The sequence below is a fragment of the Shewanella carassii genome (assembly GCF_002777975.1).
GTDB classification, from domain to species: Bacteria; Pseudomonadota; Gammaproteobacteria; order Enterobacterales; family Shewanellaceae; genus Shewanella; species Shewanella carassii.
Genome location: NZ_NGVS01000013.1, coordinates 1 through 115,343, shown reverse-complemented (window position 1 = coordinate 115,343; position 115,343 = coordinate 1). Strand labels below are relative to the sequence as shown.

108 protein-coding genes and 1 pseudogene (1 of these 109 running past the window's edge) are annotated in these 115,343 nt (G+C 53.9%); 36 read left to right on the top strand and 73 right to left on the bottom strand.

What is annotated here, in order from left to right; genetic code table 11:
• Both CBE72_RS08005 and CBE72_RS08000 read left to right on the top strand, forming a co-directional pair.
• On the top strand, positions 1-2,230 hold the 3' portion of the coding sequence (locus tag CBE72_RS08005; protein WP_100143085.1) for a tetrathionate reductase subunit A. The gene continues 881 nt to the left of window position 1, outside the view; the window shows 2,230 of its 3,111 coding nt (coding positions 882-3,111); its start codon lies off the left edge, out of view; it ends in the stop codon at positions 2,228-2,230.
• 181 nt (positions 2,231-2,411) lie between these two features.
• Positions 2,412-2,879: a chemotaxis protein CheX gene (locus CBE72_RS08000; RefSeq protein WP_062793554.1), complete on the top strand. Its 468-nt coding sequence runs from the start codon at positions 2,412-2,414 to the stop codon at positions 2,877-2,879.
• A 56-nt stretch (positions 2,880-2,935) separates the two neighbouring features.
• Here CBE72_RS08000 and alr read toward each other — a convergent pair whose 3' ends face one another.
• Both alr and dnaB read right to left on the bottom strand, forming a co-directional pair.
• Positions 2,936-4,012 (bottom strand): alanine racemase, encoded by a 1,077-nt coding sequence (alr, locus tag CBE72_RS07995; RefSeq protein ID WP_025009347.1) that lies wholly within the window; start codon positions 4,010-4,012, stop codon positions 2,936-2,938.
• Between the two features lie 68 nt (positions 4,013-4,080).
• Positions 4,081-5,487 (bottom strand): replicative DNA helicase, encoded by a 1,407-nt coding sequence (gene dnaB / locus CBE72_RS07990; protein WP_025009346.1) that lies wholly within the window; start codon positions 5,485-5,487, stop codon positions 4,081-4,083.
• 130 nt (positions 5,488-5,617) lie between these two features.
• Here dnaB and CBE72_RS07985 point away from each other — a divergent pair, with 130 nt between their 5' ends.
• Positions 5,618-7,819 (top strand): S46 family peptidase, encoded by a 2,202-nt coding sequence (locus tag CBE72_RS07985; RefSeq protein WP_100143084.1) that lies wholly within the window; start codon positions 5,618-5,620, stop codon positions 7,817-7,819.
• A gap of 297 nt (positions 7,820-8,116) precedes the next feature.
• On the opposite strand, the gene rplI is transcribed toward CBE72_RS07985, so the two are convergent.
• The 4 genes from rplI to rpsF are packed head-to-tail and all read right to left on the bottom strand — an operon-like array spanning position 8,117 to position 9,554.
• Positions 8,117-8,569, bottom strand: coding sequence for a 50S ribosomal protein L9 (rplI, locus tag CBE72_RS07980; protein ID WP_025009345.1), 453 nt, complete (start codon positions 8,567-8,569; stop codon positions 8,117-8,119).
• 30 nt (positions 8,570-8,599) lie between these two features.
• The gene (gene rpsR / locus CBE72_RS07975) at positions 8,600-8,827 is read right to left on the bottom strand and encodes a 30S ribosomal protein S18 (protein WP_025009344.1); all 228 of its coding nucleotides are present in this window, start codon (positions 8,825-8,827) and stop codon (positions 8,600-8,602) included.
• A gap of 11 nt (positions 8,828-8,838) precedes the next feature.
• Positions 8,839-9,144: a primosomal replication protein N gene (gene priB / locus CBE72_RS07970; RefSeq protein WP_028779665.1), complete on the bottom strand. Its 306-nt coding sequence runs from the start codon at positions 9,142-9,144 to the stop codon at positions 8,839-8,841.
• An 8-nt stretch (positions 9,145-9,152) separates the two neighbouring features.
• The gene (rpsF, locus tag CBE72_RS07965; protein WP_025009342.1) at positions 9,153-9,554 is read right to left on the bottom strand and encodes a 30S ribosomal protein S6; all 402 of its coding nucleotides are present in this window, start codon (positions 9,552-9,554) and stop codon (positions 9,153-9,155) included.
• 205 nt (positions 9,555-9,759) lie between these two features.
• Here rpsF and CBE72_RS07960 point away from each other — a divergent pair, with 205 nt between their 5' ends.
• Complete coding sequence (locus CBE72_RS07960; protein WP_100143083.1) at positions 9,760-10,503, top strand: DUF481 domain-containing protein; 744 nt, start codon at positions 9,760-9,762, stop codon at positions 10,501-10,503.
• A 26-nt stretch (positions 10,504-10,529) separates the two neighbouring features.
• On the opposite strand, the gene CBE72_RS07955 is transcribed toward CBE72_RS07960, so the two are convergent.
• The 9 genes from CBE72_RS07955 to zapE form a co-directional block, all read right to left on the bottom strand.
• The gene (locus CBE72_RS07955; protein ID WP_100143082.1) at positions 10,530-11,111 is read right to left on the bottom strand and encodes a hypothetical protein; all 582 of its coding nucleotides are present in this window, start codon (positions 11,109-11,111) and stop codon (positions 10,530-10,532) included.
• Between the two features lie 9 nt (positions 11,112-11,120).
• A complete protein-coding gene (rlmB, locus tag CBE72_RS07950; RefSeq protein WP_100143081.1) occupies positions 11,121-11,858 on the bottom strand; it encodes a 23S rRNA (guanosine(2251)-2'-O)-methyltransferase RlmB in 738 nt (245 codons plus the stop codon).
• Positions 11,859-14,273: a ribonuclease R gene (rnr, locus tag CBE72_RS07945; protein ID WP_100143080.1), complete on the bottom strand. Its 2,415-nt coding sequence runs from the start codon at positions 14,271-14,273 to the stop codon at positions 11,859-11,861.
• A gap of 46 nt (positions 14,274-14,319) precedes the next feature.
• The gene (locus CBE72_RS07940) at positions 14,320-14,940 is read right to left on the bottom strand and encodes a tetratricopeptide repeat protein (protein ID WP_025009338.1); all 621 of its coding nucleotides are present in this window, start codon (positions 14,938-14,940) and stop codon (positions 14,320-14,322) included.
• Positions 14,941-15,053: 113 nt separating this feature from the next.
• Positions 15,054-16,349 carry an adenylosuccinate synthase gene (locus CBE72_RS07935; RefSeq protein WP_100143079.1) on the bottom strand — a complete coding sequence of 432 codons (1,296 nt, stop codon included), beginning with the start codon at positions 16,347-16,349 and terminating at the stop codon, positions 15,054-15,056.
• Between the two features lie 65 nt (positions 16,350-16,414).
• Positions 16,415-16,603 carry a DUF2065 domain-containing protein gene (locus tag CBE72_RS07930; protein WP_100143078.1) on the bottom strand — a complete coding sequence of 63 codons (189 nt, stop codon included), beginning with the start codon at positions 16,601-16,603 and terminating at the stop codon, positions 16,415-16,417.
• Positions 16,604-16,719: 116 nt separating this feature from the next.
• Complete coding sequence (rpsI, locus tag CBE72_RS07925; protein ID WP_025009335.1) at positions 16,720-17,112, bottom strand: 30S ribosomal protein S9; 393 nt, start codon at positions 17,110-17,112, stop codon at positions 16,720-16,722.
• Positions 17,113-17,126: 14 nt separating this feature from the next.
• Entirely contained in the window at positions 17,127-17,555 is a 429-nt protein-coding gene (gene rplM, locus CBE72_RS07920) for a 50S ribosomal protein L13 (RefSeq protein ID WP_025009334.1), read from the bottom strand.
• A gap of 298 nt (positions 17,556-17,853) precedes the next feature.
• Positions 17,854-18,948 (bottom strand): cell division protein ZapE, encoded by a 1,095-nt coding sequence (zapE, locus tag CBE72_RS07915; protein ID WP_100143077.1) that lies wholly within the window; start codon positions 18,946-18,948, stop codon positions 17,854-17,856.
• 169 nt (positions 18,949-19,117) lie between these two features.
• Between zapE and CBE72_RS07910 the strand changes: the two genes are divergently transcribed.
• The 3 genes from CBE72_RS07910 to degS all read left to right on the top strand — a co-directional run bounded on the left by CBE72_RS07910 (position 19,118) and on the right by degS (position 22,216).
• On the top strand, positions 19,118-19,471 hold the full coding sequence (locus CBE72_RS07910; protein WP_100143076.1) for a ZapG family protein: 354 nt from the start codon (positions 19,118-19,120) through the stop codon (positions 19,469-19,471).
• A 142-nt stretch (positions 19,472-19,613) separates the two neighbouring features.
• Complete coding sequence (gene degQ, locus CBE72_RS07905) at positions 19,614-20,969, top strand: Do family serine endopeptidase DegQ (RefSeq protein ID WP_100143075.1); 1,356 nt, start codon at positions 19,614-19,616, stop codon at positions 20,967-20,969.
• A 164-nt stretch (positions 20,970-21,133) separates the two neighbouring features.
• Positions 21,134-22,216 carry an outer membrane-stress sensor serine endopeptidase DegS gene (gene degS / locus CBE72_RS07900; protein ID WP_100143074.1) on the top strand — a complete coding sequence of 361 codons (1,083 nt, stop codon included), beginning with the start codon at positions 21,134-21,136 and terminating at the stop codon, positions 22,214-22,216.
• 76 nt (positions 22,217-22,292) lie between these two features.
• Here the strand turns inward: degS and rraB are convergent, their stop codons facing one another.
• The 6 genes from rraB to CBE72_RS07870 all read right to left on the bottom strand — a co-directional run bounded on the left by rraB (position 22,293) and on the right by CBE72_RS07870 (position 26,849).
• A complete protein-coding gene (gene rraB, locus CBE72_RS07895) occupies positions 22,293-22,682 on the bottom strand; it encodes a ribonuclease E inhibitor RraB (protein ID WP_100143073.1) in 390 nt (129 codons plus the stop codon).
• A 31-nt stretch (positions 22,683-22,713) separates the two neighbouring features.
• The gene (locus CBE72_RS07890) at positions 22,714-23,457 is read right to left on the bottom strand and encodes a 1-acylglycerol-3-phosphate O-acyltransferase (RefSeq protein ID WP_100143072.1); all 744 of its coding nucleotides are present in this window, start codon (positions 23,455-23,457) and stop codon (positions 22,714-22,716) included.
• A gap of 149 nt (positions 23,458-23,606) precedes the next feature.
• Positions 23,607-24,368 (bottom strand): metal ABC transporter permease, encoded by a 762-nt coding sequence (locus tag CBE72_RS07885; RefSeq protein WP_100143071.1) that lies wholly within the window; start codon positions 24,366-24,368, stop codon positions 23,607-23,609.
• Between the two features lie 2 nt (positions 24,369-24,370).
• On the bottom strand, positions 24,371-25,279 hold the full coding sequence (locus tag CBE72_RS07880) for a metal ABC transporter solute-binding protein, Zn/Mn family (RefSeq protein WP_039034462.1): 909 nt from the start codon (positions 25,277-25,279) through the stop codon (positions 24,371-24,373).
• On the bottom strand, positions 25,263-26,468 hold the full coding sequence (locus CBE72_RS07875; protein WP_100143070.1) for a hypothetical protein: 1,206 nt from the start codon (positions 26,466-26,468) through the stop codon (positions 25,263-25,265). Before CBE72_RS07875 ends, CBE72_RS07880 begins: the two co-directional genes overlap by 17 nt.
• A gap of 81 nt (positions 26,469-26,549) precedes the next feature.
• Entirely contained in the window at positions 26,550-26,849 is a 300-nt protein-coding gene (locus CBE72_RS07870) for a DUF2946 domain-containing protein (RefSeq protein WP_100143069.1), read from the bottom strand.
• A gap of 226 nt (positions 26,850-27,075) precedes the next feature.
• On the opposite strand from CBE72_RS07870, the gene CBE72_RS20550 reads away from it, so the two are divergent.
• Entirely contained in the window at positions 27,076-27,201 is a 126-nt protein-coding gene (locus CBE72_RS20550) for a hypothetical protein (RefSeq protein WP_039034459.1), read from the top strand.
• 4 nt (positions 27,202-27,205) lie between these two features.
• Here the strand turns inward: CBE72_RS20550 and CBE72_RS20585 are convergent, their stop codons facing one another.
• Positions 27,206-27,415 carry a hypothetical protein gene (locus CBE72_RS20585; protein WP_307877442.1) on the bottom strand — a complete coding sequence of 70 codons (210 nt, stop codon included), beginning with the start codon at positions 27,413-27,415 and terminating at the stop codon, positions 27,206-27,208.
• 307 nt (positions 27,416-27,722) lie between these two features.
• Between CBE72_RS20585 and CBE72_RS07855 the strand changes: the two genes are divergently transcribed.
• The gene (locus tag CBE72_RS07855) at positions 27,723-29,342 is read left to right on the top strand and encodes a mechanosensitive ion channel family protein (protein WP_100143068.1); all 1,620 of its coding nucleotides are present in this window, start codon (positions 27,723-27,725) and stop codon (positions 29,340-29,342) included.
• A 60-nt stretch (positions 29,343-29,402) separates the two neighbouring features.
• Here the strand turns inward: CBE72_RS07855 and CBE72_RS07850 are convergent, their stop codons facing one another.
• Together CBE72_RS07850 and CBE72_RS07845 are read right to left on the bottom strand one after the other, a co-directional pair.
• Complete coding sequence (locus CBE72_RS07850) at positions 29,403-31,109, bottom strand: formate--tetrahydrofolate ligase (RefSeq protein ID WP_100143067.1); 1,707 nt, start codon at positions 31,107-31,109, stop codon at positions 29,403-29,405.
• A 233-nt stretch (positions 31,110-31,342) separates the two neighbouring features.
• A complete protein-coding gene (locus CBE72_RS07845; RefSeq protein WP_100143174.1) occupies positions 31,343-32,176 on the bottom strand; it encodes a MaoC/PaaZ C-terminal domain-containing protein in 834 nt (277 codons plus the stop codon).
• A gap of 199 nt (positions 32,177-32,375) precedes the next feature.
• Between CBE72_RS07845 and CBE72_RS07840 the strand changes: the two genes are divergently transcribed.
• Positions 32,376-33,170: a methyltransferase domain-containing protein gene (locus CBE72_RS07840; RefSeq protein ID WP_100143173.1), complete on the top strand. Its 795-nt coding sequence runs from the start codon at positions 32,376-32,378 to the stop codon at positions 33,168-33,170.
• Here CBE72_RS07840 and CBE72_RS07835 read toward each other — a convergent pair.
• Both CBE72_RS07835 and CBE72_RS07830 read right to left on the bottom strand, forming a co-directional pair.
• Complete coding sequence (locus CBE72_RS07835) at positions 33,131-33,766, bottom strand: chemotaxis protein CheD (RefSeq protein ID WP_100143066.1); 636 nt, start codon at positions 33,764-33,766, stop codon at positions 33,131-33,133. The genes CBE72_RS07840 and CBE72_RS07835 overlap by 40 nt on opposite strands.
• A 45-nt stretch (positions 33,767-33,811) precedes the next feature.
• Entirely contained in the window at positions 33,812-34,699 is an 888-nt protein-coding gene (locus tag CBE72_RS07830; RefSeq protein WP_100143065.1) for a TraB/GumN family protein, read from the bottom strand.
• 47 nt (positions 34,700-34,746) lie between these two features.
• On the opposite strand from CBE72_RS07830, the gene CBE72_RS07825 reads away from it, so the two are divergent.
• Both CBE72_RS07825 and CBE72_RS07820 read left to right on the top strand, forming a co-directional pair.
• The gene (locus CBE72_RS07825; RefSeq protein ID WP_100143064.1) at positions 34,747-35,058 is read left to right on the top strand and encodes a prephenate dehydrogenase; all 312 of its coding nucleotides are present in this window, start codon (positions 34,747-34,749) and stop codon (positions 35,056-35,058) included.
• Positions 35,059-35,175: 117 nt separating this feature from the next.
• Positions 35,176-36,909: a bifunctional diguanylate cyclase/phosphodiesterase gene (locus CBE72_RS07820; RefSeq protein ID WP_100143063.1), complete on the top strand. Its 1,734-nt coding sequence runs from the start codon at positions 35,176-35,178 to the stop codon at positions 36,907-36,909.
• Here CBE72_RS07820 and CBE72_RS07815 read toward each other — a convergent pair.
• Positions 36,906-37,430: a DUF3016 domain-containing protein gene (locus CBE72_RS07815; RefSeq protein ID WP_100143062.1), complete on the bottom strand. Its 525-nt coding sequence runs from the start codon at positions 37,428-37,430 to the stop codon at positions 36,906-36,908. The two genes, CBE72_RS07820 and CBE72_RS07815, sit on opposite strands and share 4 nt — an antisense overlap.
• Before the next feature lie 282 nt (positions 37,431-37,712).
• On the opposite strand from CBE72_RS07815, the gene CBE72_RS07810 reads away from it, so the two are divergent.
• Positions 37,713-38,018, top strand: a complete 306-nt coding sequence (locus CBE72_RS07810) for a hypothetical protein (RefSeq protein ID WP_025886856.1) — start codon at positions 37,713-37,715, stop codon at positions 38,016-38,018.
• A gap of 6 nt (positions 38,019-38,024) precedes the next feature.
• Here the strand turns inward: CBE72_RS07810 and CBE72_RS07805 are convergent, their stop codons facing one another.
• Positions 38,025-38,534, bottom strand: a complete 510-nt coding sequence (locus CBE72_RS07805) for a DUF4240 domain-containing protein (RefSeq protein WP_100143061.1) — start codon at positions 38,532-38,534, stop codon at positions 38,025-38,027.
• Between the two features lie 119 nt (positions 38,535-38,653).
• On the opposite strand from CBE72_RS07805, the gene CBE72_RS07800 reads away from it, so the two are divergent.
• The 3 genes and pseudogenes from CBE72_RS07800 to CBE72_RS07790 all read left to right on the top strand — a co-directional run bounded on the left by CBE72_RS07800 (position 38,654) and on the right by CBE72_RS07790 (position 40,453).
• Positions 38,654-39,049, top strand: a complete 396-nt coding sequence (locus tag CBE72_RS07800; protein WP_100143060.1) for a hypothetical protein — start codon at positions 38,654-38,656, stop codon at positions 39,047-39,049.
• A 166-nt stretch (positions 39,050-39,215) separates the two neighbouring features.
• Positions 39,216-39,494: pseudogene (locus tag CBE72_RS07795) on the top strand (HU family DNA-binding protein); the annotation flags it as partial.
• 266 nt (positions 39,495-39,760) lie between these two features.
• Positions 39,761-40,453: a TorF family putative porin gene (locus CBE72_RS07790; protein ID WP_100143058.1), complete on the top strand. Its 693-nt coding sequence runs from the start codon at positions 39,761-39,763 to the stop codon at positions 40,451-40,453.
• Positions 40,454-40,476: 23 nt separating this feature from the next.
• Here the strand turns inward: CBE72_RS07790 and rimK are convergent, their stop codons facing one another.
• From rimK to CBE72_RS07770, 4 genes are all read right to left on the bottom strand, one after another.
• On the bottom strand, positions 40,477-41,382 hold the full coding sequence (rimK, locus tag CBE72_RS07785; RefSeq protein ID WP_100143172.1) for a 30S ribosomal protein S6--L-glutamate ligase: 906 nt from the start codon (positions 41,380-41,382) through the stop codon (positions 40,477-40,479).
• A gap of 81 nt (positions 41,383-41,463) precedes the next feature.
• The gene (locus CBE72_RS07780) at positions 41,464-43,191 is read right to left on the bottom strand and encodes a putative bifunctional diguanylate cyclase/phosphodiesterase (protein ID WP_100143057.1); all 1,728 of its coding nucleotides are present in this window, start codon (positions 43,189-43,191) and stop codon (positions 41,464-41,466) included.
• Positions 43,192-43,203: 12 nt separating this feature from the next.
• On the bottom strand, positions 43,204-43,635 hold the full coding sequence (locus tag CBE72_RS07775) for a response regulator (RefSeq protein WP_100143056.1): 432 nt from the start codon (positions 43,633-43,635) through the stop codon (positions 43,204-43,206).
• A complete protein-coding gene (locus CBE72_RS07770; RefSeq protein WP_373289237.1) occupies positions 43,632-45,764 on the bottom strand; it encodes a CHASE domain-containing sensor histidine kinase in 2,133 nt (710 codons plus the stop codon). The genes CBE72_RS07775 and CBE72_RS07770 overlap by 4 nt, the downstream gene beginning before the upstream one ends.
• A gap of 304 nt (positions 45,765-46,068) precedes the next feature.
• Here CBE72_RS07770 and CBE72_RS07765 point away from each other — a divergent pair, with 304 nt between their 5' ends.
• Positions 46,069-46,251, top strand: coding sequence for a PA3496 family putative envelope integrity protein (locus tag CBE72_RS07765; protein ID WP_039034443.1), 183 nt, complete (start codon positions 46,069-46,071; stop codon positions 46,249-46,251).
• A gap of 35 nt (positions 46,252-46,286) precedes the next feature.
• On the opposite strand, the gene CBE72_RS07760 is transcribed toward CBE72_RS07765, so the two are convergent.
• Positions 46,287-47,252: a PDC sensor domain-containing protein gene (locus tag CBE72_RS07760; protein ID WP_100143054.1), complete on the bottom strand. Its 966-nt coding sequence runs from the start codon at positions 47,250-47,252 to the stop codon at positions 46,287-46,289.
• Positions 47,253-47,473: 221 nt separating this feature from the next.
• On the opposite strand from CBE72_RS07760, the gene CBE72_RS07755 reads away from it, so the two are divergent.
• Entirely contained in the window at positions 47,474-48,826 is a 1,353-nt protein-coding gene (locus tag CBE72_RS07755; RefSeq protein ID WP_100143053.1) for a flavohemoglobin expression-modulating QEGLA motif protein, read from the top strand.
• A gap of 50 nt (positions 48,827-48,876) precedes the next feature.
• Here CBE72_RS07755 and CBE72_RS07750 read toward each other — a convergent pair whose 3' ends face one another.
• On the bottom strand, positions 48,877-50,244 hold the full coding sequence (locus CBE72_RS07750; RefSeq protein ID WP_100143052.1) for an alanine/glycine:cation symporter family protein: 1,368 nt from the start codon (positions 50,242-50,244) through the stop codon (positions 48,877-48,879).
• Between the two features lie 118 nt (positions 50,245-50,362).
• Entirely contained in the window at positions 50,363-51,325 is a 963-nt protein-coding gene (locus CBE72_RS07745; RefSeq protein ID WP_100143051.1) for a LysR family transcriptional regulator, read from the bottom strand.
• Positions 51,326-51,417: 92 nt separating this feature from the next.
• Between CBE72_RS07745 and CBE72_RS07740 the strand changes: the two genes are divergently transcribed.
• Positions 51,418-52,359 carry a sodium-dependent bicarbonate transport family permease gene (locus CBE72_RS07740; protein ID WP_100143050.1) on the top strand — a complete coding sequence of 314 codons (942 nt, stop codon included), beginning with the start codon at positions 51,418-51,420 and terminating at the stop codon, positions 52,357-52,359.
• On the opposite strand, the gene CBE72_RS07735 is transcribed toward CBE72_RS07740, so the two are convergent.
• Positions 52,347-52,919 carry an SRPBCC family protein gene (locus CBE72_RS07735; protein ID WP_100143049.1) on the bottom strand — a complete coding sequence of 191 codons (573 nt, stop codon included), beginning with the start codon at positions 52,917-52,919 and terminating at the stop codon, positions 52,347-52,349. The two genes, CBE72_RS07740 and CBE72_RS07735, sit on opposite strands and share 13 nt — an antisense overlap.
• A 234-nt stretch (positions 52,920-53,153) precedes the next feature.
• Here CBE72_RS07735 and CBE72_RS07730 point away from each other — a divergent pair, with 234 nt between their 5' ends.
• Both CBE72_RS07730 and CBE72_RS07725 read left to right on the top strand, forming a co-directional pair.
• Entirely contained in the window at positions 53,154-53,555 is a 402-nt protein-coding gene (locus CBE72_RS07730; protein WP_100143048.1) for a hypothetical protein, read from the top strand.
• Positions 53,556-53,649: 94 nt separating this feature from the next.
• Positions 53,650-53,889, top strand: coding sequence for a galactosyldiacylglycerol synthase (locus CBE72_RS07725; RefSeq protein WP_100143047.1), 240 nt, complete (start codon positions 53,650-53,652; stop codon positions 53,887-53,889).
• Between the two features lie 117 nt (positions 53,890-54,006).
• Here CBE72_RS07725 and CBE72_RS07720 read toward each other — a convergent pair whose 3' ends face one another.
• The 5 genes from CBE72_RS07720 to CBE72_RS07700 all read right to left on the bottom strand — a co-directional run bounded on the left by CBE72_RS07720 (position 54,007) and on the right by CBE72_RS07700 (position 59,591).
• A complete protein-coding gene (locus tag CBE72_RS07720) occupies positions 54,007-55,461 on the bottom strand; it encodes an MBL fold metallo-hydrolase RNA specificity domain-containing protein (RefSeq protein ID WP_100143046.1) in 1,455 nt (484 codons plus the stop codon).
• A 426-nt stretch (positions 55,462-55,887) separates the two neighbouring features.
• On the bottom strand, positions 55,888-57,129 hold the full coding sequence (gene arsJ / locus CBE72_RS07715) for an organoarsenical effux MFS transporter ArsJ (RefSeq protein ID WP_071476857.1): 1,242 nt from the start codon (positions 57,127-57,129) through the stop codon (positions 55,888-55,890).
• Between the two features lie 11 nt (positions 57,130-57,140).
• Positions 57,141-58,154, bottom strand: a complete 1,014-nt coding sequence (locus CBE72_RS07710; protein WP_039034432.1) for an ArsJ-associated glyceraldehyde-3-phosphate dehydrogenase — start codon at positions 58,152-58,154, stop codon at positions 57,141-57,143.
• A 13-nt stretch (positions 58,155-58,167) separates the two neighbouring features.
• On the bottom strand, positions 58,168-59,190 hold the full coding sequence (gene arsB, locus CBE72_RS07705; RefSeq protein WP_100143045.1) for an ACR3 family arsenite efflux transporter: 1,023 nt from the start codon (positions 59,188-59,190) through the stop codon (positions 58,168-58,170).
• Between the two features lie 65 nt (positions 59,191-59,255).
• Positions 59,256-59,591, bottom strand: coding sequence for an ArsR/SmtB family transcription factor (locus CBE72_RS07700; protein WP_100143044.1), 336 nt, complete (start codon positions 59,589-59,591; stop codon positions 59,256-59,258).
• A gap of 778 nt (positions 59,592-60,369) precedes the next feature.
• On the opposite strand from CBE72_RS07700, the gene putP reads away from it, so the two are divergent.
• From putP to CBE72_RS07675, 4 genes are all read left to right on the top strand, one after another.
• On the top strand, positions 60,370-61,866 hold the full coding sequence (gene putP / locus CBE72_RS07690; protein WP_100143042.1) for a sodium/proline symporter PutP: 1,497 nt from the start codon (positions 60,370-60,372) through the stop codon (positions 61,864-61,866).
• Positions 61,867-61,971: 105 nt separating this feature from the next.
• The gene (gene proB, locus CBE72_RS07685; RefSeq protein WP_100143041.1) at positions 61,972-63,114 is read left to right on the top strand and encodes a glutamate 5-kinase; all 1,143 of its coding nucleotides are present in this window, start codon (positions 61,972-61,974) and stop codon (positions 63,112-63,114) included.
• Between the two features lie 46 nt (positions 63,115-63,160).
• Positions 63,161-64,408: a glutamate-5-semialdehyde dehydrogenase gene (locus CBE72_RS07680; protein ID WP_100143040.1), complete on the top strand. Its 1,248-nt coding sequence runs from the start codon at positions 63,161-63,163 to the stop codon at positions 64,406-64,408.
• Between the two features lie 1,333 nt (positions 64,409-65,741).
• Positions 65,742-66,845, top strand: a complete 1,104-nt coding sequence (locus CBE72_RS07675; protein WP_100143039.1) for a phosphoribosylaminoimidazolesuccinocarboxamide synthase — start codon at positions 65,742-65,744, stop codon at positions 66,843-66,845.
• Between the two features lie 94 nt (positions 66,846-66,939).
• On the opposite strand, the gene CBE72_RS07670 is transcribed toward CBE72_RS07675, so the two are convergent.
• Positions 66,940-67,233, bottom strand: coding sequence for a hypothetical protein (locus CBE72_RS07670; RefSeq protein ID WP_157929049.1), 294 nt, complete (start codon positions 67,231-67,233; stop codon positions 66,940-66,942).
• A gap of 410 nt (positions 67,234-67,643) precedes the next feature.
• On the opposite strand from CBE72_RS07670, the gene CBE72_RS07665 reads away from it, so the two are divergent.
• On the top strand, positions 67,644-68,102 hold the full coding sequence (locus tag CBE72_RS07665) for a universal stress protein (protein WP_100143037.1): 459 nt from the start codon (positions 67,644-67,646) through the stop codon (positions 68,100-68,102).
• Between the two features lie 16 nt (positions 68,103-68,118).
• Here the strand turns inward: CBE72_RS07665 and CBE72_RS07660 are convergent, their stop codons facing one another.
• From CBE72_RS07660 to CBE72_RS07620, 9 genes are all read right to left on the bottom strand, one after another.
• Positions 68,119-69,399 (bottom strand): winged helix-turn-helix domain-containing protein, encoded by a 1,281-nt coding sequence (locus tag CBE72_RS07660; RefSeq protein WP_100143036.1) that lies wholly within the window; start codon positions 69,397-69,399, stop codon positions 68,119-68,121.
• 174 nt (positions 69,400-69,573) lie between these two features.
• Complete coding sequence (locus tag CBE72_RS07655; protein ID WP_100143035.1) at positions 69,574-70,416, bottom strand: ABC transporter permease; 843 nt, start codon at positions 70,414-70,416, stop codon at positions 69,574-69,576.
• Entirely contained in the window at positions 70,416-71,330 is a 915-nt protein-coding gene (locus CBE72_RS07650; RefSeq protein WP_100143034.1) for an ATP-binding cassette domain-containing protein, read from the bottom strand. Before CBE72_RS07650 ends, CBE72_RS07655 begins: the two co-directional genes overlap by 1 nt.
• The gene (gene nosD / locus CBE72_RS07645) at positions 71,317-72,621 is read right to left on the bottom strand and encodes a nitrous oxide reductase family maturation protein NosD (RefSeq protein ID WP_100143033.1); all 1,305 of its coding nucleotides are present in this window, start codon (positions 72,619-72,621) and stop codon (positions 71,317-71,319) included. Before nosD ends, CBE72_RS07650 begins: the two co-directional genes overlap by 14 nt.
• 5 nt (positions 72,622-72,626) lie before the next feature.
• Positions 72,627-73,127, bottom strand: a complete 501-nt coding sequence (locus tag CBE72_RS07640) for a nitrous oxide reductase accessory protein NosL (RefSeq protein WP_100143032.1) — start codon at positions 73,125-73,127, stop codon at positions 72,627-72,629.
• 76 nt (positions 73,128-73,203) lie between these two features.
• The gene (locus CBE72_RS07635; protein WP_100143031.1) at positions 73,204-73,857 is read right to left on the bottom strand and encodes a nitrite reductase; all 654 of its coding nucleotides are present in this window, start codon (positions 73,855-73,857) and stop codon (positions 73,204-73,206) included.
• A gap of 11 nt (positions 73,858-73,868) precedes the next feature.
• The gene (locus tag CBE72_RS07630) at positions 73,869-74,612 is read right to left on the bottom strand and encodes an FKBP-type peptidyl-prolyl cis-trans isomerase (protein ID WP_100143030.1); all 744 of its coding nucleotides are present in this window, start codon (positions 74,610-74,612) and stop codon (positions 73,869-73,871) included.
• 47 nt (positions 74,613-74,659) lie between these two features.
• Entirely contained in the window at positions 74,660-75,109 is a 450-nt protein-coding gene (locus tag CBE72_RS07625; RefSeq protein ID WP_100143029.1) for a rhodanese-like domain-containing protein, read from the bottom strand.
• A gap of 54 nt (positions 75,110-75,163) precedes the next feature.
• Positions 75,164-77,200 carry a multiheme c-type cytochrome gene (locus CBE72_RS07620; RefSeq protein ID WP_100143028.1) on the bottom strand — a complete coding sequence of 679 codons (2,037 nt, stop codon included), beginning with the start codon at positions 77,198-77,200 and terminating at the stop codon, positions 75,164-75,166.
• A gap of 385 nt (positions 77,201-77,585) precedes the next feature.
• Between CBE72_RS07620 and CBE72_RS07615 the strand changes: the two genes are divergently transcribed.
• Genes CBE72_RS07615 through CBE72_RS07605 form a run of 3 tightly spaced genes read left to right on the top strand, consistent with a single transcriptional unit; the run spans position 77,586 to position 80,507 of the window.
• Positions 77,586-79,514, top strand: a complete 1,929-nt coding sequence (locus CBE72_RS07615) for a heme lyase CcmF/NrfE family subunit (protein WP_100143027.1) — start codon at positions 77,586-77,588, stop codon at positions 79,512-79,514.
• Complete coding sequence (locus CBE72_RS07610; RefSeq protein ID WP_100143026.1) at positions 79,507-79,905, top strand: cytochrome c-type biogenesis protein; 399 nt, start codon at positions 79,507-79,509, stop codon at positions 79,903-79,905. The genes CBE72_RS07615 and CBE72_RS07610 overlap by 8 nt, the downstream gene beginning before the upstream one ends.
• Positions 79,902-80,507, top strand: coding sequence for a TlpA family protein disulfide reductase (locus tag CBE72_RS07605; protein WP_229671847.1), 606 nt, complete (start codon positions 79,902-79,904; stop codon positions 80,505-80,507). Before CBE72_RS07610 ends, CBE72_RS07605 begins: the two co-directional genes overlap by 4 nt.
• Positions 80,508-80,771: 264 nt before the next feature.
• On the opposite strand, the gene CBE72_RS07600 is transcribed toward CBE72_RS07605, so the two are convergent.
• From CBE72_RS07600 to CBE72_RS07590, 3 genes are all read right to left on the bottom strand, one after another.
• Complete coding sequence (locus CBE72_RS07600) at positions 80,772-81,713, bottom strand: pseudouridine synthase (protein ID WP_100143024.1); 942 nt, start codon at positions 81,711-81,713, stop codon at positions 80,772-80,774.
• Positions 81,714-81,795: 82 nt separating this feature from the next.
• Positions 81,796-82,383 carry an LON peptidase substrate-binding domain-containing protein gene (locus CBE72_RS07595; RefSeq protein ID WP_100143023.1) on the bottom strand — a complete coding sequence of 196 codons (588 nt, stop codon included), beginning with the start codon at positions 82,381-82,383 and terminating at the stop codon, positions 81,796-81,798.
• A gap of 168 nt (positions 82,384-82,551) precedes the next feature.
• Positions 82,552-83,607, bottom strand: a complete 1,056-nt coding sequence (locus CBE72_RS07590; protein WP_100143171.1) for an alpha/beta hydrolase — start codon at positions 83,605-83,607, stop codon at positions 82,552-82,554.
• Positions 83,608-84,104: 497 nt separating this feature from the next.
• Between CBE72_RS07590 and CBE72_RS07585 the strand changes: the two genes are divergently transcribed.
• Positions 84,105-86,498: a TonB-dependent receptor plug domain-containing protein gene (locus CBE72_RS07585; protein ID WP_100143022.1), complete on the top strand. Its 2,394-nt coding sequence runs from the start codon at positions 84,105-84,107 to the stop codon at positions 86,496-86,498.
• 215 nt (positions 86,499-86,713) lie between these two features.
• Entirely contained in the window at positions 86,714-87,178 is a 465-nt protein-coding gene (locus tag CBE72_RS07580) for a NanQ anomerase/TabA/YiaL family protein (protein ID WP_100143021.1), read from the top strand.
• 53 nt (positions 87,179-87,231) lie between these two features.
• On the opposite strand, the gene CBE72_RS07575 is transcribed toward CBE72_RS07580, so the two are convergent.
• The 9 genes from CBE72_RS07575 to CBE72_RS07535 all read right to left on the bottom strand — a co-directional run bounded on the left by CBE72_RS07575 (position 87,232) and on the right by CBE72_RS07535 (position 100,271).
• Positions 87,232-87,939: an MliC family protein gene (locus CBE72_RS07575; protein WP_100143020.1), complete on the bottom strand. Its 708-nt coding sequence runs from the start codon at positions 87,937-87,939 to the stop codon at positions 87,232-87,234.
• A gap of 126 nt (positions 87,940-88,065) precedes the next feature.
• Positions 88,066-88,743: a Crp/Fnr family transcriptional regulator gene (locus CBE72_RS07570; RefSeq protein WP_025009282.1), complete on the bottom strand. Its 678-nt coding sequence runs from the start codon at positions 88,741-88,743 to the stop codon at positions 88,066-88,068.
• A gap of 62 nt (positions 88,744-88,805) precedes the next feature.
• Complete coding sequence (locus CBE72_RS07565; protein WP_100143019.1) at positions 88,806-89,537, bottom strand: nucleoside phosphorylase; 732 nt, start codon at positions 89,535-89,537, stop codon at positions 88,806-88,808.
• Entirely contained in the window at positions 89,537-90,268 is a 732-nt protein-coding gene (gene pnuC, locus CBE72_RS07560) for a nicotinamide riboside transporter PnuC (protein ID WP_276308000.1), read from the bottom strand. The genes CBE72_RS07565 and pnuC overlap by 1 nt, the downstream gene beginning before the upstream one ends.
• 136 nt (positions 90,269-90,404) lie before the next feature.
• Positions 90,405-92,186: an SWIM zinc finger family protein gene (locus CBE72_RS07555; RefSeq protein WP_100143017.1), complete on the bottom strand. Its 1,782-nt coding sequence runs from the start codon at positions 92,184-92,186 to the stop codon at positions 90,405-90,407.
• On the bottom strand, positions 92,183-93,292 hold the full coding sequence (locus CBE72_RS07550) for a VWA domain-containing protein (RefSeq protein ID WP_044733593.1): 1,110 nt from the start codon (positions 93,290-93,292) through the stop codon (positions 92,183-92,185). Before CBE72_RS07550 ends, CBE72_RS07555 begins: the two co-directional genes overlap by 4 nt.
• Positions 93,277-95,487 (bottom strand): DUF5682 family protein, encoded by a 2,211-nt coding sequence (locus CBE72_RS07545; RefSeq protein WP_100143016.1) that lies wholly within the window; start codon positions 95,485-95,487, stop codon positions 93,277-93,279. The genes CBE72_RS07550 and CBE72_RS07545 overlap by 16 nt, the downstream gene beginning before the upstream one ends.
• Positions 95,475-96,527 (bottom strand): AAA family ATPase, encoded by a 1,053-nt coding sequence (locus CBE72_RS07540; RefSeq protein ID WP_028779601.1) that lies wholly within the window; start codon positions 96,525-96,527, stop codon positions 95,475-95,477. Before CBE72_RS07540 ends, CBE72_RS07545 begins: the two co-directional genes overlap by 13 nt.
• A 66-nt stretch (positions 96,528-96,593) precedes the next feature.
• A complete protein-coding gene (locus tag CBE72_RS07535) occupies positions 96,594-100,271 on the bottom strand; it encodes a DUF4132 domain-containing protein (RefSeq protein ID WP_100143015.1) in 3,678 nt (1,225 codons plus the stop codon).
• Positions 100,272-100,838: 567 nt separating this feature from the next.
• On the opposite strand from CBE72_RS07535, the gene CBE72_RS07530 reads away from it, so the two are divergent.
• Positions 100,839-101,390 carry a carboxymuconolactone decarboxylase family protein gene (locus CBE72_RS07530; protein ID WP_100143014.1) on the top strand — a complete coding sequence of 184 codons (552 nt, stop codon included), beginning with the start codon at positions 100,839-100,841 and terminating at the stop codon, positions 101,388-101,390.
• 73 nt (positions 101,391-101,463) lie between these two features.
• Positions 101,464-102,045, top strand: coding sequence for a TetR/AcrR family transcriptional regulator (locus CBE72_RS07525; protein ID WP_157929048.1), 582 nt, complete (start codon positions 101,464-101,466; stop codon positions 102,043-102,045).
• A 183-nt stretch (positions 102,046-102,228) separates the two neighbouring features.
• Here the strand turns inward: CBE72_RS07525 and CBE72_RS07520 are convergent, their stop codons facing one another.
• The 6 genes from CBE72_RS07520 to CBE72_RS07490 form a co-directional block, all read right to left on the bottom strand.
• The gene (locus CBE72_RS07520) at positions 102,229-105,435 is read right to left on the bottom strand and encodes an efflux RND transporter permease subunit (protein WP_100143012.1); all 3,207 of its coding nucleotides are present in this window, start codon (positions 105,433-105,435) and stop codon (positions 102,229-102,231) included.
• 10 nt (positions 105,436-105,445) lie between these two features.
• Positions 105,446-106,504, bottom strand: coding sequence for an efflux RND transporter periplasmic adaptor subunit (locus CBE72_RS07515; protein WP_229671869.1), 1,059 nt, complete (start codon positions 106,502-106,504; stop codon positions 105,446-105,448).
• Positions 106,505-106,584: 80 nt separating this feature from the next.
• Positions 106,585-107,853, bottom strand: coding sequence for a TolC family protein (locus tag CBE72_RS07510; RefSeq protein ID WP_100143010.1), 1,269 nt, complete (start codon positions 107,851-107,853; stop codon positions 106,585-106,587).
• A gap of 272 nt (positions 107,854-108,125) precedes the next feature.
• Positions 108,126-108,515 (bottom strand): hypothetical protein, encoded by a 390-nt coding sequence (locus CBE72_RS07500; protein WP_373289236.1) that lies wholly within the window; start codon positions 108,513-108,515, stop codon positions 108,126-108,128.
• 100 nt (positions 108,516-108,615) lie between these two features.
• The gene (locus CBE72_RS07495) at positions 108,616-108,792 is read right to left on the bottom strand and encodes a DUF3012 domain-containing protein (RefSeq protein ID WP_100143007.1); all 177 of its coding nucleotides are present in this window, start codon (positions 108,790-108,792) and stop codon (positions 108,616-108,618) included.
• Between the two features lie 74 nt (positions 108,793-108,866).
• Entirely contained in the window at positions 108,867-109,232 is a 366-nt protein-coding gene (locus tag CBE72_RS07490) for a SpoIIAA family protein (RefSeq protein ID WP_100143006.1), read from the bottom strand.
• 243 nt (positions 109,233-109,475) lie between these two features.
• On the opposite strand from CBE72_RS07490, the gene arfB reads away from it, so the two are divergent.
• The 3 genes from arfB (at position 109,476) to CBE72_RS07475 (ending at position 110,917) form a co-directional block, all read left to right on the top strand.
• Entirely contained in the window at positions 109,476-109,892 is a 417-nt protein-coding gene (gene arfB / locus CBE72_RS07485; RefSeq protein WP_100143005.1) for an alternative ribosome rescue aminoacyl-tRNA hydrolase ArfB, read from the top strand.
• A gap of 159 nt (positions 109,893-110,051) precedes the next feature.
• Positions 110,052-110,495, top strand: a complete 444-nt coding sequence (gene aroQ / locus CBE72_RS07480; RefSeq protein ID WP_100143004.1) for a type II 3-dehydroquinate dehydratase — start codon at positions 110,052-110,054, stop codon at positions 110,493-110,495.
• A 41-nt stretch (positions 110,496-110,536) separates the two neighbouring features.
• Positions 110,537-110,917, top strand: coding sequence for an acetyl-CoA carboxylase biotin carboxyl carrier protein (locus CBE72_RS07475; RefSeq protein ID WP_100143003.1), 381 nt, complete (start codon positions 110,537-110,539; stop codon positions 110,915-110,917).
• Here CBE72_RS07475 and CBE72_RS07470 read toward each other — a convergent pair.
• From CBE72_RS07470 to CBE72_RS07455, 4 genes are read right to left on the bottom strand one after another with little or no spacing between them, the layout of a single operon-like run.
• On the bottom strand, positions 110,914-111,360 hold the full coding sequence (locus CBE72_RS07470; protein ID WP_100143002.1) for a hypothetical protein: 447 nt from the start codon (positions 111,358-111,360) through the stop codon (positions 110,914-110,916). The two genes, CBE72_RS07475 and CBE72_RS07470, sit on opposite strands and share 4 nt — an antisense overlap.
• 12 nt (positions 111,361-111,372) lie before the next feature.
• Complete coding sequence (locus CBE72_RS07465) at positions 111,373-112,035, bottom strand: TorD/DmsD family molecular chaperone (protein ID WP_100143001.1); 663 nt, start codon at positions 112,033-112,035, stop codon at positions 111,373-111,375.
• 51 nt (positions 112,036-112,086) lie between these two features.
• Positions 112,087-112,767, bottom strand: a complete 681-nt coding sequence (locus CBE72_RS07460) for a DMSO/selenate family reductase complex B subunit (protein WP_100143000.1) — start codon at positions 112,765-112,767, stop codon at positions 112,087-112,089.
• A 14-nt stretch (positions 112,768-112,781) separates the two neighbouring features.
• A complete protein-coding gene (locus CBE72_RS07455) occupies positions 112,782-115,298 on the bottom strand; it encodes a DMSO/selenate family reductase complex A subunit (protein ID WP_100142999.1) in 2,517 nt (838 codons plus the stop codon).
• Positions 115,299-115,343 lie beyond the last annotated feature (45 nt).

The window sequence follows — 115,343 nt, the reverse complement described above, 5'->3', positions numbered from 1 at the left end:
CATCGGCACTTCACCGCAGCAATCCGGCAACCCCTTCAAGCGCCAAGCGCGGCAAATGGCCAATGCCAGGGTCAACAACCGCAACTTCAGCTATGTTGTGGTTTCGCCCATGCTGCCCAACACCTCCAATCTGGCGTCGGCGCCGGACAACGTCTGGTTGCCGATCCGCCCGGCCACAGACGCCTCGCTGGCGATGGCTATGCTGCGCTGGATCATCGACAATCAGCGCTACAGCGCCGAGTTTCTCAGTGCTCCCAATGCCAAGGCCGCCAAAGCCGCCGGTTTCCGCGGTTTCAGTAATGCCGGTTTCCTGGTGCATTCAGACCAGGCGCATCCGAGATACGGCCAATATCTGCACGCCAGCGAATTGGGGTTGGCCTTCAGCGGCAAGCCTTTCGGTGATGAAGACCCCTTGCTGGTGCTGGACGCCGTCAGCGGTGAACCCATGGCCGCCGAGGTCTGCCCCAAGGCGCAGCTCGAAGTGGACCGCAGACTCACAGGCCAAAATGGCCAGAGCCTGGCCTGCAAGAGCAGTTTCAGCCTGCTGGCCGAATCGGCCCGGCTCAAGACATTGGCGCAATACAGCGCCGAATGCGATGTGCCGGTCGATGAGATTGAAGCCCTGGCCAACAAGTTCACCAGCCATGGCAGCAAGGCCGCGGTGATCAGCCACGGCGGCACCATGAGCAGTGATGGCTTCTATACCGCCTGGGCCATCATGATGCTCAACGCCATGATAGGCAATATCAACCAAAAGGGCGGCGCGCTAGCCAAGGGCGGTACTTTCCCGGCCTTCGGCAAAGGCCCACGCTACAATCTGGCCGAGTTTGACGGCATGGTGCAGCCCAAGGGAGTATTCCTGTCGCGCTCCCGTTTCCCCTATGAAAAAAGCTCGGAATACAAGCGCAAGCAGCAGGCCGGCGAGTCCCCCTACCCGGCAAAGGAGCCCTGGTTCCCGATCTCGGCGCCCATGTTGAGCGAGCATCTAACCGCGGCGGTCAACGGTTACCCTTATTCGCTCAAGGCCTGGATCAACCATATGGGCAACCCTGTCTATGGTCAGGCCGGGCTCGGTGCCGCCATAGGCGATAAGCTCAAAGACCCCAAGGTGCTGCCGCTGTTTATCAGTATCGACAGCTTTATCAACGAAACCACGGCGTTATCCGACTATATAGTGCCGGACACCCTCACCTATGAGTCCTGGGGCTGGACCTCGGCCTGGCAGGGCACCATGACCAAGATAGCCACCGGCCGCTGGCCGATAGTCAAACCCAGGGTGGAGCACACAGTGGATGGCGATCCCGTGTGCATGGAAAGCTTTCTTACCCGGATTGCCATGGCGCTGGCCTTGCCCGGCTTCGGTGAAAATGCGGTGCTGGCCCATGATGGCACACGCCACCCGCTGACTCGCGCCGCCGACTTTTCTCTCTACGGCGCCGCCAACGTCGCCTGGTTGGGAGAGAAAGTCCCCGCCATCGGCAAGGAAGATCTCTATTGGTCCGGGGTTGCCAGGATCATTCCCGAACTCAAGGCCCGTCTCGGCGAAGAGGAAGCATCCAGGGTGGCTTATCTCTATGCCCGCGGTGGCCGTTTCGAATCAATGAACAAGGCCAGGGACGCCGAAGGCAACCCCACCAAGGTCTGGCCCAAGCCGATGATGTTGTGGAACCCCCAGGTGGGCAGTCGCCGTCACTCCCAGAGCGGCGAGTTTCTCAGTGGTTGTCCGCGCAGTTATGGTCAACGCCTGGTCGATGGCACAGAGCTCAGGCAAGCCTTCGACCGCCAGTCCTGGCCCATGTTGCTGTCGAGCTACAAGTCACACACCATGAGCTCCATGAGTATCGGCTCTGACAGGCTCAGGCAAGTGCACCCCAATAATCCGGTGCGGATCAATAAAGACACGGCCCAAAGATTGGGCATAGCCACAGGGGATACAGTGAAAATCAGCACCCCCAACGGCAGTGTACTAGCACTGGTGGAATGCGTCGCCGGTGTGCACCCGGAGTGCATCGCCATTGAACACGGCTTTGGTCACAAGGAGCTCGGCGCGCGGGCATTCAGCATAGATGGCAAGCAGGTTGCAGCCAATCCGCTGATCCGCGCCGGGGTTAACCTCAACGATCTCGCAGTGCTGGATCCCAGCCGTTCGGGTTCCTATCCTCTGGTGGATTGGGCCAGCGGCGCCTCGGCCCGCCAGGGGCTACCGGCGAAAATCGAAAAAGTCTCCTGAAGCTCGCGCTGTGCCCGGTTTTTATGCCGGGCACAGTTTTTCCGGGCAAGAAATCGCCACAGAGCCCAAGCCATTGTTCTAAGCTAATAAGAGTGTGATCCAGTGGGCGGGAGTGAAACCGCTTATGGATTAGCCTTACGCTATCTGCAATTCCCTAGGCAGCAAGAGGAACAAATCCGGCATGAATGTCACTTTTATCAATCCCTTTCTTCAGTCACTTCTCAATGTGGTTTCCACCATGGCCAACATGCAGTTGACCCCGGGTAAGCCCAGACTCAAGACAGACAACCTGGCCAAGGGTGATGTCTCCGGACTTATCGGTATGGTGGGGCCACAGACTAAAGGATCGCTGTCGATCACCTTTGAGCAAGGACTGATCCTGGAGATAATGCAAAATATGCTGGGAGAAAATCCCGGCAATATCAATGAAGAAGTGACAGATCTGGTAGGGGAGATCACCAACATGGTGACCGGCGGCGCCAAGAACCTGCTGTCGGACAAAGGCTATGAGTTTGAAATGGCCACCCCTGTGGTGGTTTCCGGCATAGGCCACAAGATTTCCCATCAGGCCCAGGGCAAGAAGATCATCATGCCTTTTGTCGCTCCCAAGGGCTCGGCCTACATAGAGATCTGTTTCGAGAATCAATAATGACAAAGGGCGCCGAGGCGCCCTTTAGTGTTTGCCAACTCAATGGCATGACTCATTCAATCGAGGCAGACGGCCACTCTGGGAGTCAACTTGGTCACCAGTTCATAGGCCACGGTTTCGATATGAGCCGCTACCTCTTCCACCGGTAACGCCGGCCCCCACAAGAGGGCATCATCACCGACCGCATCCCGGGCATCCGGCCCCAGATCCACAGTCAGCATATCCATGGACACCCTGCCAACCACAGGCACCCGGCGACCATTGATCAGCACAGGCGTGCCCTCGGGGGCATTGCGAGGATAACCATCACCATAACCTATGGCCACCACGCCGAGGCGGGTATCCCTTGATGAGCGCCAAAAACTCCCGTAGCCCACGCTCTCCCCGGCCTTGTGCTCGCGCACGGCTATCAGTTGTGACACCAGACTCATGGCCGGTTGCAGGTCGTGGTTGGCGCCTCGGTCACCGACAACTGGCGACACCCCATAGAGGGCGATACCCGGGCGAATCCAGTTTTGCTGGCTGCTGGGCCAATAGAGGGCACCGGCCGAGTTGGCCAGACTGCGGTCGCCATCCAACCCGGCGGTGAGCTGGTTGAAATGCTCCAACTGCTTGCGGGTATAGTCATTGTCCGGCTCATCGGCGCAGGCGAAATGGGTCATCAGATTGATGGGCTTGGCCACTTGCGGGCAATCCAGCAGCCGCTGATACACTTCGCTAAACTCGTCGCTGCGAAAACCCAATCTGTGCATGCCGCTGTCGACCTTGAGCCACACAGTTACCGGCTTATCCAGCTTGGCTTGCTCCAGCATCTGCAACTGCGACTCATGATGCACCACAGTGTCTATGTCATGCTTAACCAGTAGAGGCAACTCAGTACTGCGAAAAAAACCTTCGAGCAACAACAGCTTGGCCGTTACGCCACCGGCCCTGAGCTCCAACGCTTCTTCGAGCCGCGCCAGACCGAAGCCGTCAGCACTGCTCAGGCTCTTGGCCACGTTCAGTGAGCCGTGGCCATAGCCGTTGGCCTTGACGACAGCAATAACTTTGCTGGCGGGCGCGATCTCACGCAGCCTGGCCAGATTATGTTGCAGCGCCCGGCTGCTAATCTCTGCTCTGGGAAAGGGTTTCAAAGCTTACCTTCAATCTTGGATTGGATGGCGCGCTCTCTGGCCGCGCCGGGAAAACCGTCCGCAGAGGTTTAGTCCTCTTCAAATTGCGGACCGGCGTAATTGTCAAAACGGGAGAACATCCCCTGGAAAGTCAGCCTGACCCGGCCGATGGGGCCGTTACGTTGCTTACCTATGATGATCTCTGCCGTGCCTTTATCGGGCGAATCGTCGTTATACACCTCGTCACGATAAATAAACATGATAAGGTCCGCATCCTGCTCGATAGAGCCGGATTCACGCAAGTCAGAGTTTACCGGGCGTTTATCGGCCCTTTGCTCCAATGAGCGGTTCAGCTGTGACAGGGCGATCACCGGGATCTCCAGCTCCTTGGCCAGGGCCTTGAGCGAGCGGGAGATTTCAGCAATTTCCAGGGTCCGGTTATCGGCCAGCGCCGGCACCTGCATCAACTGCAGGTAGTCGACCATGATCATAGACAGACCGCCGTATTCCCGGGCGATACGCCTGGCCCTGCTGCGCACTTCGGTCGGCGTCAGGCCCGAGCTGTCATCGATATACATCTTGCCCTGCTCGAGCATGATCCCCATGGTAGAGGACACCCGCGCCCAATCATCATCATCCAACTGGCCGGTACGTATCTTGGTCTGATCTACCCGGCCAAGCGACGCCAGCATACGCATCATGATCTGTTCCGAGGGCATCTCGAGACTGAAAATAAGCACTGGCTTGTTTTCATTGAGCGCCGCGTATTCACACAGGTTCATCGCAAAGGTGGTCTTACCCATGGAAGGACGGGCCGCGACAATGATCAGGTCACCGGACTGGAAACCTGCGGTCATCTTATCCAGATCGGAGAAGCCGCTGGATACCCCGGTCACACCGTTGTGCGGGTTGTTGTACAGCTGCTCAATCTTGTCGACGGTTTTTTCGAGGATGGTCTTGATCCCCTCCGGGCCCTCGTTGGCGTTGGCGCGCTGCTCGGCTATCTTGAACACCTTGGTTTCGGCCAAGTCCAGCAAGGCGCCTGAGTCCCGCCCCTCTGGGTTGTAACCTGCGTCGGCAATCTCATGTGCTACCCGGATCATCTCCCGCACCACGGCACGCTCGCGCACGATTTCGGCGTAGGAAAGAATATTACCGGCGCTGGGGGTATTCTTGGCGATCTCACCCAGATAGGTAAAACCACCGGCATCTTCCAGCTCGTCAGTCAGTTCCAGTTGTTCTGAAACCGTAATCAAATCTATGGGTTGGCCGTTTTCTACCAGCTTTTGCATGGCACCAAAAATCAGCCTGTGGGAACGGGAGTAAAAGTCTTCTCTGACCACGGCCTCGGACACCTTGTCCCAGGCCTCTGCATCCAGCATCAGTCCCCCGAGCACGGATTGCTCCGCCTCAATGGAATGGGGAGGCAGCTTGAGCGCGTCAACCTGGACGTCTCTTCGCTTGTCTTTGGCCTTAAAGGCACCTTGCTGTTGCATAAATCTCCAACTCTCCAACAATCAGGCAAAATGTGATATAAAACCCGGTTCAATCAGAACAGGAATTTTACACCTACAATCACCTGTTTTTCATATCCAAACGGACACTAACTATAAATAAGGAATGAACATGCGCAATGCATTGGCTGCAGCCTTGGCGCTGACCTCTGGCCTCGCCATAGCCGATGAAGGGCAGTGGCAACCTTACCAAATGCCCTCTATTGCCGACAAGCTCAGTGAGCGCGGCATCGCCATCCCGGCAGAGCAACTGGCCGATCTCGGAAAGTATCCCATGAACGCCGTGGTGGGCCTCGGCTATTGTACCGCCAGTTTCGTCTCACCCCAAGGATTGGTTGTCACCAACCATCACTGTGCCTATCGGGGTATCCAATTCAACAGCACCAAAGAACACAACTATCTGGCCGATGGCTTTTTGGCCAAAGAGCAACGCCTGGAGCCTTCGGCCGGTCCCAACGAGCGCCTCTATGTCACCGAGGCGGTCACAGATGTCACAGATAAGATAACGGCCAACCTGCCGACCGAGCCACTGGCGCGTTATGAAGCCATCCAGGCCAACAGCAAGGCGCTGGTCAAAGAGTGTGAAGCCGACGACAACTACCGCTGCTCAGTACGTAGTTTCCACAATGGACTTGAATACTACCTGATCAAACAGCTGATTATTCGCGATGTGCGCCTGGTTTATGCGCCACCCGAGAGTGTTGGCGGTTTCGGTGGCGACATAGATAACTATGAATACCCTCGTCACAGCGGCGACTTTACCTTCCTTAGGGCTTATGTCGGCAAGGATGGCAAACCGGCAGCCTATGCCGAGGATAACGTGCCTTATCAGCCCAAGAGCTTCCTCAAGGTCAATGCCGATGGCGTTAAGGCCGGTGATGGCGTGTTTGTGGCCGGTTACCCGGGTTCAACCAGCCGCTACCGCCTGACCTCAGAGCTGAGATTCGCCAGCGACTGGCTCTATCCGACCCAAGCCGCCCGCTATCAGGCCAAAATCGACACCATTGAGGGCATGGGCGCTTCCGACAAGGATATCGCCATCAAGTATGCCGGTACTCTGGCCGGCATGGCCAACCGGATGAAAAAACTCAACGGCTTGTTGGATGGCTTCCACGCCACAGACATCGCCGCCATCAAGCAGGTCGAGGAAAATGCCTTCCGCGACTGGTTGGCCAAAGATAAAGACGCACAGCCGTTGATGGCGCAACTGAGCGAGCTCGAACAACTGCTGGCCGAGCAACAACACAAGTATCAGCAGAGCTACTATTTTGACAACGCTCAATCCAGTGCCCTGCTCGGCACCGCCAAGCAGCTTTATCGCCTGGCCAAAGAAAACCAAAAGCCGGATGCCGAGCGCGAAGCGGGTTATCAAGAGCGTGACATGAAGATGTTCGCCGCCCGTCTCAAGCGACTTGACTCCAGCTTCGATATCAGCGTCGACAAGACCCTATGGCAGATGGATATCGACGCCTACCTGGCGCAGGATAACCGGGTCGCCGTGATGGATCAGTTGTTGACACCCGAGCAAGGCATCAGCCTGGGCGACAAGCTCGAAGGCATGTATGCCCTGACCGAGCTGACCGACCCAGAAAAACGCCTCGACTGGATGCAGGCCAAGCCGGAAGCCTTCGAGAGCAGCAGCGATCCCTTCATTCGTATGGCAGTAGCCCTGTACGACACCAATATGGCGCAGGAAAAAGCCGACAAGGAACTGGCTGGTAAGCTGTCCATCGCCCGCCCCGCCTACATGAAGGCGATCATCGCCTATAACAAGGCCATGGGTAAGCCTGTCTATCCGGATGCCAACGGCACCTTAAGGATCAGCTATGGTATGGTCGATGGCTATCAGTCCCGTGATGCGCTCTACAAGCAACCCTTTACCAAGCTGGAAGGAATAGTCGCCAAGCACACAGGTGTCGAGCCCTACAATGCACCGCAGAAGCTGCTGGATGCCATCAAGCAGGGACGACTGGGCGAGCATAACGTGCAGCACTTGTATCAGGATCCCCGCAGCTGGTTGTGCCGCCTGTTCTCCTGCCTGGATAACCCGGCCGAGTTCAACTCTGTACCGGTTAACTTCCTCTCCAGCGTAGATACCACAGGAGGCAATTCAGGCTCCCCCGTGTTTAACGGCAAGGGCGAACTGGTTGGCCTCAACTTTGACTCCACCTATGAAGCCATCACCAAAGATTGGTACTTCAACCCCACCATCACCCGCGCCGTACACGTGGATATCCGCTACATTCTGTGGATGATGGATGAAGTGGATCATGCCGACAACCTGCTCAAAGAGCTGGAACTGGTGCGCAACTGATAGCCACTAGTCTGCAATACCCTTGAAAACACCCGCCCCGGCGGGTGTTTTCGTCTCTGTAGTCATCGCCAATCAAGTCAGCAGCGGTTCTACCAGAGATTACAAATCTTCAATCAATGCCGCTGTAATAGCGACGTGAACAAGTGACTATATAGTAGTGAAGGTGTGCTGGTAATAGGTGCTTGATTTGGGCATTCGCAGGCAAAGAAAAAAGGGGGGCCCCCCGAGGCACTCAGCGACCAAACAGGCATAAAAAAACACCGCCCGAAGGCGGTGTTTTTCTAGTAAAAGCCGGGATTAAGCTTCAGCAACAACAGTTACTTTAACTACCGCTTTTACTTCAGTGTGCAGCTGAACTTCAACTTCGAAGTCGCCAGTAGTGCGCAGAGCACCCAGTGGCAGACGTACTTCGGCTTTGGCCAGTTCAACGCCAGCAGCAGTTACTGCATCAGCGATGTCACGGGTACCGATAGAACCGAACAGCTTGCCTTCGTCACCGGCTTTAGAAGCGATAACAACCGCTTCCAGAGCAGAGATCTGCTCTGCACGAGCAGTGGCAGCGGCCAGGTCGGCAGCCAGCTTGGCTTCCAGCTCAGCACGACGAGCTTCGAAAACTTTTACGTTCTCAGCGTTGGCAACAACAGCTTTGCCTTTTGGCAGCAGGTAGTTACGAGCGTAACCGGCCTTAACTGATACCTGGTCACCCAGGTTGCCCAGGTTTGCGATTTTATCAAGCAGAATAACGTTCATTATCAATTCCTCTAGCTAGAACAGTGCCGATTACTGATGCAGATCAGTGTATGGCAGCAGTGACAGATAACGAGCACGCTTGATAGCGCGAGCCAGTTGACGCTGATACTTGGCAGAAGTACCAGTGATACGGCTTGGAACAATCTTACCGCTTTCTGTGATGTAGTTTTTCAGAGTAGCGATATCTTTGTAATCGATCTCCGTAACACCTTCAGCAGTGAAACGGCAGAACTTACGACGACGGAAATAACGTGCCATTTGACAGTCTCCTAATTTTTCAATTCGACATTTTCGGCGTGTAACACCAGTCGGCTTTGGCCATTGCGACTCTGTTGTAGAGCCAGAAAACCACTGACTTGGATATCCACACCCGCTTTCAGCTTGTCTGCTACGCTCTTGAAGCGTTCACCACTCAATATCACTTGAAGTTGGCAGTAGACGTTTCTGGGCAAATCGGCCTCGAAACGCTGCGACCTGTGTTCCAGTTGAAGTACCGTGTGAGGTATTCCAGCCGGGCTATCAAAGTGTCTGGACCGAATGACGGTACCGGACAACACCAAGTGATTGGTGGTCACAGAAAAACTTACTCAGCGCTTGCTTCAGCGTTTTCTTGGGTTTCTTCAGCAGCTTTTTCGCTAACGGCGCTGCGACGTGAATCGCGCTCGTCTTTAGCTTTGGCCATTGGAGATGCTTCAGTGATGGCAGCTTTAGTGCGCATCACCAGGCTACGCAGAACGGCGTCGTTGAAACGGAAAGCAGTTTCCAGCTCTTCAACAGACTCTGCAGTGGTCTCAACGTTCATCAGAACATAGTGAGCCTTGTGCAGATCCTGGATTGGGTAAGCCAGTTGGCGACGACCCCAGTCTTCCAAACGATGGATTTGACCGCCAGCTTCGGTGATAACACCTGTGTAGCGCTCAATCATACCTGGTACTTGTTCACTCTGATCAGGGTGAACCATAAATACGATTTCGTAATGACGCATTTAGTGCTCCTTACGGTTATCTAGCCTCGTGGTTGGCTCAGTCAGACCAAATGGAGGCAAGGAACGAAAATTAATGTGACTGAATTAGGCGCGAAATAGTACATAAAGGCCGCGGTAAACTCAAGCAATAACTTTGCCTCGGCCCCATGAGCAGGTATTATGTGGCGCTAAATTTATGGCAGTCACAGCAAAAGACACAAGAATAATGACAAGATCCTCTGTATTGGCGTTATTGTTTGCGCTACCGACTTCGGCCTGGGCCCTGGTGCCGCCGGATTATCGCGAGCCTCCAAGCGACTTCACCGCTGAGATTGAGGCCGGCTTTCAGCTCAACACAGGTAACACAGACTCAAGCAGTTTCAACGGTCGTACCAAGTTGGTTTACGACACGGAAAACGCCAAACAGGAAGGAACCCTCAAGGCTTATTTCGCCTCTGACTCTGAAAAAACCACCGCCGAGAAGTACAATCTGCAACTGCAGTCCAACTACAAACTCAACGGTGGCTATATCTTTGGCCGCGGTGAATTCATCTGGGACAAGTTCGGTTCTTACACAGAGATCTACACGGTTTCCAGTGGTTATGGTTTCGATGCCATCAGCACCCGCCGAACCAAGTTGAGTCTCGAAGTCGGCCCGGGTTATCGATACAACATGCCAATAGAAACTGACGCGGCGCCGGATCCTGTAGCCGAGAAAGATGTGATCCTACGAACCGCGGCCAAGTTTGAGCAGAAGATCCACGAGTACACCAGTTTCACTGCCGACCTGACCGCCGAGGTAGGCGAAAATAACAATACTCTGGCTCTGGACATGGGTTATAAAAACACCCTGTTTCAGGACTGGGCCTTCAAGATAGGCTTCAACGTTAAATACACAGAAGTGGTGCCGGAAGGCAGTAAGCAGACAGATACCATCACCACCTTCAACTTGCTCTATACCTTCCAGTAATTTCCGCACTTGAAGAGCTCTTTCAACTAAAGAGCTCCAAGAAAACGCTCCAGGATTAACGCGGCGTGCTTGTCACCGCGCTCAAGCGCCTGCAGATAGAGATAGATGGCGGTTTCATGCCGCTCCAACAGACGAAAGGCTACGCCGTACTCAGAGTTACTCTCGGCATCATCCGCCCACTTGGCATATTTTTGCTGGTAAGGTTCGACCCAGAGGCGCAGCGCCGCAAGCAGTTCATGCCAGGAAAGCTTAAGCCAACTGTCCACCTCTTTTTGCGCTTGCATGCGCACTTGCTCCTGCAACGCCTCGTCCAGAGTTGCCAGCTCAGGCAGCAGTTTCAACAAAGCCTCGGCAGTATATTGCTCCACCTTGAACAATAGAGAAAACACGGCTTGGCTTTCTGTTAAGAGGCTTTCTGTTAAGAGGCTTTCAGTTAAGTGGATTTCTGTTAACTGGCTCTCGGTTACCTGAGAATGATAATCCTGGCCGAGGCGCTCGAAGAACGCCATGCCATAGATTTCACCCAGATAGCCTTGTTGCAGTTGCATGAGATTCGGGCTGGCGCGGCCGTGAAGCTCGCCGCCCGTATTCCAAAGAGGGCTAGTCATACTCGGCAATTAGAGGCGCTGACGCACGGCTTCAAACAGACAGATACCGGTCGCCACCGACACGTTCAGACTGGAAACACTGCCCGCCATAGGAATAGAGATCAGGGTGTCGCAGCTTTCGCGGCTCAAGCGTCTCAGCCCCTTGCCTTCGGCGCCCATGGCAATAGCCAGAGCCCCCTTGAGGTCAGCCTGATACAGAGTGCTGTCGGCCTCGCCTGCAGTGCCGGCAATCCACACACCCCGTTCCTGCAAACGCTTCATGGTACGCGCCAGGTTGGTCACCTGAAACAGCGGCACTGTCTCGGCCGCGCCGCAAGCCACCTTGCTGACGGTCGGCGTCAGTCCCACGGAGTTGTCTTTAGGCACTATGACGCCGTGAACTCCGGCCGCATCGGCATTTCGCAGACAGGCCCCCAGATTGTGGGGATCTGTGACACCATCCAGGATTAGCAAAAATGGCGATTCCGTCTTGTCTAATAAGGCTTCCAGATCGTTTTCGGTCAATACTTTGGCCGGACGCACCCGGATGATGATCCCCTGGTGCTGAGTGCTTTCGGCCTTGTCATCCAGTGTCTTGCGAGATGCCTGCTGGGCGCGAATGCCCCACTGAGCCGCCATCTCCAACAAGGGCTTGACCCTGTCATCCTGACGACCGCTGAGCAGCCACATTTCCAGCACCCGCTCCGGAGCGTGTTTCAGCAAAGACTCGACCGCGTGAATGCCAAACACCAGTTCCTGTTTTTTCATTTACTTCTTTCTCTTGACTCGTTTGGCTGCCTTGGGCTTTTTCGCCCCGGCGTTGCCGGCAGCCTTGGTTGATTTGCTCTTGGCGGATGCGCCTGTGGACTTAGACTTGGCGCTCCCTTTACCTGCCGGTTTCTGTGCCTTGGCCGAGCGGCGGGCTCCTTCAATATTGACCCTTTCCCGCGCGGTCAACGGCTTACTCTTACTGCGGCCTTTACGGCGCTGGCTGCGACCCTCTTCGTCCACCATCAGCAAGTCTATCTGCCTGTCGTCCAGATTGACCGAGGCGACTTTGACCGTCACAGCATCACCAATCTGGTAGATCTGCCCTGAGTGCTCACCTATCAGGCGCTGGCGCATGGGATCATACTGGAAGTAGTCGCTGCCCAGGGTGGAAATATGCACCAAGCCGTCGATAAACAAATCATTGAGGCGCACAAACAGCCCGAAGCTGGTGACGGAAGCCACCACCGCATCGAAGGTGTCACCCACATGGTCCTGCATAAACTCACACTTGAGCCAGTCGGAGACGTCCCGGGTAGCTTCATCGGCGCGGCGCTCAGTGTTGGAACACTCTTCGCCAAGCTGATCCAGTTCATCGAGCTGATAGTGATAGCCGCCGTCCGGGGTCCACTTGTCGCTCGCTGCGCCACGCTCTTTGGCGAGCAGGTAACGGATCACCCTGTGCAACACCAAGTCAGGATAACGGCGAATGGGCGACGTAAAGTGAGCATACTCCTCCAACGCCAGACCAAAGTGACCTTCATTGTCCGGTGTGTAAGTCGCCTGACGCATGGAGCGCAGCAACATCACTTGAATGAGTTCGGCATCGGCGCGACCTTGTACTTTTTCCATCAGCGCCTGGTAGTCACTGGGTTCGGGTTCGAGACCGCCGCCCATGGAGAGCCCTCGCTCAGCCAGAAACTCCTTGAACTGAGTCAGCTTCTGCTCGGATGGCGCTTCATGCACCCGATAGAGGACTTCACCCTTGTGCTTTTTGACAAACTTAGCCGCCGCCACGTTGGCGAGGATCATACACTCTTCGATGATCTTGTGCGCCTGGTTACGGGCTCTGGGCACTATCTTGTCTATCTTGCGCTGCTCATTGAAGATGAACTGGGTTTCCAGCGTCTCAAAGGCGATGGCACCACGGTTGGCCCGCTGGCTATCGAGCGCCAGATACAGCTCCTGCAACACCTTGAGATGCGGCAGTAAAGGCTTATGCTCTTCCAGGCCTTCTTCGCCTTCCAGCATGGCCGCCACCTGGGTATAGGTGAAACGGGCGTGGGAATGCATCACCGCCGGATAAAACTTGTAGCCGGATAACTTACCCGCCGCCGATACTGTCATCTCGGCCACCATACAGAGGCGGTCGACTCCCGGATTCAGGGAACACAGGCCGTTGGAGAGTTTTTCCGGCAACATAGGGATCACCTGTGACGGGAAGTACACAGAGTTGCCTCGGGCACGGGCTTCTTGATCCAGCGCGGATTGAGTGCGCACATAATAGCTGACATCGGCAATGGCCACCCACAGGCGCCAACCGCCACTGCGCTTGCGCTCGGCATAGACGGCATCGTCAAAGTCGCGAGCATCTTCACCGTCTATGGTGACCAAGGGCAGTTGTCGCAGATCGACTCGACCTACCTTGTCCTCTTCCTGCACTTCATCGGATATTTTGCGCAGTTTCTTTTCGATGGCGGCAGACCAGGTATGGGGCAGATCATAGTTGCGCAGGGCAATTTCTATCTCCATGCCCGGTGCCATCTCTTTGCCCAGCACTTCAACCACCTTACCGGCGGCTTTGACATAGCGCCCCGGCCTGCGGGTGAGTTCCACCACCACGACATCGCCCTGACGGGCGCCGTTGCGATCGGCGTTGTCTATCAATATTTCCTGGGTAATACGCTTATCATCGGCAATAACAAAGGCCATGCCGCAATCGACATGGAAACGCCCTACCAGAGCGGCGGTTCGCTCAGCGACCAGACGCACTATGCGGGCTTCGCGGCGCCCCTTGCGATCGACTCCGGCCTTTTGCGCCAACACCTTGTCACCATGGAAGTATCTGAGCATGTCACCATGGTTGATAAACAGGTCATCACCGCCTTCATCGGGACGGAAGAAGCCATAGCCATCTCTGTGGCCCAGCACAGTGCCCTGGATCAAGTCCATCCGCTCCGGCAGGCCGTAACACTGACCGCGGGTAAATACCAGCTGACCATCGCGCTCCATGGCACGCAGCCGACGCCGCAGCGCCTCGAGTTGTTCTTCGTCGGAGATGTTGAGGGCCGTGGCGATCCGCTCACGATTCAGGGGAGAGGTCTGCGAGCGCAGATATTCCAATATAAATTCCCGGCTGGGGATGGGGTTGTCGTACTTATCTTGTTCTCGCTCAAAATGAGGATCTTTTATCATTCAATTTCCAATTTTTTTCGTTGTCGCATCCAGTGCGACAAGCTAATTAACGGCTTTGCAGATGTTCCTTTTTGGCCTTCTCCACCTGACTGGCGGGCATTTTAGCCGCTAACAGCTGCAATAATCTTTTGGCGTCTTGCTGGGTCTGTTCATCGCTGAACACCTGGTTGTAGAGCCAGTGATACCCCAAGACATAATCCCTTGGGCTGCCATAACCCTTGGCAAACAGCTCGACCAGCATCATTCTGGCCGGTAGGTCACCGTTGGCGGCAGCGGGTAACAGGTACTGCACCGAACGTTCTTTGTCCTGCAGTACAAACTTGCCATCTTTATAATACTCGGCAATGCGCACCATGGCTTCGGCACTGCCCTGCTCGGCGGCATCCCTGAGCAGCGATATTCCTCTGGGTGGATTGGCCTTGACGCAGATGCCAAAATTAAGCATCTCCCCCCAGAGGTACTGGTACAACGGCTGCTTGAGCACTTCGGCGCGCGCCTCAATATCCTGCACCAGCTGACAGTCATCGGCTTTGACCCGGGTCAGGTATTGCTTGCTGCGAATAAGCTCCAGCAGTTCTTCCTGGCTGTAGATATCCACGGCCTTGGTTTCTTCGGCCAACACATTGGCACTGGTTACTAACAAGAGTAATAGGGCTATACGCAACATAAGCTGTCCTGATGACAAATAGACTGTCTTTTCATCGGCAGTATAACCCAATTCTTAAGGGCAAACAGTGTAAGCCCCATAAACGAAAAAGGCCGCTTAGGCGGCCTTTTTACTTAACTGAATGGATTCACCAGAATCATGGTCTCATTCCGGTCTGGCCCGGTTGAGATGATATCGACAGGTGTTTCCAGCAGTTCTTCAATCCGCTTGATATAGTTGATTGCTGCCTGTGGCAGTTGCTCCAGTGAAGTGGCACCAAAGGTGTTTTCACTCCAGCCTGGCATGGTTTCATACACAGGAGTAACGTGCTCATAGCCTTCAGCCGCCAGCGGGGTCACATTGGACACAGTACCGTCTGGGTGCTGATAGCCTACGCAGAGCTTCACTTCTTTCAAGCCGTCCAAAACGTCGAGCTTGGTCAGGCAGAAACCACTGATGCTGTTGATCTGAACCGCGCGGCGCATAGCCACTATATCCAACCAACCCGGACGACGCTTACGACCGGTTGTCGCACCAAATTCCTGGCCCTTGGTTCCCAAGTGATCGCCGATTTCACATTCCAGTTCAGTCGGGAATGGGCCGGCACCCACACGGGTGGTATAAGCCTTGATGATGCCGCAGACATAGTCCAGATGACGTGGGCCAAATCCGGAACCTGTTGCCACACCACCCGCGGTAGTGTTGGAAGAGGTTACAAATGGATAAGTACCGTGGTCGATATCCAGCAATGTGCCCTGAGCGCCTTCAAACAGTATGTTGTCGCCATTCTTGCGGGCTTGATCCAGCAATTCGGTGACATCCACACACAGACCTTTCAGATAGTCTGCCAGTGCCAGTGCTTCATCCAGAGTCTTCTGGTAATCAACAGCTTCACACTTATAGTATTCGGTGAGCATAAAGTTGTGATAGGCCATCACTTCTTTCAGCTTCTCGGCAAACAGCTGTGGATTGAAGAGATCCCCTACGCGCAAACCGCGACGGGAAATTTTATCTTCATAAGCCGGGCCGATGCCGCGTCCTGTAGTGCCGATAGCCTTATTACCACGCGCTTTTTCGCGAGCGATATCCAGCGCACAGTGGAAAGGAAGGATCAGAGGACAAGCTTCAGAGATCAGCAGGCGTTCCTCTACCGGAATACCTTTCTCTTTTAGCATGCCGATCTCTTTCATCAGAGCATCGGGCGCCAAAACCACGCCGTTGCCGATAATGCACTTGACGTTATCGCGCAGAATGCCTGAGGGGATCAGATGAAGAACGGTTTTTTCACCATCGATAACCAGAGTATGACCAGCGTTGTGGCCACCTTGGTAACGGACTACGAATTTTGCCTGTTCGGTCAGAAGGTCGACAATCTTACCTTTTCCCTCGTCACCCCATTGAGTGCCGAGAACAACTACATTTTTGCCCATTGTTTGCTGCAAGGTTGCGGTTAAAGCAGGATTCTAACAGATATTGACATGGAAGGGGCAAGTATTTATGAAAAAATAATCAATATGACGATTCCTGCAACAACCAGAGCGCCACCCAAGCGTTGCATGATGGCTGTCGGTTGAGAAGCCACCTCCAGCAGATAGCGGCGCCAGCGATTAGGGAATAACAAGGGCCCTATCCCCTCAAGGATCAATACCAAACCCAAGGCCATCAACAGTAGTTGCCAACTCATGTTTCACCCCATTTAAACCTGCCACAACAACCCTGAGTATACAGGGCTGCTAGGGATAAATCTCAGCCATAAAAAAACCCAGCATATGCTGGGTTTTTGGTATCTCGAAAGCGATATTAACGCTTGGAGAACTGTGGCTTACGACGTGCTTTACGCAGACCAACTTTCTTACGCTCAACCTTACGAGCATCGCGGGTTACATAACCAGCAGAACGTAAAGTAGGACGCAGAGCTTCGTCCAGCTCCATCAGAGCACGGGTGATACCGTGACGGATAGCGCCAGCTTGGCCAGTGATACCACCGCCCTTAACAGTTACATAGATGTCCAGCTTTTCAGTCATTTCAACCAGCTCAAGCGGTTGACGAACAACCATACGAGCGGTTTCACGACCAAAGTAAACATCCAGAGGACGTTGGTTAACAACGATGTTGCCACTACCTGCTTTAGCGAATACGCGAGCAGTTGAAGTTTTGCGACGGCCAGTGCCGTAGTACTGAGTTGCAGCCATTTGCTTAATCCCGTTTAGATATCAAGAACTTGAGGTTGTTGTGCAGCGTGGTTGTGCTCTGCGCCAGCGTAAACTTTCAGCTTACGGAACATGGCACGACCCAGAGGGCCTTTTGGCAACATACCCTTGACTGCTTTCTCGATGATCATTTCTGGCTTGTGAGCTTGCAGCTTCTCGAAGCTGATTTGCTTGATGCCACCTGGGAAGCCTGAGTGCGAGTAGTACGTCTTGCCTGCAGCCTTGTTACCGGTCACAGTTACTTTCTCGGCGTTGATCACGATGATGTAGTCACCGGTATCTACGTGAGGAGTGTACTCAGCCTTGTGCTTGCCACGCAGACGCAGAGCGATTTCAGTGGCGATACGACCCAGGGTCTTACCTTCGGCATCAACAACGTACCAGTCACGAGCTACAGTTTCTGGCTTAGCAGTAAAAGTCTTCATTATTACAAAAACCCAAAGTTAAATTCTGTCACATGCTACCTGCGGATGCAGATAACACAAAAATGCCTTACTCTGCCCCTTCGAGCAAAGAAACTGGCTTTTAAATCCGCCCAATCGGCGGAGTAACGTGGGCAGGTGGCGGATTATAGTCAAAGCTGAACTAAAAATCACCTGCTTTTTAATATCTCGCCGCAAAAGGTGATCTTTTTCGAGCCGTCATCGCTCTGCCGCTATTCAAGCCTTATTGACCATGCCTATTTAATTGAATTTTCTATGGCAAAACGGATTTTGCTCTTACCTAAGGCAGATGTTCCAACGCCAGGTAATCCCGGGACTGCATCTCAATCAGGCGGGAGCGGCAACGGCGGAACTCGAAACTCAGTTGCCCATCTGTGTAAATCTGCTCGAGCGGAACCTCGGCCGAAATAATCAGTTTCACATGCCGCTCATAGAACTCATCCACCAGCGCCAGGAACCGGCGGGCGATATCATCCCCTGTCTGCTGGGCGCCCATCTGTTCCAGGCCACTGAGCAACACGGTGTGAAACAGCTGTGCCAGTTCCATATAGTCCCGCTGACTGCGAGGTCCATCACACAGTGCGCGGAAGTCGGCCAGCAAAACACCTTGAGCCTGCTTGCGGATCACTATGCTGCGTCCATCGATTTCCAGCGGTGTTTCAGAGACTTCTGACTCGGGCGCCAGTTGGGTGAAATAACGTTGTAGGTTGGATTCGGCCGTTTCATCGAGAGGATGATGGTAGATCTCAGCCTGCTCCAGGGTCCTCAGTCTGTAGTCGATTCCTGAATCGACATTCAGCACCTGGCAGTTGGCCTTAATCTCGGCGATGGCTGGTAAAAACCTGGCCCGCTGCAAACCATTCTTATAGAGGTCATCCGGCACTATGTTGGAGGTAGCAACCAAGACCACACCCTCCTTGAACAAGGCCTCGAACAGCGTACCCAGTAACATGGCATCTGTGATGTCCGAAACAAAGAACTCATCGAAGCAGATCACCCGATATTGTGCTGCCATCTGTTTGGCTATTACCAACAGCGGGTCCCGGGTTCCCTTGAGTTCGTCCAGTTCCCGATGAATTCTGTGCATAAAGCGATGAAAATGCGCCCTCAGTTTCTGCTCACCCGGCAATGCATCGAAAAAGGTATCCATAAGATAGGTCTTGCCGCGCCCGACACCGCCCCATAGATAAAGCCCTTGAACTTTTGCGTTTTTTTCACGGCTAAACCAAGCACGCCAAGCTGACTTTTGCGGCCGTTGCAGCTCATCATAAACACGCTGCAATGCCCGTACTGCCTGTTCCTGCGCCGGGTCATGGCTGAAATCATCACGGGTGAGATCTTGTTGGTAATGCTGCCAGGGGGTTAACTGCGACACTTGAATTCTTCTCTTTTAACCTTATTTGATGGGTACCTAACCTAACTCACGTAACAGAGTCGGGGCGGCAAATGGTATCATGAGACCTTAGCTCGGGGTATATTTTGCCCATATCCCCACGGGATAGGGCAAGCGCAGCAAGACACAAAGACAAATTTAAGGAGTCGATATGGAATGGCCACTGGTATTTGCGGCTTTTATTCTGGGGTTGATACTGGGTTATATCGGCAAGACCTTGGTCAGCCGCGGGCTCGGCAAGAGCAGTAAAGGGGCAGCCATAGAGCGCAGCAAGATGGAATTGAGCCAACACAAGCAGGAAGTCAGTGATCATCTGGCCGAACAGCGAGCACTATTGGGACAACTGACAGAACAGATCAATCGCCTCAATCAGCATTGGAATCAAGGCAGCCAAAGACTGGCCAAAGAGGAACAACTGCCCCCCTTGCCATTTATGCAAACAAGTACCAATGATGCTGATGACCAGGTTGAAACTACGCCCTCGCTCAGAGCAGAGCAGAATTAATCTTTATTAATGAATGATGAACTTTTTCACCAGGCGTAAAGTCGGATTAGTTAACGGACGCTCATACGAGCCTTTATGATTCAGCCACCTCGGTGGCAAACAATACATGGTTATTTGATCCCGTATTAGGAGCAATGCATAGATGAAAACCAAGTTATCTCTTGTTTCCGCCGCCCTGCTGGGGGCTACTCTGACACTGGCCCCGGTTGTTTCACAGGCCGCTTTGCCACAAGCCGTAGACGGCCAAACCATGCCGAGTCTGGCTCCCATGTTGGAACAGACCACTCCGGCAGTTGTCTCTGTGGCTGTTTCCGGCACTCAAGTTTCTCGTCAACGGGTACCGGATATCTTCCGCTACTTCTTCGGCCCCAACGCCCCACAGGAGCAAGTACAGGAGCGCCCCTTCCGCGGCCTGGGCTCCGGTGTCATCATAGATGCGGATAAGGGCTATATAGTCACCAACAACCATGTGATTGATGGTGCCGATGATATTCAGGTGGGTCTACACGACGGTCGTGAGATCAAGGCCAAATTAATAGGTAAGGATAAAGACGCCGATATCGCTCTGCTGCAGATTGAGGCCGACAACCTCACGGCAGTCAAGTCTGCCGATTCGGATGACTTAAGGGTTGGCGACTTCGCCGTGGCCATAGGTAACCCCTTCGGTCTTGGGCAAACCGTCACCTCGGGTATCGTCAGTGCCTTGGGGCGCACCGGCCTTGGCATAGAGATGCTGGAAAACTTCATTCAAACCGATGCCGCCATCAACAGCGGTAACTCAGGCGGCGCCTTGGTTAACCTGCGCGGCGAGCTTATCGGTATCAATACCGCCATTGTGGCTCCCGGCGGCGGTAACGTAGGTATCGGCTTCGCGATCCCAGCCAACATGGTTCATAGCTTGGTGGATCAGATCATCGAACACGGCGAAGTGCGCCGCGGCGTGCTGGGGGTCATGGGCCGAGATCTAGACAATGAACTGGCTCAAGGCTTCGGTCTCGAGACCCAGCATGGCGGCTTTGTCAGTGAAGTAATGGAAGGCAGCGCCGCCGACAAGGCGGGCATCAAGGCCGGTGATATTATCGTGAGTATCAATGGCCGTAAGATCAAGAGCTTCCAGGAACTGCGAGCCAAGATTGGTACCATGGGTGCCGGTAGCAAGGTAGAGCTTGGCTTAATACGTGATGGTGATGACAAGACGGTCAAAGTCACCCTGGGTGAAGCCAGCCAAGTGAAAGAAACCGCAGCTGGCGCTGTTCATCCGATGTTGGCCGGTGCCACTCTGGAGAACAGCAAGAAAGGTATCGAGATCACCGATATCGCCCAGAATTCTCCAGCGGCTATGAGTGGTTTACAAAAGGGTGACCTGATTATTGGGGTCAACCGCACCAAGACCACCACGCTCAAGGCTCTGAAAGAGGAGCTCAAAGAGCAGCAAGGCGCGGTGGCGCTGAAGATAGTCAGGGGCAACAGCAGCCTGTATCTGATCCTCAGGGGTTAACCATGGCGTAAAAACAGCGGGGAATTACCCCGCTGTTTTATTTTCAACGGTTAAAGTGCTCTACAGAATCTGCTGTTTATCACGTGACTATTGTTCTGAACTATTGCTCCGAACCGTAAGAAACATGCTAATCTAACGAGCCTTTTTTAATATTCAGCAATATCATCACAATGAAAGAAACCCTGATCTATATCTGCAAAGCAGTGGTCTTTGGCCTGGTTATGGCAGCCATCTTTTTGCTGGCCAACCGTTTTCTGGGCGAAGGCAATCTCGGTGGCAACCTGTTGCAGTTCAGGGGGAACAGTGGTGCAGAGCTGTCCTTTGCCAAGGCGGTACGCCGCGCCGCGCCAGCAGTAGTGAACATCTACAGCCTGGGTATCAATCAGAGCCGACCTCTGGATGGTGGTTTACTGCAGGGTCTGGGCTCAGGCGTCATCATGAGCAAGGAAGGCTACATTCTCACCAACTATCATGTGGTCAAGAAGGCCGATGAAATTGTGGTGGCATTGCAGGATGGTCGAAAATTCGGTGCCGAAGTCGTCGGTCAGGATCCGGAAACTGACCTCGCCGTGCTGGAAATCCAAGGCGAGAACCTACCCGTGGTACCAGTGAATCTCGACAGCCCTCCTCAAGTAGGCGATGTGGTGCTAGCCATAGGTAATCCCTATAACCTGGGGCAAACCATCACTCAGGGGATCATCAGTGCCACAGGGCGTAACGGCTTGAGTACAGGTTATCTGGACTTTCTGCAAACCGATGCCGCCATCAATGCCGGTAACTCGGGTGGCGCCCTGATAGACACCCATGGTGGTCTGATAGGCATTAATACCGCCGCCTTCCAGATAGGCGGTGAAGGGGGGGGCCATGGCATCAACTTCGCTATTCCCATCAAGCTGGCCTATGCGGTCATGGGTAAACTGATCAAGGATGGCCGGGTGATTCGCGGTGCCTTGGGGATCTCAGGTGAAGACGTCAGCCCGGTTGTGGCACAAATACTCAACTTGCCGGATCTTCGCGGTGTAGTAGTGACCGGCATAGAACCCAATGGCCCGGCAGCACTGGCCGGTCTGAGGCCCAGAGATGTGATCACTCAGTATCAGGGCGAAGAAGTTACCCGCATCTATATGCTGATGGACAGGATTGCCGAAACCACACCCGGTACCAAGGTTACCCTGCAAGTGATCCGTGCAGGTAAACAGATAGAGTTTCCGGTTGTAATAGGTGAGAAGCCGGTCGACTACAACTGAAAATAAATCTGCCAGCAAAACAGGCAGAGACAAAAACACCGGGTCGAGAACCCGGTGTTTTTATTGGTAACAGGACTTAGTCCTGCTCTTCGTCGTCTTCATCTTCCAGCTCGTCACCTATGTAATAGGTGCCCCAGCCGTCATAGTCGACCTTGTGCTTGACCGCCAGCTGCAGCAACTGCTCACAGGCCTTATCCAGAAGCTCGGCTTCAAGTTGATGGTAGGCAATAGCGTCAAAACAGAAGATCAGGCTACCGTCATCCAGCTCCACCTCTTCGGCATCATTAACCTCAAAGCCCAATTTAAAGGCATCGACAGCGGCCTTCTCCAGGCGATCAAAGTTAGTGGACGAAAAATGGTGCTCTATGGTGTATTCAGCATCGGCCTCAGAACCGTCATCCAGCAAGGACTGAATAATGTCACGGTTTTCCTGCTTCTGCGCCTGCAACAGACGTTCATTAGACATGCTTGTCTCCGAAAAAAAGTGTCAGGGAGTATTATACGATATCCGCTGGCACAGTTTTACCCATAAGTGCTGCCGCCTCGGCATTCAGTTGTTTCAGCTTGCTGGCCATGGTGGCATGGATCTTATCGGATAACTCTTTGACATTGGCCTTGCTTAGACCGGTAGTCGCCACAGGCTCCATCATCTCAATGATCACCACGCCATTGTTCCAGCGGTTGAGCTTGATATGGCATTGATTGGAAGCCAGCACCGGCACCATAGGCACTCCGGCGGCTATGGCGGTATGAAATGCTCCAGCCTTAAAGGGCAACAGACCGCGACCGCGACTACGGGTACCCTCAGGAAAGATCCACACAGAGAGACATTTCTCCTTGATCTTGCGCGCCGTCTCGGCCATGGTTTCAAAGGCGCGGGCACGGTTCTTGCGATCGATGAGAATATTACCCGAAAGCCAATAAAGCTGACCAAAAAGTGGCATCCACAACAGGCTCTTCTTCCCCAGACTGACAGTACCTTTGGGAACCGCAGCCGTGTGGGTAAACATATCGAAATTATTTTGATGGTTCGCCAGAAAGATACAGGGCTCACCCGGGTTGGTTTTGCCTGCTCGCACTATGACTTTAACACCCAATATAGGGGCTACCGCCGAAAACAGTCGGGCAAACAGGTGTACATTATCCCTGTGTCTTGGACGCAAGATGCAAAAAATGCCACCAAAAACAAAGGCCAGCAACAAGAGCACTGCCAGCAGCAGAGAACGGACTATCAACAGCATAAATTTACTCCACTTATGCAACGGCGGACAGTATAGCTACAGGCCTGCTGTGGCTCAATCTTTTGTTTACATCTGTGCGCTGATTTTTAACAGCAGAAAAAATGCGGCCGCCGGGCCGCATTTGGAGGTTAGTTCTCAGCGGCCTGGACTCAGGGACGATCGCTGAAACTTAGCAGTATACGAAACAGCAGCGCACTCAGAGCCAGTGTAGCCACTATAGCGGCCCCACTAGGCAGGTCATAACTCGCCGAGGCCCACAGACCGGCGACATAACCCAATACTCCGACCAGATAGGCCCAGCCAAGTGCGAAACGGCCGCTGTATTTATTCAACGCCAGTGCCGGCAGAATCAAGGTGCTGAACACTAAATAGACACCCACCAGCTCCACCGACAGGGTTATCACCAGGGCAAACAGGGGATAAAACACGGCGCCATTGAGCAAAGACGGGCGCCACAGCAATAGCCCCAACACCAGAGCATAAACCAGAGCCGGCAAGATCAGTTGTGGCCAGTTGACCCAAAGGATCTGCCCCGACATCAGCTGCTTGAGCAGCTCGGCACCATGGGGGTCGTTGGAGAGCAACAACATGGCAGTCACAGCAGCCAACACGTAGAAGCAGCCGATCATGGCCTCCAGTTCAGAGGCCATTTTACGTGACAACCAGGCTATGATTCCGGCCCCGGCCAGGGCAAACAATGCCGGCATCCATACATGAGAATAAGGAATATCCTCCAGATCATGGTTAAGATGCGCCACTATCGCCCCCAGTGCCGCGACTTGGGCAATCGCCAGATCGATAAAGATGATCCCGCGCTTCAACACCTGGCGCCCCAATACCACATGGGTTGAGAGCACCAGCAGGCCGGCCACAAAGGCCGGCAGGAGTATGCTGAACAGTCCGCTGTCCATAATCAATTCACGCTCTTGAGCAGCGAGATGGCGCTGTCATACAGGCTGAAAAGATCCTGGCTCTGGGCGTTACCACCTACCGACATGGGCAATACCAATACCGGCAGCTTGGCTCTTTCACCCAACCAGTTGGCGCCACGTTCATCCTGATAGGATGCCACTACCACGGCACTGACATCCCCTTGCCCTGCCCGCTCAAGCAGCGAAGCCAAGTGTGAACTGCTGGGGGGCAACCCGGGCTTGGGCTCAAGATCCGCGACCTGAGAAACTCCCAACCAGTTGAACAGATAGCGGAAACTGGTGTGATAGGCGATAACCTTCTTGCCCTTGAGTGATGCCGCTTCGGCCTCCCAGTTGGGAATAGCCTGCTGCCAACGCTCGCTGAATGCCTTGAGCGCAGCCTCATAGTCGGCTTTTCCTTGAGGATCCAGGGCCACCAGCTTGGCGCTCAGCGCCTTGGCGATATCCAGCATCCGATAAGGGTCAAAGTGCAGATGCGGATTCCCCTTGGCGTGCACATCCCCCATGCTGCGGTCGACCGAATCCAGCTTATCCAGGGTCTCAACCTGATCGGCTGCAAAAAACAGCCCCTGATCCGTAGAGCGCACCTTGGCGTTGGAAGATTTCATCTGCAGCATAGGCAACCAACCGATTTCCAGATCCGCACCGGCGCAGACCGCCAGATCCGCCTGGCGCATCTTGGCGATCAAACTGGGCCGCGCCTGCACCTGGTGAGGATCCTGCAAGGCCGTTGTGGCCGAATAGATGTCCGCATCCGGTGCCAAGCTCTTGGCCAACGCGGCATATTCAGGTTCACAGGCAAAAATATTCAGGCTGGCCTGAGCCTGCCAACTGGCCACCAGAGTCAAAGCGGCCGTGGCCAGGCCGACAAATTTAGAATTGATGCGCACCGTGGGCCCCCAGAGTCATAACGTATTGCAGAGTGATAACATTGTCGTCTTCGATACCGTCGAAATTAGTGCCACGCTGATTGGTGTACTGCAGTCTTACGGTAGAGAAATGGCTGTGATGCCAGGCCAGGCTAACTTCGGTTTCTTTCAGCTTCTGACCGTGGAAATGATCGTCGTGGGCCTGCTGGGTATCCAACTCGCCATAGCGGATCCCGGTAGACCAGCTGGGGCTCCATTGGTAGACACCGCTCAGATACCAGCCCTGATGGTAATCTTTCGGCTCAGCATGGGCGTGTTCATCCTCGTGATGCTCATGCCCGGCCTCGGCAACGAAATCTGCCACCCGGAAATACTCACCACTCACAGTCAGATGCTGATACTTGTAGTTGCCGTTGGGTGCCCACTTATAAACAAAGTCGGCAATATAAGTGTTTTCACCCGTATAGGCTGCACCATGGCTGTGACCTTCGTGGTCGTGGCCGTGATCATGCTCCTCTTCCTCACCCGCGTGCTCTTCAAAAGGGGTCAGGCGGCCATTTTCATTGCGCAGATATGACAGTCCCAACTGCCAGGAACTGTCTGTCCCTATATCACCACCTATCTTGGTGTAAGCGGTGTAGACACCCACATCCTCGAACTCGCGCTCGCCGTGTTCATCCTCGGCACGCATCTTGTCGCCCTTGAAGGCCTCCAGCCCCATGACCCAGTAAAGATCAGTCGGCGCCACATAGTTCAAGCGGATACCATCATCGAAGTAATGATTGCCTAGGAAGGCGCGGTAAGCCGCCGGTCGGTCGGTAAAGGCATCCGAGTGCGGGTGTTGGTTATTGAGATAGCCCACGTCAGACAGGAAACGACCGGCACGCACCGCAAACCCAGCCGGCATCGCCAAAGTTTGAATAAAAGCCTCTTCCAGCTCCACTTCGGTATCACCATCATGGTTTTCTATGATGGTGGTGACTTTTCCATAGAACATATCATCAATATTAGCGCTGAGTGCCAGTTCGGTTTCCCCCAGACCAAAACCTTCCTGACGCTCGGCCAAGGGACGATCCGCCGTTTGATAATAGCCATCCAAAACCGCACTGATCGCCGGATTGGTCAGCGTAGGGTCCTGGGCCATTGCACAGGTGGAAACCAAGCCAAAGGCCAAGGCCAGAGGCGAAATACGAGTTGAAAAAACAGTCATTTTAGCTCCTGAAATACAGCAGTCATCGCACCGCAATTCGATGCGGTCGATAGCAAAATTTAAATAGCAGTTTCTTTAAATTCAGGCTGTAACAGGGGGTGCACGGCTGTTAAACAGGCGAACGTGGGGCGCCTGCCAGGAAGAAGCCGTAAAACTGGCTCTGATATAGGATTGTTTGACAGCATCCAGATGCAGCCCGGTGCCGGGCATGACCTTATTCAGCTGATGCTGATGGAAGCAGAGAGTACAGTGAGTCTTGTGCCCCTCTTCGAGATGGGAAATGCTGTGGGCCGACGCAGCCACAGACAAGAGCACCAATATGGCGGCAAGCCATATTGCAATAGTGCTTCTTGTACGAACAGCGATATCCAAACCTAACATCCCCCAGACAGATCCGGCGCTAGTTTAAGTCAGCTGAGACAAAGGTTGCAACAAGGTTACTGAGGGAAAATAAAGCTGCAAGCGTTACAAAATGTGTAAATTTGCAATCTATGTTGAAGATATTTTGCTGACACGACAGGCGATTAAGTTCTGCTTAAGCTCTGCCGGATAAGGTTTAAGCGATACAGTATCAGCCATGCAATAGGCATCAACCAAAGGAAAAGCTATGTTGGCATTTCTCAAAAATAACCTGGGAATCATCCTGTTTGCCATTCTGTTTTGTGGCGCAATTTTAGGTGGCATCTATTACGTCGAAACCTCCCTGGCCAATCAGGTACAGGTGATAGAGTAAGCCGTTAACGGTACTTCTGCCGCTGCGCCGAATCATCCTCTTCAACTTTAACCGGCGCCTCAACCGTGTGCAGATGATCCATCAAGTGGCTGATCAGCAAGACGATCAGCCCAAGAATTGCGATGGGTATCCCAAAGTGTCTGGTCTCTGGAACCAACCAGGCACAGATAGTCGCCGCCAGCCCCAGGTAAAATCCCATCAGTTTCAATTTCAATAACCAAGGCGTCTTCCCTAGCCAGGCTTCACAATGAGGGCACTGGATCTGCGCAGAAAAGCCACTACCCCGCTGCTGAGCTATCTGAGAAACATTAAAGGTTTTATTGCAATTGGGGCATAACACTCGGGCTTTCTCCGGCGAGTTCACAAAGGGGCGCCATTCTAGCAAAGCTGAGGTCCGCCTTATATCTCTCATGTGTGAAAAACCACAAATCTGTAAGCTTTTTTAGGCGCCATATGACGTTTCGTGTCATATTTATTGACTCAAACGCTTCAAAAAATACAGATAAGAATCGGACAAAAACATGGTTAGAACTCTCTTACTGGTGTTGTGTTTATCCCTCTCCTGGCAATCCTTTGCATCTGAACCTGAACCGCTCGCCACCGAGCAGCTCACTTTGATGCAGCAAACCATAAAACAAAATATTCAACAGCTTCGCAGCGCCAAGGGCGAACTCAAGGCGGTAACGGAGTTTAGGATCAAGGCGCTGACTCTGGCGCAAAGAAATAAGCTCAAAGAGAGCATTGATGCCATTGGCGACAAGAATGCAGACCCTCAGGCCCTGATGAGCGTTCTGCCGCACCTGGAGGCGCAGCGACAACTGTTGCAGCAAATGGTGCAATATCTCGACAAGGAGATAGTGGCGCTGCAGGGCAAACTCGGCAAAGGGGAAGATCAACAGCTGATGCTTGAGATCTCCCGCCGCAGCCTGGAAAAGGATGAAATTCAAAAAGGCTTGCTGGAACTGCTCAATTGGTCTGAACAACTGGGGCAGGATGTCAGCCAGGCGAAAGACTCTCTCAAACAACATCTTATCGTCAGAGCCGAGTTGTTGGAGAGCCTGGTGAGCTACAACCAGCAGCAGTTGGGGGTTCAAATGGCCGAAAATGCTTTGGCGGGCAAAGATGTCAGCAGCGAGCAGAACAAGGCCTTGACCCTGCTGAAAGAGCGGCTAGAAAATAACAGCAGCAGCCTGAGCGCTGTAATTGGCATGCTGGATAAACTGGATGTGGATACCAGCGATCTGAAAAAGACCCTGTTTGCCATCTCCGGGGATATCACTCAGGACGTCCTCAATATCGATGTCGTCTCCAGCCTGGCCGGACAATGGCTCGATATCGCTAAGGCGCAGCTGATTGAAGGCGGGCCGGATATGCTGTTCAAGATATTTATCTTCTTGTTTATCCTGCTACTTACCGGCTTGCTGGCCAAACTGACCAAGCGAATCGTTGCCAAGGCGGTCAGTAACTCCAAGCTCAAGTTCAGCAAGCTGCTGCAAGATTTCTTCACCTCGCTTTCGGGCAAGGTCATCTTTACTTTGGGCTTGTTGATCGCCTTGTCACAGCTGGGGTTCGAACTCGGGCCTCTACTGGCCGGTTTCGGTATTGCCGGGGTGATTATCGGTTTTGCGCTGCAAGATACCCTATCCAACTTCGCCTCAGGGATGATGATCCTCATCTATCGCCCCTTCGATGTGGGAGATCTGATCAATGCCGCCGGGGTCACTGGCCGAGTCAGCCATATGAGCCTGGTTTCTACCACCATCAAGACCCTAGATAACCAACGACTGATTGTTCCCAACAACAAAATTTGGGGCGATACCATTAACAATATCACCGCCGAGCATCACAGACGGGTAGATATGACCTTCGGCATCAGTTACAGCGACAATATCGAAAAAGCCGAAGCCGTGCTGGAGCAACTGGTGCAAGAGCATCCCAAGGTACTGAAACACCCTGAGCCCACGGTTAAACTGCACCTATTGGGTGAATCCTCGGTGGACTTTGTAGTGCGCCCTTGGGTCAGGCCGGAAGATTATTGGGAAGTTTACTGGGACATTACCCGGGCGGTGAAGATGCGCTTCGACGAGGAAGGGATCAGCATTCCATTCCCGCAGCGGGATGTACACTTCTACCGCGGTTAAACCGGTGCGGCAGTATCCAACACCACAAAGGGCGCTGATGCGCCCTTTGTCATTGCCGAGTTAAAGCCCTATCACTTCACCCTGTTCATCGATATCGATATGCAAATAGCCGGGGTTCAAGCCCAGCCCAGGCATGGTCATCACCTTGCCCACCAAGGCGGTGACAAAACCGGCTCCGGCATTGAGCCTAAGCTCGGTGATTGGCAGAGTGAAACCGCTTGGCGCCCCCTTGAGTTTGGGATCGTGACTGATAGACATTGGCGTCTTGGCCATACACACAGGCAGCTTGTCTGCGCCAAGGCGCTGGATCTCGGCCAGTTGCTCACGGGCCTTGGCCGACAACTCAACTCCTGCTGCACCATAACCAAGCTCGGCCAGAGTCGCCAAGCTGGCCTCGAGTCCAAGCGAAGGGTCATAGAGAGGCTTGAAACCACGGCCCTTGCCTATGGCCGCCAATACCGACTCGGCCAGCGCCTTGGCGCCATCGGCACCTAGAGCGAAGGCCTCGCTGAGTTCGCAAGCATCGGCGCCCTCAGTCAGACAGGCTTGTCTCAGCCACTCAAGCTCCTGCTCGGTATCTTCGGGGAAGCGATTGATGGCCACCACCACAGGAGTACCATAGCGACGCACATTGGCCAAGTGCCAGGCCAGATTGGCAAAGCCCTGCTCCAGAGCCTGCCGGTCAGGCCGACTGACAGCCTCACCCTTGAGTCCGGCATTACTCTTAAGCGCTCTCAAGGTCGCCACCAAGACGGTGCAATCAGGCCGACGTCCGGAAACCGGCGCCTTGATATTACAAAACTTTTCAAAGCCCATATCCGAACCAAAACCGCCTTCAGTGACCACATAGTCGCTGAGTTTCAGCGCCATCTCATCGGCAATGACAGAGGAGTTGCCGTGGGCGATATTGGCAAAGGGTCCTGTGTGGATAAGACAAGGGGCACCATTGAGAGTCTGCATCAGTGTCGGCTCCAATGCCTGACGCAAGATGGCGCACATGGCACCGGCAACCCCGAGCCGTTCGGCGGTAATCGCCTGTCCAGCGGTATCGAGTGCCAGCAACACCTGGCCGACACGGCGACGCATATCGTTAATATCACGACTCAGGGCCAAAATGGCCATCAGCTCTGAGGCGGCGGTGATATCAAAGCTCGATTCATGCTCCGGGCCATTATTCTCTCCCAGCCCTATCTGAATCTGTCGCAGGCTGCGATCATTGTGATCCATCACCCTGTGCCAAAAGATCTTTTCCGGATCGATATTGAGCGCATCCAAACCACTGCGACGGCTGAACTCTACCGCCCCGAGACGCTGCTCGTGATGCAGCCGGGCATCCAGCGCGGCGGCGGCCAGGTTGTGAGCGCTGGTAATGGCATGAATATCTCCGGTGAGGTGCAGATTCAGCTCTTCCATCGGCACCACCTGAGCATAACCGCCTCCTGCGGCTCCCCCTTTGACGCCAAAGACAGGCCCCATACTGGGCTGACGCAAACAGGCGCAGACCTTGTGTTCGAGCGCATGCAAGGCCTGGGTCAAGCCTATGCTGGTCACCGTCTTACCTTCACCATGGGGGGTAGGTGTTATTGCAGTCACCAGAATCAACTTGCCGGGCAAGTAATCATCGACCCGTTTGAGCAAACTCAGCGGGATTTTTGCCTTGTGGTCGCCGTAACAGCTGAATTCTCCAGGCCGCAGTCCCAGCTCGGTAGCAATATGCTCAATGGGACGCCTCGGCGTCATCCTAGAGATCTCTATGTCCTTCAACATTCAGTAAAACTCCCGCAGGGGCCAAAGCTAATCGTTCAAAAGACCCGCATACTAGGGTATTCCCGCCTCAAGCAAAAGCCCGAAAAAACGTCATTCAGTATTACCTTAATCTGAGTCAAAAAAACTTAACTGAAAATGGTTGAAAAACAGTTTCCAAGCGGAAGGAAAATGGCGAGCGCCAGAGAGGCCATTAAGACAGAGGCCCAGGTGCAAAACCTAGGCCCCCTTATGGCTCAGAGTAGTGAGACCTCGCCGCAAAGATGCGGCCTGCGCCCCTTCTGATCCCTGAGTTCAAACTTATAACCCTGCTCTAGGGTCTGAGCACAGAAACAGACACTGGCCGGCATAAACAGCGGCAGCTTGAATGCCACATCGATGACACAGGGCTTATTGCCCAGCTCCGGCATCAGCTGAGCCACGCAGCGGGCCTTGGACCACATGCCATGGGCCAACACCCGGTCGAAACCAAAACGCTTGGAAAGCAAGGGGTGCAGATGGATCAGGTTATAGTCGCCCGAGGCTCTGGCATAACGCCGACCCAGGTCGTCACCCAACTCCCAGACGCTGGGGTTTTCCCATTGAATATCCCCGGCCTTGGGAGGCCTGGCTCTGCGCCCGGGCTTATCTATACGGTACAGGTAAGTAGACAAGGATTCCCACACCAACTCTCCGGCCACAGTCACTCTGGAGATAAGGTCAAACTCGAGTCCGGAATCTGTCTCACGACTATCAGTGAGACGGCAATCGATATCGAAACACTCATCGACAGTAACACTGCGAAACTGACTGATACGGTTACGCAGGTGGATCATTCCCAGCAGAGGAAAAGTGATGGCATCATGAGTAAAGATCACCGCGTGCAACCTGAAGGCCATCACATACAAGTAAGTAGGCGGCAAAGTTTTACCATCAAACTCGAAGCCACACACCTGAGCGTAATCGGCCACCTTGCCGGACTCCAGGGTTACATTGGTGGTATTAACACTGATACGAGGTAAAGGCTGGTTGTCCCAGCCAGGCTTTCGCCCGAAAAAAATCTTGCGATACAGCGAAAACAACGAAGGCATCGTTCGCAGTTCGACACTGAATTTCATAACCAAAAAGCCCACCTTGAGTATTCCAAGCCGAACATTATACCTCATCCCCGCGATTTGCGGAGCTATCTATGATTTTGCCAACGGTCAGCCACCCGTTATCTGGGACTAATGCCAAGAACCACGGCTTGTGAGACACTATATGTCTTCGAGTCTTTTAGAACATCCAAAAGTGCAAGATCAGAACTTTGACAAGCTGGCGCAGAAGTTCGCCAACAATATCTATGGAACCCCCAAAGGACAGATTAGAGCCGCGGTACTCTGGCGCGATCTGCAAGAGCACCTCCCCTACTTTGCCGGCCGAAAACTCAGAGTATTAGATGCCGGCGGCGGTTTTGGCTTTTTCAGCCAGAAGCTGGCAGCCATGGGGCATGAAGTCGTACTTTGCGACATCTCCTCGGCCATGTTGGAACAAGCCAAAGAACAGATGGCCGCCTCGTCCGAGCCCTTGGATATTCAACTGCTGCACTGCGCCATTCAGGAGCTGAACGTAACGGAACTGGGCCAGTTCGACCTTATCCTCTGCCATGCGGTTGCCGAATGGTTGCATGATGCCAAGGGTACGCTGGCGGGCTTGCTGTCACTCTTGAAAGATGACGGCCTGTTTTCACTGATGTTTTTCAATAAGGAAGCGATGCGCTTTCACGCCTTGGTGTCTGGCAATCTCGACTATGTGGCTGCCGATCTGCAGACCCGCAAAAAAGTCCGCCTCAGCCCGAAACATCCGCTGCAAATAGCCGATGTACAAGCTTGGTTTAACGAGTGGCAACTGGAGTTGAGGTGTGAATCCGGGGTAAGAGTCATCCATGACTATCTTAAAAAGAGCCTGCCGGAAAATTTCGACTTCCAGCAACTGCTGGAGATGGAACTGAAATACTCACGCCAGCAGCCCTATCTTTCTCTGGGCCGCTACGTGCATTTCATTGCTCACAAGGCATCCGGGCCGAACAGCTCGATTGAGGGTTGATCTTTGCCATCCACTATCTGAGCCAGATAACGATTCTCTTCCGGCACCAGCTGCGCTAGGCGTTCGGGATCCATGTGCTTGAGCAAGACCTTGCCACTGTTGGGGTGAAACATCACCTTACGCGGCCAAGGGCCGCCCAAATCCTCCGCCTGCACTGGGATCTGCTCGAGTTCGAGATAACGCAGTACAAAATCTATGTTGGACTGGCCGACATTCAGCACACTGCTTTGGCCCATTCTGGCGCCGCCGAATACTTTGGCCTGTAATCTGTGTCGCTGACCACCGACACAGAGTATGGCATTGATCAACTGCTCCATGGCCCAGTTGCCGTAGCGGCAGCTGTAGCTGGTCAGTCGGTGCCAATCTTCGTGAAGTTTGCGCTCGGGTAACAGAAAATGATTCAGGCCACCTATGCCGAGTACGGGGTCCCAGATACAAGCCGCCACACAAGACCCCAAGCGGGTAAAAATGTACTCATCGGCACCTGTAATATAAAAATCGCCGGGATCGACCCTGGCAACCACCTTGCCAAAACGTTGATCCCACTGACGAACTGTTCCTTCAAACCCCTTGTACGCATCGCTAATGCCTTGCATCTCAACTCCCTGTGTCCAAGCACAGCAAGTATAGACCTCAGCGCCTCAGTTTGCCTCGCCGGACGGTACATCACAGCTTTGCTGCCAGCAGTTACGACTGTTGACACCAGCTTTATGCAAATACTCGAGTAGGCTCCTTTTACCGGCCAGATGCCCGGCACCGACGGCCACAAATAGTGGCGCCTGATTGGAAGCCATCAGACTCAACAGGCGCTCGGCCATGCCTTGGTTACGTTGCCATAGCAGTTTTTCCAGCAATACGTCTTCACCTTCGCTGGACAGCTGATGCAACATCAACTCTGCCAACGCTTTTTCATTACCGCTGCGCCAAGCCGTGATCAGCGCCTGGATCTCCCTATCTTCACCGCGAATGCTCTCCCGCACCATACTCCACTGGTGCTCCAGCGCCAGCGAGTCCAGCAGTGCCAACTGCATTTCTGTACTTTCCAGCTCCAGCACGGGTCTGCCACCGACCCCATCCAACAGATACTGTTCCACACCCAGGCTGGGTTGATAACCCAGCTCCACGAAGCGCTGCATACTGATTTGCACCGACTGCAACCAGGGGGACATCATAGCCAATTGCTGGCACAAAGGCTTGCCGCCACAGTAGCCCTGCAGCAGCGTCTGAGTTTCTTCATCAGGTGTTGCGGCCTTCAAGCCATACTTCTGCAGCAATTGCTGCGCCGCAGGATCGCAGACATCGGCTTCCAGCACCAGAGCACCGGCATTGTGATAGGCCTGCTCTATCTGATTTGGCAGTGGGTAGAAGTCGGCCTTGCCAACATGTACTGAGCCCATGATAAAGGCCGTCTTGCCAGCGAACTCCAGTTGGTAGAAAGGCGGCTTGTCACCATCTCTTGCTTGAGCAATACCACTTAAAAACAAGCCACATCCGAAGAAGAACCACAGCACTCGACTTGTTGCGCGCATCCCTGTTCCTTATAATTTCAGCCAAAGTTCATCAGTTAGAGGCTGTTATGCCATATACCAAGGTCATTGAGCAACTGAAAGCCAATCTGCAGACCGCTTACCGCCAGGCTGTCGATGCCGATAATCGTCTGGATCAGCTGCAACAGGCCGGCCATGGGAAGTTTTCTGCCGTATTCACCCAAGATCAAGGCTTTACCACATGCAGCAATCGCTTCCTCCCTTATGTACAGGAGTTGGCACAGGCGGTAGCGGATCTTGAAGCCGAAACGGCGCCCACCCCGGAACAGTTGGAGGCATTGCTGCCGAAACTGGCAGTCTTACTGCAGACGCTGCAAAAATTTAAACAGCAGAGTAAGTAGCAAGAGTTCAAACAGCAAAATCACTGCGTTAAGCCGGGCCAAGCCCGGCTTTGTCATCTTAGTGTCACTTGCAACACCTAGACTCTATCCGATTTGGGCCTGGTGAGGTATTGCAGTTTGGTGGCCATAGACAGGATTGCTGAGCTTAGAAGAGTGTTGGATAAAGAGGATATCACCGCTCTGTTTCAGCCGATTATCAACATAGACAGCAACAGTATTCATGGCTTTGAAGCCCTAAGCCGCGGCCCTATCGGCAGCAGCGTTCATTCTCCATTTCATCTGTTCAGTACCGCCGAACGACTGGGGCGCCTCTCCGAGCTGGAGACCTTGTGCCGCCGGGTCTCCATAGCCCAATTCCAGCAAAGACAACTGCCGGGCAAGCTGTTTATCAATATCTCCCCCAAGGCACTGCTGGATCCCAGTCATCCCAAGGGGCAAACACTCAAACTCTTGCAACAGTTCGGCATAGCGCCATCCAATGTGGTCATAGAGCTGTCGGAACAATACCCGGCCGATGACATAGATCAGCTCAAAGCTTGTCTGGATCACTATCGCAATCAAGGGTTTCTGACCGCACTCGACGACCTTGGCGCCGGCTACTCAGGCTTGCGCCTCTGGTCAGAACTCTCCCCCGACTATGTCAAAATTGATCGCCACTTTATCCATCAGATAGATAAGTTTCCGGTTAAACAGGAGTTTGTCCGCTCCATCATAGAACTGTGCCAGAGCCTGACCTGTAAAGTCATCGCCGAGGGCATAGAGACAGAAGCCGAGCTGACGATACTGCGCCAGCTCGGGATCACCTATTGTCAGGGCTTTTTGCTTGGCAGACCCGAGGCGCTGCCGGATAGGCAACTGCAGACCCGCTATCTCGCCATTCGTCAGCAGGAACAACCGAGATACAACGAGGCGGCAGAGAGCCTGTGCCATCAGGCGCAAACCTGCGGCTCTGATACCGAACTCAAGCAGTTGAGCGAACGCTTTCTCTCCCAGCCGGAACTTCAGTGCATAGTAGTTCTGGAGCAGAAGCATCCCTTGGGGCTGGTCTATCGCCATCGATTAATGGAGCTGTTTTCCCGGCCCTATGGCCGCGCCCTTCATGAGCACCAAGCGGCCACAGAACTCATGGACAAAGATGTGCTTATGGTCGATGCGGCCACGCCGCTGTCGCGGGTGAGTCAAAAGCTCACCGCCAAGCCTGGCTCCGAAATAGCACAGGAATTCATTATTCTGCGTCAGGGTGACTTCATCGGTCTGGGCCATACCCGCGAGCTGCTGCAACGCATCACTGAACACAGAATACAGACGGCGCGCCACGCCAACCCATTGACTGAATTGCCCGGGAATGTGCCCATTCAGGAAGAGCTGCAACGGCTACGGAAACTACGACAGCACTTCTATCTGGCCTATTTTGATCTATGCCATTTCAAACCCTATAACGACATCTATGGCTTCAGTCGCGGTGATGAGGTGATAAGGGCCGTCGGCAACCTGCTCAGACAATACGGCAAGGCGCAATTTATCGGCCACGTGGGTGGAGATGATTTCGTAATGATAGGCACAGAGCCGCAACTGCAAGGGGTTTGCCTGCAAATATTGACAGAGTTTGAACGGGGCAAAAGGCAGTTTTTCAGTGACGAGCATTGGCAAAGACAACACTTGTTTACCCAGGACCGACAAGGGCTGGAATGCCGTCAACCGCTACTGCGCCTCAGCGTTGGAATACTGCCACCGCCATTGAGCCTGAACGCCAACGAACATGAATTGTCCCGCCTGTGTGCACTGGCAAAAAAACAGGCCAAGCACAGCACCCGAGGGCTGTGCTTGCTGGAAATGCCCAGGACGGCTTAGAGTTTGGGCTTGAGTGTTTTCTGGAACCAATCTTTCAGCATTCGCTGTTCATAGCGAAAGCTATCGCTGTTAATTCTGTCCACATGGTCAAGAAACTGCATATCAGTCAGCTTTTCATCGCCAGCCATGACCACCTGATCGCCTTCCAGCAAGCGATAACTGAAGCTGATCTTGGGCGGGTAAACGTTCTTGACTACACGTATATCGTTAACGGTCGCACCAAAGGTAGGCCGTACATCGCCGGCCAAATCCACATCTGTGACTGTCAGTTCCAACTTTTGGTTGTCTTTTAGAGATGAGGAAACGTCTTTATCCAGAGACTGGGTCAAGGTATCGAACAGACGCTGTTCGTAACGGGATTGCAGCTCGCTGGCAGACTTGATATCCCGAAAATCTTTGGGTGACTGCCACTCAATTTTGACCTTACCCGACTCGGTAACCGGGTTTTCATCGACCTTGTCGGCCGCCAGCGCCGAGCCAGAGGTCAGGGCTGCTGCAAGTAACAGATATCTGATTTTCATATCAGCCTCCTTTGGGAGCGAATGTTAGTATGCATTTGGTTCAAACTCAGAGTATAAAATTTAACCTGAATCCGGGCTTAACGCAAAACTAATATGCGAACATCATCCTGTTATAAGTGATTATTTTATTTTGTTATTTTTCATAGACACCCGCAAAAATGCGTTAACCTGAGTATCAATTTGTAGCAGCCCCAACAAGCTTTAACACAAGGCTGCTTGAGTCAGGCCCAAGGAAGTAATCTAATAGCAGTGCTAAAAAAACCAGTCACAACAGGAGCGCCAGTGAAATTCTCGCCGTCTTTGCTGATTACCTTGGGACTATTTACCGCCCTGGGAATTGTTCTCGTCGCCATCAATCAGGATGCCAAACCCAAGGGGCCGGAAACCTGGAGCGCCTTCATTTATACCCATGGCTTCGATTCGGGGCGTTATATCAAAGAGGACGATTTTGGCGACTATGCCAGCTGTAAGGCGTTTGCCATCGAGAAGTCCCAGGCCGCGGAGGGGGCACCTTGGGAGTGTGGCAGCTACTGCCGCTTCGACTCCCGCCGTCAGGGCTTTCAGTGTGAACAGATGCGCAACGACTAAGCCTGCTTAGAAAGGGAAACGGGCGCTGAGCTTGGGGTAAAGCTTGCGCAGTGCCTTGGGTTGATCGTTGAAACGCTTACCCTTGGGCTGACTCAGCCCCGAAGGCACAAAAGGCAACTCTTTGCCGGTACGGGTCTCGTATAGCTGGCCGGCCAGCAGATCTATCTCCTCAACAAAAGGATAGGCGTAACCATTCAGCTGCGGCCAAACATCCAGCTCTCCCAGCGAATCCGGTGCATTGCAGGCCGCCTGATAACGCTCCTTACCCAGAGTCACCAGGAAATTGCGAAACTCGGCAAAGCCATAATCTGAATCGACTCCGGCGATGATGTAAGCTGCTCCCCAGAGATCCCAGCTATAACTCAGCCTGAGCTGCCGGGCAAAGTGCTTATCAAACTCGGCCAGATCATCATCGCTCAAGTCTTGCAATTTTTCGGTCAAACGTGCCTGGAGTTCCTGTTGGTCCTGTTCGGGATAGTCGCGGCTGACCAGCTCCCAAAACTGCTCTTCTGTCATTGAGTGTTATCCTGCCAAAAATGTCGGCGGTTATTTTACCGCAAATAGTGGCCAAAATCCGACTGGACTCCCCCCTGGGCTTTCCATAGACTTAGGCCAATTTCTCACAGGAGTCATTTATGTCCAACTCAAGACCAATACCCCTAGTAATACTTGGTATCCTCTACCTGGTACTGGCCGTAGTTGCACTGTGGCGTACAATCAATACAGGCGCCCTGGACCTGTTTACCCTAGGGGTGATCCCGGTTTTGATCGGCATGATCCTACGCACATCCTGGTCATTGTGGGCCCTACGCATCTATCTCTTTATTCAGACTCTGGGACTACTGGCATTCGCCACTACGGCTCTGATAGCGCTGCAGATAACACCTGAAGATGTCAAACTGGAACTGGCTGGGCGAAATATCCCCTTGTTGCCGCTGGCGGCTGTGTTGTTGGCCTTGCTGGCATTCCAGTATTGGGTGGCTTTTTCGGCCAAGACCAAACGCTTTTTGCAGCAGGAAAAGTCTAGCTAGATGGCACCGATGACAATAAATCAGCGACCGGCTCACAATCTTGTGTCTTTTTAGTTAAAAAATAGTAGATAAAGCCCAATAACCCCGCTGAAATGCCTTTTCAAGCCAAAAACCTTATGGCATGTTAGACGGGCAATAACAAACTTATCGACGGAAAGAAGAGACGCTCCAGATGAACAAAACTGAACTTATCGCTAAAATGGCAGAACACGCCAACCTGTCCAAGGCCGAAGCTGCCCGCGCCCTCAAGTCGTTCGAAGTAGCAGTGACCGATGCCATGAAAGAAGGAACTAAAATCTCCATCGTAGGCTTTGGCTCTTTCGAAACTTCAACCCGTGCCGCCCGTACAGGTCGTAACCCGCAAACCGGTAAAGAGATCCAGATCCCTGCCGCTACGATTCCCAAGTTCAAGGCTGGCAAATCACTGCGTGACAGCGTCAACTAAACCGCTTTTCACGGATGAAAGCGCCTCATATTGAGGCGTTTTTTATTGCCTGCGGTTTCCCATTCTCGACTGCACAAAAGCAGTGCAGCCCGCCCCAGCAGAATGCAACACTTTATTAACCAGTCTTGCAATCAAAATCTAACTATTTGTATTTAATGTTCATTTAAACTTGGCATGGGATTCGCTCATTCCGCACAGACAATAACGAGTATCTGCACCGGTCAAGCTTGCCCGGCTCCAGAACCCAAACCATCGAGGGGATGAGAATGAAACACACCAAGTTTTCACTGTCAGTTATTGCGGGTCTGTTGTTGCTGGCCGGCGAAGCCCAGGCCGCTGTATCGGGGAATATAGGTGCCGCCTCCAACTATCTGTGGCGCGGCACCACCCAGACGAATGACTCTGTCGCCGTTCAAGGCGGTATAGACTATAGCCACGACTCGGGTTTTTACCTGGGAACCTGGGCCTCCAATGTCGACTTTGGTGACGATACCAGTTACGAGCTCGATTTTTACGGTGGTTACTCCGGCACCCTAGGCGAAGACTTTGGCTATGACATCAGCTATCTCTACTATGGCTACCCGGATGCCGAAGGCGATATCGACTTTGGTGAGCTGGCGCTGACTCTCAGCTGGAAGTGGTTTGAGTTGGCTTATGCCAAGGTGGTTAATGCCGGTGATGACGTGGCCGCTGCGCCACTGGATAACAAGGATTTGAGCTATATCCACGCCGGGTTCAGCTATCCCATCACGGAAACCGTGACGCTGACAGCACACTATGGTTATTCAGACGGTGATGTGGTGCAGAGCTGGTTCGGGGTTTCCGACTACGCCGACTACCATTTGGCCATCAGCAAGGAAACCGGCATAGGCTCAGTCTCCTTTATGGTGGCCGATACGGATCTGCCGGACGACGATGCCAAGATAGTGCTCAGCTATGTCTATGAGTTCGAATTCTAAGGATGGGAAAGCCCGAGGCGCAATCAGGCGATGACTGGACGATTGCGTTTACGGGCGGCAACCATTTTTTCGATATGCTCCACTATCGGCTCGGCCACCTTGATACCCGTGGTCAGCTCTATACCTTCGATACCGGGAGCCGAATTGACCTCAAGCACTAAGGCGCCGCGCTCGGAGCGAAGAATATCCACCCCGGCCACGGCCAACCCCATCGCCTTGACTGCATCAATGGCGGTCTTGCGTTCCTGAGGGGTAATCTTGATCTTCTCGGCGCTACCACCCAAATGCAGATTGGAACGAAAATCTCCCTCAGGCCCCTGACGCTTCATGGCCGCAACCACCTTGTCACCCACCACGAAGCAGCGGATATCACTGCCGTTGGCTTCTTTGATATATTCCTGCACCAGAATGTTAGCCTTAAGCCCCAGAAAGGCTTCTATCACGCTCTCGGCGGCCTTTTTGGTTTCGGCCAGCACCACGCCGATTCCCTGGGTGCCCTCCAAAAGCTTAATCACCAGCGGCGCCCCACCCACCATGGCGATGAGATCCGGAATATCATCCGGCTTGCTGGCAAAGCCAGTGACCGGCATACCCACCCCTTTGCGAGAGAGCAACTGCAGTGCCCGCAGCTTATCCCTTGAGCGGGCTATGGAGATAGAGTCATTGGCGGCGTATACCCCCATCATCTCGAACTGGCGTACCAGGGCACAGCCGTAAAAAGTCACACTGGCATGGATCCTCGGGATAATGGCATCAAAACCGGCAAGCTCTTCACCTTCTAGATGAATACTGGGCTGCACCGAATTGATATTCATATAACAGTTAAGCGGATTGATCACCCGGGCCTGATGGCCGCGCCCTTCACAAGCTTCCACCAGCCTGCGGGTAGAATAAAGCTCTGGAAATTGAGAGAGAATACCGATTTTCATGTTTGAGAGATCCGCCAAAGAGTTATGGCCCAGCAAAAGAGGTGGCATCTTTGACTATCCCTTACCAATAGGCAAGCAAAATCAAACATCCCCCTCGGTCAGCAAAGGTAAAATTTGCTGCACCTCAAAGTCCTCGGGCCGAATCGGCCGACAATAGAGGTATCCCTGCAGCAGATTGCAACCCCGCTCACGACAAAACTGCGCCTGCGCTTCGGTTTCTATGCCCTCGGCCACCGACACCACGTTAAAACCGTTGGCGAAGTTAATCAAGGCCGATAACAAACGTTTACCGCGTTCATCCTGCTCAACCGAGGCCACAAAACTCTTGTCGATTTTCAGTACATTGATAGGAAAATATTTGATGTGCTCAAGGGACGAAAAGCCGGTGCCAAAGTCATCCAGTGACAACACCACACCAAGAGAGGCAATCCGCTCCAACACCTTGGCCAGCTCCAAAGGCTCCTCAATCAGGGCATTTTCGGTGAGTTCCAGCTCCAGCTGCGTTGCCGGCAGTCCGGTCTGCTGCAACACCCTGACAATGGTCTGATACAGGGTTTCACGAATGATCTGCGATGGCGACAGGTTGACCGCCACAGATAACTGCTTCCCCCTGGGGGCCAGCATCGCAAGCCACTTAACCGTTTGCGCGCAGGCCTGTGCCAACACCCACTCGCCTATCTCATCTATCAGGCCTATCTCTTCGGCTATCGGCAGGAAACTGTCTGGCGCCAGCAGGCCATCTTCCGGATGTTGCCAGCGCAGCAAGGCCTCCATACCCAACAACTCGCCGGTAATCGCATCAAATTTGCCCTGATAAAAGACCCTGAACTCATCCCGCTCCAGCGCGGTTCTCAGGCCCATTTCGATACGATTGCGAAACCTCACCTCCCTGGCCAACTCTTCGGAATAAAACTGGATCTGATTACGGCCCATTTTTTTAGCGCGATACATGGCAATATCGGCACACTTGAGCAGCTCAGAGCTATCGCAAACCAAGTCGCTATATACCGCTATACCGATGCTGGCACCGATAAGCACCTCATGCTCTCCAAGCGGAAAAGGCTCTTCAAAGGCCTGTTGCAGCCTGTTGGCCACGACCATAGGGAAGTATCGATTCTCGGACTCTGTCACCAGCACCACAAATTCATCACCGCCGAGGCGGGCAATGAGATCTCCTTCCCTGAGCGCCGCGCTGAGACGGTTGGCCACTTCCACCAGTAAGACATCTCCCACCTGGTGCCCTAAGGTGTCGTTGATACCCTTGAAATCATCCAGATCCAAGAGGATCACCGCCAGCATGTCCTGATGACGCTTGACCTGACTCAAGGTGCGATTCAAACAGAGTTCAAAACCGTAGCGATTGACCAGCTTGGTCAGGGAATCATGTTCGGCCAGTTCTTTGAGTTTCTCGTGGCTTTGGCGCAGTGCCAACGCCATCGAGGCCCGCTGTTTAGCGTTGCGAATTGCGCGGGTCAAGCGACTGGTATTCACTTCATCCTTGAGCAGAAAATCCTGCGCTCCAAGTTCGATACAGCGCTGGGCCAGCTTGTCGTCCTCATAACGGGAGATCATCACTACCGCGGTCTGCTCCCCGGCAGATTCATTGAGGCGGCTCAAAACCTCCAGGCCATTGGCATCGGGCAACATATAGTCGAGCAGTATGCCGTCGAAACGCTGCTGACAGGCAAACTCCAAGCCCCTCTGGGCGCAGTTGGCCTCCATCACCTTGAATGCCAGGGAAGATTGATCCAAGGCGCGGATGATAGCGGCTCTGTCTATCTCATCATCATCGATCAACAGCAGATTCATGCGTTCCATCCCTCAGGATTGCGGCAATTCGACAATACGCCAATAGCTTTCCAGCATATTGAAAATATTGAAAAAACCGTCATTTATCTCATGTTTGACCATATAGCCGGCCACATGATGCTTATAAGCCTCGACCTTGTCTTCATCGGCGCTTGAGGTAGTCAGCACAAAGACCACGGAGAGAGACAACACAGGGTCATTGCGAATATGGCTGAGAAACTCCAGGCCATTCATCCTTGGCATATTAAGATCCAGCAGGATCAGATAGGGATGGCGCACCCGACCATCATTCAGCATCTCCAAGGCCTCCAAACCATCTTTGGCTCGAACTAAGGGGTTGAGCAGCCTGAGCTGCTGCATCGCCCGCTGCACCGCCATGTAATCGACATCATCGTCGTCGACCAACAGAATAGTGACTTCCTTATATCCGGCAGTTCGACTCATGACTCCTCCTTGAAGTGCACCGGCCAAGTAAAGCAAAAGCTGCAACCACGCCCTTCCGATTTCACCCAGATCTTGCCGCCCATATTTTCCACCGACTTTTTCACCAAAGAGAGCCCCAGGCCACTGCCCTCGACCTCATCTCTAGGCTTAAGCGTTTGGAATATGGCGAAAATTTTATGATGGAACTTGGCCGCTATCCCAGGGCCGTCATCGGTAACACAGAAACAATAATAGTCGCCCTGGCGCTCGACGCTGACACTGAGCACCCCCTCACCCTTATCGTGATGTTTGATGGCGTTGCTGAACAGATTTCGAAATACCAACTCTAGCGGCACCCTGGCCGTGGTTAGCATAGGCATCTCAGACAGGATGACCAGCTTGAACCCGGTTGGCGGCGCCACCAGGCTGAAGGTATCCTGCAGCAACTGTTTGCTGTCCACTTCCGTCAACTCGGTATCCACCCTGCCTATGCGCGAGAAGGTCAACAAGCCATCCAGCAGCAGAACCATCCGCTGGACCCGACTCTTGATCAGTCGCAGATACTTTTGCACCTGTTCACTGCTGTTATCGCTGAGATCTTCTGCTAGCCACTCGGATAACTGCTCTATGCCTCGCAGCGGCGACTTTAGGTCGTGAGAAGCGATATAGGCAAAGCTGTCCAGCTCACGGTTGATTTTCTCCAGCTCCTCCGTGTGACGGGCTTTTTCGGCTTCAATCCGTTTGCGATCCGAGACATCATTGATGGTGGCCAGAATCGACTGACCATTGGTGAAATGGATTGGGGTCAACCCCACTTCGACCGCCACCAATGAACCATCTTTGGCGCGGCCAAACAGATCATCACGCTGGGACATGTTCTTGGCAATTGGCTGCTGCAGGTAGCCCCCCATGTGTTGATTGTGCGACTTATGCAGGCTCTCCGGCAGCAGTATGTTCACGCTGCGGCCCAGCAGCTCATCCCGAGCATAACCGAACAGTTGCTCTGTATGAGCGTTTACCAGAGTGATGAGCCCATGACCGTCGACCATGATCAGCGCCGACGGCGAGGCCTCAATAACCAAACGGAAGCGTTTTTCATTGGCCAGGATCTCATTGGCCAGCAAGCCTTCCTGGTATCTGGCCCTGGCGTTACTGAGCAGAAAATAGAGCAACGCCATGATAAATAGCACGCCTATGCCCAACATCAATTTGCTTTGCAATTTCTCGGTTTCGGTGACAAAACTCTTGTCGGCACCGATTTGCAGCAGCCATTGATGACCGCCGACCTTGAGCGGCAGTACTTGGTTATAGAGTTTGGTAGTCAGTCCTTGCGATTCAGTGCTGTACAGCAGTGAAGTGTCTGAGGGGCTATCACCATCGAAGATCGCTAGATTCAGGCTGGGAAACTTGTCGGCCAAAATGCCCTGCATCAGATTGTTCATTCGAAAGGCGGCATAGACCACGCCCTTGGCGGCCTTGGGGCCGGCGGCAGATTCATCATAAAGCGCCAGATACATCAAGAAACCGGCCTGAATATCTTGCTGGGTTTCCTGTACTAGGGTGATTTTGCCGGATATTGCCGCCTCCCCGGTGTTGATGGCTCTGTCTATCGCTTCTCGGCGAGTCGGCTCGGAATACATGTCATAACCAAATGCCCGCCGGTTACGCCAATCGAAGGGTTCCAGATAGATAATGGCCTGGTAAGTCTCACGCTCGCCCGTTGGGTATATTCGATACTCCTCAAAACCTTCAGCACGGATGGCGGCCTCATGAGCCGCCAATTGTTCCGAGGGCACAATAACGCTGTAACCTATCCCCTGGATCCCGGGATAAAAGCTCTCCATCTTGGCGTTGGTCACATACTCGTGCCACTCCTCACGGGTCACGCCGTCGGATGCCATAAACAGGCCCACGCCGCCCCGCAGCACCTGTTCATAGGTCAACAGACGATCTCTTATGGCATCTTTGACCAGCATGGCCTGATACTCAAAACGCTCACGTCCGCGCTGCTCCGCATATTGATTGAACAGGTACCAACCCAGGCAAGTAAAAAGGAGTGCAACCAGGATAATCACCCAAACCGAGGCCGGAGTGGAAAAGCCGAAGCGTTTTACAGAGGTGGATGATGCGGTGAGACGATCGTCCTGGATCATAAACAGCCGAGTCCTTAGCCAATTAAGCGAATGCTATGAGGTTAATTCTGGTCGGGTTCATGAAAAAAACAAGTCAAAAACAGCACAAAAGCCCCAAGATTTAGGTTCTTGGAAAATATGTTCAAAATGCTGTCTCGATCTCATATCCCTCAGAACCTCAATGCTAGATTTCAATTTAACCAAAACTAATATTGATTAGAGGGACGGAAAGAATCATTTGCTTTGTTAGACAAAAATTTTTGCTTTTCAGCCAATGCTTTTTTGGCTAGAAAATCCTTGGATAAACCGTGAGGAATTCGTGATGGCCCATATTGTTGAACTCGTGCCCAACGATGCTGAAATTGAAGCGATGACCACCCCAAAAAACCGCCAGGCCGAGAAGGCGCTGCAACATAAACGCCAGATAAAACGCCGTTTGGAGGATTATCTGGAACGCCTGGAACTCAGACGAGCCATGGGGCTCGATGATGACGATATGTTTTAGCCTTCAGAAATAGGAGGATGTCAGCAACATCCTCCTTACCCTTGCCGTCCCCGTAAAGACTGGGTTTGAATAAGCAGGGCCTCGGCCTTGGCACCCAACCAGACGTATAGTCCCAAGGCCACCAACAAGCCAACCACCGCCAACATCATCAAAATCGCTCCCTGAATATATTCCACCTGTCCGAGTGATGCCTTGAACATGGTCAGCAAGGCCTCAATAGAGATGGCGATCAATATGGTGGAAACAAAGCGGGTAATGGTGCGCCGGGTGGAACTGTGGCGGAAGATGTCTTTGTGCATCAACACCTCCTCTTCCAGTATGGTCTTGCCGAGATCGAATATCGCCAACGCCAGGGTGATATAGATGATGATCCCGAACGGCTTGAGCGAGTCATGAGCCAGTTGCGGCCCCTGCACCAACAAGTGCCAGATATCCCTGGCCGAAATCAGCACTAATACCCCGACTATAATGAATAGCCCTGTCACCAGAGTGAGATAAACTGCCTTGAACAGCGGCGTCACCTTGCGCCTTAAACTGTCGCCCATCATAAACTCAATCAGCCGGGTCAGATTGATATCTACCACCACAAAGCCACGACTGGCATCCAAACGGCTCACGCCCAGGGACGCCGATAAGCATAACTGCCCGGACGCATTGGAAAGATAAGGCGAAGTTATCTGTACCCCGCTCTTGTCGCTGGTATTGAGAAAATAGGGGCGCTGGCTGCGATCCGGATGTTCCCCCACGGTCAGCAGTTTGATCTTTTGCTGGATAAGCGCCAGGTTAGGACTCACCTGCTGGCCATTCTCATCGAGCAAATACATCAACTCCACAAAGGGATAGCAGACCGCTACTTCGGAAAATACCTTGATAGCCTTTCCGGTATCCTCAAAGAGCTGGGCATCGGCCATTCCGGTCAGAATCGACTGTAACAGTTCATCGATTAGCGGCTGATACTCATGAAAACGCTCAATCACACTCAAGTAACTCATGTTTGCCATAACGGCTCCTGAAATTCCTGCCATCTATCTCAGGTAAGCAGTTTGAATGCCAAGAATGCAAAACCATAAATATCAAATAATTACTGAATTCCAGGCTAGCCAGACATGCTCAATAATCAAACAGTTGCACCAAGATCTGGCAAGGATAAATTCTGTTGCCAGATAGCGCGTTATCCAAGATGATAATCGTTAATAACCTGTGTCTTCCGAGGAGACCATTGATGCCAGACACAAGTGCTTATAAAGAGGATCTGCGGCGCCTCTCGGATGAACTGATCCGGTTGCAAAAACCGATAAAAATCCTCGATGCCATCAAGTGGCCAAGAGAGATAGAGGCCCGATTTCTCGAGAATAACGGCAAGCAATTACCCGCGATAGACGCCGAGTTTTACCAGCGTCTGCCGCTGCCTTTTGACCCGGATAAGACCCGCCAAGAGTTAACTGAATTGCGTCTGCAGACCCGCAAGCGTCTGGGAAGATACGACAAGCTGGGCAAGATATTGATAGCCAATATCGAGCAATATCTTCAGGTTATCGACATGCTGCAACACCGCGGCAAGGCCGACTTCGGTGAATTCAGCCGTCGCCTCTACGGCAGCGCCAACCATAAGCTCCACGGCGACAGACACAATCTCAGGCAGCTCGGCGATCGTTTGAGTTATATCTTCTCGCTGCCGGCAGCGCTGCGCAGCAATCGTCATCACCCCAAAGAAATCGCCGCACCGGAGGCGGTGGATATACTCGGCCGCCGCCTGAAAGATTACTTTCACAGTGACGATATTCGGGTGCGCTTAAGTGACGGCATAGTCTCGGATGCCGCCGTGGGCGGCGATACGGTCAAACTCAATAGCAAGGCGCTATTCAGCCAATCGGATCTCGATGTTTATGAGGTCCATGAGGGCTGGGTACATGTGGGCACCACCCTCAATGGCCGGGCTCAACCCTGGGCCACCTGGCTCAGCGTCGGTTCTCCCAGGGTAGCTGCAGCCCAGGAAGGGCTGGCCGTATTGATGGAAACCATCACCCTGAGCTCCAACCCAGGGCGGGCCAGGCGTATCAGCGACAGGATCACCGCGGTCGATATGGCCGAGCAAGGTGCCGACTTTATTGAAGTATTTAACTATTTCTGCGGTCAGAATCTCAGTAAGCGAGATAGTTACCGGGTCACTCAGCGGGTATTTCGCGGTGGCATGGTGCAAGGTGGCAGCTATTTCACCAAGGATATCTCCTATGTGCGCGGCTATGTGGAAAACATTAACTTTATCCGCTCCGCCATCACCGCCGGGATCCCGGAGATTATCCCTATGCTGTTTGTCGGCAAGCTGGCTATTGAGGATATCCCGGTGCTTTATCAGGCCCACAGGGAGGGGCTTATTGCCGCCCCCAAGTATCTGCCGCCCATGTTCGATAACTTCAGTGGCCTCTATGCCTGGTTTGGTTTCGCCTCCGGGATGGCCGGAATAGATCTCAAGGGGGTGCAGCGTCACTTCAGTCATCTATTCAAACAGTTACCCAACGCCGAACCCATGTTCGAGTTACTGGAAGACACTGAGTTTGACAGCAACGCCGACTGATAAAAAACAGGGCAACTTAAGTTGCCCTGTTTTGGGTTCTAAACCAATCACTATTTTTGCAACTCAGCCTGACGCTGCTTGATAAAGTATTCCCGAGTCAAAGTAAAGACCACTGGGCTGAGCAGCGCCAGAGCTATCAAGTTGGGGATCGCCATCATGGCATTCAGGGTATCGGCCACCAGCCAGATAAAGTCCAAAGACGCCATGGCGCCCACAGGCACCATCAGAGTCCAGACCAGGCGAAACGGCACTATGGCCTTGGTACCCAATAGATACTGCACACATTTTTCACTGTAAAAGCTCCAGCCGAGAATGGTGGTAAAGGCAAAAATCGCCAGTGCCACGGCCACTATGTACTGCCCTATGGGCAAGGCATGGCTGAAAGCGTAGGAGGTCAAGGCTGCGCCGGTTTCCCCCGAGGTCCAGGCGCCGGAAACGATAATCGCCAAACCTGTGATGGAGCAGACCACTATGGTATCGATAAAGGTCCCCAACATGGCCACCAGTCCTTGAGCCACAGGGTTATTGGTCTGGGCAGCCGCATGGGCAATCGGCGCACTGCCAAGACCGGCCTCATTGGAAAACACCCCTCGGGCCACCCCGAAACGTATGGCGGCCCACACGGCCGCCCCGGCGAAACCGCCCTGGGCCGCCACTGGGTTGAAGGCGCTCTCGAATACCAGCTCCAGCGCCGCCGGGATTTGATCGAAATAGACCACAATCACAGCCAAGCCTGAGGTAATATAAAACACAGTCATCAGGGGAACCAACTTACCGGCAACGTCGGCAATCCGCTTGATGCCGCCCATCAGGACGGCCCCCACCAGGATCATCATCGCCAGGCCGGTTGCCCAGACTGGAACACCAAAGTTGCTGTCCAAGGCATCGGCCACCGAGTTGGCCTGCACTGTGTTGCCGATACCAAAACCGGCAAAACCACCAAATAAAGCGAATAGCGTTCCCAACCAGGCCCATTTCGGGCCGAGACCATTCTTGATGTAGTACATGGGGCCACCTATGTGGTTGCCGCTGTCATCGACCTCGCGATACTTGACCGCCAGCACGGCTTCAGAGAACTTGGTGGCCATTCCCACCAGCGCGGTGCACCACATCCAGAACAGTGCCCCCGGGCCGCCAAGAAATATTGCCGTCGCCACTCCGGCGATATTCCCTGTGCCTATGGTGGCCGACAGTGACGTCATCAGCGCATTGAAGGGGCTGATCTCCCCTTTCATATTGGTGTCTTTATCCGGGATCCGCCCGGACCAGAGTAAACGGAAGCCTCTCCCCAGCTTGAGAAGTTGCATAAAGCGCAAACCTATGGACAGAAACAGTCCTACCCCCAGGATCATCACCAGCATGGGCACCCCCCAAACCAGGCTGTTGAGCTGGCTAACCCACTCCATTATTGTTTCCATTCCAACCTCATATAGTTATTGTTATCACTGCAATTTCTACCTGTTATTTATGGCAAAATTGCATAGGGAACGTCCAGATTACAACGAAAGATTAACAATTGGAAACCCGAGGTCAAACTCAGTCGGCGCTCAACCCCAGGTTGGTTGGTAGCTGGGCGATATCACCAGCCACCCATTCGGCCTCTATGCACTGCTGCAGATGCTCAGCCATAAAATGTACCAGCTGCCGCGCCGCATAGGGCATACGCCTGTCTTTACGGCTCACCAGATACCAGTTGCTCTCCAACGGGAAGCCCTTCACGTTCAGAATGGCCGGGCGCTCACGCCCTTCCTCCAGGGTATGGGCCGAAATAACTGATAGCCCCAACCCAGAGGCGACCCCCAGGCGAATGGCCTCATTGCTTTCTATCTGCATACAGTCGCCCAGTTCCATCCCCTGACCGCTGAGCCAAGACTCAAACATCAAACGGGTAGCCGACCCCGGCTCACGAATGAGAAAGCGCTCGCGACTGAGCTGCTCAAACTTGAGTTCACTCTGCCCGGCGGCCCAATGATCTCTGGGGGCAATCAACTGCAGAGGGTTACGAATGATCCGTGCCGATTGCACAGTTTCGCCCCTGGGAGGATGGCTGAAGAGGTAGAGATCGTCTTCCAGATGCTCAAAACGATTCAGCACATGGGCACGGTTACCTATGTTCAGGGTGACTCGGACACCGGGGAAATGACGATAGAAGGCGCCTAGGATCCGCGGCACCACGTACTTGGCCGTGGTCACCAGGCCGATATTGATGTGGCCGCTCTGCCCTTCCCGCACCTTGGCCAGCATGCCGTTGAAGTCTTCCAGACGGGTCATCACATCGATGGCGGCCCGGTACAGCTCCTGCCCAACCTGAGTCGGCCGCAGCCCTCCCGGGCCGGTTTCCAGTATGGGCTCACCCACCAGCTCGGCCAGTTTTTTCAATTGCAGCGACACGGTCGGCTGAGTCAGATACAGGTGTCTGGCAGCGGCGGAAATATTCTGCCGCCGGACCACTTCGATATACACCTGCAACAAGCGCAGGCTGAGATGACGAAGATCCATAGATAATTATCTATATATATGTAGTGAATAATTTATTTTCCAATATAACGCCGGGCGAGCACAATCTCCAGCCGTCTAACAAGGAGAACCCCATGCCTGATGTTGTTATTGCCTTTTTCGGCCTAGGCCTGTTGGCCGGTCTGCTCAAATCGGATCTCAGAGTCCCCGAATCCACCTACGAAACCCTTTCCATACTGTTAATGCTGACCCTGGGCCTCAAGGGCGGCATGGCGCTGCACGGCCACACGGATCAGCTGTCTTTTGCCGAGCTGGGGCTGGTGATAGGTCTGGGACTGGCTATCCCGCTGGCGCTGTATCCCATATTGAAAAAAGTGGTTCGCCTATCCCAGAGCGATGCCATCAGTATTGCCGCCCACTACGGCTCGGTCAGTGCCGGGACCTTTGCTGTTGTCTACGCCATGACAGAACAACTGGGCTGGCCACTCAAGCCCGAAACCACTCTCTATCTGGTACTGCTAGAGTTGCCATCCATCATAGTCATGTTGTGGCTCTATCGACGCCTGAACCGGGATAAGCCAGGACGCAGCGGTAATATCCTGCTGGAAGCGCTTACCAGCCGTGGGGTGATATTGCTGGGGGGCGGCGTGCTTATCGGATGGGGCTACGGCACTGAAGGCTTGGCCTCTTTGAGCCCTGTGCTGATGCAGGGATTCAAGACCTTGCTGGCGCTGTTCCTGCTGGAGATGGGCTTATGTACCGCCAGGGTGTGTGCTCCGCTGCCCTTGAGTCACTGGCGCCTGTTGGCATTCGCTGCCATCACGCCTTTCGTACTCGCCTGGGTGGGTATCATTACAGGTCACGCCCTGGGGCTGCCCGCCGGTTCGGCACTGGTACTGGCCGGCCTCTGCGCCAGCGCCTCTTATATTGCGGCACCAGCGGCGATCCGCGCGGCCATTCCATCGGCCAATATCGGCGTGGCCATGCTGGCCTCGCTGGGGGTCACCTTCCCGATTAACCTGCTGATAGGGCTGAATCTTTACCGTCAATGGGTAGCCTGGATTTACGGGCTCTGAACTTGTTCCTGCGGCGCGGGTGCAGACTCGAGTAACAGCTTGAGATTGCTGAGCCCGCGCAATAGATCCGTGGCGATCATGGTTTCAAAATCGACAAACAGAAACATCAGATTCATCGGATAATCCAGATGCCCCTTAAAGCCCCAACTGAGGTTGGTTCTATTACCTTCATAGGGCTCAAACAGCATGTAGGCGGGTTCAGTGGCCTCGAAGGGAGTCAGAAATCTGAGCTCATAATCGATGCGTTTGTTGATATCCATGGCGACTATCTCCTGCTCGCCGCGGCCCACCTCTGGGTTATCACTCTCCCAAGCCGAGACAAAGCCAACAGAACCATCGATGCCACGATAACTGCGCTTCATCGCCGGATCCATCTTGGCCCAGACGCTGAAGTTATCTTGATTCTTAAGATACTTCACATAGTCATAGACCTCGGCCACCGGGCGGTTGATCACCACATTGGTGGTCACCTGGTAATCGCTTTTGACAAACAGGGCGGCGATCAGCGGCACAGCCACCATCAATACCGACAGGATAAACAGTGTCTTGATAAAACGCATAAGGATTCTCCAAACAAGTTTTCACCCGACAACCATTACTTGCCTGAGTATATCCCGCAAACCGCCCAAAAGTAACAAGATTGTTAATTGATGGGGATTGCAATTTGAAAAGATCGAAAAATAAACTTTGGCAGAGAAGCGAACCAAGCCACAGTTCCCGCCAGGCGATTTGTTGTACAAATACTTTTAGGTTACAGTCACCTATATACACGGATGTCTAACCAAGGGATTGTAATGGGACTTATCCTGGCACCACTGCTGATTATCTGGCTGGCAATACTGACTGTGGCGGGTTACCAGACCACCTTATACTTCAAAGAGACCTTCAGTCTCAGCGGCCTATTGGTTTTTGCCAGCATCAGTTTGCTTTGCGCCGCCCTCTATTTACTGATCCATTTTCGGCGCTATCAAGACGCCGAAACCTTAAGTGTTTTCGAGATCAGTCTGGACCTCTTATTCAACCCCATCAGCGGTGGCATTTGCGTATTGGCGCTGCTGCTGATCTGGCTGGTGCCCATGGGGGCTTGCAAGCCTCTGCTGCTGGCATTGGTGCTTGGCCTGGCGATCGCTACTCTGGCTGGGGTCGCTCTTGAGGAGAGTTTTATGACAAAAAATGGGATCCAACGTACCCACTAAATAGAGGTGGATGCGGCTAAGGCTCGCCGAAGCCTTAGCCGCATCTTCACTGTGATATCCGGCCACTGAGGCCACAGCAATCCAAGGAGAGAGAATGATCCAACTCAGCAATAAAGAAACCGGCACCGTTATCGGGCATATCTCCGAACAGCAGTTGCAGTTCCTGATCGACAACCTGGTAGAAGAGCATGATGACGATCAGGATTACTGGCTGAACCGTACTCAACTAGAAACCTTTAAGGCCATAGAGGCCGATGCCGAACTCATCAATCTATTGGAAGCCGCCATGGGCGAAGCCGATGAGCTGGAGATCCTCTGGCAGCGCCAGGGCTAAAGCCAGGTTTGCACCAACAATAAAAATGCTCCTTAATAAAGGAGCATTTTTATTGTTAATGGCAAAGATAAAATAACCCAGGTTAATTCTCAGAAGCTGTTAAGCCTGACAACTCACTTAGCCCACAATCCAACTCAGCTCGGGAAGACGGCTGAGATCCAGCTTGTCGCCTTCGGTCGCTATGGCCGAGGCCTGGGGTCTGGGTTTGGGCTGCACACCGTCGGCATGTTCCAGCACACTCAGGAGTTGCCGCTGGGCATCCGGCTCCCCGTGAACCAGAATGAGTGGCGGCGCCCCCTCAAACTCACGATACCAGCGCAGCAATTCGGCCTGATCCGCATGGGCCGACAGCCCACCGACTGTGTGAATTCTGGCGGCAACATTCACCGAATTACCGTTGATGGTGAGCTCGCTGGCACCATCGACCAACAGCCGCCCCGGGGTTCCCAGTGCCTGAAAACCACAGATGATGATGTCGCACTCGGGCCGCCACAGGTTGTGTTCCAGATGACAGCGGATACGACCGCCGTTACACATGCCGCTGCCGGCAATAATGATAAGCCCCTGGTGTACGTCGTTGAGTTCCATCGACTCTTCGGTACTTTGAATAAACTCTATCCCAGACAGCAGCGGGTGCTGCCCGGGGTGCTGATGCACGAAGCGCTTGAAGTCCTCGTCCATCAAGGGATAGTTATTGATATACACCTTGGTGGCCTCTATCGCCATGGGGCTGTCGAGGCAGATTTTCCAGCGTGACAGATCCCATTCCCCGGCATAGAGGTGAAACAGATACAAAAGCTCTTGCGCCCGGCCAACCGAGAAAGCAGGGATCAGGATATTGCCGCGGCTCTCACTGATGGCTGTCGCGAAGATCCCCTTGAGTTCTTCCAGGGTCGCCTCCCAACTACGGTGTAACCTGTCGCCATAGGTGCTTTCCATCAACACCAGATCGGCCTGTTGGATCAGCGTAGGATCTTTGAGGATCGGCATACCGGCGCGGCCGAGATCGCCACTGAACACCAGTTTTTTCTTGGTGTTGCCATCATTGATCCACAGCTCCACTAGCGCCGACCCCAGAATATGGCCGGCATCACTCAAACACAGGGTCACACCGGGAATGGGATCCAGCTTGGTGCCATAGTCCAGTGGAATAAAACGGGTCAGTGCCAGTTCGACATCTTCTTCGGTGAACAATGGCTCTATCGGCTCGAGATCTTGCCTGGCACGTTTGCGGTTCTGCCGCTCGGCATCACGCTGCTGCAGCATGGCGGCATCCTTGAGCATGATGGCGCACAGATCCATGGTGGCCTTATGGGTGTAGATGGGGCCGCTAAAACCCTGCTTCACCAGCAGGGGCAAGCGCCCCGAATGGTCGATATGGGCGTGGCTCAACACCACGGCAGTCAGGGATTCAGGAGCAAAGGGAAAGGCTTCATGGTTACGCAGTTCATCCTGCCGCCCTCCCTGAATAAGACCACAATCCAACAACAAACTTGCATCGTTGACCCGCAACAGATGGCAGGAACCTGTGACTTCTTGGGTGGCACCCCAAAACTGCAAGCTCATGGACATAACACTTCCCTCTTTGAAACGATTCGGCCAATGATGCTACGGATAATCTTCCCAACGCTATTAAGCCAGAATCTCGGGAAAACTCTGCCGCACCTTCCTAAGGAAGGTGCGAATAAGTCCTCGTGGCACTCTGGCTTGCACAGCAATTGGCGTTCAAGGCATCTGACTGAAGGCATGCCGGGGCCTGTCGAAGTTGGATAACGCAGAGAGCCGGTTGCTGTGAAAGCCCCGAAGGGCGTTGCTTACAAACCTGTCTGCTATGTTGTGCTTCTTGTAAAGGACTAGCCATTTGCTGCGAACCACGCCTTGCATACAGGCCTGTAAGCCAACGCAGAGCACGCATGGGACTTGTTCGCACCTTCCCTAAGCCTATGCCCTTATGGGAAAAAGTGACACTCCCTTATAGTCTAATTTTGCAATGGATCATTACGCCTCATGCTCTTGGGGCAGACCGCGGGAGATAATCAGAGTCAGCAGTAACATGGCGCTGGAAACCCACAGACAAGCCTCCAGCCCCCACCACTGAAACAGCGCACCGGAAAGCACTGTGCCCAGCAAGCGCCCGGCGGCGTTGGCCATATAGTAGAACCCCACATCCAGGGATACCCCATCCTCGCGGGCATAACTGACAATCAGAAAACTGTGCAACGAAGAGTTCACCGCAAACAAGGCGCCGAATAGCAACAGGCCGCCGATCAGCCAGACATGCGAGTATTGACTGCCAAGCCCAAGGGCGATAAGCGCCGGCACCAGAGTGAGCAAGCCGCACCAGAAGAGCGCCGCCGCCCGTCCCGGCAAAGCCGAGCCTTTATGCTTGCCAACTGTCTTGCCGTCGGCCCTGGCGGTCAGCCTGGGCGCCAGAGCCTGCACCAAGCCGTAGGCGATAATCCAGCCGGCCAGAAAGCCCCCCACTTGCCAGTGATCCCAGCCAAATTGGCTGGCCAGATACACAGGCAAGGCCACCACAAACCAAACATCCCTGGCGGCAAACAGAAACAGCCTGGCCGCAGAGAGAATGTTCACCGCCCGGCTCTTGGAAAACAGCTCACTGAACTTGGGCTTATTCTTGGCCTGGCCCAGTTCTGCCTTGAGAAACAGCAGCGAGCTCAGCCACACCAAGGTCAAAACAGCGGCCATGGCGGCAATGGCACCGGCAAATCCCAACAGGCTCAGCAGCGCACCGCCGAGGAAGAAACCTATCCCTTTGAGGGCGTTCTTGGAGCCGGTCAACAGCGCCACATAGCGATACAGGGTCTGTCCCGCCTGGGCCGCATCCTTGGGTACCAGGGTCTTGATGGCACTCTTGGCACTCATCTTGTTGAGATCTTTGGCTATCCCCGACAGTGCCTGGGCCGCCATCACCCAGGGAATGGTCAGCCAGGCTTGAGGCACCAACAACATAGCCAGCGCCACTATCTGCAGCCCAAGGCCGATATTCATGGTGCGGTTGAGCCCCAAACGGGCGCCGAGCCAGCCGCCCAACAGATTGGTGACCACACCGAAAAACTCATAGAAGATAAACAGCATGGCAATGGCCAGCGCACCGTAACCCAACTGATAGAAATAGAGCACCACCAGCATGCGTAGCGCGCCATCTGTCAGGGTAAAGGCCCAGTAGTTACCGGTGATCAGCAGATATTGGCGCAGCGCCGGACTCATTTCAGCCATGGTGTTGTCCTTCAGGCATCCCGGTCCAAACGGCCCACCATCAGCGCCAACTCGGCGGTGCGATTGGCATAGCCCCATTCGTTGTCATACCAACAGTAGAGTTTGAGCTGAGTGCCGTTGATCACCATGGTAGACAGCCCATCCACTATGCAGGAGCGGGGATCTGTCTTGTAGTCCACCGACACCAGCGGTCGCGACTCGAAGCCAAGAATGCCCTTGAGTTCAGTCTCGGCCGCCTGTTGCAGCAAGTCGTTGACCTGTTGTTCTGTCACTGTTTGCTCCAACTCAAACACACAGTCGGTCAGCGAGGCGTTGGCCAGCGGCACCCTGACCGCATGGCCATTGAGGCGGCCTTTCAGCTCAGGGAAAATATGGGTAATAGCGGTGGCACTGCCTGTGGTGGTCGGGATCAGGCTCTGACCACAGGCACGGGCACGGCGCAGATCCTTATGGGGCGCATCCAATATAGTCTGGGTGTTGGTGATGTCGTGAATTGTGGTCATGGAGCCATGACGAATACCGAAGTTCTCATGGATGACCTTGACCACAGGCGCCAGACAATTGGTGGTACAGGATGCGGCTGTCACTATCGGATGCCTGGCCGGGTCGTAACTCTGATGATTCACCCCCATCACCAGGTTGGCGACGCCTTCCTCTTTAACCGGCGCTGTCACCACCACCCGTTTCACCCCTTGATCAAGATAGGCCTGCAACAGCGCCTTGGTTTTCATCTTGCCCGAGGCCTCGATCACCAGATCGCATTGAGACCAATCACTGTCTGCAATGGCCTGATTGCGACTGGTCGCTATCCGCCGCCCGGCTATGACTATGGCGTTGTCCTCATGCTCGACTGGGTGCGACCAACGGCCATGAACCGAGTCAAACTCCAACAGGTGCGCCAGGGTGGCGGCATCACCCGCCGGGTCGTTGATCTGCACAAATTCGAGTTCCGGCCAATCCCAGGCAGCCCTCAAGGCCAGCCGCCCCATACGGCCAAAGCCGTTAATTCCCACCTTTATTGTCATCTCAGTTCTCCTTTTATTTGTTGGCCGCAAGCCAATTACCGCGGCGGCGATTGGCAAATGCCACCAGAGACAGCATCACAGGCACTTCCACCAGAACCCCAACGACTGTGGCCAGTGCCGCTCCCGAATGCATACCAAAGAGGGAGATAGCCACGGCAACCGCCAGTTCGAAAAAGTTGGAAGTGCCTATCATGCAAGCCGGGGCGGCTATGTTGTGGGGCAGGCGCAAACGCTTCGCCAGCCACCAGGCCAGCAGGAAAATACCGTAAGTTTGCAGTAACAGCGGGATGGCAATCAGCACAATATTTTGCGGCTGGGCCACTATGGTTTCGGCCTGCAGAGCAAACAGCAGCACTACCGTCAGCAGCAGCCCCAATATCGACCAGGGCTTGAGTCTGGACAGCAAGGCCGTGATCGCCCCTGGTCGGCTATTGAAGTGTTTGCGGGTCAATACCCCGGCTAACAAAGGCAGCAACACATACAGCGCCACAGACAGAATCAAGGTTTCCCATGGCACCTGTATATCGCTCACCCCCAGCAGCAGCGCCGACAGGGGTGCGAAGGCAAAAATCATGATCACATCATTGACCGATACCTGCACCAGAGTGTAGTTGGCATCGCCGCGGGTCAGTTGACTCCAGACAAACACCATGGCGGTACAAGGAGCGACTCCGAGAAGGATCATCCCGGCGATATACTCCTGCGCCGTTTGCGGCTCTACCCAAGGGGCAAACAAAAAACGGAAAAAGAGCCAGCCAAGCAGTGCCATGGTAAAAGGCTTCAGCAACCAGTTGATCACCAGCGTCAGCAGCAATCCCTTGGGATTTCGGCCAACATCCTTGATAGCGGAAAAATCGATTTGCACCATCATGGGATAGATCATCACCCAGATAAGCACGGCGATCACCAGATTGACATGGGCGTATTCCAGCGCCGCAATTGCGGCAAATACATTAGGTGCCAGATAACCCAGCGCTATCCCAGCTAAAATGCACAGCCCTACCCACAGGCTGAGCCAACGTTCAAAAATGCCCATACATCCCCCTCTCCGGTCCCCCGGCGGTTAACTTCCGGCGCTCAAGTGATAGATTCCGGCCGGTTTCAACAGCAAGCTTGCGGCCTCGAGACCATGGCCTCCAGCCGAGTCAGCTCATCAGCAATAAAGCCAGGGTTGGCCGTCAATGTGTCCCGCAGCAACTGCTCGCACCAGGGTGCCAGCTCGGGGCTGAGACGATAAAACACCCATTGGCCCCGACGTCTGTCTTGCAGCAACCCCTGAGCTCGCAGCTGCGCCAAATGACGGGAGATCTTCGGTTGACTCAAGGCCAGGGCCTCAGTCAACTCGCAGACACAAAGCTCTCCCTGCTGCAGGATCAACAGCAGGCTGCGCAGCCGGGTTTCATCGGCCAAGGCTTTGAAAAAATTCGGTAGTTCCATGATAAATGCCGCTCCTTAAGGCCAATATTCGGTCAGCCATACATCTGCCGTTTCAGTTGCCACTCAAATGAACACCTTCAGCAACCGGCAGAATATATGGATAACCAAATATATGGTAAATCATATATAAAAACGCCTATAGTTCAAGCGCTATTTTGAGGAGTCTATCGACGTTGGGCTGAGCGTCTGGCCCAGCGATTGCGCGGGTTTGCAACTGTTCATTTAGCAGAGTCAGGTACTGTCGTAAATTAATTTTAAACTCTAATTATTTCCGGCTTATTTCAGAGCTTGATTGCAAAACAGTTATAGCTCAAATCGAGATTTCATCGCTTGTCTTATAATTGCATGCAATATATTAAAAATTGATAAGCTTAAGAAAATAAAAGCATAAATATATAATTTTAAACAAATAATATAGCAAAAACCCAGTAATAACCCAGTAAATCACTCAGATATAAACTTGATCATTTTCTGATAAGCATGAATAATATCGTTCGAATCAAAACCATTTGAACACTAATCATTTGATTGGTTAGCCTTCAAGTGGTTTTTCATTAGCCCAACTTTAGATAAAACTTAAGGAAGGAGAATCACGATGAATGCCAACAGCTCACAGGAGTCTGACAGTCATCTTTCACGCTACCAAATCAGCCTCAGAGATAAAGCCAAGTACCTGATCCAATTAGGGTGTTTCTGGCTCGTACTCTCAACCTACCTATACCCATTCTGCAAACAAAAATTCAATCAAGCCTTCAGTGGCAATAACGGGCACTAATCTATGGATTATTCGAGTTATATCTCTTTGGCCATCTACTTTGTGGTCATGTTGGCGATAGGCCTGTTTGCCTATCGCAATTCTACCGATGATATTTCGGGCTACATTCTCGGCGGCCGTCAGGTCAGCCCTCAGGTCACGGCGCTGTCGGCAGGTGCTTCCGATATGAGTGGTTGGATGCTGATGGGTCTGCCGGGCGCCATGTTTGTTATCGGCTTCGACACCATCTGGATTGCGCTGGGCCTGCTTATCGGCGCTTGGTTCAACTATCTGCTGGTAGCCCCCAGGCTCAGGGTTTATACCCAGGAAGCCGATGACGCCCTGACACTGCCGGACTTTTTCAGCAAACGCTTCGAGAAGAAAAACGGCTCGGTGCGGATGATTTCTGCCGCGGTGATCATACTCTTCTTTACTCTCTACACCTCTGCCGGCCTGGTCGCCGGGGGCAAACTGTTTGAATCCGCCTTCGGCCTGAGTTACCAACTTGGCCTGGTGATCACTGTCTCAGTGGTAGTGGCCTACACCCTATTGGGGGGCTTTCTGGCCGTCAGTATGACCGACTTTGTGCAGGGCTGTATTATGTTTGTCGCCCTGGTGATGGTGCCTATAGTGGCTTTTCAGGAGTTCAACAATGGCACTGAGATGATGGCGCAGGCCAATCACACCATAGTGCCTCTGTCTGAATCTGTGGAGAAAATGAGCCTGCTGGCGATTGTTTCCAGCATGGCCTGGGGACTGGGCTATTTCGGTCAACCACACATCATAGTGCGCTTTATGGCAATTCGTTCGGTGAAAGATATCAAGACCGCCCGCAACATAGGCATGAGCTGGATGTTGGTGACCATACTCGGCGCCCTGGCCACAGGTCTTATCGGTGTCGCCTATGTCAACAAGTTCCACCCAGGGCTGCAGGATCCGGAAACCATCTTTATTCTGTTCTCGGAAATTCTGTTCCACCCCTTGGTGAGTGGCTTCCTGCTGGCGGCGATTCTGGCTGCCATCATGAGCACTATCTCTTCACAGCTACTTGTATCATCCAGTTCACTGACCGAGGATGTTTACCGCGCCGTGTTCCACAAGGACATAGACGAGAAGAAGCTGGTGAATATAGGCCGTTTTGGGGTATTTGCCGTTGCTGCCGTGGCCACCTTGCTGGCCCTGGATAGCAACAGCAGCATACTGTCACTGGTGAGTAACGCCTGGGCCGGTTTCGGTGCCGCCTTCGGGCCACTGGTGCTGTTCAGTCTGTTCTGGTCGAAGATGACCCACTCGGGCGCCGTTGCCGGTATCCTCACCGGCGCCATCACAGTGCTGCTGTGGATCCTGCTGCCTGTCTTGCCCGATGGCAAGACACTCTCCAGCGTGATCTACGAGATAGTTCCCGGCTTTATCATAAGCTCTGCGGCCATAGTGCTGGTCAGCCACTTTAGCCAGGATCCCTCACACTCAGTGCAGGAGACCTTCCACGCTACCCGGGAAAAACTGCAGCAGGTCGGCTGATAGCTGGATAGAACAGATCCCCAATTAGACCCGGTGGCAGACGCCGGGTCTGGTTTCCATCCCCAACCCGCTTCGAAGTAACACCTCAAATAGGTTAAGGAAGTTATGAATAAGCAACCAAGGCAACGAATTGTTTTAAAAGTCGGCAGCGCCCTGATTGCCCCTGACAGACAGGGCTGTAGCTCGCGCTATCTGCTGGCCATAGCCCAATTCATTGTGCGCTGCCGCGCCAAAGGCATTCAGACCATACTGGTTTCTTCCGGCTCAATTGCCGCCGGAGCCCACAGGTTTCCGCTCAAACCTGGCAGTGAAGCCAATAGCCCAGAGGCCCAGGTAGTACTGAAAAAAGCCATGGCCGCCGCCGGGCAGACTGAGATGATGGCGACCTGGGATAAGTTTTTCGACTTTCCCACGGCGCAAATTCTGCTGACCCATGGCGACCTGCGCGACAGAGAGCGCTATCTGTCGATTAGGGAAACCGTGTTTACCCTGCTGGATCACGACATACTGCCGATCCTCAACGAAAACGATACCGTCACCACAGATGCGCTCAAGGTGGGTGACAACGACAACCTGTCGGCCATGGTGGCAGCCGCTGCCGACGCAGATACCTTAGTGATCTGCTCGGATATTGATGGTCTCTACAACAAGAACCCACATCTGCACAGCGATGCCGAGCTGCTGCCCGAAGTCAATAAAATCGATGCCACCATCTATGCCATGGCCGGCGGCAGTCACAGCGATGTCGGTACCGGCGGCATGCGCACCAAGATAGAAGCGGCGGAAAAGGCCAGCTCCCACGGCATTGATACTTACATAGTCAACGGCTTCAAAGAGGAGAGCTTCAACGCCCTGTTGTCGGGCCGCAATCCCGGCACCCTATTCCGGGCATCCGAAACCCCGCTGCAGGAGCGGATGCACTGGCTGACCCACACAGTGAGGGCGCAGGGGGAAGTGATAGTCACCTCCGATGAAGAGATGGATAGCGCCAAGGATTGCGCCGAGCTTTCTAGTAATGAAGTACTTGAGGTCAAAGGCAACTTTGCCGCCGGCGATACCATACTGCTGTGCAGTGACGACGGCACCCGTCTGGCCAAGGCTCGCAGCAACTACAGCAGCCGCCTGCTGAGTTTTATCGCCGAGCAGGAAGACCCGGAACTGGCCGACAGCTTTACCGATAGCCTGGGCGGCATAGTCTCGGAAAAAGATATCGCCCTGCTCTGTAAAACGCCGCAACTGGAAAAATAGCAGCGGCCCGCCACCAGAGTAGTGCAACGAACAAAGGAGGACCTAAATGAGTCTGATAACCACACTGGCAAGCTCAGCGGCCAAGGCGGCCAGGGAGCTGGCACTCATAGATACCCAAACCAAAAATCAGGTGCTGAAGGCGATGGCCCAAGCGCTTCTCGCTGAAAATGACAATATTCTCAAGGCCAATGAGGAAGATCTCCTAGCGGCCCGCAGCGCAGGTCTCAGCGAAGCCATGCTCGACCGGCTGACTCTGACGCCAGAGCGGATCGCCGCCATGGCCAGCGGCATAGACACCATAGTCAAGCTGGACGATCCCGTGGGTCAGCGCCGCGAGCTTGGCCGCCGTCCCAACGGTATTCAGATAAGCAAACTCAGAGTGCCGCTCGGGGTGGTCTGTATGATCTATGAGGCGCGCCCCAATGTGACCGCGGATGCCGCAGCGCTGTGTTTCAAATCGGGCAACGCGGTAATACTGCGCGGCGGTAAAGAGGCGCTCAACTCCAGCCTGGCGATAGCCAAAGTGCTGCACAAAGTGCTACAGGAGTTCAAACTACCAACCGCGCTGGTATCCGTGGTGCCAGATCCCGACCGCGCCCTGATGCTGGAACTGTTGCAACAGCGCGACTATATCGACCTAGTGATCCCAAGAGGCGGCGAAGGCCTGATCAACTTTGTCAGCGACAACTCTAAAATCCCGGTTATCCAGCACTTTAAAGGCGTTTGTCACCTCTATGTCGACAGAGATGCCGATGTGGAAAAGGCGCTCAACCTGCTGCTCAACGGCAAGACCCAACGCACCGGCGTCTGTAATGCCCTGGAGGGCCTGTTGGTACACAAGGATATCGCCAAAGTCTGGCTGCCCATCGCCGCTCAGGCCTTGGCCGACAAGGGGGTGAAGATCAATGCCGATAAGAAGGCGGCGCCCTTCTTCGACCAGGCCACGGTGCTGACGGAAGAGGAGTTCGGCCAGGAATACCTGAGCCTGGAAATCGCCGTGCGCCAGGTCGACTCACTGGCGGATGCCATGGAGCATATCGCCCGCTTCGGCAGCCACCATACCGAGGTGATCTGCACCGAAAGCCAGCAAGCGGCGCAGCAATTTCAGCAAGGGGTCGATGCCTCTGTGGTGATGGTCAACGCCTCATCACGCTTCAGCGACGGCAGCGAGCTGGGGCTAGGTGCCGAAATCGGTATCGCCACCACTAAACTCCATGCCTACGGCCCCATGGGACTGGAGTCATTGACCACGGAGAAATTCCTGGTCAATGGCACAGGTCAGACACGCGACTGAGGAAGGGTTTGGCAATAGCGGGGCCTAATGCCAAACCGCTATTGCCCACCACCTAGAGTGCGGATGCTGGAAGCCCGAATAAGGACAGGATGTCCGAGAACGGTCTCCCGCACAGGCTTCCCCTGTGACATGGCGAGAGTTGCGCAGCAACGTGCTTACGAGCGAGATCAAGAGATGGCAACTTGGCTGTTATGCATTGAGGCATTTGAACCACAACTTTAGGCCGCTGGCACAGCGGCTAGCATTGCTTTCAGCTCAAAATAGCCAAATAACATAGATTGAACTTCCAGCAACGGATGTCTCCCATTGCCTGCAGCAGGCTTATGCACAGGCGATCCTGTGACTCGCTGCGAGTACATCCCTGTAAGCTCTGCCTCGCCATCCCTGGCTCGGAAGGTCACAGTTCCGCCTATGCCTGGAATTAGGCGTATATCTGCAGATCCCTAAAATGTTTCCAGCTACTCAGTACTAATAGAATTGCACCAATTCCCCCTTCGGAGCCGCCGCTGGCGTTGTTGCAAATTGGCGTAGCCGAGACAGGGATGTCGAGGCTCGAAGGTCGAGCAAGGAGGCGAGTCCTGAGTGTAGCCAATTTGCGTCATAAGCCAGCGGGGCTTTCGGCTACGTCGGGGTGTCCTTGGGGATGCAAGGGGCTTTGGACAAGCAAAGCCCCTTGCCCGGTGTGGTGTGGAACACCACGACTTTAGGCCGCTGGAACAGCGGCTATCATAGCTTCCAGCTAAAAGTTACTAATTAGTATTGGCAGGGCCTCCGGCGACGGATGTTTCTCATTGCCTGCCGCAGGCTTATGCACAGGCGATCCTGTGACTCGCTGCGAGTACATCCCTGTAAGCTCTGCCTCGCCATCCCTGGCTCGGAAGGTCACAGTTCCGCCTGTGCCTGGAAAATAGGCGTATGTCTGTAGATATATAAGCAATTTCAAGCAACGCTATGATTGCAGAATTACACCGACTTCCCCCTCAGTGTCGCCGACAACCGTTGGCGCAAATAAGGTGGCTGAAACATGGATGCCGAATCAGCGCCCAATCTCCCTGGGTGCAGCCTCATTAGTCTCTATCGCGAACAGAGTTTTGCCCCAGTAAACAAAGCCTCCCCGTGGCAAAAGGTTGCGACTGAGGTAAAATAGCCCATCTTTTGTCGGCGGCATCTCATACTGGTATGACTCCACAGCGGCTCTACCTCTCAAGCACAGCCTTTTTTGCTGCTTGCTGCTGCCCCGCCGTCGGCTCGCATTCTCCCGGAAACAGGCAGATAACAATAACCCCGCCTGCCGGACTTAGCCTTAAACCCTACACCCAGAGGAATACTCGTCATGAGTCTTGCTGATTCCGTTCTAGCCGTAAACAATGATTTGCCTATCCGCACCGACAAGCCGGTTCACAGCGGAAAAGTGCGCAGTGTCTACTGGTTGACCGAGGCCGACAGCGCCAGATTGATCCGCGAAAAGGGCTATGATGTGCCCGCCGATACTCCGCTGGCGATCATGGTGATCTCGGATCGTATCTCCGCCTTCGATTGCATCTTCCATGGCGAAGATGGCCTCAAAGGGATCCCAGGCAAAGGGGCGGCGCTCAACGCCATCTCCAACCACTGGTTCAGCCTGTTCAAGGAAAAAGGGCTGGCAGATAGCCATATTCTCGACATTCCCCATCCCTTCGTGTGGATAGTGCAAAAGGCTCGTCCGATAAAAGTGGAAGCCATTATTCGCCGCTATATTACCGGTTCCATGTGGCGTGCCTATCAAAAGGGTGAGCGGGTATTTTGCGGCATCACGCTGCCGGAAGGATTGCAAAAGGATCAGCAGTTGCCCGAGTTACTGATCACCCCATCAACCAAGGGCATACTCAAGGGGATCCCTGGGGTACCGGAGCAGGATGATGTCAACATCAGCCGCGCAGATATCGAGGCCAACTTCGAGGCCTTTGGCTTTGAAAAGCCTGAAGATATCGATCTGTACGAAAAGCTGCTCAAGCAGGGATTCGAAGTCATTTCCGAGGCGCTGGCACAGCAAGATCAGATCTTTGTCGATACCAAGTTCGAATTTGGCTATGTCACTGACAAACAAGGCCAATCCAAGCTTATCTATATGGATGAAGTGGGAACCCCGGACTCTTCACGTATTTGGGATGGCAGCGCCTACCGTGACGGCAAGATCCTCGAGAACTCCAAAGAAGGTTTCCGTCAATTCCTGCTCAACCACTTCCCGGATCCGGATATCCTGTTGAACAAGGACAGAATGCCGGAACGTGAAGCCCTGGCCCGTGATAACGACCTGCCACTGGAGGCCATGATGAATGTCTCGCGTACCTACACAGGTATTGCCGAGAAAGTCACCGGAGCCAAGATTACTCTCTCGGATAATCCCAAGGCAGAAATCATCCGGGTGCTCAAGGAACAATACGACCTGGTGAACTAAAGTATTCTGCCGCGGCTGCGACTCAGGCCTAATCCCATTAAGCATAAAGCCCCGACAGGGGCTTTATTTGTTCAAGCGCCATGGCGCTTGCCTATCAAGCACTGACCGGGCTCCAACTGGCCTGCCGATATTGGGACCACATCAACAGAAGCTCTTTGATAAAAACTATGTAGAAATAAGGCATTAATGCCGCTACTACCAGCACATAGCTGACCTTATATCTGAACGGCATCTCTTTCTTTTGGCCATTATCAAAGATAGTCACACCGCTATATAAGAAAAAGCCTATCATGTACAAAGTCACAATCGCGCCCAATCCCGTAAAGACCCAGTAGATGATCTCAGGTCCTCGGATCAATATAAATTCAGTCAGAGTTAACTCATCCATCTTTCCTTCCTTTTGTTGGATAAACACCATGCTGGTTTCTTGGTGGGTACCAATTTATCTCAGGTACAAGGCTGGAAGGCCACTCTGTGATACGGCATCCTTCCGATTTAAGGCCTTTATTGACCATCCTTTGTCATTGGATCTAAGTGATAAAACCAGTAACTCAGACTAACCAATCACAGCCTGAGGCAACATACCTCAAAACAACTATTTCAGCCGCCTTTAGCCAAGCCCATGTTAGTCCCAAAATCAGCCGTCAACGACTGCTCAGATCGAAGCACCGGCTTTTGATATAGAGAACCCCTAAATCCATCGGCAGGCATTTGAGTTCGCAAACAGGCAATTTGTGCCTGGTCTCAGCTGACATAAACTTAAAGGTGTGGTGAAAGGCCAATAATAGGAGATGAACCATGCGTACCCGACAAATTCTCTGTCCGGTCGACTTCTCTGAAGAATCCGAACACGCCCTGGAATATGCCATAGAGTTGGCGGCGCTCTATAAAGTGAAGCTGAGGCTGCTGCATGTGATAAGCAAAGCCTATGGCGAGGATATTACCACTCTGCCCCATCATGAAGAGAACTTCGGCATAGTGGCGGTGACTCAAGAGCAACTAGACAAACATATGAAGGCTTATGCCTCACAGAAAATACATTCAATGTTGCAACAGTTACATCCAGAACAGCAACTCGAGGTAGTAATCCGCCGCGGCAGTGCCACCGGGCAAATCCTCGAAGAAGCCGAAAGCGCCGATGTGGGCATGATAGTCATCGGCTGCCATCGGCGCACGGCGCTGGCCCATTGGTTGCAGCCCAGTGTCGCCGAAGAGGTTATCAACAAGGCTAAATGCCCCGTCATGGTAGTGAAATAACTGAACCGTCAACGGCTCAGAGTTTCACTTCGCTGTAGGTGGTCCAGGCCAGCAGGTTACCCATCTGTGGCACTATCCAGACGGCAGTCTTGTGATCCTGATGGATCCGGTAGTAGTAGATCACCTCATCGCGGATATCGTCTTTGCGGATCTCGCGGTAGAAGTGCATCGCCGAGTCACTGACATTGTTAGGTTTGGTCAGCTCTTTCTGGGTCACTTTGACTTGAAATACGTCGACCTGATTGCCGGAAATCTCGGCACTGTATTGCTGAAAATTGCCTCGCAGTTGATACTTTATCGGGGTGGTGATGCAGTCCTGATCTGTCACACAGGCGGAGGAGTAGAAACGGCCGGAATCTTTACCTTCATACACCAAAGACAGGCTGAGATCGGTGCGCACCAAGAGCTCCCCGGCAACCGGGAAATAGATGTCGGCATGGTAGTTGTGTTCAATGACTTCGGCATCATCAACGGCCGCGGGGATGATAATGCGGTTATAACGGATCCGCCGCTCCATCACTCGGCTGAGAGGTAAAAACTCCTTCATATTCAACCCGGCTGGGTTGGGATCTATGGTGGTGATATTGATAATGCCATCGCCGTCACAACCGGCTTCATCGGCGCTGGGACAAACAGCAAAAGAGTAATTACGCCCATCGGTAGCCGCATAAGCACTGAAATGCTTCAATCCCTGGATCACGTTGCCTTCTGGCGTCAGGTGCTTTTGCCACATAGAGGGATGTAACTTCTCGGCACCATCATGATAAAACAGTTGCGCCGAGGCCAGCGTACCGCCCACATTCAAGGGCAACTGCTTGTCGGCATGCCATTGGCTGACATGTTTGACCATTTCGTGATAATCACTGAAATACCAGAAAAAGCCCACCAGTCCCAACAACAATAAAATCCCCAGGATTTTAATTTTCAGAGACACGCTCACCAAAGCATTACGGATGGCCTCGCCATCGGATATGGCCAGCATATGCACATGAGACTGCTCGGAGATATTCAGCTGGTAGCCGCGGCGGGCAACCGTCTTGAGTTGAATTTCGGGATAGGGTTCCAGCTTTTTCCTGAGAATACTGATGCATTGAGTCAGTGAGGTCAGCGCCACCACTCGCTCCGGCCAGCCAACAGCCAACAATTCATCTTTGCCAAACACATTTCCCGGGGCTGACAACAGGTGTGACAATACCTGAGCCTCAGAAAAAGACAGAACTATTTCTGAACCGTCACGTTGATCCAGTAGGTGTTTGGCCTTGGCATCCAACACCAAATAGGGAGTCAGCTGCTGCATTGTCACTCCAGAAATTCACTCCAAGAAGTTTGATCGGCCCCCCTTGACGGGGACCGAGTATGATTTTGGAGTGTACCCTGATAGTAAGCGGCATAATGTGATAACCATACCATTTAACAATTTGTTTCTATTCGATAAAACCTCTAATAAACTCATACATAATCAAGTAATAAGCTAGAGTTGTCGTTTGTTGAAACAGAAACGACAACCTAGATACAAAAGCAACAGCCAGGCCAACAAAATGCCCAGCAACCAAGGCCATTGTGGTACTCCGGCGGTCGCCATTCCCAGGAAACTTTGATTGAGTAAGCGAAATACCGTTGCCGGGTTCAACAACATCAGCCATTGCAAACTCTCTTGACCCAGACTGTCGACCGCCACCACAGCAATTACCAATAGCGCCAGATCGTAAAGCAATACCAACACCAGCCAGAACAGCATCAAGATTGCCAGCGCCTGAGCCTTCTGTCGGGCCCAGAGGCTGACCCAATATCCCAACAATATAAACACCAAACCGAGTAACCAGGCGCTTGTCACCAGAATAGTCAGAGTGGCCGGTAACTCCAGCGTTCGGTAGGCAGGTTCCAATATGGCCAGCAGACACAAAGGCAGACCAAAGCCTATCAGCAGCGCCACCAGCAAGGCTCCCCCCTGCCCCAGCAGCTTACCCGTGAGCCATTGCCCACGAAGCATGGGATAGGTCAACATCAACAGTAAGGTCCCGGCTTCATCCTCACCGACAAAAGCATCGTAACTCAACAGCAAGGCCAACAGGGGCATCAAAAAAACCGTCAGGGTCAACAGGGAATTCACCAGTTGCGGCAATGGCTGCCAACGAAACTCGCCCCCAATTGCGCCGCTGCCGAAAATAACCGCTGTCGCCAACAAGGCAAACAAACAACAAGCCGTCAGCAACCAGCGACTGCGTACGCAGTCTTTAAACTCCTTGACGGTAACGACCCAAACAGGATTATTGGACTGCACTTGCAAGGGTTCTCCTTGAGTCACAAGCTCCATCACGCGGCCTCCCCGAGTTTGTTGCGCGAACCAGTCGAAACCGGCTGCCCGAGATCCGATGCCATAAAATGATGAAACAACTCTCCAAGAGACGCCTTGTGCAGTTGGAAATCAAAACAATGGTACTTTTGGGTTAAAATAGCCACGACCTCGGCCACGTCAGCGCTGTCAATCCGCAACTTCCCTTGCGTAAATACTGGACCCAACACGGGATCGCGACTGAGATCCAACCCAGATGGTAACCACACCTCCTGTGGTAAGCTCGACTGACGACGCAAGCCTGCTAAATCCCCCAGAGCCTGAATACGCCCTTTGGACAGGAGTAATGCCAGATCCAGATGCGGCTCGACCAAAGCCAACTCGTGAGTACACACCACTATGGCGCAGCCTTGCTGCTTCAGCGCCGCCAATTGAGCATACATCAGTGCCGAGGCCGAAGGGTCCAGACCCACAGTCGGTTCATCGAGCAACAACAATCCGGGGCGGCTGAGTAGCGCCTGCGCCAACCCAAGCCGCTGTCTTTGCCCCTTGGAGCAATGCCTCAGTTTACGCTGGGCGATATCTTCCAGCTCAAATTCGGCCATTAATGCCCTGACTCTGGGCTGAGCAACCCCCTTCAACTTGGCAAAGTAACTCAATAGTTCGCCCAGGGGCATGTTGTCGTAGAAGCTGACGTTCTCGGGTAGATATCCCACTTGCATGCGGCTTTCACCGGCCGCCTTGCCCAAAATAGTCAGCTCGCCAGCGGCCGGCGGTAACAGTCCCAGCAAGAGCTTGATCAGAGTCGACTTGCCCGCACCGTTGTGCCCGGCCAGGGCCAACATTTTTCCCTGCGGCAGTTGAAAGGTGATATTTTCGAGTACCTGTCTATCCTCGCGGATAAAAGCCAATTGCTGACAATCAATGCTGAGCATAGTATGTCTCCTCTAGCAGATGGCGCGAGCCCACCGCCCCGGTTGTCACGGTAGAGATCAGCGGTGGTTGCAACAAAGGGAAACTGTCGCGAATGCCAATATCTTCCCCCAACGACAACTGGCGCTGTAACCAACGCAATAAGAGCACCACAGGGCTGTCCATCAATAATCTGGCCTCTGGATAGAGCCAAAACAAACGATCCAACGCATCATTGGGCTGATAAGGGCTATCGCCAAGACCATTGGCATCCAAGTCCCAACCTTGATAGCTGCTCCAATAATTACCTTGACCTTGATAACTCCACTCCTGTGCCTTATCGCCGACATAACGCACCTGAGTAAGATTGTTTTCTATGCTGTTACGCCACAGGCTGTTGCCCTCTCCCCCCAGAGCGACACTGATGCCGGTATCACTGTCGCTGAAGCGGTTATGGCTGATACGATTGTCGGCAGCACCGTATATAAATAGCCCCTTACCTTCACTGGCTATGGCGGGATCCCCTTTGGGATTGTGAATAGTTGCCACCAGATTGTGGTGCACTTCGCTGTTGTTGGTCACATTGAGCAAGATGCCGAAATCGACCGCATTAGTAACCTTATTGTGTTCCAGGGTGATCGCCTTGGAGCTCATCAGCGCATATCCTCCCAATAGATTCCAGGCGTTATTGTTCCAAGCACAATCTTGGCGGGTATACATATAATGAATGCCATATTGCTGGCGACTGAACTCGTTGTGGCTGGCGCGACTGACATCAACATTTTCCAGATAAATGCCATCACGAACCGAATGAATGCTGTTGTAGTGCAGCTCGGGGGCTTCTACATATTCCAGAAAAATCCCATCGCCCCGATCGAGAAAGTAACGCTTGTCATCGCCGAGGATCTTGCAGTGTTCAATTCTGGGCCGTTTTAATTTTTCGCCATGAATACCAAATCCAGGCCCTTGTAGTTCCAACCTCAAGAGCTGGACATCATCGGCACCCGGCAGCAGACGCACCCCAGAATCATGTTCATAAAGATCGGCGCCCCAATTACGGATCTCAAGCCCTTCGAGACGCACCCCAGCGGCGGCGATAGTCACGGCACTGCCCTTACCGCCGCCATCAATCACAGTACCCGGGCGACCAAGTACAGTAATGGTTTTACTGATGACCAAAGGCCCCTGATATTCGCCGGCTGCCAGAGTCAACACCTCACCTTCATTCAGCGCATCTATGCGTGCCTGCAATGGATTTTGGCTGCCAAAGCAGCCAAATGAGAGCAGTAGAAGGAGCAGTAAAAACCTCAACATAGCCCTTAGTGACTTCCTTCAAGTAACTCCAGGGTAATATCCTTGTAGGTCAACACCCGGCCTCCCCAAGACTCGGCAAAGGCTTCTGCCGCCTCTTTGGTTGAGAAGGGGGCAACAGCGGGTCCCATCACTCCCTTCTTGCTAGTGCCATAGACATACCAAGCCTTGGTAGCATCGATAAAGGCACTGTCATCGGGATGCTCCCAGTCGGTTGTGCCCATGTCATGGACAAACATCGCCTTGATCCGGCGCTGATTTTCCGGTTGCAGCGCAAAACTGAACATGTCACGGCTGGAGCAGAACTTGGGCACGGCATTACTGTCTTTGAGCATCAATTGCCCTTTGGGTCCAGGGTATTTGGTGATCACCATGCCACACATATGGCATTTGTCATGCTGCTGAAGGTGTTGCGCTCGAATGGGCTGATCATCACTCTGGGCCGGACTACAAGCGGGCAAACCCAGCATTAAAAGTGGAATAGCGATGGCAAGTAGTGTCTTTTTCATCTTTATCTCCAGTTATTAGAATCAACACCTCGCCGGGGCCTTGCAGGGACAACCCATTGGCGAGGGTTGAAAAAAATCATTCGAGTCGGCTACGGGCGTTGGCAATAGCATATTGCAACGCCTGACGATCCAACTGCTCATTGTCGCTATCGAGCAACAGCTGCCAGTGGCCTATGGCCTCGGCATATCTTTGGTTAAGAAAAGCATCGTTGGCCAACAGCAACCGGGTGCCGGGGTCGGCACTATCCAGCGCCAAAGCTTGCTCGACCCATTCCTGGGATTCCGGCAGCCACTGACGCTGATCTCGGTAATAGGCAGCTTCGGCCAACTGTCCCAACAAGGCGGCGCTCTTGCCCTGAAGTTGCAACTGCTGCTTCAGGGTGGCCACCGCATCCAGATACATGCCGCCGCGCACATAGGCCTGCGCCAGCTGTTGCATCAGGCTGGTGTCTTGTGGCGCCTCGGCACTAGCGCGCCGAAGCCGGACAATTTCGGCAGCCAACAGATAATCTATGCTGTCATCGGCCTCGGCCAACTGCCAATCGTTATAACGGCCGGTATAGGAGTAAGTCCCGAGACTCAGGCCTATGATCAGCAGCGGCAACAGACTCCAGTGCCACAGAGCCGGCACGACTCTATCACCCCGGCTGGTTTGCCACTGGTAGAGGGCAAACAGCGTCATAAACGCCAGACTCAGCAGGGCAAGTCCCAACCAGAGCGGGTTAGCCATAGCGCCTCCTGTCAACCGTGACCAGGCATAGGATGCTTGTTGTCTTTACCCGGCTGTTCAACCTTGACCAGTTCAACTTCAAAGATCAAAGTGGCCTGAGGCGGGATAATTCCCGGGGCTTCCTCGCCATAGGCGAGCTTGGAGGGGATAACAAAACGGAACTTGGAGCCTTCAGGCATCAGTCTAAGCCCCTCTTCCCAGCCGGGGATCACTGTCATCAAGGCAAAACGGCTGGCAGCCTTGTTGGCGCTGCTATCTTCAAACACAGTGCCATCAATCAACTTACCGACATAGTTGACGGTCACCACATCTTCGGGATTGGGCTTCTTACCCTTGCCCATGCTCAGCACTTCATACTGCAGGCCACTGTCGGTCACTTTAACGCCGGACTTTTTCTTGTTTTCGGCCAGGAAGGTTTCACCGGCCTTGAGGTTGTCCTCAGCCAACTTATTGAAACGGGCCTCTCTTTCTTCATTGAGTACGATGGCGCGTTGATTCAGTAGATCCAGGATCTGCTCATCTGTCAGCTGCTGCTTATCTTTCAAGGCATCGGTAAAGCCGGTGATCAGCAGCTCCATATTGACTTCGGCCCCCAGCTCCAGCTGTTGATAAACCTGGCCCGAAATATAGTTACCCACGGACGCACCGAGGGCATAGGAAGTCTTGTCTGTTTCTGTTTTCAAGTCGGCCGCCAACGCGGGCAGACTCAGACAGAGAGAGAGAGAAATAGTAGCGGCAAGTTTTTGTAATTTCATGTTTTTATCCTGCAATATAAAAAATTCAATGCCCAGTAAATCAGTTATTAAGGACGCTCTATCGGCCGTCCGGAAATACGCCAGCCATAGATACCATCCGGCATCTGCCTGACGTCGGTATAACCCAGTTTCATCACCTCTCTGGCGGCCACATTACTGGAGGTACATAGACGGTTGGCACAGTAAAACACCATGGTGGTGTCCTTGTTTTCCGGCAGCAATGTCTTCCAGTTATTGACGTTGAAGTAAATGGCACCGGGAATGAAGCCATCGCCCCATATTTCCAGGGTGTTGACGTCGTAGAAAATCACCCCTGGCTGATTGAGTAACATCTCGGCTTCGCGCATGGAGATCTGGTTGAGGATCTCTTCATGGTAGGGGGCCGGTACTAAATCTCCACCACCACCGGCCTGTACTGCAGGTGCGGCAAACAGGAACGCCAATGGCAACAGCAGTGACGATTTCAGTGACTGTTTCAATGAGAATCGGAGTTGCATCTTTATTCTCCCTAAGAATGGCTCCAGGCAGATGCCCGGAGCCACGATTACCCGTTACAGCGAAGCTGTCTTGGTGCCCTTGCCATCGGCAATGGCTTCAGCTTGAGTCACGTAAGTAGTTGCTGCATCCATACGCTTACGGGCATAACGAGGAGCGTGAACACCCCATGAGCCGTCTTTACGTACGAATTCAACAATTTCACGAGCCTTGTCGGTCAGCAGCAGAACTTGTGTCTTGTCTTCGATAGACAGCTTGTTCTTGGCAACTTTGCGATCGATTCGCTTGAGCGCATCTTCCACCTTGGCCAGGCTGTCTTTGACAGGAGTCTGCCACTTCATGACCTTACCGTAGATCTCTTTCTGATCCTTGAAGTGCAGGCCCTTGCTCAGCTCAGACTGGAACTGGCTGTGACAACCCTTACGCTCAACCACGTCGTGGTCAGAGATAGAGGTACGAGCACAGGTCCACATCAGGTCGAGATAGCCGTGACCATTCTCATCCTGAGCCACAGTCCAGCCTTTGGTGGTGGACTTACGAGGTTGACCTTCAGGAGGATTCAGCGTCTTGCGATCTGGGCTGACATCGATCTTCCACAGGTGAGACTTACGCACTGCGTCGAAGCCGGCCATATCTGGGTACTGAATCGCGGTGAAGTTTTCACAGCTACCCATGTTAGGCATGTGACAGCTGGTACAGCTGTTCTTGGCGTGAGTGCTGGTGTTGGCAGCCATTTCGGCCTGAACCTGGTGACAGTCAACACAGTCTTTCTTGATTGCAGGCTTGGTGTAACCGGATTTCCAGTCGTTACCTGTTACTTCGTGTGGATCGTGACAGGTAGAACAACGCATGCCCTTGTCATAGTGAGAAGACATGAACATCTGTGAACCTTCGGTACCACAAGATGGGCAAGAAGACTTCATCTTAACGTTGAAGGCATATTCCAGCTTTTCCTTGCCTTGCTCGGTTTCGGCCAGTTCGTCAACATAGTTGAACCGCTGGTGACAACGTTCACAGTTGGAAGGCATGCCGCCGCCGTTACCGCCATCCAGGTGACCACCGGCGCCGTGACACTCTTCACAAGCGATACCGCGGCTGATGGTGTGCTCTTGCAGTTTCTTGGGATCGCCAAGGGCATCCAGGTATTCCTGCTTGTTCTTAAAGTCAAACTTGAAGCTATGACACACTTCGCAGTAGGAGCTGGCAGGCTGGAACAAGAACTCTTTCTTGTACTTGGCACCGTAGGAAGTCATACCCCACTGGTGAGAACCACTGGCACCGAAGTCTTCCATCTTGGTTGGGAAGTCAGGAATAACCTTCTGGATCTTCTTGGCCATTTCCGGAGTCAACCATTCTGCCCAACCACGGGAGAACTGGTTACCACCGGCAACCATGGTACCTGTACCATCTTTCAGCAGACCGCCTTCAATATGGTAGGAACCACGCACCAGATAGCTGTCGATAAAGCCGTACTTGGTACGAGGAGTACCTACAGTGGCGTAGATCGCATCTGGCGTCACACCGTCCGGCAATATAGAAGCGTCAGAACCATACAACTTTTTCTTCAGATCGTTGTCCACTTCCGGGTGTTCACCTGGGAAACGTATGGTCTTGGCGTGACGAGAACGCTGCCACTTCTCATACTGTACCGCGTGACACTCACCGCACTTCTCAGGACCAACAAACTTGTTGGGGAAGTCGAGGATTGACTTGGCAGCCAAACGATATTGCACCGCTGAAGGGCGGCCAACACGTTTGCTGTACTTCTGGCCGTTACCTTGGTCCATGTACTCTTCACCGCGGTCACTGACCTTGTACATACCAATGAGGCGGCCTTCTTCCTGATACTTGAACACAGGGTGATTCTGGAACAAGTAATCAAACAGCTCTTTTTCCTGAACGATATAGTCTTGCAGCGTCTTCACGCCATTGACTTTTTCCATACCGTTGGGATTGGCGATCACCTTCTGTGCCGACTCTCCCATCTGCTTATTGCCGTGACCTGGTTTATCTGCCGCGAGCGCAGTAGCGCCGCTGACGGCAGAAAAGCAAAACAACACACTGAGTGCTGTCTTTTGTTGCCATCGTCTCATCATACTACTCCTGAATATGTCGTTGGTTATTTCACAAACGAACTTGTTATTGCCGGCTTGACCGGTCGCGACTCATTCTTCATATGTGCGGCAGCAAAAACCTGCGCTAGAGCACAGCCCACCCCCGCTTGAGAAATCAAGAAAGCAACACCTTATATTTATCTTTTAAAACAATGACTTTAATATTTGAAGATAAGATTATTCAGTTCTTTTTTTGAGCGTTTTATTTCTCAAAAAAGCTCAATCTTGATGCTGAAAATTAAAAAATGTCGCACAACCAAACTGGCGGCAATAAAGGCGCGACAGATCACAGAGCCAAAGCATTAATCCTCCTAGTCTCTGGCCATCTATTTCCGGGAATTTCCCACATAACAAGAGAGCAGCCATGTTTACCATCACCATGTTGCCCGAACTGGGGCACTTTCTGCTGATCCTAGGCGGCGGCTGCGCCTTGTTCAGTGCCTTATTGGCATTACTCAAATATCGCTGGCCACAATTAGACTGGCCATTGCAACCTTTGCTGCTGGGGCAATTCCTCGGGCTGAGCGGGGCTATCGTCATACTGGCGCTGGCATTTGTTCTCAACGACTTTTCGGTGGCTTATGTCGCCAACAATTCCAACTCGGCTCTGCCGCTGTTCTACAAGCTGGCGGCGGTATGGGGTAGTCATGAAGGGTCTTTGCTGTTTTGGATGACAGTAATGGCTCTCTGGGCCTACTGTGGACTACCGAGACGTTCGCAGGATAAGGGGTATCTGTTGATGCTGCATGGCAGCTGCTCGGCGATTCTCTGCGGCTTTATCTTCTTTATGTTGCTGTATGCCAATCCCTTTGCCCGCCTACTGCCGGAAGTGCCCATAGAAGGGCGCGATCTCAGCCCCATGCTGCAGGACATAGGCCTTATCCTGCATCCCCCCTTACTGTTTCTCGGCTATGCCGGCCTTGGGATCTGTTTTTGTATCGCGCTGGCGCTACTCGTCAGTGATAAACTAACGGCCCCCCGTCTCGATAGACTCAAGCGTCATATGTTGCTCACTTGGGTGTTTCTTACCGCGGGCAATGCCTTGGGGTCCTGGTGGGCCTATAACGAACTGGGCTGGGGCGGTTGGTGGTTCTGGGATCCGGTGGAAAATGCCGCCTTTATCCCCTGGTTGGTCACCACTGCGGCACTGCACTGTCTGTTACTCAAAAACCATAATCCTTTGGCACAGCTGTCAGCCCTGGCGCTGGTACTGCTGGGTTTCAGCCTGTGCCTGCTGGGCACCTTTATTGTGCGCTCCGGCATTATTCAGTCGGTGCATGCCTTTGCCGCCGATCCGGAGCGAGGAGTCATCATACTCCTGTTACTGCTACTTTATGGTGGCGCCGGATTCACCCTGTTTGGTCTCAGGTGTCGTCACTACTGGCGAGCGGGCAAGTTGGCGCCGCTGAGCCCTGACGGCCAATTATTGCTCGGTAGTCTGATCCTGCTAGCCATGGCTCTGACCACTCTGTTGGGTACCCTGTATCCACTCTTTTATCAAGCCATTGGACTGGGAAGCTTGTCGGTCGGCGCTCCCTACTTCAATAGCCTGTTTGTGCCCATGTTGGCGCTGGCGCTCCTGCCAATGGCACTCAGCACCTTGCCAAAGGTTAATTATAAGTATCTGTTTATGTTAGCCTTTGCCACATTAGCACTGACGGCTGTTGTATTGTATTTCCGGGGTTCTTTGGATCCTTGGTTGCTAGCGGGGGGCAGCATGACGCTGTTCTTGACCTTGATACTGTTGCTTTACCTGCTGCCATTACCCTCAAAGAATTCCAAGCCATTGAATATTCCCATGCTATTGGCGCACTTTGGACTCCTCATCAGCATCATCGGCGCAACCGGGGTCAGTTGTTTCGAGCAGCATTCACTGCTGCGAATGGGACCGGGCAAGGGCAGTATTCTGGGCGACTATACCTTTATCTATGAGCAGACCCGCCTGATTGACAAACCAGCCTATCGCGGCGAACAGGCGGTAATACGGGTAGAGCGAGATGAGCAACTGCTTACTTACCTCTACCCGGAGCGGCAGGAATTCAACACCAATGGCATGTCACTGTCCCAGGCCGCCATCCATAGAGGTGCTTTTGGTGATCTCTATGTCTCCATGGGCACTCAGCTGAGTGATGAAGAATTTTTGGTGCGCCTCAGCATCAAACCATTGGTGAGTTGGATCTGGCTCGGCGGCGCCTTGATGGCTATCGGCGGTTTAACCGCTCTCAGACGCAGATACCAACAACAGCCTCAGGCCGCTTTCCTTAACGCTTCAGGGAGACTCCAACATGATTAGGCTAATGCTACTTGGATTATGGCTCAGCTTTACTTGCGTCGAAGCCCAGGCGACCGATATGGATATCGCCCACCTCAGCATAGATATTTCCAAGGAATTACGCTGCCCTATGGCCACCAACCAAAACCTGTTTGAGTCGGAAACCGCCATTGCCAGCGAGCTCAAGGCGCAGATCTATCTGATGTTGCAACAGGGCAAGAGCCGGGAGCAGATCCTCGACTTTATGGTGGAACGCTATGGCGAACAGATCCGTTACCAACCCAGTCTGAATGCCGGCACGGCATTGTTGTGGTTGGGGCCTATCGTCTTGCTATTAGTGCTTCCCGGCGTACTGCTGTTTTTCGGCCGCAATAACACTCAATCCACCCATGATCAGGAGGACCCATCTTGAGATCTTACTTGCTTCTTTGTCTTGCCCTGTTGTTACCCCTGCCACTGTCGGCTCAAGGGGGGATCATGCAACAAAAGGCCTACCATACCGGTGAGCCTGTACCGAACAAGCCTATGTTTATGCGTGGGTTTGTTGAAATGCAATATGCCAGAAAGGTAGCGGACGTCACCTTTGCCGATCTGCAGGGTAACCCCAAGACCCTGGATGAATACAAGGGCCGTGTAGTACTGCTGAATCTTTGGGCCAGTTGGTGTCCACCCTGTATCAGAGAGATGCCAACCCTGGCCAAGCTGCGCAACAAATTGCAAGGCAGTAACATTCAGATTGTGCCGCTATCTATAGATGAAGATCCGGCGGCGGTGGCTCCCTTTCTGGCCAAGCATGAGCTTAAGTTGGATAACACTTGGATAGACAGCAAGAAAGAGATAGAGAAGATCATGCCGGCCAACGTGGTGCCTGCAACCTATGTATTTGACCCTAATGGCAACTTAGTCGGCTTTATCCGGGGCTATCTGGACTGGGATGACCCGGGTATTGATGACTATCTGTTACGTTTTGCCGCCAAGTATCAGGCAATCGCCGAAGGTAAAACGTCACAGTAACAGTGCAACCGTCCCGGGGCATCTCCCCAAGTCACTCCGGGCAACTCTTTGGCAAAGAACAATGTGACTTCTCCGCCCACACTTTTTGCCCGCTTTCCCGTCACGCACGCCTCTTTTTGTCGGGAAAGCTTTTTCTTTTTCAGCTTAGCCAAAATCCAGACTCGATAACTTTCAGCGCTCACCTGATAATCCGTCTCTCGCGCTTGCGAACACGCCCTTAGCCACAACTCACTTGGGTCACAAACCCATTGGATTATCGGCTCATCACGCCTCAGTTGCGCGCGCCAAATCAGCCTCAAAACCAGCTACGCTTACATCCTGCGGCTTGCCACTGATGGGATCGATAAAGCGCAAGCGACAAGCCATCAGCTTGAGGGGCTTATTGAAATTGTCTTCGCTCCTGGGCTGCAACTCAGGGTAAAACCTGTCGTTCAGCAGTGGCATTCCGAGGCTCTGCATATGTAGCCTGAGTTGGTGAGTCTTGCCGGTAATTGGACTTAGACTGAACAGCCCCATATCGCCATTAACGGCGATGAGACTGATTTCCGAGTGACTGTTGGCCTCACCCTCTGCCAAGCGCATGATAAAACTGGGCTCGCCCTTGATGAGGCGATTTTTCACTGTCCAGTGCAGCGGCAGGCTAAGTTCACCAGTTGCCAATCCCGCCTGAAGCTCAGGTGTCAGCCGCGCCAGCGCCTGGTAGTCCTTGCGTATCAGGCCTTCACGGAACAGCGCATGGTAGGCATGCCGGGTTTCGGGGTCAGTGGACATCAGCATGACGCCAGCCGTTTCTCTGTCCAGCCTGTGTGCCGGCGCTATGGTTTCTATTCCGGTGCGGCGCCTTAACCTGTGCACCAGGCACTCGTTGACATAGTTGCCGCTGGGAGTCACAGGCAAAAAGTGCGGTTTGAACACCAGAATGCTGTGCTCGTCCTGAAACAGGATCCGCTCTTCAAAAGGGATCCGGGTTTCTTTGGGGACTTCACGGTAATAGTAGACCCTGGCGGTAGGCCGATAAGGGGTATCGGCCTGGATAGGCTCGCCATTTTGCCAGTGTACCTTGCCGGTTGCGACCCGCTCACGCCAGACATCGGCATCGATGCGGCTGAAATGGTCGATAAGAAAGGCCAATACAGTGGCTTTGTCGGTCACATCCCTTGGCAAGACTACATAGGAGGGCTGTGCGGCTCTGTCTGTTTGGCTCATAACTCTTCCGGCAAAATAAAAAATGGCGACTCAGGGCCGCCATTCTACTCTATCTGCCTTAAATTATTCGAGGCAGGTACCCTCAAAGCTGTTGCTGAACATGGGACTTAATCAACTTGAGCACAAAGTCCATGGTCTTGTGGCAATCAGGTTGATTCAACAACAGCTGTTTGTCCTTGTTGTATAAGGGCAAAACCTCCAGCCAACGCTGGCTCACCCAGGCGGCATCATCCAGATGCACTTCTGATGAGTAGAGCCCGCGCAAGTCCGGGTTGACCTCATAAAACTGCTCCAGTGCCGCGCTGATAAGAGTGAACTCGCCCCGAATAGGCTCCTCGGCCCAGTTGGGACAATCCATTACCTTTGCCAGCCAACGGCCATCTTTTTCCTGTTTGGCGGACAGGACTTTGACCCTTTGCTTGCCTTCCAGGGTGATACTCAGCGAGTCATCTTCCAGCTGATTGAAGTCGATGAGCTCGCAGCGAGTGGCAATGGGAAAACTGGGCGGCATGGCAACGCTGTTACGCATTCCGAAAGCCAGCGGATATTTCCCCTTCAGGACATCGGCCACCATGCTCAGGGTAATGGGGTCAAGGATCCTGATCTCAAGCCGTCCACCTGGCAACAACAAGGCATCATAGGTCAGTAACGCCATTTCCTGTGTATGCATAGCAACCTCCTTCCCCTCGGGGAGTGAGCAACCGAAAGCGAACCTGAGGTTCAACATTCGTTTTAAAGTCTAGCAGTTGCTGAAATTTCATCCATTGGCAATTTAGGCTAGTCCTTAGGTCTGCTAATGAATTAGACAGGCATTGAGTGAGTTTTGTTGCAAGCGTATTTATAGAAGCTCCAGTCTTTGGGCTATTTTGCCGCCGAGAAATACCTCGGCAAATTCATCAGCCAATCTGTTACTGAGATCGGCGGCGCGGCGCCAATATTGAATTCGACTGGCGCTATCCAAGGTTTCAAAGTCCTTGCGATCTGGAATTTTGCCATAGGGTAACGAAGCGACAAACTCCTCTGTGGGTGCCAACACCAAAGCATTATGATAACGGCGCTTGGCCCGACGCCATGGCAAGGATTTATCGAACCATCCCGGCGCCATATGGGGATAAAAATGCGGATACAGGGTCAACCCCGGCGCCCGTGACAGCGGCAGGTCGAAGTGGTAATCAGTGATGCCGCCATCATAGAAGTGCCCGTTGGTCACACCGCTGATTTCGGTTACCGGTGACAGCAGCAGTGGAATAGAACCTGTGGCCAGCAACACGGCTTCTATATTGTCACTGCTGAGCAAGGCGCTATTTCCGGGGAGATCTTTAAGCTGAGCGAAGGGAGAACCCTCTATGGCAGAGGCAAATACCAGACGCTCAAAGTGCCACCCCAAGGTGCGGCGACTGACAAGGTTGGTCATCGCGGCAGCGCCCAGGCCTGCCGCCAGCGCCAACTTGCTGTCGGCCCGGTTCAAGTGACGGGCGCGGCATACCACTATATGGCTGCGAATATGCGGCTGTTTGAGGATCTCTTCGGCGCCGCCTGTGCCTAAAATCCCGCTGACTATACCGCGAACCTGGCGGCTGACCTCTTCCCGACTCGGACGGGTTTCATAGCGCTGGCCTATGTAGAGTTGTTCCAGCCTTTGATAAGCCGCCAGCGGATCTGCCTGAGCCAGACAGGCCAAACGCCAGGCGCCGGATGAAGCACCAAGAGTGTAAAGCGGAGTCTGCCTCTGTTTGAAAAACTCACCAAACAGGTATTTGTCGAGCCCGGCAATCCCCAGCCATTTGGGACCACCGGACGCCGCCAATAGTTGAGTAAAAGACTCAGGCTTTAATCCCTGTTCCATCAATGTCTGATGGGCGTCTGTACCGGCAAGAAATCGCAAGTTAGCCAAAAAGTCACTCCCTGAGCCGCAAAAGTCACAGGCAAGATACCGCAGCCTTGCGCCGTCTGCCAAGCCCGGCCCGAGCCCCAAAGGTTTTATCCCCTTGCTCGGCCGCCCTTCCCACGCTCCACGAGCCAAGCAAGCGCATTTCGACGCACAAAAAAACGACAGCCAGGCTCTTTTCTGGTAACCATGCAGGTAAATAACTAGGCAAAAGCCAGATAAAAAACGGGCTTGATTCGATAAACAATGACAGCTCAATAAAATATTAAACAACAAAAACAAATAAACATAAATAACAATTACTTATGAAAAGCAAAACCTAAAAAACACCAAGACAAAAAGAATCAGAAAGCACCAAGTTCAGGAAAAAAATTTCTCGAAAAAACCAAATGTTTCTAGAACGCTGCGCTCTGAGTTATCACTTTTACGTCTAAATGCATCAATTGTAACAATGCTAATATCCGCGCAATAAAAATGCAGTTTTGAATCATTCAAGAGGTCGTATGCGCTTAGCTCTTATTTCACTGGCAGTAGCGAGTCAACTGACTGTTCCTGCCGTCTTTGCTGCCGAAGAGCAGCCCAGTATCGAAACCATCTCCGTCATAGGTTCACGTATCGCCCTGCGAACCGCCACCGACAGCGTGGCACCGGTCGATATCATTACGGCCGAACAACTGGAAGCTACAGGCATGACGGAAACCGCCAAGGCGCTGCAGTTTGCCGCACCTAGCTACAGCTTCCCCTTCTCCTCGGTCACCGATGGCTCAGATGCGGTGCGTCCCGCCAGTCTGCGCGGCCTGTCACCGGACCATACCCTGGTGCTGGTTAACGGCAAACGCCGTCATGGCTCGGCACTGGTCCATCTCTCTGGAACCGTGGGCAAGGGCTCGTCCAACGTCGACTTGAACGCCATCCCTATGACGGCCATCAAACGCATCGAAATTCTCCGTGATGGCGCTTCGGCCCAATATGGCTCTGACGCCATCGCCGGGGTGATCAACGTAGTACTCAAAGACAACAGTGAAGGTGGCATGGTATCGGCCCAAGCCGGTCAAACCTATCAGGGTGATGGCGAGCAATGGCGTGTCGGCCTCAACCACGGCCTCGGCATAGGTGACACTGGCTTTGTGAATCTGTCGCTGGAAGCGCATCACAAGAACAGCACCAATCGCGCCGGATTGGATCCGCGTCAGCAATATCCATTGCTGGCCGATGGCAGCCCGGATCCCCGCGAAGAAACCGTTAACCGCAAGAATCACCATGTGGGTGACGCCGAATATGACAACCTGGGGTTGTTTCTCAATGCCGCTCAGGAGTTTGCCAATGACAGCAAACTGTACGCCTTCGGTGGCTTAAGCCAGCGCGAGACCCGCTCCGGCGCCTTCTTCCGCCGTCCACTGGATAGCCGCAATGTTGCCGAAATCTATCCCGATGGTTTCCTGCCGCAGATAACCCCCAAGATCACAGATCAGTCGCTGCTGCTGGGTTATAAATTTAACCTGGGCGAGTGGCAGTTGGATGCCTCGGCCGGATACGGCAAGAACCGCTTTAAGTACCGGGTCGAGAACACACTCAACGCCTCTTTGGGCCCCGGCAGCCAAACCGAATTCAACGCAGGTACCCTGTCCACCGAAGAGTGGAACCTGACTCTGGATGCCTCACGTTACTTCGACTTTTACAATGACTCAGAGCTCCTGGTCGCTATGGGCACAGCCTGGCGCCAGAACGCTTATCAGGTGGAAGCCGGAGAGCAAGCCTCTTATATCAATGGCGGTTATCAGAACAAGGCCGGCGGCAGCCAAGGCTTTGGCGGCTTTACCCCAGAATCGGCGGTAGATGAGGATAGAGACAACATAGGTGTCTATCTCGAGGTGGAAAACCAACTGACCGACGACTTCTACTGGGCCGCCGCGGTGCGCTATGAAGACTATTCCGACTTTGGTGACAACACCAGTTGGAAGCTGGCGGCCAGATACGATCTGACCGACAACCTGGCACTCAGAGCCACTGCCAACACCGGCTTTCGCGCACCCAGCGTGCAGCAGTTGTACTTCACCAATATCTCGACCCTGTTCAACCCGGATCCCGTGACAGGCCAGCTGGTACCGACCGAGTCGGGCACCTTCAACAACCTGTCTTCCGTAACCCAGGCGCTGCAGGTAGGCAAGCTGCAACCCGAGTTGTCAGAGTCCTTCAGCCTAGGATTGGTATACACCAATGATTCCGGTCTGGCGGTGACTCTGGATGCCTATCAGATCAGCATAGATGACAGAATCGTGCTCTCCAGCTCACTGACACCTGCCGACTCCCAGGTGGTGGCAGATGCACTGGCCGGTACCAACGCCGAGTCGGCACGCTTCTTTATCAATGCCGTCGATAGCCGCACCCGAGGTGTGGATCTGGTGGTGACCCAGGACTTTGATCTCGGCAGCTATGGCGATCTGCGCGCCAGCCTAGCCTATGCCTACAACGACACGGAAATCCGCGATATCCATCTGCCAAACCTTCTGGATGGCCTGGAAGATCAGCTGTTTGACCGTATAGAGCAGACCCGGATGACCAAGGCCAATCCGAAGAACACAGGTAACCTGGGGCTGACCCACAGCCTGGGCGACTTCAAGACCAACCTGCGCCTGAGTTACTTTGGCCCCTACACCATAGGTTACTCACGTGAAGACGTGGAGTACGACGGTAAGTTCACCGTGGATCTGTCGCTGACCTATGCGGCCACAGATAACCTGAGCTTCACCGCCGGGGTGCAGAACCTGTTCGATACCTATCCGGAAAAACGCCCGGACGACAACAACTTCAACGGGATCTTCGTCTATCCCTTGACCAACACACCTTTTGGTTTCAACGGCGGTTACTACTTCCTCGAAGCCAGATACAGCTACTGATTTACCGGGAAACATATTTGCAGGGAAACATATTTGCAGGAAAACATGGGGGCCGGCGATATCGCTGGCCTTTGTGCTTTTTGGCGCTGATGCCCCCTGATATCGGCCGCTTGGCAACTCAAGCGCCTGTATGCGCCTGCTGCTTCTCAAAGAGATCAAACTTCCAGCAGGAATGCTATTATACTGAGCCAACCCCTTTCCCCAGAAGATACAAAATGATAGTGGATACTCTGGCCAACCGTGGCCATTACCGAGTGCTGGGCCCACGTATTCAGGCTGCCCTGGATTATCTGGCCGCAACAGACTTCAGCCAACTGGCCCCCGGCAGCTATGAACTGGATGGTAAAAAGCTGTTTGCCATAATCAACGATTACCACACCAAGCCCAGAGAAACCGAGCCATTCGAGGTACATAGACGCTATCTGGACGTGCAGTATGTGGTCAGTGGTGAAGAGGAGTTTGGCTACCTGCCGCTGGGAGCCCAAACGCCCAGTCGCCCCTATCATGAGGCGCACGACTATGCCGAGTTTGATTATCAATCCAATAGCGAAGCTGCGGCATTTATCCCTTTGAAGGCCGGCATGTTTGCCATCTTCTTCCCCGGAGACATGCATATGCCGGGCACGCTGGCCAAGGCCGTTGCTGTCCGCAAGGTAGTCGTAAAAGTACTGTTGGATTAAAAGAGCACTTGCAGTAAAACGCCCGCGATTGCGGGCGTTTTTGGGTCAGTGGTTTACTTATCGTCTTGGGTTGTGGGCTTGCAAAGCATCTCCTCGGCGCCATAGCCCCAGGTCACCCTGGCCTCGCCCTGATGCTCCCAGAAGCTGTAGTCACCGCCCTGATACTTGGCGCCGCTACCGCTTGGCACACTGAACATCAAAATGCTTCTGTCACCGCGCTCGGCAATCATGGTTGCCGGCTCTGTCTCGAAGAAAGTAGTCACCAACTCATTGGCCGGGTTGCCGTCACAGGCAAAGAATACCGGGCCGGTAGACTGCACCAAATGATAACGGGACTGCAACTCCACTATCCGCCTTTGATATGAGTCCTTGGTACATTGCAGCTTGTCTTCACTCTTCCAACATTCGTTGCGGCCCTTGATCCAGCCGCGCTGCTCGGCCTTGAGCAAGGGTGGCTGTTCATTGACCGCCTTGTCACTGGCCTTGGCATAAACCTCGGCCAGCTGCTGATCCAGCTTGGCAAGCTCGGGTTCCTGACAAATAAGCATCTCTATACTGGAAGCCCGCTCGCCCAAGGCGTTGCAATCAAATGTCGGCAGTTCCCGCTCTGTTGCCTGGGGCGAGGTTGAGCCATCACCTGTAGCCAATGCGGCGGCAACATCCTGGCTGTTATCCAGTGCCTGCTGCCCGCAGCCACTGAGCGTCGCCGCGGCGACCAACACCAGTAAAAGCCCTGTCTGTGAAACTGTCCCCAAACTCATTTTTGCTCCTTAATCTTCTCGCTAGATCTACTCGCGGCTGCCAAAGCCTTTGCGCAAACTAATCCTAGTCTAAAACCCGTTGCCTGTCCGCTGACTGAATTAAATGTCAGATCAATGAGTTGGCTACTAAGCCTTATCGACAAAATCCTGCAATGCCTGCAGGTTGGCAATTTTCAGCAAGGCGCCCTGTTTTATGACCAGGCCCTTGTCGATAAGCTCTTTTACCGCCCTGCGATAGACCCGGCCAGAGGTGCCGAATCGCTCCGCTTCCTGATCCGGGCTGCCACAGGAACCCAGCATCACCTCTTCGTGTTGACGCCTGAGCAGATCGAAAGCGATGTTATAGCTGATAGGGTGCAAGAGCCTATTGGTGTAAATGTCCAGCGAGTCCTGATAATCCCAGGCCAGGGCGCTGGCAAAAAAGAGGGTAAATTCGGGTTGTTGCAGCAGCATCTGCCTGACTTTCTTCAGGCATAACTGGCGGATTTCCATCGGCTCTTCGGCCACCACACTCCACTGACAACTGGTGGCAGTAAAGAACTCCATCTCACCGAAAAGGTGCCAGTCGCAATCCAACTCCCCCAATTGAAACCTGCGGCCATTGACGGCGCAGATATTCATCGACACCCGGCCTTCGGGCACCAGGCACATATGGGTCAACTCCCGCCCCTGAGACAAGAGATCTTCACCGGCCTGCAGCAATTGGCTCTGGCCGCAGCACTCGAGCATGGCGTCGCAAAACGCCTGGTGAGACTGCTTTAGATGCGCACTGAAACGCCCGGTGCTGTATGGTTGCAGCTGCATAACAACAAGATCCCGTAAAGATGATGGCTCATGCTAGCCCATCAGCCTTACGGGCACAAACTTCAACAGCAGAGCGCCTGCAGCGCCGCCAAAGACGCCAGCTTTTCCCCCTGCATCATGGCGCTATCGGCGTCGACATACTGGTTGATGCCCTGTTGCACATCTTCACCATACAAGACCACATTATTGAGCACCGCAGCCACTTCCAGGCCTCTCAGGCGGCCAAGCGTCAGCAGCGCGGCTGTTTCCATGTCGGCCCCCAAGACTCCGAGTCGATGCCAATGACGGCAAATCTCCAGCTCATCATCCCGGTAAAAACTGTCGTGTGAGCGCACTATGCCAGCGTGGAAGCGGCAATCGCGGCGCTGCAAATAGGCCGCCATGGCATTGATAAGCTGCCGACTCGCCAGCGCCGGGTAACCGGGCGGCGCATAACAGCCGGAGCCACCGTCATCGCGCACTGCGGCCTCGGCCAGAATCAACTCGCCCAAGGCTATCTGCGGCTGCAGCGCGCCGGCGGAGCCGACCCTAATGACACGGCGGGCGCCACACTGATACAACTCTTCCAGGGCGATAATCGCCGATGGTGCGCCTATCCCTGTACTGCAAACAGTGACAGCGACGCCTTGGTAAAATCCACCCATGCTGCGAAACTCGCGGTTCTCTGCCAGCAACCGGCCATCGTCCAACAGCGCGGCAATCCGATTGACCCTTTGTGGCTCACCGCAAAGGAGCACCCGCTCACTCACCTGCGATGGAGACAGACAGATATGCGGCTGTTTATCGGCACTCATCAGCAAGCCTCCGCCGGACGACTGCCATTGTCTTTGGCGGTACGCATCCACTGACGGGTACCGTTGGCGGCAATAAACAGCAGAATGATGTATTCAATCGACAGGGCATAAACCCCCTGGGCGGCATAAATGCCGACACTGACCACATTGATAAGTACCCAGAGGATCCAGTTCTCGACATATTTTCGGGTCATCAGAATTTGCGCCACCACAGACAGCACTGTCATCACTGAATCCCAGAAGGGGAAGGCATCCGGCTCCAGCACTGGCTGGGCCAGCCCGGCACCAAACAGGTTGAGCGTATCGACACTGACCTGGGCAAAGAGAGCAAATACCGGATCGATATAGACAGTCATCAGGCCGATGCCCAGCACTGAGACCGCCGCGGTAAAGGCCAGTTTTTGCTTCGACAGCCAACGCACCTTGAGGGTGTCGCCGGTTTGCTGATCCGGCCGGGTCCAGGCATACCAGCCATAGAGGTTGGCGCAGAAGAAAAACAGCTGCAGCAGCAAGATGCCGTAGAGCTGTATTTGATAAAAAATAATCGCAAACAGAGTGACATTAACCACCCCAAACAGATAGTTAATCGTTTTTTCCTGGCTGGCAAACCAGATACAGAGCAAACCAAATACTGTGCCCACGGCTTCAATCCATGACATGGCATAGCCACTGCCAATGGGAATGTTCACCAGGGTATTGTTGATATCAAACCAAGCGGCAATATCCATCATCTATTCCTTGCATTATTGTGTTTTGCGCCCATGTAAGCAGATGGCAAAGCTCAAGTTAAGGACATTTGTCCCTCTCGGCTGATGTGAATCACAGTGAAAGGGACAAGATGGAACGATCGGTATCGCAGGAGTTATTTTACGCTTCCGGATAGTGCACCGGCTTGATCAGGCACATGGCGAGCATTTTCTCGGCGCAATAGGCGGCGCGCAGATAGTCCCGCGCTTTAGCTCCCTTGAGGTTGTGACTCAGCGTCATCAGCCCGAGACGCTCGGCCCTTTGCGCCAATGTTGGCCTTGGTGCCGGCAGGCCATCGGCCAGCTCATTCAGCACCCCATGCAGGGTTTGTTGCATCAGGCCCAGGCGCGGCTGCGGCGCCTGGGGGGCTGACGGCTCGGCCAGCGCCTGCGCGAGTAGCTGCTGGTCGCTGGATTGGGGCAAGGTATCGAAAAAGAGGCTGAACCAGTTATCCAGCAGCAGGGACACAGGCCGAAGGTATAAGTGGCTGGCTGTGCGCTCGATGCGCGCCACTATCAGCTCGGGTACCCGCTCGCCCAGCAACTCCAGATTGGTCACGGCTCTTTGACTCAACTTGTTGTAAGGCAGCGAGAAACTCAGCAGCGCCTGCTCCCTGTCCCAATAGTGCAGTTCCATACACTGACTGGCCTGATTGAAACCACTTAGGTAGAGACCGCTCGGCCGAAAACACAGGTACTCCTGTTGCCAGTCTATCTCGTCGGCAACAGAGAGACTCACGGGCTCCAGCGGCTGGGTCGCGGGGTAGACCCGGGTATCCTGCAAACGCCGCAGGCGCCCCCAGGCATTGAGTTCGGCCTGAGCCAGGGTTTGGGTCTTACCCTGCCAACCCAAGGCCGACGGCGCGCCTGCCAGCATGGGCAGACCGCGAAATACACTGGCATAATCCAGCCGCTGCTCGGCTTTGGGGCGGCTCTCGGCCAGGGTGATAAAACGCCCCTGCTCATCCTGCAATACCTGAGTCACACCATGGGCGCCCCCTTCGCTCTGCCAGGGGAAAGCGCCCAGCCCCAGCACCTGCTCCGGCGCTTGTTGATAGGGTCTTTGCGTCTGAGCCTGGCTGCCTTCCAGAGCCGCCAAGGAGCGGGCCAGACAGCTGAGTAGCAATTTTCTATCCCTGACACCTTGGCCCGAGACATATTTTTCCAGCGTGCCATGCAGCTGTTTCAAAGCGGTCAGTGGCAGATTTTGCCTGTCCATGGGCACCAGCAGGAGTTCCAGCTCTACCAGGGACGAGGGTCGCAACCTCTCGATGCCGAGCTCAGTCATCTGCTCCAGCAACTTAAGGCAACGGCGCTTTAACTGATCGCGGCTCTGCTGCCCCAGATACTGCAACTGCGCCTGCTCATCGAGCAGCCATTGCGGCCATTCAAAGGCGATGGCCTGTTCTTGGCAATAGAGCCAGACGGCGAGCAGCGCATAACGCTGCGCCTCTTCGGTGCAGATAATATCCTGCAGCCCCTGTACACGCCGAAAATACAGCTGCTGCCCCTCCAGTTCGACGCAGACTGTGCCTTGCGCAAGCTTAATATCCACCGCCCAGCGGCGCTGACTCTGCTGGTACAGACGGCGAACCTGAGTCTTGCCGGCATCATTCAAAAGCTCGGCCAGATGGAGTTCCACCCGGGGCGGCTCTTCGGCGCGAGTCTCAGGGGATGCGGGCCGCTCCAGCAGATAAAGCGCCGCAGCCACTATGTGTTTACACAGGCCGGAGGCGCCGCAATCGCAGCGACTGGCGAGCGGGTTATCCCAATCCAGCTGCCCCTTTTGCCCTTCAAACTCAAAGCCATAATCCTGCATCTGCGGCTGGCTTTTCTCCAATGCCTTGCGGGCCCGGCGCACCAAACCTGCACTACCTAGGCTGGTGAGTATGGTTTCATTCATCGGCGTAGCCCCATAGTCAGCGCCAGCCATTCGGCAAAGTTATCCGGGCTGAGTGAGCCTATCTCCATCCCCAGGCGCTGCAGCTTGTCGGTGCTAAAAGTGCTGTAGAAAGGCTCGGCATCGTGATTCATGGCGGTCATCCCCAGCATCTTGATGCCACTGTCTATCATCCCCTGGGCCTGGGCCAGTAAGGCCTGCATTGAACCACCCTCTTCAAAGTCGGACACGGTTGCCACCACAGAGCGCCCCGGCTCGGAGCAGAGTTGCTGACAATAGCGCCAGGCCTGGGAGATCAGGGTGCCGCCGCCCAACTGGCAATTGAGCAACACAGACACGGGGTCCTGGGCCTGCTCACTCAAGTCCACCACTTGGGTGTCGAACACCACCAGCGACAACTTCACCGATGGCAAGCGGGTCAGGATCCCGGCGATCACTGCCGAGTAAATCAGCGAAGTCGCCATGGAGCCGGACTGATCTATGCAGAGCACTATGTGCCAGGGCAATTGGTGCTGCTGACGGGCATGGAAATAGACCCGCTCGAAACAGACCTTCTCGCCATCAAAATGCTTGAGGTTGCGGCGAATACTGGTCTGCCAGTCCAGATTGGCCAGCCGTTTCACCGGACTGTGGGCCTGGCGGTTGAGCCTGCCACTCAAGTTGTTGATATAGGTCGGCCGCAGGCGGCGCAGCAACTCCTCGACCACTCCCTGAATAATTCGCTCTACCTGTTGCCGAATGGCCGGCTTGTGATGGGCATTGAGTTTCAGCAACTGCTTCAGCACCCCCATACTGGGAGTGATCTTTTCCAGCACCTGCGGCTGCTGCAACACCTGATGCAACCCAAAGCGCTCGACCGCATCGGACTGCAGCCTGTCGTTGACCGAACGGGGAAACAGGGTCTCCGCTGCCTCCAGCCAGTTGGTCACTGCCAACTCGCTTTCCCCCAAGCCCGCGCTTACCTTGAAGCCACGCTGCAGCTGGCCCTCCTGATAGAGCTGCTGCAACACCTCATCCTGTTGCTGTTGCCGGGCGCTGAGACGGGTATCAAGCGCGTTGGCATAGCGCCCCAACACCAGACGCCAGCGCTGCTTCAGTTGCTCATCCATTGACTCAATCCTTGTTGCTCCAGGTCACTGCGCAGCTGCCGCTCCAGCGCCAGCCCCTGTTGAAAGTCCTGTTCAGATATCCCGTATTGCAACCAATTCAGGCCATTATCCCACTGATTCAGCTGCAGCAAACGGCGGCAGAGCTCATCCACCTCTCTGGCATCCAGCGCGCAGAACAAGCCCCTCATGGCCGGTAGCTTGTCGATAAACTGCGCCTCACTCAGCTCACTGAGCCAGTGATTCAGCATGGGCAGCAGGCCATGGTCTTGCCGCAACCAGTGCGGCACCACCTTAAGCAGCGCCTCAATCACAGGGAAGGGATCGTTTTGCAGCTGCAACTGTTGCAGCAGTGGCGCCGGGTCCAACTTGTCCAGCTCGATAGCCAAGGCCTGCAGGACAAAATAGAGCACGGGTCGATGGGCGTTATGACTTGTCAACCAGCGCAGTCTGTCACGCCAGGGAGACTCGAGCTCGTCCTGATGCAAGACTGCTACGCTCTGCAGATCCAACAGTAACTTCACCGCCTCTTCATCGCTCAGACGGTTGATTGCCGGTAAATGAAAGCCGACCTGATGCCACAGGGCTTTTTGGTAAGCCAGCAGCTCAATATCGGCAAACAGTGGATGATGCGCTGCCGCCAGCAAGGTCATAAAGCTATTGGCCAGTTGCTGAATGTCGCTGCATTGGCTTATCTGCTGCGCAATGGCATGGGCGCTCAGCTCTTCCGGCATCCCCAGATGCAGTGCCAACACCAGTTTTTCCACCAGTTGCTGCAAATCTTCCTGGGGCAACTCACTGAGCCGCCGTTTCACCACCAGCTCGAGACGTAGCCCCAGGCTGGATTTCTCGGCCAGTGCCACTTCCACCGCCGGAGTCCAATGATAGTTCCAATGTTCGTGGCGATGGTTGAACTTCAATTGCCGGATGACCGGCATGCCATTTTGTGGCCTGGCAAAACCGCTGCCCACAAACAGCAGCCGACACAGGAGGCGACGGCGCTCAATATGCTTGTCCGTCATGGCGTAGAGATCGAAGTGGCAGCGTCCCGGTTTATCCGTCTGCAATCTGGCCTTACGACATAGCGCCAACACCTCTTCCACCAGCGGTAAACTAGGTTGGTCGGCCGGTAACTGCCCCAGGGCATCGCCGCTGAGCACCTTTTGCCAGGGTTCGAGTGTCGATGCCGACAGCTGCTGTTTAATCAGGCAGCTGCCCAGAGAATCCAGCAGATCATAGCTGCCGGGGCGCGCCAAGCCACGCAAACGACAGAGGGCCTGCAGATGTTCAAAGCAGTTTTTCTTATAGATCAGCGGCAGTTGCGGCATCTGCTCCAAGAGGTAGAGCAACCAATCATCGGCGTTCAATTGCCGCTGCTGAAACTGCCAGCGACAGAAGGCCGGATAAGGCATACCGGCGCCGTAGCCTTTGCGGGCATCCAGCAAGGCGTCACTGAAACGGATCACAAAGCTGTCTTGCGTGTCATCGACGACGATCGCCTTGGCCTCATCGGCAAAGTTAATCAACGCCGGGGTATGAAAACCACCTGTGAGCACGGCCACTCGCTCATAGCGGCGGCGGGCCGCCTTGATATGGGCCCGCATCTGGGTTTCACGGGCCAGATCGCCCATCTCTTCCAGGCTGTCTGTGCCAAAGCAGGCACGACTGGCAGCGCAGAACAGCAATACCTGGGTAAAGAAGCTCTCGGCCGAGGCGAAATTTTGTTGTTCAAACAAACGCTGCCAGAGTTCGTCGGCATCCCGGCAGCCCAGTTGCTGCTGTAGGCGGCGGCTGTAGTCCGAGCTTAAAAAGCGGCTATCACTCCAGCGGTTGCTTACACCACCCTCCAGCGCCTTTTCATCCAGATCGATGAAGATCACCTCAATGCCCTGCGCCGTCGCCCAGCGCAGCGCCTGCCATTCAGGGCTGTTCTCGGCCAGAGGGTAGTAGCTGCCACTCTGATAGATGGCAATAGGCGGCACCACAGTATCGCGCTGCAGCAGCGACAGATGGCGGATAAAACTGCCGGGGGCTTCTATTAACACAGCCTGGGGCTGCCGGCGCTGTAACTGCTCCAGCACCATGGCGGCGCAGGCGGGGCTGTGATGCCGCAGCGGCAACCAGCACACCCCGGGATCGGCCGCGGCGGCCTTGAGCAGTTCACCAAACTCCTCTCTAAGGAGTATCACCTCATCCACAGCGCTTTTCCTGCCTGGAAGAAGGCTTGCCACCCCTGGCGTTCACGGGCGACCACATCCATGTAATGAGCCAGCTTCTTCACATCGTCGGCCTTGTCCTTGATTAGCGTGCCGTGCATCTGCTGCACCAACTGGGCGGCACTCATGGGCTCTTGCCAATAGAGGCTGTGCAGGGCGCAACCATGCACTATATTAACCGCCTCGGCCGTGGACAGAGTGGCATCCATCGCCTGCGGGCCGACGGTACTGCGAAGGTCGTGAAATACCCGCACCAGCAAGTCCACCAGCGCTTCATCCAACTGCACCTGTTGGCCGCTGTCCGCCAGACGCTGGCTCACCTGAGCCAAAATCAGCTGGCGCTCCAGCAGAGGATCGCTGAGCACAGGCACTGTCTCGAAGTTGAAACGGCGCTTGAGCGCGCTGGACATCTCGTTGACCCCACGATCCAGCAGGTTGGCGGTGGCTATCAGGTTGAAGCCGGGCTTGGCCTGAATCGAGACGCCCAGCTCGGGGATACTGAGGCTTTTTTCCGACATCAGCGAGATCAGTACATCCTGCACCTCCTGCGGGCAGCGGGTGATCTCTTCAATACGCACCAGCTTGCCCTGCTCCATCGCCTGATAGACGGGGCTTTTCAGCAGGGCTTCCAGACTGGGGCCACCGGACAGTAACAGGGCAAAGTTCCAGCTGTACTTGAGCTGCTCCTCCGTAGTACCTGCTGTGCCCTGAATGAGATACTCACTGCTGCCGCTGATGGCGGCGCTCAACAGCTCAGAAAGCATCGACTTGGCGGTACCGGGTTCACCGACCAGCATCAGGCCGTTGTTGCCCATCAGGCTGACAATGGCCCGCTCCACCAGGGCATCTTCCCCGTAGTATTTGCGGCTGATATCAAGCGCCGCATCGCCGCAGATAAAACGTCGCACCGCCCCGGCCGACATCGCCCAACCCGGTGGAATAACGCCCTTGTCGGCCGCCATCAAGCGTTGCAATTCATCCCGATAACGCTGCTCGGCATGAGCCCGAATGACTTGTTCCATCCTGTTTGCTTCTCCTTATTGGCTGCCACCGCCAAGGCAGCAGCCTAATCCATCCGTTATCGACCTTTACCAGGGCAGTTTCGATTCCCAGTCCGGATCTGCCACACACTTGTCGCCGACTTCACGATAGTCAACGGCGATGGCATTGAGCAGGTTGACCGGCACCTCGGCCAACGGCAATTGACGGTAGCGGGCATAGCGGCCACGGGGGTTGGTCCGCTCCATGACCCTGATGTCATAGATGGCGGCGGCCTCGTTTTCTTCCGGCACGCAGTTACCGCTGAAGCCGAACTCCACTCTCAGCCCCAGGGTATCGAAACGCTTGAAGTAGTGATCAAAGAAACCGCCGTCTTCCGCTTCACCGCGCTGATAACCTTTCTTGGTCAACAGGCCACGCAGGGTATAGCAGTCGGTCATCCGGCCGTGCTGGTCATTGAGTGCCTCCTGGCCTTCAGTCAACGTCACTTCGGCACTTCGCAGCTGCTCGAACAGCGGCTTGACCTTGTAATCCTTGAGATGTGAACGCCAGGCATCCAGCGCTGCCTCCGCTAACAGGTTACCGCTCACCAGGCGTATACTCGCCGCAGCGGGCAGTTGCAGCTCTTCATCGTCAATATCGATAAAGGCGCCGTCTTCCGTGGGTCTGAAGGTTTGCCATTGACCATCAATCTCCACCTGCCAGAGGGTGCGCTGCAACAGGCGATACATGACCGGATGCTGATGCAGGTATAGCTGCCAGTCTGCGGCGAGCCAATGCCGCTCTGTGACCATGGCTTCATACAATCTGGCACTTTGCTGTTCGACCACCTGCTTGAGTTCTTTCTTGCAGTTGCTGAACCACTTTTTCACTTCGGCAATATCGCCTTCGTTATCTGTCTGCCGAGGTTGCGGCAGGCTCTTGAGCAGCTTGCCCTCTTCGTTGAGCAATCTCAGCTTGAGGTCGTCCCCGAGTGCCAGCGCCAAAGTACGGCTGCCGAATTCAAACTGGCTGGGCTGGGTCAGATGTTCGAGCCCGGCCGTCTGCACAGTGCGATCCGCCAGTTCATCCTGAGTCCAGCCGTTACGGGCCGCAATTTGACTGACTTGCGCCCGCGCCAGCTCCTGCACCGAGTTGGTACGATAACGCCGCGAAATACTCAGCAGAAACTGAATCGCCACAGGATCGTCCGAGTTGGCCAAGGCCTGCAACATGGCCTCTATCTGTGCCCGCCGCTCATAGCGCTTCTTCATAAAAGGTTGGATCATGCCCAGCAGGGTTTGCGCATCGCCGCCAGCGATCAGGGCCAACATCCCCTTGTCTTTGATGGCCGAGCCCAAGAGCTCATTCTTTTTCTCGGCAAAACAGGTTTGAAACGCATCCTCAAGGGTCTTGTGTTGATACTCTTTACCCCAGTTATACCGGGCCCATTGCTGGAAAATTTGCAACTGTTGATGTTGGTGAGCGTTGGCGTATGCCAGCGCCTCATCATCCGAAGGACAACGGGTATCCTGGGCGATAAATGCCGACAGAATAAAATGCCCCAGACGCTGACGGCTTTCACTATCCAGCAGCGACAGATAGTGACTCAGCAATGGGTTGCCCTGAGGCTGCTTGAGCTTCACCGCCAAGACGACCCACCAGAACACAAGTTCGGGCTCGACCGGGCTGCCGTCTTCAAAACGGCATGCGGGCAGCGATTCACGCGGGAACCAATCCATCGACTTGGGTGGCGCCTTTTTAAGGCCGGCCTTGGCTTCGGCCAGCAGCGCTTCCTTGCCAAGGAACTGGCTGATATCGGCGCCGGTTTGCAACAAGGCTTCCAGCAACACCACCCGGGTTGGCATATCTTTCTCTTTCTTCAGCGCCTGGCTCAATGCCTCCTGCGCCGAAGCCGCCTTGAGGCGACCCAGCCAAGTGGCGGCCAGCACCCGGTTATCCTTGCTGCCGGAGGCCAGCTCAGGAGTAATCAGGCTGATATCGGCGCCGTGGCGTTCGGCGCAGTACTGAGCCGCCGCCTGTATGGCTTTGCGACCATGGAAGGCATGTTCATGAACCTTTCTTTGCCAGTGCTGCGGCAGCTTGGGAAATTCGGCCAGAATCGCCAAGGTCTGTATCAATACCTGATTGGCATCGTGTCGATAGGTGCCATTGAGCACCTGGCCATTGAGGCCATGCTCTATATAGTCGGGGTTTTCGGCAAAGAAGGGCCAGATCAGCAGTTGTTCACAGGCGGCAGGCAACCAGTCATCTTCGCGGCCTTCGTAACCAAACAGGGCTTCAACCAAGGCCGCGGCGGGTTGATTCTCTTGGTTGCACAGGCTCAAGAGTTGCCGTAAATCCGTCATTCCCTGCAGACTTTTCAGAATATGTTCCTGCCCCAGCATACGTTCCCAGGAATGGCAGGAGAGCTCATGACGTTCCATCCGCAAAATAAGCCGCAGACAGGCTTTGGGGTGCTCATCGAGATCGGCGTGGCTGATCAGAGAATAAAACCCTGACAGAGATGATTGCCGGCCTCTTTCGAGATCCATCAGCGCCGCTTGCAGCTTGGCACTACTGATCTGCTGCCACTGCTGCAGACTTTTCCGGTAGTCGGCCAAATAACTTTTTCGGTAGCTGGGGGCATCTGGGTGCTCCGCTGCAGCGATATCGTTTTCAAGCTCTTTGATCTCTTTAGCCAACTGCTTTTCACACAGACCGAGCCATTCTTCAGGCACTTTGACGTTTTTATCAATGGCCGCAACGGCCGGAATATCCCAGCTAAACTGGTCACTCTGTTGCTGCCGGGTCGTGTTATCCAGCATTTTCGCCAGTGCCGTTTTTACAGCAGCGGATTTCTCTTCACTGTGCCAGCGCTGCAGCAAGGGGGTCGCTTCAGGATCGCGGCCGGCCACAACCAGCCAGTGACCACGGGTAGCCGCCTTGGCCCCCGGAAATTCCCGCTCCAGAAACGCCAGCAGCTCTTGTTGCGAGCTCTTTTTCAGCAGTTTCAGGGCCTCTTCACGGACAGTCGCCGAACCATCGGCGGCCAACGCCATGACCAGCGGCAGCTGCGCCGGTGACAGGGTCTGACAGGCTTTATTGAGCAAAGCGCAAAAAGTTTCGCGGCCGCTGAAATGCAACTGTTTCAACAGCTGCAGATATTCAGGATCTTCACTGAGCTTGAGCCAGTCGGTTCTCTTCCTAAGCGCGGTGCGGAAAGTATCGTGATAATAAGAGTCAGAACCTTCAAGAATAAAGGCTTCCAGCTCATGGGGCGGGTGTTCATATTGCGCGACCAGCGAGGCCAGATAGTCACGACTGGGCAGATCTTTGCCCGCCAAACGGCAACCGTAATACTCTTCCGCCAACTCTTTGAACAGCATCAGCACGCCATTGAGCCAGCCGCTCGAGCTGTTTTGCACGCCGTAGATGCTTATGTCGGGGTTGCAGGCATGACACACCAAGCCGAGACGGCGCATAACGGCCGCTTCATTACAGGCACCGGTTGCCACAAACCGGTTAATGGCATCACGGGCCTGAACCAAGCGTTCATCATTTTGTCCGTAACCATAGGAAACACCCGGCCGCGCCAGTGTTTCTCTAGCACTGAGCTGCTGGAGCTGCGACAGGCATGCCACAGGTTCACCGCTCAAAATATACTGACTGACGGCTTGTGCCAAACCCGTTTGCTGCTCATCAATAATCCGGCAAGCGTCTAGCAGTAACTTGTCTGTATTGGGGCGAGTGAAGGCTTCAAGCTTGTTTTTTAATACGTCCAGCATCTCTCATATTCCTTGAGTCATTAGCAAATATGTCTTCCTTCCTCCAATAGCAGACATTCAGTAAACACCTGCTTAAGCCGGCGGCCGAGCCTCCTTTTCGGACGAGGAAGGGCAATTCTAACGGAAACGCAAAAACAATATCGTTTACAAAACACCCATTTACAGTTCAATGCCGCCAAATGTGATCTGCCCTCCCCCGGGATGACGCCATATTACCCATAGAGAGCGGTTGATTGGCCTTGAAGCCGCCAGCGACTTAGGCCATGCCAACAGTAAAATCAGCAATATCCGGCAAGGGGTCATGGTCAATGTCTCAAACCTTGTTTAAGAAACAGGCTAGCTGGAGATTGCAAACAGAAGTTACCAATGGTAACTTTACGTTTGTTACCATAGGTAACTTAGCCAACCAAGCGTCGGTGGCTGTCGTTTCAAGGGCGTCCGTTTCAAGGGTATCTGTTTCGAGGCCGTCCGTTTCGAGGAGAGGCAAAGCAGCCGACGGCACAGCTTGGTATTTTTTTTGCCGTTGCGCTCAAGCCGTAAACGGCTAACAGCAACAGGAGTTTTAGTGTGGAAAGGTTAACCAAGTGCACTCTGGACAATGCCGATGAACTGGCCAAACCCATATTGCAGGAGATCAAGACTCGCTATGGCATGATCCCCAACTTCTATTCGGCTCTGGGCATAAATGGCGCGGTCATGAAGGGCTATCTGGAGTTTGAGGCCAATCTGGAAGAGCACAGCCTGCTGAGCCTGACCCAGCGGGAGATGATCTCCCTGGCGGTTGCCAACTATAATGGCTGCGAATACTGTGTCAGCGGCCATAGCTTTTCCGGGAAACGTGCCGGACTCAGTCCCGATGCCTGTATCAAGGCGCAGCAAGGCAAGGCCGATAACAGCGAAGATCAGCTGCTGCTGGATGTCGCCCTGGCGCTGCTGCAACACAGAGGCAAACTGCCGGACTCCTTGCTAGAGGCCTGTCTGGATGCCGGGATCAGTGAGGCCAAGGTGATGCAGGTCTGCGCCTGGAGTGGTCTGAATAACTTCAGCAACTGGGTCAACAACACAGTGCAGCCGAAAATCGACTTTCCAAAGGTTCCACTGCAACCCTATACTGAGTGACAAAAGAGAAGCGACAATGCGATGCATTGCCGCTTTTTCAATTTAAATTCAATCAGCTATCTATGGGGAATACGTGAAGAAGAGAATGCTCAAAGATCAGCGCCGTGAACAACTGCTCGAAGTTGCCTGCGAGATTGTCCGCGAAGCCGGTACCGATGCGCTGACCTTGAACACCCTGGCTCAAAGAGCCGGAGTGACCAAACCTTTGACCTATCGCCACTTCACCACCCGACAAGGATTATTGGCACAGATGTACCGCCACTACGACAGCCAATTTGTCGAGGCGGTGAAACAAGCCGCAGCGGAGCAAAAAGCTTCGCTGGCAGAGCTTTGCACCTTGGTCTGCCGCGCCTATCTGGACTGCGCCGTACGCTGCGGCCCCGAATATGAGGCGATAGTTGCGGCGCTGCGTGGCTATCCTGAGTATCAGAACATCACCACAGATATTCGCGACTTCTTCACCGATTTCTACAGCGAACTCTTTGCCGATTACCTCAAGCAGCCTGCTCCACAAAGCAAGCTGCTGTGCTGGGCCATCCATGGCGCCATCAATGAAGTCGCCAATGCCGTGGCCTGCGGCCATGCCACTCCCCAAGAGACAATAACCAGGCTAAGCCAACTGCTGCAGCGTATGCTCGGCGCCGATGAGAGCTGAACCCTGTCATTGATGCTCAAAGCCTCGGCCCCAAACGGTTCCCCAACGTATTTTTCCTTTAAAAACGGGCATCCCTGCCCAGGCCTACCGCAAAGCGGCAGGCCTTAGACGCAGGCCAGGTAGGCAGTCCGGCCATAACCCAAAGCGGCTCTCATCTTCCACTTAGGTCGCGTCATCTTCCCATCAATCCAAGGTTTCCAGCTCCCTCTCGCTCTTGAGATACAGGGCTCGATACAGGGTCGGCAATACCAGGAGAGTCAATGCGGTTGAGCTCAGCAGGCCGCCTATCACCACCACGGCCAGCGGCTTTTGGATCTCACTGCCGGCACCGGTTGACATCAAGATGGGGATCAGCCCCAGCGCCGAAGTCAGCGCCGTCATCAACACAGGGCGCAAACGGCCGACCGTACCTTCAAACACCGCCTGTTCCAACGACTCGCCGCTGTTGCGGCGCTGGTTGATTGAGTCCACCAGTACCACGCCATTAAGCACCGCCACCCCAAACAGAGTAATAAAGCCGATGGAGCTGGGCACAGACAGATAGGTACCACTGAGCCAGAGCGCCAGCACACCGCCTATCAGTGCCAATGGTACATTGGCCATGATCAGCGCCACCTGCTTGATAGAGCCAAAGGAGAAATAAAGCAGCAAGGCGATCAGTGCCACAGAGATGGGCACCACCATACTCAGCCTTTGTTGGGCCCGCTGCTGGTTCTCATATTGGCCGCCCACCATCACGGTATAGCCGGGCGGCAGTTGGGCTTCGGGCACCAGGTTGTAGATATCCTGCACTACGGAACCCATGTCCCGACCGGAGACGTTGGCCTGCACCACGACTCGCCGCTGCACATCGTCACGGCGGATATTGGGCGGCGCCATCTCTATGCTGACATCGGCCACTTCGCCCAAACGCACCTGCGCCCCATTGGCAGCTACCAGACGCAGATCGGCTATCGCATCCGGGCTCTGGCGGAAACGGCTGGCCAGACGCAGGTTGATATCGTAACGGGCGTTGCCGTCGATCACCTGACCAGCGCTGCTGCCGCCTATGCCTGTGCTCACCAGCGACATCACCTCATCGACACTGATGCCGTAACGTCCCAGCATTGCATTGTTGGGCCGCACCACCAATTGCGCCTCGCCGGTGATCTGCTCAAGAGACACATCCACGGCGCCGGGCACCTGGGCCACCAGTTTCGACAGTTGCTCGCCTTTTTCCGCCAGCACATCGAGATCCGGGCCAAACAGCTTGATGGCCAACTGTGCCTTGACCCCGGACAGGAGTTCATCGACCCGGGTCGCGATCGGTTGGGAAAAGGTCAGCAATAATCCGGGGAAGACACTGAGTTTCTGCTCCATCAAGCGTTGCAGTTCGGCGCGGTTTTCGGCCGAAGTCCACTCATCCAAAGGTTTGAGACCGATATAGATTTCAATATTGCTCACAGGCTCAGGGTCACCGCCCAGCTCAGGTGCCCCTATGCGTGACAGGGCATACTCCACCTCAGGGAACTCCAGCAGTAGGGCCTCAAGTTTGGGCGCCACATCCAGAGAAGTCTCCAAGCTCGCAGTGGGGGCCAGGGTGACCCGCAAGTTGATGGTGCCCTCTTCCAGTTCAGGTACAAATTCCGTGCCCAACCTTGGCAACAGCGACAGGCTCATGCCCAGCATGACTACCGCCACCAGCCCCACCTTGCCAGGCGAGGTCAATACCTTTTGCAGCAGCGGGCGGTAGGCACGCTCAAGCGGTGCCAATACTGGGCTTTGCCGGAAAGTTACCCCCTTGCGGAACAGATAAACGGCCAGCGCCGGCACTACCAACAGTGCCACCAACAGCGCCGAGATCATCGCGAGGATGATGCTCACCGCCATCGGCTGAAACAGCTTGCCTTCGACCCCTTGCAGGGCAAACAGTGGCGCAAACACCACTATGATGATAGCCGTGGCAAAGAACACCGGGCTGCACACCTCTTTGGCGGCCTGCCATACCCGCATGGCAATCGAACCTCTGTGATGGTCTTCCTCACCATGATAAGGGTCTGCCTCGCCATCGCTACGCTGCCGCGCCTGGTCTTGGTGGCGCCTATCCGGCTCACTCAGATGTTTGAAGATGTTCTCCACCATCACCACAGAACCATCCACCAGCATACCTATGGCGATCGCCAAACCACCGAGCGACATCAGGTTGGCCGACATTCCCAGATAGCTCATCACCAGCAATGCCAACAAAATGGAGACAGGAATCGACAACAGAACCAGCAAGGTGGCCCGTACGTTGACCAGGAACAGTGCCAGGATCACCACGATAAACACAAAGGCCAGCAACAGGGCATCACGCACTGTGGTCACCGCCTTGGTCACCAAGTCTGACTGATCGTAGAACACCTCAAAGGTGACTCCCTCGGGCAGCGCCTGGCTGATCAACTGTTCGCGCTCGGCGATATCATCGATAGTCGCCTTGGTGTTGGCGCCCATTCTTTTGAGCACCACCCCGGCAACCACTTCGCCCAAGGCCTTGGCTTCACCATTGTCGTCCCGACGGGTCATGGTGACGGCACCAACCCGGATTTCACTGCCAAAGCCCACTTCCGCCAAGTCAGCAACTGTGACCGGCGTGCCTTGGTATTCGCTCACCGGAATGCGGCCTATGGCATCCAGCCCGGCCTGACCCGCAGGCAACAGACCATAGCCGCGCACCACGAGTTGCTCCTGACCATTGGGCATAAACCAACCTCCGGCATTGCGGTTGTTGGCATTCAGCGCCTGCTCCAGCTGTGACATCGACAGGCCATAGGCCAACAGTCGATTGGGATCGACCCTGACCTGATACTGACGCACATCACCACCAAAAGAGAGCACATCGGTCACGCCGCCAACCGGCATCAGCAGCAACTTCACCAGATAATCGTTGAGACTACGCAGCTCATCGGCGCCGATATTGCTATCCGGCTCGGCTCGCAGAATGTATTGATAAATCTGCCCAAGACCCGAGGTGTTGGGGCCAATTTCCGGCACTCCGACTCCGTCCGGGATCATCTCCTTGGCGGCGGCCAGCTGTTCAAACACCTGCTGACGAGCAAAATAGATATCTGTGCCTTCCTCAAACACCACTGTCACTATGGAAAGCCCGGTACGGGAGAGTGAACGTACTTCTGTCACCGCAGGCAGTGAGTACATGCTGGATTCCACCGGATAAGAGATGAGTTTTTCCACCTCTTCGGCCGCCAGCCCCTCGGCTTCGGTATTGACAGTGACTTGCACATTGGTCACATCGGGAAAGGCATCCAGATTAAGCTTTGGCAGGGCAAACACCCCCACCACCAAAACAACAATCAAGGCCAGCAACACCAGAAAGCGGTTGCGGATAGCCCAATCTATTAACGATTGCAGCATAGTGCTTTCCTCAATGGTTGTGGATGTCGAAGCCGGACTTGGCCAGCTCGGATGCCAGGAAGAAGGCGCCGGCGGTAACAACCCGAGTTCCGGGCTCTATGCCGGATACCAGATTCATGCCGCGCTCACTGGCCAGCAGTTGCACCTCTTTGGCCTCGAAACCGTCATCATCTTCGATAAACACCTGCCAGTCGCCATCACGACTTCGGCTCAATGCCGCATCCGGCAGCATCACACCTTCACCGCGGGGATCGGGCAAAAACAGTTCGGCAAACTGGCCCGCATGCCAACGCACCTGAGTGTTATCCAGCCGCGCCAGCACCCGCTCGGTGCGGGTCACGCTGGACAACTCATGGGAGCGCCCTATCACGCTGGCACTGACACTGCGATCGCCAATTCGCACCAGAGTCTCACTGCCTTCGCTCAGGCCTTCGGCCTGCGCTGGGGTCAGCTCGGCGGCCACCCACAGCGAGCGCTCATCGGTCAGCTGCAACAGTTGGCTACCGGCGCCGAGCAACTGCCCTAGGCGCACCTCATCCTGCTGCACCCGACCATCTATGGGCGCCAACAGCTGATACTGGCCTATCTCCTGGGGGCGACTTTCCAGCGCCTTTATCTGTTGTTCTGTCATCTGCAGCGACTTGAGAATGGCGCGTTTTAGACTGACATCAACCTGTGTCTGCAGCCTGCGACTGGCACTGACGGCACTCTCGCTCATGCGACTGACCCGGCTCCACTCGGCGGCGGCATTAATATAGTCTGCCTGAGCCTGGGCCACGGCGGCGCCACCCAAGGTCAACAAGGGGTCGCCCGCCTTTACCTCTTGCCCCGGCACCACATGCCGTTCCAACACCCGCACTTCCAGTTGCGGCGTCAGCACCACAGTACGCTCGCGATCTACCAGCAAGGTGGCATTGGCGAAAGCATTGAGGCTAAAGCCACCAACGCTGACCTCTTGGGTTTCTACTCCAGCCAATTGGCGCTGCTCGCTTGAGAGCTGCAGCGCCTGATGTTCATCTTCATGTCCCTCTTCGGCGGCGACAGTCAAAGGGCTGGACAGCCCCAACATCAGCGCCAGTAAGGCGGCCTGCAGCCTTGGGTATTGTAGAGTCTTATTCATTGTTCTGTACCTTAGTGTGTATGGGGCTGTCATTGGGCATTCTCCTGGGATACGGCTATTTTCGGCAGTGCGCCGGGCAGTTGCCCCGAAGCGCCCATCCACTCGAGCCAGCTTTGGTAGAGGGCGGCCTCCAGTTCAAGACCGGCCTGAAAACTGCTGGCTAACTGCCGCCGACTAGTCAAATAGTCGCTGGTGCTAAGATCGCCGCTGCGCCAGCGTTGCCCCAAGAGTTCGGCCGCCTGGCGACCGGCCACCAAGGCCTGCTGTTGCCAATCGAGCCAGCTCTGCTTCAATCTGGGTAAGCTGTAGTTGAACTGCAATTCTTGTTGTTTAAGCGCCATCTCAACGCTTTGGTACTGGGCACTGGCGGCGGTGACCGCCTCCATGGCCGCCTTTATCGACTCGCTGTAGTCGTTGCGCAACTGCAGCGGCACAGATATGCCAATTCCCAGCTTGTTGTCGGAGCCTTCTCTCTCGGCATTGAGGCTTAAATTGGGGTCGGCCGCCGCCTGGGCCTTAGCTTGATTGACTTGCAGCCGCGCCAATTCAAGTTGCAACCCGGCACTGACCAGAGCCGGCACAGGCGCCTCGGTTGCGGGCAACTCTAGCCGATCGGCGAAGCTGCCAAAGGGCAGCTCTGCCCGGCCAAAACGCGCCAAAATACGGGTATCGGCATCCAGCAGCGCCTTCTGGGCCAGCGCCAATTCACTGATGGCACTGGCTTGTTCCAACTCCATCAGATTCAATTCCGCTTGGGACAGATCACCGACCTCGGCCCTTTGCCTGGCGATCTGCAACTGCTGCTCACCATAGTTTTGCTGCGCCCGCACAAACATCAGTTTCTTCTGTGCCAGACTCTGATCGACCAGGGCCTGCAACACCTCGGCATACAAGCGGGAACGTTCAATAGCGATATCACTCTCCAGCAACATCAACTGTGTGAGCGCCAATGCACTGGCCGCGGCGCGCTTATCGCCCCAGTCAATGGTTTGGCTGAGAGACAGGCTGTAGGTGTCATCTTCCGGGGCATTTTGATAACTCAAGCCCAGCTCTGGGTTGTAGATGGCGCGATCGGCGCCCTTTGCCAGATACTGGGCCTCGCGGATCCTCGCTTCCTGAGCCTGAAACTCGGGTAAGGTTCTCATTCGCTGCATCAGCTGCTCGAGCCAGGCCAATGACACTTCAGACTCGGTGCCACCAACGAGATAGGAGATCTCCGGCTTCTCAGCGGCAAAAGCCGGTTGTGAGGCTAACGCTCCCAGCCCCAATAGACTCATGGAGACTATAAATTTCAACATAAACTTTCCTTGGGAAAGACCTATATGGCCGCAATGAAATCGTGTGGCCAAAGGATAAACCTTAGAGTTAAATCTAAAGTCAATGGTTAATGCTTTGCTTGTTGAATCGAATACTGATCAGAGTGCTGCAGCGATGCTGGCCATGACGCATGAGATGAGTCAAATAGTCGGGATAAAAGCGGTTAAAGGCTCTGACTATAGACAGCACAAGACAGGCGCCATGGCACACAGGCAAACTGCGCCTGGACACCACAAACACTGAAATCAGTCAGTTAGGCTATTGGGGGACGGTAATCCGGAAACGGAAAATAGAGCTGTAAAGCCGGCTCAAGACTCTGAGGCCGGGGGGGGATCAAGGGAGTCGGGCTCTGTGCCAGAGCCACAGGCAGTGACAGGTGCCCGCCATGGCACTGACAATCGAGGCAGAGATCAAACTCCTGGGATTCTGTATGCACATGACTGTGAGCCACTCGGGAAATATCCATCCCTGATGAAGTCTCTGCCTCACAGGTACAATCGACACATTGGCTGATAACAGTGACTTCGGTGACAAACTTGAGATGAGGGTGATTATTCTCTTCCTCGGTATGATTGCCCAGATGCAACTGATGCGCGCCTATATTGGCGGCGCAAAATTGCAGCACCACCAGGGCAATAAGCATATGAGTCAGTTTACGGACAAATACAGCCAAGGATAATTCCCATTCAGGGTACAAAAACGGTCTGTGCCCAAATAGACCAACAGACCGAAATAAAGTTCAGTTATTTAAACACGCAATGCTTGGCGTAATCGGCAGCTTCATTGGCAGTCCAATCACCCTTGGGCTTTTCATCCATCTGCTTACACCAGGCGTCGCTACCTACTTCGGGAGCACAGGCGCTCAATCCAGCGGCAAAAACCAACGCCAGAGAAACCGCAAAAACTTTGGATAATGACATCGAAATTTCCTTATATGTGAATCGACAACCGCCCAAGAATAACAGAATTGCCCTTTTGACCCCATAGGAGATGATTAGCGCAGCGAACGTTTGGCAATCCAGCGAATAGCCTCATCTTTATGCTCCAACGGATACCAGGCCAGTTCGGCGCTGACAAAGGGTCCCAGCAGGCGCACCGCATTACCGACCCAATCCGGGCCACCGACAAATACCAAGGCATCGAAGGGCGGCAGCTGCACTTCACCGGCTCCCGAGAGTGAAGCCATTTCCCAGCCTTCCAACAACACATCGGCCTCTATGTAGAGACAGACTTGCCCCCACTCCTGACGGTAGCTGTTGATCGCGGGACGCAGGTAGGTGCGGTAATCCTCGGCGGTAATACGGCCGCTGGCGAATAAGCTGATCACGCCTTTGGCAATATCCGGAATTTGACACAACATAAGCACAACTCCATTGAAGCATCAACACAGGCCTAGCGTACGACCGATGTTGATATGGGTAATACCTTTACTGATAGTAAGTTTAGCCTTCCGAGACACCACGTCCGCCTAACATCGAGTGCTGTGTCGGCGCCATGTCGGCCGCTCCAGCACTTCGACTGCCGACTTTCCGTCTCGCTGAGCGAGTAAAGCCAAGCTGGGAATGGTAATATAGCGACCGCCCCAGATAACCGTTATTTTGCCATGATAAAGATCTCAAACCGTGTCCAAGTTTCAGAAAATGAAATCGAATGGCAATTTATCCGCTCCAGTGGTGCCGGGGGCCAGCACCTGAATAAGGTCTCCACTGCGGCCCAACTCATCTTCGACATCAAGGCCTCGTCGCTGCCGGACTTCTATAAGGAAAGGCTGCTGACCAAGGCAGATCACCGCATCACTCAAAGTGGCAAGATCATTATAAAGTGCCAACAAAGCCGCAGCCAGGACGCCAACCGCCAAACCGCGCTACAGCAGTTTATCGAGCTGGTCGCCTCGGTCGGTGAAGTCGCCAGGAAACGAATTCCCACCAAGGCCACCCGCGCCAGCCAAAGGCGCCGGGTCGACAGCAAGAAACAACGCGGTGAAGTCAAATCGCTGCGGCAGAATAAGATCCGCTTCTGATAAGACCAGTCTCGCTACAGTAATAGACAATAATTGCTGACAACTGAAAGGAATGTGCAGCGATTGTGCGGCTATTGGTCGACAAATTCGACAGCTTTTGCTGAAATCAGGGGGGCACAAATTCAAGTGCGAACTCTCCCTCAAGGCAAGGAAAACAATATGAGCAGTCAGGCAAAAATACTCTTGGTGAACGGCCCCAATCTCAACCTGCTTGGCCGCAGAGAGCCGGAACATTACGGCCACCAGACGCTGGAGCAACTGGTGCAGGGATTGCAGGACAAGGCTGCCGCCGCCGGAGTGGAACTGGAGCATATCCAGTCCAATGCCGAATACCAACTCATAGAAGCTATCCACAACACAGATGCTGGATTTGTGATTATCAACCCGGCCGCCTTCACCCATACCAGTGTGGCACTCAGAGATGCTCTGCTGGGGGTCGCCATTCCTTTCATCGAAGTGCACCTTTCCAATGTGCATGCCAGAGAGCCCTTCCGCCATCACTCTTTCTTTTCCGATAAGGCCAAGGGCGTGATAGTGGGACTGGGGCCAAAGGGTTATGAGTTTGCCCTGGAAGCCGCCATAGCGGCACTCAAACAAGGCTGAGCAGAGGAAGGTCCTGTCACCCTTTAGTGCTGAGAATGACGATGGACATCCGCAAAATCAAAAAACTGATCGAATTGGTGCAGGAATCCGGCATCAATGAGCTGGAAATAACCGAAGGTCAGGAGGCCGTGCGTATCCGCCGTTTTGGCCCGCAGCAACCTCAGACCAGCTTCAGCATGAACAGCGACAACGTGCAGGTGCTGGCGCCTGTCGCTGGCACTTTCTTACGCAGCGCCGGCGACAATGGCCAGCCACTGGTGGAACTGGGCACAGAAGTCGAGCCGGGCACTGTGCTGGGTTATGTGCAGGCGATGAAGGCGCTCAATCCGGTCAAGGCAGAACAGAGTGGCACGGTTAAAGCCATACTGGCCGAAAACGGTGAAGCGGTAGGATTACAGCAAACCCTGTTTGTACTGGATTAACCGGCTCCCATATTTCGGCTGAGTCTGCGCCGCTGAGTGTATAGCTGTTCGAGTTGACGGCTGATATCCAGCAGTTGTTGGCGCTGTTGTTGCAGCGATTCATCCAGGTTGTCAGCAGACAACTCGGCAGCCAATTTCGACGCCAGGTGCAGTATCTGTTGCTCTGCCTGACTCACTGGCTGCTGCTGCGCTTCCTTGATGAATAGCAACCTGAAACAGTCGTAGAATACCGACAGCAATACGCCATCATCTATCTGGCTTTGCGTAAAACGAGGATCTTCGGGATGATAGCTCAGCGCAGCAACCAGATTACACAGCGTTGTCAATGAAGTCGCTCCTGCGGACAATTCATTGACAAGCTGACGATTGAGTAACTCTTTAGCCAAACGTTCAGCAAACTCAGCCTTTTGCCACTGGGCTCCTAATGCCTGGATAACGCTCACTCTTATCTCCTGCTAACGAAACAACCTGACGGACATAGGTACCAATTCAAAATCATTGGTCAATTGTTGCAAAAAATCTTGTGCCAACAAAGCGATGGCAAAGTAAAACTCCGTTTGTGCATGTTCCGCAGCCAATTCCAGGCAACGTCCTGACCAGGTCAACAGATGCTGTTGCAACAACACTTGAATAAAACGTTTCAACGCCTGATTGTCTGGCTCTTCTGCCAAGCGCCCCAAACTGGCATCCAACACGCTAAAGAACAAGCCTATATGGTCAACAGGATCGCGAACCGTCAACGCCAGACTCACATCATGAGCCTGATAAAAATCCATCAATGCCAGAGTGCTTCTGTCATTCAGCAGTTGTTCCTCACCCAGATACACAGAGCCATAAGGTATTGCCTTAGGTTCACCGGGACCGAAAAACAGTTGTCCATAATCGAGTTGTAACTCCAGAAATTGAGTGTCATCCCAATTTTGCAGATAGTGAACCAAGGCTTCCCTACCGACTCGGTTACCATCGCGGCCCGCAAACTCAGGCCAAGTTTCGGCCACCTGATTCTCCTTCAGTTCGGTAATCAGTTGCGCTTGTGGATACTGATAGAGAAGATGATGCAACAAACGTGCAATCCCCTGATATTCAGCGAAATCTATCTTTGATAATGGATTAGTCATCTTTTTTCCTGAGCTGAAGTAAACAGGCGCCCGGAGGCGCCTGTTGCACGATTACACCTCGTTGGGGTTGAGCACCTTGCCGGCACCACTGCCCGCAGGCTGACCATGGCGATTCGCCTTGATGATCAGGTTGGGGGCCGTGATTGATGCACTTGGCAATGGGGCGATATGACCATCCCCATCCCCATACTTGGCGCGCAAGTTGTCCATGGTATCGAAGTCCAGCGCTCGCATTGGGCAGGATTCCACACACACAGGTTTTTTACCTTCAGCCAAACGCTCATAGCAACCATCGCATTTGGTCATTACTTTACGCTCTCTATCTATCTGAGGCGCATCGTAAGGGCAGGCTCTGGCACAGCTTTCGCAACCAATACACAGGGACTCTTCGACATGGACCAGACCATCTTCACGACGCTTGTGCATGGCGCCGGTTGGGCAGGCTTTGACGCAGACAGGTTCACTGCAATGGTTACAACCAATGGACATATAGTAGGCAAATATATCCTGAGTGTAGGTATCGGTATTCGGATCCACAGACCAGTTACCGCCACCATATTCATAAACCCGGCGCCAGGTCACCCCTTTCAGACTAGGGACACCATTGGTCAAAGGCTGGTTATTGGCTCGCAGCAAATCGCCCTGACGATCTTTACAGGAAACGTGGCAGGCCTTGCAACCAGTGCACTTGGTAGTATCGACATAGAAGCCGTATTGAATAGATTGAGTCATTTGCAAGTGCTCCCTTATGCTTTCTTGATGAGCTGAACACGATTGGTATGCTGCGGATTCCCCTTGGCCACAGGGCTAGGGATATAGCGAGTCAGAGTATTGATGGCCCCACCGACATCGATCACCTTACCAAGTTGGCCGGTACGACCATTGGCATCGGCCAGGTACCAGGCCCCTTGGCCCAGTGCAACCACACCTGGAGCGACTCTTGGAGTCACTTTTACAGGAACCTCGATAGAACCGCGCTCGTTGTACATCTCGACCACATCACCGGCAGCCAACTGATAGGCGTCGGCGTCGATGGGGTTGATCCACACAGCGTCCTCCACGGCCTCACGCAGCCAAGGCACATTGTGGTAACTGGAGTGAGTGCGCCCCTTAGTGTGATACCCGGCGAGCTGCAGTGGGAAGCCGGCATCTATGGCGTCCTGATCCTCGTAACCATCCCAAGTCACTGTGTACTGAGGAATGGCTGTAATGGTGTCACCTTTAACCTTATCCTGCTCCCAGTTCTTGGCACGCCAAGCCAGCTCAGCAGAATAGATCTCTATCTTGCCTGAAGGTGTAGATAGCGCTTTACCACCATTGACAAAGCTGTCGAGGGCAACATGCTTGTCTCCCATGTTCTTGCGGAACACCCCGATCTTCTGGGCTTCTTTATAGCTGGCAGGGAAAGCTGGGCTGACGCCGAGGTTCGCACTGGCGCTCTTGGTCTTCTGATACAACTCTTCCAACCAGTCGGCTTCGGTTTTACCTTCGGTGAACAGCTGACCAACACCCATTTTTTCAGCGATCATGGCAGCAGCTTCATACATGGACTTGCAATCCCACATAGGTTTTACTGCGGCAGACATAGCGGTCAAATACCCCAGCGAACCTGAAGCATAGGAATCATTCACCAGATCGTTGGACTCCAGCCAGCTGGTATCGGGCAGTATGATATCGGCAAACTTGGCCCCTGGAGTCATCCAGCAATCGCAGGAAACGATAAACAAGTCTTCAGCATCACGTAAAATACGTGCGGTGTTGTTGATTTCAGCGTGCTGGTTCAGCAAAGAACTGTCTGAGGCGCTGAAAACAAAATGAATGTTACTGCCAAGCTTTTCATCAAGATCCGCAGTTCCCCGGATACCATGAGTACGCGCGGTGAAGTTCTTACCGTTTTCAATCGCTTCGGTCCAGGTAAAGAAAGAGATGGCTTCCTTAACTGGGTTGGAACCGGTTGGGATACCGGCACGTGACATGCTGCTCATGTAAGGCAGTTCACCGTTAGAGGCGCCTGGCGTACCCAGCTTGCCGGTCAGTACCGACAACATATACAAGGCACGCATATTTTGCTCACCATTGGCCTGTCTGTTGACCCCGGCACCCACAACAATATAAGGAGCCTTGGCATTCATCAGATCTTCGGCAACCTGGCGGATGTGGGCGGCACTGATGCCGGTAATCTTCTCGGCCCACTCTGGAGTACGAGCGCCTTGATCGGCAAACTTACCAACCCCCAAGATGTAGTCATGGTAGTTGTCGCTGCTGTCCATGCAGGCTGCGTATTCTTGCTTCTTGGCATCACCGCTGGCCAAAAACGCGGCCTTTTGTTGCTCGATAGAAGCGGCGTCATAACCCACGGTATGCTTATTGATAAAGTCCAATGAGTTGGCATCAACCCAACCTGAGTGGATCATCTCGAAAGCAACGGCCTCGGCAAACGCCGCATCGGTTCCGGGGCGGATCGGCAACCACATTGACTCTTTACCCAACATAGAGTCGGTGTAGCGAGGGTCAATCATCACGACCTTAAGACCATTGTTCTTCATCAGGGCCTGCAGGTAGTCGTACCCTTCACCCGAACCGGATTGACGCATTTCACTGGGGTTGTAACCAAAGCCCAGGAAAAAGTCACTGTGCTCCATGGTCACAGTCGATGAACCGGAAGTGCTGCCGGTACCAAAAGTATGCTTGGCCGCTTCCATCTGTTGCGCCCAGGAATAGTTGCCATAGGCATTCAGGCAACCACCGACCAGGTTAAACAGGCGGTTAAAACAGGCATTGGAGGCAAAACCATAATAGGCGCCAGAGCCATAGCTACGGAATACCGCCTTGTTGCCATATTGGTTGATCACCCGTTGCAGGTTCTCGGCGATAGTTTGAGTGGCCTCATCCCAGCTGATAGGCACAAACTTGCCCTCGCCACGCTCGCCCACGCGCTTCATCGGTGTTTTCAGACGATCCGGGGCGTAAGTACGTTGACGCAATGAACGACCACGGGCACAGGCGCGGATTTGGTGGAGGCCGTAAACATCTTCCACCTCATGATCGGTTTCCACCCGGGTAATAATCCCATCACGGCTGAATACCTTAATCGGGCAGTTAGAGCCGCAGTTCACCAAACAGGATGACCAGTTAATTTGTTCATCACTGACAGGTGGCTTGGGCGGGACAACGTTGGCGTCATCAGAGCTGGAATTACAGCCTGAGACTGTTGCGGCACAGCCCAAAGCTGCACTCATTTTCAAAAAGCTTCTGCGTTCCATTGTTTTTATCCTCACGATTTAAGCCTTGCTCAAGGCAACAGGTAG

Bases quoted from the DNA above. Each gene is read 5' to 3' on its own strand.
- CBE72_RS07735 (WP_100143049.1), bottom strand. From the start codon at position 52,919: ATGCGTTTTATCAAGACACTGTTTATCCTGTCGGTATTGATGGTGGCT.
- CBE72_RS07565 (WP_100143019.1), bottom strand. From the start codon at position 89,537: ATGAGTGCCGATAAACAGCCGCATATCTGTCTGTCTCCATCGCAGGTG.
- rpsF (WP_025009342.1), bottom strand. From the start codon at position 9,554: ATGCGTCATTACGAAATCGTATTTATGGTTCACCCTGATCAGAGTGAA.
- rnr (WP_100143080.1), bottom strand. From the start codon at position 14,273: ATGATAAAAGATCCTCATTTTGAGCGAGAACAAGATAAGTACGACAAC.
- CBE72_RS07615 (WP_100143027.1), top strand. From the start codon at position 77,586: ATGTTTACCATCACCATGTTGCCCGAACTGGGGCACTTTCTGCTGATC.
- CBE72_RS07830 (WP_100143065.1), bottom strand. From the start codon at position 34,699: ATGCGCGCAACAAGTCGAGTGCTGTGGTTCTTCTTCGGATGTGGCTTG.
- CBE72_RS07700 (WP_100143044.1), bottom strand. From the start codon at position 59,591: ATGGAACTACCGAATTTTTTCAAAGCCTTGGCCGATGAAACCCGGCTG.
- CBE72_RS07710 (WP_039034432.1), bottom strand. From the start codon at position 58,154: ATGACAATAAAGGTGGGAATTAACGGCTTTGGCCGTATGGGGCGGCTG.
- CBE72_RS07540 (WP_028779601.1), bottom strand. From the start codon at position 96,527: ATGGAACAAGTCATTCGGGCTCATGCCGAGCAGCGTTATCGGGATGAA.
- CBE72_RS07490 (WP_100143006.1), bottom strand. From the start codon at position 109,232: ATGTTGTGTCAAATTCCGGATATTGCCAAAGGCGTGATCAGCTTATTC.
- CBE72_RS07620 (WP_100143028.1), bottom strand. From the start codon at position 77,200: ATGAGACGATGGCAACAAAAGACAGCACTCAGTGTGTTGTTTTGCTTT.
- arsB (WP_100143045.1), bottom strand. From the start codon at position 59,190: ATGGGCATTTTTGAACGTTGGCTCAGCCTGTGGGTAGGGCTGTGCATT.
- CBE72_RS07600 (WP_100143024.1), bottom strand. From the start codon at position 81,713: ATGAGCCAAACAGACAGAGCCGCACAGCCCTCCTATGTAGTCTTGCCA.
- dnaB (WP_025009346.1), bottom strand. From the start codon at position 5,487: ATGCAACAGCAAGGTGCCTTTAAGGCCAAAGACAAGCGAAGAGACGTC.
- CBE72_RS08000 (WP_062793554.1), top strand. From the start codon at position 2,412: ATGAATGTCACTTTTATCAATCCCTTTCTTCAGTCACTTCTCAATGTG.
- CBE72_RS07870 (WP_100143069.1), bottom strand. From the start codon at position 26,849: ATGTTAGGTTTGGATATCGCTGTTCGTACAAGAAGCACTATTGCAATA.
- CBE72_RS07465 (WP_100143001.1), bottom strand. From the start codon at position 112,035: ATGACTAATCCATTATCAAAGATAGATTTCGCTGAATATCAGGGGATT.
- CBE72_RS07570 (WP_025009282.1), bottom strand. From the start codon at position 88,743: ATGCAGCTGCAACCATACAGCACCGGGCGTTTCAGTGCGCATCTAAAG.
- pnuC (WP_276308000.1), bottom strand. From the start codon at position 90,268: ATGATGGATATTGCCGCTTGGTTTGATATCAACAATACCCTGGTGAAC.
- CBE72_RS07730 (WP_100143048.1), top strand. From the start codon at position 53,154: ATGGGACTTATCCTGGCACCACTGCTGATTATCTGGCTGGCAATACTG.
- CBE72_RS07650 (WP_100143034.1), bottom strand. From the start codon at position 71,330: ATGCTCAGCATTGATTGTCAGCAATTGGCTTTTATCCGCGAGGATAGA.
- CBE72_RS07595 (WP_100143023.1), bottom strand. From the start codon at position 82,383: ATGCATACACAGGAAATGGCGTTACTGACCTATGATGCCTTGTTGTTG.
- rpsI (WP_025009335.1), bottom strand. From the start codon at position 17,112: ATGGCTGCAACTCAGTACTACGGCACTGGCCGTCGCAAAACTTCAACT.
- CBE72_RS07635 (WP_100143031.1), bottom strand. From the start codon at position 73,857: ATGGCTAACCCGCTCTGGTTGGGACTTGCCCTGCTGAGTCTGGCGTTT.
- CBE72_RS07655 (WP_100143035.1), bottom strand. From the start codon at position 70,416: ATGGAGCTTGTGACTCAAGGAGAACCCTTGCAAGTGCAGTCCAATAAT.
- rplM (WP_025009334.1), bottom strand. From the start codon at position 17,555: ATGAAGACTTTTACTGCTAAGCCAGAAACTGTAGCTCGTGACTGGTAC.
- CBE72_RS07555 (WP_100143017.1), bottom strand. From the start codon at position 92,186: ATGAATGAAACCATACTCACCAGCCTAGGTAGTGCAGGTTTGGTGCGC.
- CBE72_RS07720 (WP_100143046.1), bottom strand. From the start codon at position 55,461: ATGTCCATGAGCTTGCAGTTTTGGGGTGCCACCCAAGAAGTCACAGGT.
- CBE72_RS07495 (WP_100143007.1), bottom strand. From the start codon at position 108,792: ATGTCATTATCCAAAGTTTTTGCGGTTTCTCTGGCGTTGGTTTTTGCC.
- CBE72_RS07460 (WP_100143000.1), bottom strand. From the start codon at position 112,767: ATGACTCAATCTATTCAATACGGCTTCTATGTCGATACTACCAAGTGC.
- CBE72_RS07475 (WP_100143003.1), top strand. From the start codon at position 110,537: ATGGACATCCGCAAAATCAAAAAACTGATCGAATTGGTGCAGGAATCC.
- CBE72_RS07960 (WP_100143083.1), top strand. From the start codon at position 9,760: ATGACAAGATCCTCTGTATTGGCGTTATTGTTTGCGCTACCGACTTCG.
- aroQ (WP_100143004.1), top strand. From the start codon at position 110,052: ATGAGCAGTCAGGCAAAAATACTCTTGGTGAACGGCCCCAATCTCAAC.
- rplI (WP_025009345.1), bottom strand. From the start codon at position 8,569: ATGAACGTTATTCTGCTTGATAAAATCGCAAACCTGGGCAACCTGGGT.
- proB (WP_100143041.1), top strand. From the start codon at position 61,972: ATGAATAAGCAACCAAGGCAACGAATTGTTTTAAAAGTCGGCAGCGCC.
- CBE72_RS07670 (WP_157929049.1), bottom strand. From the start codon at position 67,233: ATGGATGAGTTAACTCTGACTGAATTTATATTGATCCGAGGACCTGAG.
- CBE72_RS07580 (WP_100143021.1), top strand. From the start codon at position 86,714: ATGATAGTGGATACTCTGGCCAACCGTGGCCATTACCGAGTGCTGGGC.
- CBE72_RS07585 (WP_100143022.1), top strand. From the start codon at position 84,105: ATGCGCTTAGCTCTTATTTCACTGGCAGTAGCGAGTCAACTGACTGTT.
- CBE72_RS07835 (WP_100143066.1), bottom strand. From the start codon at position 33,766: ATGCAAGGCATTAGCGATGCGTACAAGGGGTTTGAAGGAACAGTTCGT.
- CBE72_RS07515 (WP_229671869.1), bottom strand. From the start codon at position 106,504: ATGTTGGGGCTGTCCAGCCCTTTGACTGTCGCCGCCGAAGAGGGACAT.
- degQ (WP_100143075.1), top strand. From the start codon at position 19,614: ATGAAAACCAAGTTATCTCTTGTTTCCGCCGCCCTGCTGGGGGCTACT.
- CBE72_RS07825 (WP_100143064.1), top strand. From the start codon at position 34,747: ATGCCATATACCAAGGTCATTGAGCAACTGAAAGCCAATCTGCAGACC.
- rimK (WP_100143172.1), bottom strand. From the start codon at position 41,382: ATGAAAATCGGTATTCTCTCTCAATTTCCAGAGCTTTATTCTACCCGC.
- CBE72_RS07940 (WP_025009338.1), bottom strand. From the start codon at position 14,940: ATGTTGCGTATAGCCCTATTACTCTTGTTAGTAACCAGTGCCAATGTG.
- CBE72_RS07885 (WP_100143071.1), bottom strand. From the start codon at position 24,368: ATGGACAGCGGACTGTTCAGCATACTCCTGCCGGCCTTTGTGGCCGGC.
- CBE72_RS20550 (WP_039034459.1), top strand. From the start codon at position 27,076: ATGTTGGCATTTCTCAAAAATAACCTGGGAATCATCCTGTTTGCCATT.
- CBE72_RS07875 (WP_100143070.1), bottom strand. From the start codon at position 26,468: ATGACTGTTTTTTCAACTCGTATTTCGCCTCTGGCCTTGGCCTTTGGC.
- CBE72_RS07805 (WP_100143061.1), bottom strand. From the start codon at position 38,534: ATGACAGAAGAGCAGTTTTGGGAGCTGGTCAGCCGCGACTATCCCGAA.
- CBE72_RS07535 (WP_100143015.1), bottom strand. From the start codon at position 100,271: ATGCTGGACGTATTAAAAAACAAGCTTGAAGCCTTCACTCGCCCCAAT.
- CBE72_RS07760 (WP_100143054.1), bottom strand. From the start codon at position 47,252: ATGGCAAACATGAGTTACTTGAGTGTGATTGAGCGTTTTCATGAGTAT.
- rlmB (WP_100143081.1), bottom strand. From the start codon at position 11,858: ATGAAAAAACAGGAACTGGTGTTTGGCATTCACGCGGTCGAGTCTTTG.
- CBE72_RS07455 (WP_100142999.1), bottom strand. From the start codon at position 115,298: ATGGAACGCAGAAGCTTTTTGAAAATGAGTGCAGCTTTGGGCTGTGCC.
- CBE72_RS07675 (WP_100143039.1), top strand. From the start codon at position 65,742: ATGAGTCTTGCTGATTCCGTTCTAGCCGTAAACAATGATTTGCCTATC.
- CBE72_RS07930 (WP_100143078.1), bottom strand. From the start codon at position 16,603: ATGAGTTGGCAACTACTGTTGATGGCCTTGGGTTTGGTATTGATCCTT.
- CBE72_RS07550 (WP_044733593.1), bottom strand. From the start codon at position 93,292: ATGGATGAGCAACTGAAGCAGCGCTGGCGTCTGGTGTTGGGGCGCTAT.
- CBE72_RS07610 (WP_100143026.1), top strand. From the start codon at position 79,507: ATGATTAGGCTAATGCTACTTGGATTATGGCTCAGCTTTACTTGCGTC.
- CBE72_RS07500 (WP_373289236.1), bottom strand. From the start codon at position 108,515: ATGCTTATTGCCCTGGTGGTGCTGCAATTTTGCGCCGCCAATATAGGC.
- CBE72_RS07625 (WP_100143029.1), bottom strand. From the start codon at position 75,109: ATGCAACTCCGATTCTCATTGAAACAGTCACTGAAATCGTCACTGCTG.
- CBE72_RS07800 (WP_100143060.1), top strand. From the start codon at position 38,654: ATGTCCAACTCAAGACCAATACCCCTAGTAATACTTGGTATCCTCTAC.
- CBE72_RS07790 (WP_100143058.1), top strand. From the start codon at position 39,761: ATGAAACACACCAAGTTTTCACTGTCAGTTATTGCGGGTCTGTTGTTG.
- CBE72_RS07745 (WP_100143051.1), bottom strand. From the start codon at position 51,325: ATGGATCTTCGTCATCTCAGCCTGCGCTTGTTGCAGGTGTATATCGAA.
- putP (WP_100143042.1), top strand. From the start codon at position 60,370: ATGGATTATTCGAGTTATATCTCTTTGGCCATCTACTTTGTGGTCATG.
- CBE72_RS07845 (WP_100143174.1), bottom strand. From the start codon at position 32,176: ATGCCTTCGTTGTTTTCGCTGTATCGCAAGATTTTTTTCGGGCGAAAG.
- CBE72_RS07935 (WP_100143079.1), bottom strand. From the start codon at position 16,349: ATGGGCAAAAATGTAGTTGTTCTCGGCACTCAATGGGGTGACGAGGGA.
- CBE72_RS07910 (WP_100143076.1), top strand. From the start codon at position 19,118: ATGGAATGGCCACTGGTATTTGCGGCTTTTATTCTGGGGTTGATACTG.
- CBE72_RS07640 (WP_100143032.1), bottom strand. From the start codon at position 73,127: ATGAAAAAGACACTACTTGCCATCGCTATTCCACTTTTAATGCTGGGT.
- CBE72_RS07575 (WP_100143020.1), bottom strand. From the start codon at position 87,939: ATGAGTTTGGGGACAGTTTCACAGACAGGGCTTTTACTGGTGTTGGTC.
- CBE72_RS07755 (WP_100143053.1), top strand. From the start codon at position 47,474: ATGCCAGACACAAGTGCTTATAAAGAGGATCTGCGGCGCCTCTCGGAT.
- CBE72_RS07665 (WP_100143037.1), top strand. From the start codon at position 67,644: ATGCGTACCCGACAAATTCTCTGTCCGGTCGACTTCTCTGAAGAATCC.
- CBE72_RS07815 (WP_100143062.1), bottom strand. From the start codon at position 37,430: ATGAAAATCAGATATCTGTTACTTGCAGCAGCCCTGACCTCTGGCTCG.
- CBE72_RS07750 (WP_100143052.1), bottom strand. From the start codon at position 50,244: ATGGAAACAATAATGGAGTGGGTTAGCCAGCTCAACAGCCTGGTTTGG.
- CBE72_RS07765 (WP_039034443.1), top strand. From the start codon at position 46,069: ATGGCCCATATTGTTGAACTCGTGCCCAACGATGCTGAAATTGAAGCG.
- arfB (WP_100143005.1), top strand. From the start codon at position 109,476: ATGATAAAGATCTCAAACCGTGTCCAAGTTTCAGAAAATGAAATCGAA.
- nosD (WP_100143033.1), bottom strand. From the start codon at position 72,621: ATGTTGAGGTTTTTACTGCTCCTTCTACTGCTCTCATTTGGCTGCTTT.
- CBE72_RS07520 (WP_100143012.1), bottom strand. From the start codon at position 105,435: ATGCTGCAATCGTTAATAGATTGGGCTATCCGCAACCGCTTTCTGGTG.
- CBE72_RS07855 (WP_100143068.1), top strand. From the start codon at position 27,723: ATGGTTAGAACTCTCTTACTGGTGTTGTGTTTATCCCTCTCCTGGCAA.
- CBE72_RS07740 (WP_100143050.1), top strand. From the start codon at position 51,418: ATGCCTGATGTTGTTATTGCCTTTTTCGGCCTAGGCCTGTTGGCCGGT.
- CBE72_RS07780 (WP_100143057.1), bottom strand. From the start codon at position 43,191: ATGAATCTGCTGTTGATCGATGATGATGAGATAGACAGAGCCGCTATC.
- CBE72_RS07985 (WP_100143084.1), top strand. From the start codon at position 5,618: ATGCGCAATGCATTGGCTGCAGCCTTGGCGCTGACCTCTGGCCTCGCC.
- CBE72_RS07725 (WP_100143047.1), top strand. From the start codon at position 53,650: ATGATCCAACTCAGCAATAAAGAAACCGGCACCGTTATCGGGCATATC.
- CBE72_RS07955 (WP_100143082.1), bottom strand. From the start codon at position 11,111: ATGACTAGCCCTCTTTGGAATACGGGCGGCGAGCTTCACGGCCGCGCC.
- CBE72_RS07775 (WP_100143056.1), bottom strand. From the start codon at position 43,635: ATGAGTCGAACTGCCGGATATAAGGAAGTCACTATTCTGTTGGTCGAC.
- rpsR (WP_025009344.1), bottom strand. From the start codon at position 8,827: ATGGCACGTTATTTCCGTCGTCGTAAGTTCTGCCGTTTCACTGCTGAA.
- CBE72_RS07680 (WP_100143040.1), top strand. From the start codon at position 63,161: ATGAGTCTGATAACCACACTGGCAAGCTCAGCGGCCAAGGCGGCCAGG.
- CBE72_RS07890 (WP_100143072.1), bottom strand. From the start codon at position 23,457: ATGCTGTTGATAGTCCGTTCTCTGCTGCTGGCAGTGCTCTTGTTGCTG.
- CBE72_RS07660 (WP_100143036.1), bottom strand. From the start codon at position 69,399: ATGCAGCAGCTGACTCCCTATTTGGTGTTGGATGCCAAGGCCAAACAC.
- CBE72_RS07510 (WP_100143010.1), bottom strand. From the start codon at position 107,853: ATGTTGAAATTTATAGTCTCCATGAGTCTATTGGGGCTGGGAGCGTTA.
- arsJ (WP_071476857.1), bottom strand. From the start codon at position 57,129: ATGGCTGAAATGAGTCCGGCGCTGCGCCAATATCTGCTGATCACCGGT.
- CBE72_RS07850 (WP_100143067.1), bottom strand. From the start codon at position 31,109: ATGTTGAAGGACATAGAGATCTCTAGGATGACGCCGAGGCGTCCCATT.
- rraB (WP_100143073.1), bottom strand. From the start codon at position 22,682: ATGTCTAATGAACGTCTGTTGCAGGCGCAGAAGCAGGAAAACCGTGAC.
- CBE72_RS07630 (WP_100143030.1), bottom strand. From the start codon at position 74,612: ATGAAATTACAAAAACTTGCCGCTACTATTTCTCTCTCTCTCTGTCTG.